This is a genomic window from Agrobacterium albertimagni AOL15 (assembly GCF_000300855.1).
Classification (GTDB): Bacteria; Pseudomonadota; Alphaproteobacteria; order Rhizobiales; family Rhizobiaceae; genus Allorhizobium; species Allorhizobium albertimagni.
The window spans coordinates 111395-226737 of sequence record NZ_ALJF01000011.1 but is presented as its reverse complement, the minus strand read 5'-3'; the positions used below and the strand labels follow the sequence as shown (position 1 = coordinate 226737).

Annotated in this window: 102 protein-coding genes and 1 tRNA gene (1 of these 103 cut by a window edge); 51 read left to right on the top strand and 52 right to left on the bottom strand. The window is 61.8% G+C overall.

Features of this window, described 5'->3' with window-relative positions:
• Positions 1-518: the 5' portion of a TetR/AcrR family transcriptional regulator gene (locus tag QWE_RS15000; protein ID WP_006726999.1), read on the bottom strand. The gene continues 151 nt to the left of window position 1, outside the view; 518 of the gene's 669 nt are visible here — the first part of the coding sequence; the start codon lies at positions 516-518; its stop codon lies beyond the left edge, outside the window.
• A gap of 172 nt (positions 519-690) precedes the next feature.
• On the opposite strand from QWE_RS15000, the gene QWE_RS14995 reads away from it, so the two are divergent.
• The 5 genes from QWE_RS14995 to xylA all read left to right on the top strand — a co-directional run bounded on the left by QWE_RS14995 (position 691) and on the right by xylA (position 7618).
• Complete coding sequence (locus QWE_RS14995; RefSeq protein WP_040300292.1) at positions 691-1878, top strand: HlyD family secretion protein; 1188 nt, start codon at positions 691-693, stop codon at positions 1876-1878.
• 34 nt (positions 1879-1912) lie between these two features.
• On the top strand, positions 1913-3496 hold the full coding sequence (locus QWE_RS14990) for a DHA2 family efflux MFS transporter permease subunit (RefSeq protein ID WP_006726997.1): 1584 nt from the start codon (positions 1913-1915) through the stop codon (positions 3494-3496).
• 168 nt (positions 3497-3664) lie between these two features.
• Positions 3665-4690: a LacI family DNA-binding transcriptional regulator gene (locus QWE_RS14985; protein WP_006726996.1), complete on the top strand. Its 1026-nt coding sequence runs from the start codon at positions 3665-3667 to the stop codon at positions 4688-4690.
• 23 nt (positions 4691-4713) lie between these two features.
• Entirely contained in the window at positions 4714-6162 is a 1449-nt protein-coding gene (xylB, locus tag QWE_RS14980) for a xylulokinase (RefSeq protein ID WP_006726995.1), read from the top strand.
• A gap of 145 nt (positions 6163-6307) precedes the next feature.
• Positions 6308-7618 (top strand): xylose isomerase, encoded by a 1311-nt coding sequence (xylA, locus tag QWE_RS14975; RefSeq protein WP_006726994.1) that lies wholly within the window; start codon positions 6308-6310, stop codon positions 7616-7618.
• Positions 7619-7864: 246 nt separating this feature from the next.
• Here the strand turns inward: xylA and greA are convergent, their stop codons facing one another.
• Complete coding sequence (gene greA / locus QWE_RS14970) at positions 7865-8347, bottom strand: transcription elongation factor GreA (RefSeq protein WP_006726993.1); 483 nt, start codon at positions 8345-8347, stop codon at positions 7865-7867.
• A 120-nt stretch (positions 8348-8467) separates the two neighbouring features.
• Positions 8468-9487: a LacI family DNA-binding transcriptional regulator gene (locus QWE_RS14965; RefSeq protein WP_006726992.1), complete on the bottom strand. Its 1020-nt coding sequence runs from the start codon at positions 9485-9487 to the stop codon at positions 8468-8470.
• Between the two features lie 176 nt (positions 9488-9663).
• Here QWE_RS14965 and QWE_RS14960 point away from each other — a divergent pair, with 176 nt between their 5' ends.
• The 4 genes from QWE_RS14960 (at position 9664) to QWE_RS14945 (ending at position 14517) form a co-directional block, all read left to right on the top strand.
• The gene (locus QWE_RS14960) at positions 9664-11190 is read left to right on the top strand and encodes a sugar ABC transporter ATP-binding protein (RefSeq protein ID WP_006726991.1); all 1527 of its coding nucleotides are present in this window, start codon (positions 9664-9666) and stop codon (positions 11188-11190) included.
• 98 nt (positions 11191-11288) lie between these two features.
• Positions 11289-12299: an ABC transporter permease gene (locus tag QWE_RS14955; protein ID WP_006726990.1), complete on the top strand. Its 1011-nt coding sequence runs from the start codon at positions 11289-11291 to the stop codon at positions 12297-12299.
• Between the two features lie 69 nt (positions 12300-12368).
• Positions 12369-13322 (top strand): substrate-binding domain-containing protein, encoded by a 954-nt coding sequence (locus QWE_RS14950; RefSeq protein WP_040300290.1) that lies wholly within the window; start codon positions 12369-12371, stop codon positions 13320-13322.
• 142 nt (positions 13323-13464) lie between these two features.
• Positions 13465-14517, top strand: coding sequence for a sugar phosphate isomerase/epimerase family protein (locus QWE_RS14945; RefSeq protein ID WP_006726988.1), 1053 nt, complete (start codon positions 13465-13467; stop codon positions 14515-14517).
• A gap of 2 nt (positions 14518-14519) precedes the next feature.
• On the opposite strand, the gene QWE_RS14940 is transcribed toward QWE_RS14945, so the two are convergent.
• Positions 14520-15155 (bottom strand): CatB-related O-acetyltransferase, encoded by a 636-nt coding sequence (locus QWE_RS14940; RefSeq protein WP_006726987.1) that lies wholly within the window; start codon positions 15153-15155, stop codon positions 14520-14522.
• A 184-nt stretch (positions 15156-15339) separates the two neighbouring features.
• Between QWE_RS14940 and QWE_RS14935 the strand changes: the two genes are divergently transcribed.
• Both QWE_RS14935 and QWE_RS14930 read left to right on the top strand, forming a co-directional pair.
• Positions 15340-16512, top strand: a complete 1173-nt coding sequence (locus QWE_RS14935; protein ID WP_006726986.1) for a Gfo/Idh/MocA family protein — start codon at positions 15340-15342, stop codon at positions 16510-16512.
• Positions 16513-16867: 355 nt separating this feature from the next.
• Positions 16868-18241, top strand: a complete 1374-nt coding sequence (locus QWE_RS14930) for a GH1 family beta-glucosidase (RefSeq protein ID WP_006726985.1) — start codon at positions 16868-16870, stop codon at positions 18239-18241.
• A 41-nt stretch (positions 18242-18282) separates the two neighbouring features.
• Here QWE_RS14930 and QWE_RS14925 read toward each other — a convergent pair whose 3' ends face one another.
• A complete protein-coding gene (locus tag QWE_RS14925; RefSeq protein WP_006726984.1) occupies positions 18283-18678 on the bottom strand; it encodes a winged helix-turn-helix transcriptional regulator in 396 nt (131 codons plus the stop codon).
• Positions 18679-18839: 161 nt separating this feature from the next.
• Between QWE_RS14925 and QWE_RS14920 the strand changes: the two genes are divergently transcribed.
• The 3 genes from QWE_RS14920 to QWE_RS14910 all read left to right on the top strand — a co-directional run bounded on the left by QWE_RS14920 (position 18840) and on the right by QWE_RS14910 (position 22211).
• Complete coding sequence (locus QWE_RS14920) at positions 18840-19478, top strand: NAD(P)H-dependent oxidoreductase (RefSeq protein ID WP_006726983.1); 639 nt, start codon at positions 18840-18842, stop codon at positions 19476-19478.
• A 181-nt stretch (positions 19479-19659) separates the two neighbouring features.
• Entirely contained in the window at positions 19660-21894 is a 2235-nt protein-coding gene (locus tag QWE_RS14915) for a putative bifunctional diguanylate cyclase/phosphodiesterase (protein ID WP_052018199.1), read from the top strand.
• Between the two features lie 68 nt (positions 21895-21962).
• Complete coding sequence (locus tag QWE_RS14910) at positions 21963-22211, top strand: hypothetical protein (protein WP_006726981.1); 249 nt, start codon at positions 21963-21965, stop codon at positions 22209-22211.
• 27 nt (positions 22212-22238) lie between these two features.
• Here QWE_RS14910 and trhO read toward each other — a convergent pair whose 3' ends face one another.
• Positions 22239-23183 (bottom strand): oxygen-dependent tRNA uridine(34) hydroxylase TrhO, encoded by a 945-nt coding sequence (gene trhO / locus QWE_RS14905; RefSeq protein ID WP_006726980.1) that lies wholly within the window; start codon positions 23181-23183, stop codon positions 22239-22241.
• A gap of 172 nt (positions 23184-23355) precedes the next feature.
• Between trhO and QWE_RS14900 the strand changes: the two genes are divergently transcribed.
• From QWE_RS14900 to QWE_RS14885, 4 genes are read left to right on the top strand one after another with little or no spacing between them, the layout of a single operon-like run.
• Positions 23356-24873, top strand: a complete 1518-nt coding sequence (locus QWE_RS14900; RefSeq protein ID WP_006726979.1) for an ABC transporter substrate-binding protein — start codon at positions 23356-23358, stop codon at positions 24871-24873.
• On the top strand, positions 24870-25805 hold the full coding sequence (locus QWE_RS14895) for an ABC transporter permease (protein ID WP_006726978.1): 936 nt from the start codon (positions 24870-24872) through the stop codon (positions 25803-25805). The genes QWE_RS14900 and QWE_RS14895 overlap by 4 nt, the downstream gene beginning before the upstream one ends.
• Positions 25802-26620, top strand: coding sequence for an ABC transporter permease (locus tag QWE_RS14890; RefSeq protein WP_006726977.1), 819 nt, complete (start codon positions 25802-25804; stop codon positions 26618-26620). The genes QWE_RS14895 and QWE_RS14890 overlap by 4 nt, the downstream gene beginning before the upstream one ends.
• Entirely contained in the window at positions 26617-28020 is a 1404-nt protein-coding gene (locus tag QWE_RS14885; RefSeq protein ID WP_006726976.1) for an ABC transporter ATP-binding protein, read from the top strand. Before QWE_RS14890 ends, QWE_RS14885 begins: the two co-directional genes overlap by 4 nt.
• Here the strand turns inward: QWE_RS14885 and QWE_RS14880 are convergent.
• Positions 28017-28925 (bottom strand): CHAD domain-containing protein, encoded by a 909-nt coding sequence (locus tag QWE_RS14880; RefSeq protein WP_006726975.1) that lies wholly within the window; start codon positions 28923-28925, stop codon positions 28017-28019. The genes QWE_RS14885 and QWE_RS14880 overlap by 4 nt on opposite strands.
• On the bottom strand, positions 28915-29397 hold the full coding sequence (locus tag QWE_RS14875; protein ID WP_006726974.1) for a CYTH domain-containing protein: 483 nt from the start codon (positions 29395-29397) through the stop codon (positions 28915-28917). Before QWE_RS14875 ends, QWE_RS14880 begins: the two co-directional genes overlap by 11 nt.
• 157 nt (positions 29398-29554) lie before the next feature.
• Here QWE_RS14875 and QWE_RS14870 point away from each other — a divergent pair, with 157 nt between their 5' ends.
• From QWE_RS14870 to QWE_RS25770, 4 genes are all read left to right on the top strand, one after another.
• Positions 29555-30193 carry a 2-dehydro-3-deoxy-phosphogluconate aldolase gene (locus QWE_RS14870; RefSeq protein WP_006726973.1) on the top strand — a complete coding sequence of 213 codons (639 nt, stop codon included), beginning with the start codon at positions 29555-29557 and terminating at the stop codon, positions 30191-30193.
• A gap of 87 nt (positions 30194-30280) precedes the next feature.
• Positions 30281-30979 (top strand): tellurite resistance TerB family protein, encoded by a 699-nt coding sequence (locus QWE_RS14865; protein WP_006726972.1) that lies wholly within the window; start codon positions 30281-30283, stop codon positions 30977-30979.
• A 103-nt stretch (positions 30980-31082) separates the two neighbouring features.
• Positions 31083-31772 carry a GNAT family N-acetyltransferase gene (locus tag QWE_RS14860; protein WP_006726971.1) on the top strand — a complete coding sequence of 230 codons (690 nt, stop codon included), beginning with the start codon at positions 31083-31085 and terminating at the stop codon, positions 31770-31772.
• 14 nt (positions 31773-31786) lie between these two features.
• Entirely contained in the window at positions 31787-32188 is a 402-nt protein-coding gene (locus QWE_RS25770) for a hypothetical protein (protein ID WP_006726970.1), read from the top strand.
• Positions 32189-32192: 4 nt separating this feature from the next.
• Here QWE_RS25770 and QWE_RS14850 read toward each other — a convergent pair whose 3' ends face one another.
• The 3 genes from QWE_RS14850 to QWE_RS14840 all read right to left on the bottom strand — a co-directional run bounded on the left by QWE_RS14850 (position 32193) and on the right by QWE_RS14840 (position 34935).
• On the bottom strand, positions 32193-33314 hold the full coding sequence (locus QWE_RS14850; protein WP_006726969.1) for a nickel/cobalt transporter: 1122 nt from the start codon (positions 33312-33314) through the stop codon (positions 32193-32195).
• Positions 33308-33952, bottom strand: a complete 645-nt coding sequence (locus tag QWE_RS14845) for a DUF1007 family protein (RefSeq protein WP_006726968.1) — start codon at positions 33950-33952, stop codon at positions 33308-33310. The genes QWE_RS14850 and QWE_RS14845 overlap by 7 nt, the downstream gene beginning before the upstream one ends.
• A gap of 89 nt (positions 33953-34041) precedes the next feature.
• The gene (locus QWE_RS14840) at positions 34042-34935 is read right to left on the bottom strand and encodes a LysR family transcriptional regulator (RefSeq protein ID WP_006726967.1); all 894 of its coding nucleotides are present in this window, start codon (positions 34933-34935) and stop codon (positions 34042-34044) included.
• A 576-nt stretch (positions 34936-35511) separates the two neighbouring features.
• On the opposite strand from QWE_RS14840, the gene odc2 reads away from it, so the two are divergent.
• From odc2 to QWE_RS14815, 5 genes are all read left to right on the top strand, one after another.
• The gene (odc2, locus tag QWE_RS14835) at positions 35512-36645 is read left to right on the top strand and encodes an ornithine/lysine decarboxylase (RefSeq protein WP_006726966.1); all 1134 of its coding nucleotides are present in this window, start codon (positions 35512-35514) and stop codon (positions 36643-36645) included.
• Positions 36646-36714: 69 nt separating this feature from the next.
• The gene (locus QWE_RS14830; protein WP_006726965.1) at positions 36715-37311 is read left to right on the top strand and encodes a GNAT family N-acetyltransferase; all 597 of its coding nucleotides are present in this window, start codon (positions 36715-36717) and stop codon (positions 37309-37311) included.
• A gap of 261 nt (positions 37312-37572) precedes the next feature.
• Complete coding sequence (locus QWE_RS14825) at positions 37573-38271, top strand: OmpW/AlkL family protein (RefSeq protein ID WP_040300287.1); 699 nt, start codon at positions 37573-37575, stop codon at positions 38269-38271.
• A 254-nt stretch (positions 38272-38525) separates the two neighbouring features.
• A complete protein-coding gene (locus tag QWE_RS14820; RefSeq protein ID WP_006726963.1) occupies positions 38526-39155 on the top strand; it encodes a hypothetical protein in 630 nt (209 codons plus the stop codon).
• Between the two features lie 336 nt (positions 39156-39491).
• Positions 39492-40124, top strand: a complete 633-nt coding sequence (locus QWE_RS14815) for an outer membrane protein (RefSeq protein WP_006726962.1) — start codon at positions 39492-39494, stop codon at positions 40122-40124.
• 81 nt (positions 40125-40205) lie between these two features.
• Here QWE_RS14815 and QWE_RS14810 read toward each other — a convergent pair whose 3' ends face one another.
• From QWE_RS14810 to QWE_RS14785, 6 genes are all read right to left on the bottom strand, one after another.
• Positions 40206-42041, bottom strand: a complete 1836-nt coding sequence (locus tag QWE_RS14810; RefSeq protein WP_006726961.1) for a methyl-accepting chemotaxis protein — start codon at positions 42039-42041, stop codon at positions 40206-40208.
• Between the two features lie 294 nt (positions 42042-42335).
• Positions 42336-43322: a WD40 repeat domain-containing protein gene (locus QWE_RS14805; RefSeq protein WP_006726960.1), complete on the bottom strand. Its 987-nt coding sequence runs from the start codon at positions 43320-43322 to the stop codon at positions 42336-42338.
• 61 nt (positions 43323-43383) lie between these two features.
• Entirely contained in the window at positions 43384-44490 is a 1107-nt protein-coding gene (locus QWE_RS14800; protein ID WP_006726959.1) for a CobW family GTP-binding protein, read from the bottom strand.
• Positions 44491-44589: 99 nt separating this feature from the next.
• Positions 44590-44985, bottom strand: coding sequence for a type II toxin-antitoxin system VapC family toxin (locus tag QWE_RS14795; protein WP_006726958.1), 396 nt, complete (start codon positions 44983-44985; stop codon positions 44590-44592).
• Positions 44982-45254 carry a type II toxin-antitoxin system Phd/YefM family antitoxin gene (locus QWE_RS14790; RefSeq protein ID WP_006726957.1) on the bottom strand — a complete coding sequence of 91 codons (273 nt, stop codon included), beginning with the start codon at positions 45252-45254 and terminating at the stop codon, positions 44982-44984. Before QWE_RS14790 ends, QWE_RS14795 begins: the two co-directional genes overlap by 4 nt.
• A gap of 58 nt (positions 45255-45312) precedes the next feature.
• Positions 45313-46104: a creatininase family protein gene (locus QWE_RS14785; RefSeq protein ID WP_006726956.1), complete on the bottom strand. Its 792-nt coding sequence runs from the start codon at positions 46102-46104 to the stop codon at positions 45313-45315.
• A gap of 89 nt (positions 46105-46193) precedes the next feature.
• On the opposite strand from QWE_RS14785, the gene QWE_RS14780 reads away from it, so the two are divergent.
• From QWE_RS14780 to QWE_RS14760, 5 genes are all read left to right on the top strand, one after another.
• Positions 46194-46724 (top strand): MarR family winged helix-turn-helix transcriptional regulator, encoded by a 531-nt coding sequence (locus QWE_RS14780; RefSeq protein WP_006726955.1) that lies wholly within the window; start codon positions 46194-46196, stop codon positions 46722-46724.
• Between the two features lie 76 nt (positions 46725-46800).
• On the top strand, positions 46801-47817 hold the full coding sequence (locus tag QWE_RS14775) for a LacI family DNA-binding transcriptional regulator (RefSeq protein ID WP_006726954.1): 1017 nt from the start codon (positions 46801-46803) through the stop codon (positions 47815-47817).
• Between the two features lie 58 nt (positions 47818-47875).
• Positions 47876-48838 (top strand): 2-hydroxyacid dehydrogenase, encoded by a 963-nt coding sequence (locus tag QWE_RS14770; protein ID WP_006726953.1) that lies wholly within the window; start codon positions 47876-47878, stop codon positions 48836-48838.
• A 75-nt stretch (positions 48839-48913) separates the two neighbouring features.
• Positions 48914-49393, top strand: a complete 480-nt coding sequence (locus QWE_RS14765) for a hypothetical protein (RefSeq protein WP_006726952.1) — start codon at positions 48914-48916, stop codon at positions 49391-49393.
• Positions 49394-49648: 255 nt separating this feature from the next.
• A complete protein-coding gene (locus QWE_RS14760; protein WP_006726951.1) occupies positions 49649-50755 on the top strand; it encodes a TRAP transporter substrate-binding protein in 1107 nt (368 codons plus the stop codon).
• A 142-nt stretch (positions 50756-50897) separates the two neighbouring features.
• On the opposite strand, the gene QWE_RS14755 is transcribed toward QWE_RS14760, so the two are convergent.
• Entirely contained in the window at positions 50898-52733 is a 1836-nt protein-coding gene (locus tag QWE_RS14755; RefSeq protein ID WP_006726950.1) for a TRAP transporter large permease, read from the bottom strand.
• Position 52734: 1 nt separating this feature from the next.
• Positions 52735-53286 carry a TRAP transporter small permease subunit gene (locus QWE_RS14750; protein WP_006726949.1) on the bottom strand — a complete coding sequence of 184 codons (552 nt, stop codon included), beginning with the start codon at positions 53284-53286 and terminating at the stop codon, positions 52735-52737.
• Positions 53287-53664: 378 nt separating this feature from the next.
• On the opposite strand from QWE_RS14750, the gene QWE_RS14745 reads away from it, so the two are divergent.
• The 3 genes from QWE_RS14745 (at position 53665) to QWE_RS14735 (ending at position 57262) form a co-directional block, all read left to right on the top strand.
• Positions 53665-55974, top strand: a complete 2310-nt coding sequence (locus QWE_RS14745; RefSeq protein ID WP_006726948.1) for a putative bifunctional diguanylate cyclase/phosphodiesterase — start codon at positions 53665-53667, stop codon at positions 55972-55974.
• 211 nt (positions 55975-56185) lie between these two features.
• Positions 56186-56905, top strand: coding sequence for an N-acyl amino acid synthase FeeM domain-containing protein (locus tag QWE_RS14740; RefSeq protein WP_006726947.1), 720 nt, complete (start codon positions 56186-56188; stop codon positions 56903-56905).
• A 132-nt stretch (positions 56906-57037) separates the two neighbouring features.
• Positions 57038-57262, top strand: a complete 225-nt coding sequence (locus QWE_RS14735) for an aa3-type cytochrome c oxidase subunit IV (protein WP_006726946.1) — start codon at positions 57038-57040, stop codon at positions 57260-57262.
• A gap of 155 nt (positions 57263-57417) precedes the next feature.
• On the opposite strand, the gene QWE_RS14730 is transcribed toward QWE_RS14735, so the two are convergent.
• Entirely contained in the window at positions 57418-58236 is an 819-nt protein-coding gene (locus tag QWE_RS14730) for a tetratricopeptide repeat protein (protein ID WP_240532554.1), read from the bottom strand.
• Positions 58237-58420: 184 nt separating this feature from the next.
• Positions 58421-58645, bottom strand: a complete 225-nt coding sequence (gene rpsU, locus QWE_RS14725; protein WP_006726944.1) for a 30S ribosomal protein S21 — start codon at positions 58643-58645, stop codon at positions 58421-58423.
• A 305-nt stretch (positions 58646-58950) separates the two neighbouring features.
• On the opposite strand from rpsU, the gene QWE_RS14720 reads away from it, so the two are divergent.
• The 6 genes from QWE_RS14720 to QWE_RS14695 all read left to right on the top strand — a co-directional run bounded on the left by QWE_RS14720 (position 58951) and on the right by QWE_RS14695 (position 64785).
• Positions 58951-60204 (top strand): sarcosine oxidase subunit beta family protein, encoded by a 1254-nt coding sequence (locus QWE_RS14720; protein ID WP_006726943.1) that lies wholly within the window; start codon positions 58951-58953, stop codon positions 60202-60204.
• Positions 60205-60221: 17 nt separating this feature from the next.
• The gene (locus tag QWE_RS14715; RefSeq protein WP_006726942.1) at positions 60222-60542 is read left to right on the top strand and encodes a sarcosine oxidase subunit delta; all 321 of its coding nucleotides are present in this window, start codon (positions 60222-60224) and stop codon (positions 60540-60542) included.
• Positions 60539-63532 (top strand): sarcosine oxidase subunit alpha, encoded by a 2994-nt coding sequence (locus tag QWE_RS14710; RefSeq protein ID WP_006726941.1) that lies wholly within the window; start codon positions 60539-60541, stop codon positions 63530-63532. The genes QWE_RS14715 and QWE_RS14710 overlap by 4 nt, the downstream gene beginning before the upstream one ends.
• Positions 63525-64079, top strand: a complete 555-nt coding sequence (locus QWE_RS14705; RefSeq protein ID WP_006726940.1) for a sarcosine oxidase subunit gamma — start codon at positions 63525-63527, stop codon at positions 64077-64079. Before QWE_RS14710 ends, QWE_RS14705 begins: the two co-directional genes overlap by 8 nt.
• A 135-nt stretch (positions 64080-64214) precedes the next feature.
• Positions 64215-64484: a ribbon-helix-helix domain-containing protein gene (locus QWE_RS14700; RefSeq protein ID WP_006726939.1), complete on the top strand. Its 270-nt coding sequence runs from the start codon at positions 64215-64217 to the stop codon at positions 64482-64484.
• On the top strand, positions 64471-64785 hold the full coding sequence (locus QWE_RS14695) for a type II toxin-antitoxin system RelE/ParE family toxin (protein ID WP_006726938.1): 315 nt from the start codon (positions 64471-64473) through the stop codon (positions 64783-64785). Before QWE_RS14700 ends, QWE_RS14695 begins: the two co-directional genes overlap by 14 nt.
• On the opposite strand, the gene QWE_RS14690 is transcribed toward QWE_RS14695, so the two are convergent.
• From QWE_RS14690 to QWE_RS14605, 18 genes are all read right to left on the bottom strand, one after another.
• A complete protein-coding gene (locus QWE_RS14690; protein WP_006726937.1) occupies positions 64774-65841 on the bottom strand; it encodes a DUF2332 domain-containing protein in 1068 nt (355 codons plus the stop codon). The two genes, QWE_RS14695 and QWE_RS14690, sit on opposite strands and share 12 nt — an antisense overlap.
• A gap of 19 nt (positions 65842-65860) precedes the next feature.
• Complete coding sequence (locus QWE_RS14685) at positions 65861-66349, bottom strand: MaoC family dehydratase (RefSeq protein ID WP_006726936.1); 489 nt, start codon at positions 66347-66349, stop codon at positions 65861-65863.
• Between the two features lie 88 nt (positions 66350-66437).
• The gene (gene glgX / locus QWE_RS14680; protein WP_006726935.1) at positions 66438-68396 is read right to left on the bottom strand and encodes a glycogen debranching protein GlgX; all 1959 of its coding nucleotides are present in this window, start codon (positions 68394-68396) and stop codon (positions 66438-66440) included.
• Positions 68397-68476: 80 nt separating this feature from the next.
• The gene (gene arsH / locus QWE_RS14675; RefSeq protein WP_006726934.1) at positions 68477-69205 is read right to left on the bottom strand and encodes an arsenical resistance protein ArsH; all 729 of its coding nucleotides are present in this window, start codon (positions 69203-69205) and stop codon (positions 68477-68479) included.
• Positions 69180-69605 (bottom strand): arsenate reductase (glutaredoxin), encoded by a 426-nt coding sequence (gene arsC, locus QWE_RS14670; protein ID WP_006726933.1) that lies wholly within the window; start codon positions 69603-69605, stop codon positions 69180-69182. Before arsC ends, arsH begins: the two co-directional genes overlap by 26 nt.
• A 6-nt stretch (positions 69606-69611) precedes the next feature.
• Positions 69612-70670 carry an ACR3 family arsenite efflux transporter gene (gene arsB / locus QWE_RS14665; protein WP_006726932.1) on the bottom strand — a complete coding sequence of 353 codons (1059 nt, stop codon included), beginning with the start codon at positions 70668-70670 and terminating at the stop codon, positions 69612-69614.
• Between the two features lie 3 nt (positions 70671-70673).
• The gene (locus QWE_RS14660) at positions 70674-71195 is read right to left on the bottom strand and encodes an arsenate reductase ArsC (RefSeq protein WP_006726931.1); all 522 of its coding nucleotides are present in this window, start codon (positions 71193-71195) and stop codon (positions 70674-70676) included.
• Between the two features lie 10 nt (positions 71196-71205).
• Complete coding sequence (locus tag QWE_RS14655) at positions 71206-71565, bottom strand: ArsR/SmtB family transcription factor (RefSeq protein WP_006726930.1); 360 nt, start codon at positions 71563-71565, stop codon at positions 71206-71208.
• A 112-nt stretch (positions 71566-71677) separates the two neighbouring features.
• Positions 71678-73306: an alpha-D-glucose phosphate-specific phosphoglucomutase gene (locus QWE_RS14650; RefSeq protein WP_006726929.1), complete on the bottom strand. Its 1629-nt coding sequence runs from the start codon at positions 73304-73306 to the stop codon at positions 71678-71680.
• Positions 73307-73309: 3 nt separating this feature from the next.
• A complete protein-coding gene (gene glgA / locus QWE_RS14645) occupies positions 73310-74749 on the bottom strand; it encodes a glycogen synthase GlgA (protein WP_006726928.1) in 1440 nt (479 codons plus the stop codon).
• A gap of 8 nt (positions 74750-74757) precedes the next feature.
• Complete coding sequence (glgC, locus tag QWE_RS14640; RefSeq protein ID WP_006726927.1) at positions 74758-76017, bottom strand: glucose-1-phosphate adenylyltransferase; 1260 nt, start codon at positions 76015-76017, stop codon at positions 74758-74760.
• 13 nt (positions 76018-76030) lie between these two features.
• On the bottom strand, positions 76031-78244 hold the full coding sequence (glgB, locus tag QWE_RS14635) for a 1,4-alpha-glucan branching protein GlgB (RefSeq protein ID WP_006726926.1): 2214 nt from the start codon (positions 78242-78244) through the stop codon (positions 76031-76033).
• Positions 78244-80706, bottom strand: a complete 2463-nt coding sequence (locus QWE_RS14630) for a glycogen/starch/alpha-glucan phosphorylase (protein ID WP_006726925.1) — start codon at positions 80704-80706, stop codon at positions 78244-78246. Before QWE_RS14630 ends, glgB begins: the two co-directional genes overlap by 1 nt.
• A gap of 261 nt (positions 80707-80967) precedes the next feature.
• Positions 80968-82239, bottom strand: a complete 1272-nt coding sequence (locus tag QWE_RS14625) for a pilus assembly protein (protein WP_052018197.1) — start codon at positions 82237-82239, stop codon at positions 80968-80970.
• 90 nt (positions 82240-82329) lie between these two features.
• A complete protein-coding gene (locus QWE_RS14620) occupies positions 82330-83211 on the bottom strand; it encodes a transglutaminase family protein (RefSeq protein ID WP_006726923.1) in 882 nt (293 codons plus the stop codon).
• A gap of 4 nt (positions 83212-83215) precedes the next feature.
• Entirely contained in the window at positions 83216-85630 is a 2415-nt protein-coding gene (locus QWE_RS14615; RefSeq protein WP_006726922.1) for a circularly permuted type 2 ATP-grasp protein, read from the bottom strand.
• Positions 85631-85634: 4 nt separating this feature from the next.
• The gene (locus QWE_RS14610; RefSeq protein WP_006726921.1) at positions 85635-89009 is read right to left on the bottom strand and encodes a transglutaminase family protein; all 3375 of its coding nucleotides are present in this window, start codon (positions 89007-89009) and stop codon (positions 85635-85637) included.
• Positions 89010-89141: 132 nt separating this feature from the next.
• Positions 89142-90569, bottom strand: coding sequence for a mannose-1-phosphate guanylyltransferase/mannose-6-phosphate isomerase (locus QWE_RS14605; RefSeq protein WP_006726920.1), 1428 nt, complete (start codon positions 90567-90569; stop codon positions 89142-89144).
• 257 nt (positions 90570-90826) lie between these two features.
• Between QWE_RS14605 and QWE_RS14600 the strand changes: the two genes are divergently transcribed.
• A complete protein-coding gene (locus QWE_RS14600) occupies positions 90827-91522 on the top strand; it encodes a fumarylacetoacetate hydrolase family protein (protein WP_040300320.1) in 696 nt (231 codons plus the stop codon).
• 1 nt (position 91523) lies between these two features.
• Entirely contained in the window at positions 91524-91949 is a 426-nt protein-coding gene (locus tag QWE_RS14595) for a hypothetical protein (protein WP_006726918.1), read from the top strand.
• Between the two features lie 88 nt (positions 91950-92037).
• Here QWE_RS14595 and QWE_RS14590 read toward each other — a convergent pair.
• Positions 92038-92112, bottom strand: a tRNA-Val gene (locus tag QWE_RS14590).
• Between the two features lie 95 nt (positions 92113-92207).
• Positions 92208-92570 carry a response regulator CpdR1 gene (gene cpdR1 / locus QWE_RS14585; RefSeq protein WP_006726917.1) on the bottom strand — a complete coding sequence of 121 codons (363 nt, stop codon included), beginning with the start codon at positions 92568-92570 and terminating at the stop codon, positions 92208-92210.
• Positions 92571-92768: 198 nt separating this feature from the next.
• Between cpdR1 and QWE_RS14580 the strand changes: the two genes are divergently transcribed.
• Positions 92769-93644 carry an N-formylglutamate amidohydrolase gene (locus tag QWE_RS14580; RefSeq protein ID WP_006726916.1) on the top strand — a complete coding sequence of 292 codons (876 nt, stop codon included), beginning with the start codon at positions 92769-92771 and terminating at the stop codon, positions 93642-93644.
• 325 nt (positions 93645-93969) lie between these two features.
• Entirely contained in the window at positions 93970-94746 is a 777-nt protein-coding gene (gene hisN, locus QWE_RS14575) for a histidinol-phosphatase (protein WP_006726915.1), read from the top strand.
• 10 nt (positions 94747-94756) lie between these two features.
• Here the strand turns inward: hisN and QWE_RS14570 are convergent, their stop codons facing one another.
• Positions 94757-95749: an alpha/beta fold hydrolase gene (locus QWE_RS14570; protein ID WP_006726914.1), complete on the bottom strand. Its 993-nt coding sequence runs from the start codon at positions 95747-95749 to the stop codon at positions 94757-94759.
• A gap of 399 nt (positions 95750-96148) precedes the next feature.
• Here QWE_RS14570 and QWE_RS14565 point away from each other — a divergent pair, with 399 nt between their 5' ends.
• Positions 96149-96619 (top strand): Hsp20 family protein, encoded by a 471-nt coding sequence (locus QWE_RS14565; protein WP_006726913.1) that lies wholly within the window; start codon positions 96149-96151, stop codon positions 96617-96619.
• A 27-nt stretch (positions 96620-96646) separates the two neighbouring features.
• Here the strand turns inward: QWE_RS14565 and QWE_RS14560 are convergent, their stop codons facing one another.
• From QWE_RS14560 to QWE_RS14540, 5 genes are all read right to left on the bottom strand, one after another.
• Positions 96647-97246 carry a DoxX family protein gene (locus tag QWE_RS14560; RefSeq protein ID WP_006726912.1) on the bottom strand — a complete coding sequence of 200 codons (600 nt, stop codon included), beginning with the start codon at positions 97244-97246 and terminating at the stop codon, positions 96647-96649.
• Positions 97243-98022: an HvfC/BufC N-terminal domain-containing protein gene (locus QWE_RS14555; RefSeq protein WP_040300313.1), complete on the bottom strand. Its 780-nt coding sequence runs from the start codon at positions 98020-98022 to the stop codon at positions 97243-97245. Before QWE_RS14555 ends, QWE_RS14560 begins: the two co-directional genes overlap by 4 nt.
• The gene (gene bufB / locus QWE_RS14550) at positions 98012-98896 is read right to left on the bottom strand and encodes an MNIO family bufferin maturase (protein ID WP_083872929.1); all 885 of its coding nucleotides are present in this window, start codon (positions 98894-98896) and stop codon (positions 98012-98014) included. Before bufB ends, QWE_RS14555 begins: the two co-directional genes overlap by 11 nt.
• A gap of 101 nt (positions 98897-98997) precedes the next feature.
• Positions 98998-99300, bottom strand: a complete 303-nt coding sequence (locus tag QWE_RS14545; protein ID WP_006726909.1) for a BufA1 family periplasmic bufferin-type metallophore — start codon at positions 99298-99300, stop codon at positions 98998-99000.
• Between the two features lie 145 nt (positions 99301-99445).
• Positions 99446-100492 (bottom strand): threonine aldolase family protein, encoded by a 1047-nt coding sequence (locus QWE_RS14540; protein WP_006726908.1) that lies wholly within the window; start codon positions 100490-100492, stop codon positions 99446-99448.
• 414 nt (positions 100493-100906) lie between these two features.
• Between QWE_RS14540 and gltB the strand changes: the two genes are divergently transcribed.
• The 3 genes from gltB to QWE_RS14525 are packed head-to-tail and all read left to right on the top strand — an operon-like array spanning position 100907 to position 107413.
• Entirely contained in the window at positions 100907-105625 is a 4719-nt protein-coding gene (gene gltB / locus QWE_RS14535) for a glutamate synthase large subunit (protein WP_006726907.1), read from the top strand.
• A 53-nt stretch (positions 105626-105678) separates the two neighbouring features.
• A complete protein-coding gene (locus QWE_RS24455; RefSeq protein WP_006726906.1) occupies positions 105679-105921 on the top strand; it encodes a hypothetical protein in 243 nt (80 codons plus the stop codon).
• A gap of 37 nt (positions 105922-105958) precedes the next feature.
• Complete coding sequence (locus tag QWE_RS14525) at positions 105959-107413, top strand: glutamate synthase subunit beta (RefSeq protein ID WP_006726905.1); 1455 nt, start codon at positions 105959-105961, stop codon at positions 107411-107413.
• 74 nt (positions 107414-107487) lie between these two features.
• On the opposite strand, the gene QWE_RS14520 is transcribed toward QWE_RS14525, so the two are convergent.
• Both QWE_RS14520 and QWE_RS14515 read right to left on the bottom strand, forming a co-directional pair.
• A complete protein-coding gene (locus QWE_RS14520) occupies positions 107488-108708 on the bottom strand; it encodes an SGNH/GDSL hydrolase family protein (protein WP_006726904.1) in 1221 nt (406 codons plus the stop codon).
• 110 nt (positions 108709-108818) lie between these two features.
• Entirely contained in the window at positions 108819-110030 is a 1212-nt protein-coding gene (locus QWE_RS14515) for a lytic murein transglycosylase (RefSeq protein WP_006726903.1), read from the bottom strand.
• Positions 110031-110225: 195 nt separating this feature from the next.
• Between QWE_RS14515 and galU the strand changes: the two genes are divergently transcribed.
• Complete coding sequence (gene galU / locus QWE_RS14510) at positions 110226-111113, top strand: UTP--glucose-1-phosphate uridylyltransferase GalU (RefSeq protein WP_006726902.1); 888 nt, start codon at positions 110226-110228, stop codon at positions 111111-111113.
• 23 nt (positions 111114-111136) lie between these two features.
• On the opposite strand, the gene QWE_RS14505 is transcribed toward galU, so the two are convergent.
• Complete coding sequence (locus QWE_RS14505) at positions 111137-112672, bottom strand: outer membrane beta-barrel protein (protein ID WP_006726901.1); 1536 nt, start codon at positions 112670-112672, stop codon at positions 111137-111139.
• A gap of 154 nt (positions 112673-112826) precedes the next feature.
• Between QWE_RS14505 and QWE_RS14500 the strand changes: the two genes are divergently transcribed.
• The gene (locus tag QWE_RS14500; protein WP_006726900.1) at positions 112827-113822 is read left to right on the top strand and encodes a KpsF/GutQ family sugar-phosphate isomerase; all 996 of its coding nucleotides are present in this window, start codon (positions 112827-112829) and stop codon (positions 113820-113822) included.
• A 6-nt stretch (positions 113823-113828) separates the two neighbouring features.
• On the opposite strand, the gene QWE_RS14495 is transcribed toward QWE_RS14500, so the two are convergent.
• A complete protein-coding gene (locus QWE_RS14495; RefSeq protein WP_006726899.1) occupies positions 113829-114287 on the bottom strand; it encodes an NfeD family protein in 459 nt (152 codons plus the stop codon).
• A 5-nt stretch (positions 114288-114292) separates the two neighbouring features.
• Positions 114293-115294 (bottom strand): SPFH domain-containing protein, encoded by a 1002-nt coding sequence (locus QWE_RS14490; RefSeq protein ID WP_040300309.1) that lies wholly within the window; start codon positions 115292-115294, stop codon positions 114293-114295.
• Between the last annotated feature and the right edge of the window lie 49 nt (positions 115295-115343).

Here is a 115343-nt window from a genome sequence, read left to right as displayed (position 1 = left end):
ATGAACTGGCGTGCGGCCAGATCGCTATCTTCGACCGAGAGTTCGCCCTTCTCATTGGCAGCAGCAATATAGTCCTGCAACAGCACCTTGATATTGGTGGGCGACGACGCAAAGAAACGCTGACAGAGCGTCGGCATGCGGTCGAGCACACCCATCAGGATGCGCATCGTCGGGATCATCTCCGTGTCGAGAATGAAATGCGCGTGGGCGAGCGCATAGCGCCGCAGACCTTCCTCGACATGGGAGCTTTCTTCGAGGATCTGTCGGATCGCAGCATCGAAGGCGCTTTTCTCACGCTCGACCAGGGCGCCGAACAGATCTTCCTTGCTCTGGAAATAGACGTAGATGGTGCCCTTCGAGACGCCTGCCTCGCGAGTAACGTCATTCATGCTTGCAGCATCGTAGCCAAGCTTCATGAAGACCCGCTTGGCGCCATCCAGGATCTGTCCCCGCTTGACCGGATCCGCGCCCGCAGCAAAGCGTCCCACCCCGGCGACGGGATAGGAGGGCGGCGTCATGGCGATTTCCTGCTCTAGTTTCGACATTTCCTGACCAAAAAAAATTAACTGCGTTGCGCGGCCTCGTTTCCGATGCCCGTTTCTGCCTCTTGATATGGGGCAAAAAAGGCTCTATGTCAATCGAACCGAACGGTTCAGTTCGAGCGAGTTCAACCCATCCCCGGTCCGTATCATGTCAGCGACGCCAAGATCCACCGCCCTTCGTTCCACTTCCACTCCAGTCGACCGGAATGAGGCAGCGCCCCTGACGGAGACGGATGCAGGGGAGCCCCACCCGCCGCAGGAAGCCGCCGCCACCCAGCGCAAGCGCCGCAGCCCGGTGCTTCCCGTCATCCTCGCCGCTCTGCTCGCGGGCGGTGCCTGGTACGGCTATACCTGGTGGACCGATGGTCGCTTCATGGTGTCGACCGAAGACGCCTATATCGAAGGTGACATCGCGATCATCTCGCCGAAGGTTTCCGGTTATGTCGAGAAGGTCAACGTTGCCAGCAACCAGGTCGTCCGCGCCGGCGATCCGCTGGTGACCCTCGATGGTGGCGACTATCAGATCGCCTATGATCAGGCCGTCGCGGGCAAGCAGAGCTCCGAGCTTGCGGTTAGCCGCATCGATGCACAGATCGTCGGCGGCCAGGCGAGCGTTGCGCAGGCTCAGGCGCAGCTCGGCTCGCTCGAGGCTGCAGTTCGGGGTGCCGAAATCACGGAAAAGCGCGCAAGCGAGCTTGCATCCAAGAGCGTCGGCACTGCTGCCGATCTCGACAATGCCAAGGTGGCGCTCGACCAGGCCCGCGCCAATCTGGTGGCGGGACAGGCCGTCGTCGCTTCGGCGGAAGCCAATCTCTCGATCCTCAAGGCGCAGCGCGACGAGGCGTTGAATGCCGTGAAGGTACAGGATCAAGTGGTGGCGAAAGCCAAGCGTGATCTCGATTTTACCGTGCTGAAAGCGCCCTATGACGGCGTGATCGGCAATCTCTCGGTTCAATCAGGGGATCTCGTCTCGGCGGGCAAGCGTCTTGCGGCCCTGGTGCCGACCAGCGAGCTCTATATCGAGGCGAACTTCAAGGAAACGCAGATCGCACATCTGGTTCCCGGCTCCAAGGTTTCGATCCATGTCGACGCCTATGGCGACGATCCGCTCGAGGGCACGGTCACCTCGATCGCTCCGGCCTCTGGCGCTATCTTCTCCATGCTGCCGGCGGAAAACGCCACCGGCAATTTCACCAAGGTCGTTCAGCGCGTGCCTGTCCGTATCGCGCTACCCAAGGACGCGCTTGCCGGAGGCCATCTGCGCGCCGGCCTCAGTGTCATCGTCGACGTCGACACCCGCACGGCCCCCGAGGGCCAGGCGCTTGCCGCGAAGTAATACCACCGGCTGACGTTATCGAAAGGGCCGTGTCATGGCCGCAATCACCTCGACAACCATCGCGCCCTCGGCACCTGCCGAGGAGCGGATGGATCCCAGACGCGTCTTGGCCTTCCTGGCAATGGTCTTCGGCATGTTCATGTCGATCCTCGACATCCAGATCGTCTCGGCGTCGCTTGCCGAAATCCAGGCCGGTCTCGGGGCCGGATCAGACGAAGTTGCCTGGGTGCAGACCTCCTATCTGATCGCCGAAGTGATCATGATCCCGCTCTCTGGTGTGCTCGCCCGGATCGTCTCCACCCGCGTGCTCTTCACGTTCTGTGCGGCAGGCTTCACGCTCGCCAGTGCGCTCTGCGCGACGGCCACCAATATCGAGCAGATGATCGTCTATCGGGCGATCCAGGGCTTCATCGGCGGCGGCATGATCCCCTCCGTCTTCGCGGCTGCCTTCACCATCTTCCCGCCGTCCAAGCGCAACATCGTCTCGCCGATGGTCGGTCTCGTTGCGACGCTGGCTCCCACCATCGGCCCGACAATCGGCGGCTATATCAGCCATGCCATGTCGTGGCACTGGCTGTTCCTGATCAACGTCGTGCCGGGTGTGCTGGTCGCTGCCGCCGCCTGGAGCCTGATCGATTTCGACAAGCCGGACCTCAAACTTTTGAAGAAGTTCGACTGGTGGGGACTGGCCTCGATGGCCGTTTTCCTCGGGACGATGGAATTCGTGTTGGAAGAGGGCAACAACAAGGACTGGTTCAACGACCACCACATCGTCATGGGCACCGTTGCCATGGTCATCGGCGGGGCGATCTTCTTCTGGCGCGTGTTCAAGGTCGAGTTGCCGGTCGTGGACTTGCGCGCCTTCTCCAATGCCAACTTCGCCTTCGGCTCGTTGTTCTCCTTCGTCATGGGGGTCGGCCTCTATGGTCTTACCTATCTCTACCCCCTCTACCTCGGACGTATCAGAGGTTACGACTCGCTGATGATCGGCGAGACCATGTTCGTCTCCGGTGCCGCGATGTTCCTGACGGCGCCCGTTGCCGGTGCGCTGTCGAACAAGCTCGATCCGCGCGTGATGATGATGATCGGTTTTTCCGGCTTCGCGCTTGGGACCTACATGATGACCGGGATCACGGCAGACTGGGACTTCTACGAACTGCTGGTGCCGCAGATCCTGCGCGGTTGCTCGCTGATGATCTGCATGGTGCCGATCAACAATCTGGCGCTCGGCACACTGCCGCCGGACCGGATCAAGAACGCGTCGGGCCTCTTCAATCTGACCCGAAACCTCGGTGGCGCCGTCGGTCTCGCGATCATCAACACCATGCTGACCCAGCGATCCGACGACCATTATGCGCGGCTCTCCGAGCAGCTTTCCTGGAGCAATCAGGCAGCCCTCGACTGGCTTGCCAGTGTCGGCGCGAACTATGACAGCTATGGCCTCGATGGCACGGCGGTGGCGATCAAGAAGCTGTCGGGTGTGGTGACGCAGCAGGCCTGGCTTCTGTCCTTCATGGATGTGTTCATGGGGCTGACGGTGCTCTTCGTTGCGCTGGTCTTCATGGTGCTGCTGCTGAAGAAGCCGAAGGGTGCGGCACCCGCTGGTGCCGGCCATTGAAGCCACCATGCCCGGGTAAGCTTACGGGTTCAGGCTCTCCCTTGATCTCCAAGGCTCAGACCGCCTCACATGTTGAGGCGGTCTTTTTTGAGAGCAAAAGAGGTACGTACGTCAAATTCTGATTTACGTACCTCATTCGCCGGTGTAGGACAGGCGCCGGAGGAGAGAATGAAGCCGACTGTCCACGACATTGCCAGCCGCGCGGGCGTCAGCCTTGCCACCGTCGACCGGGTGTTGAACCGGCGGCCGGGGGTCAGCGCGCGCACGCGCGAGAAGGTGGATCTGGCTGTCAGCGAGCTCGGTTTCGTGCGCGACGTGGCAGCGGCGAACCTTGCCAAGGGGCGGACCTATCCGCTGACCTTCATCATTCCCTCGAACGACAATTCCTTCATGTGCGGCCTGCGGCTGTCGCTCGACGAGGCGCGGGAACGCGCAGGCGTCGAGCGGATCGCGATCCGGCTTATCGACGTCCCGGCCTTCGATGCCGATGCTCTGGCGAAAGCGCTGCGCGACGCCGCAGCCGAGCAGCCGGCCGGGATCGCCTTCGTCGCCGTCGATGCGCCCGAGGTGGCGGCTGCGGCCTCGGAGATCGTGTCTGCCGGTATTCCGCTCGTCACCCTCGTTTCCGATCTCTCTGGCGCAGAGCGGGATCATTATGCCGGCATCGACAATGCCGCTGCCGGGCGAACCGCAGCGAGCCTGCTCGGGCGCTTCGCGGCCGGACGTAATGGCAAGGTTGCCGTGCTCGCCGGCTCCATGCTGGTGCGCGACCATCGCGAGCGCTGCGAGGCCTTCGCTTCCGTCATGGCGCAGGATTTCCCGGGGCTTGCAGTCTTGCCCGTCATCGAAGGGCGAGACGATCCCGTGGTTGTCGAGCGCAAGGTCTCCGCCATCTTTTCTGACCGAAGTGATATCGTCGCACTCTACAGTCTCGGTGCCGGCAATCGCGGGCTCGTCAAGGCGCTTGAACGGCAGCCGGCGGAACGCCGTCCGGTGGTCATCGCCCATGAACTGACGGAGACGACGCGCGGGGCGCTCCAGTCAGGCCTCATCGATGCCGTGCTGAACCAGGATGCCGGCCATGAGGTGCGCAGCGCCATTCGCGTGCTGAAGGCCAAGGCCGATGGTCTGCCCGTCGTGGCCGCCCAGGAGCGCATTCGTATCGACATATTCTTGAAGGACAATCTGCCCTGAAGGCAGAGGAATGGAGGACACCCATGTATCTCGGATTGGATCTCGGCACATCTAGCGTCAAGGCGATGCTGATCGACGGCGACCAGAAGGTTGTCGGCGTTGGTCATGCCGGTCTCACCGTGCAGCGACCGCATCCCGGCTGGTCGGAACAGGCGCCGGGCGACTGGCTGCACGCGACTGAAGAGGCTGTTGCGGCGCTGAAGACCTCGCATCCGAAAGAACTTGCCGCGGTGAAAGGCATCGGCCTGTCCGGCAATATGCATGGCGCGACCCTCATAGACGCCAAGGATCGGGTGCTCAGGCCCTGCATTCTCTGGAACGATACGCGAAGCCACGCGGAAGCGGCAAGCCTCGATGCAAATCCGCGTTTCCGGGCGCTCACCGGCAACATCGTCTTCCCAGGCTTTACAGCCCCGAAACTCGCCTGGGTGAAGAACAACGAACCGGAGACCTTTGCCAAGGTCGCCAAGGTTCTCCTGCCGAAGGATTACCTGCGTCTCTGGTTGACGGGAGAATATCTCTCCGACATGTCGGATTCGGCCGGCACCAGCTGGCTCGATACCGGCAAGCGTGCCTGGTCTCCGGAACTGCTGGAGGCAACGTGGTTGACCGTCGAGCAGATGCCGGGCCTCGTCGAGGGCACGGATCGCGCTGGCACATTGCGCGCCGAACTAGCTGAAAAATGGGGCCTCGGCTCTGACGTGGTGGTTGCCGGCGGGGCAGGGGACAACGCGGCGTCTGCCTGCGGCATGGGTACTGTCGCCGAAGGCCAGGCCTTTGTTTCGCTCGGCACGTCTGGCGTTCTCTTCGCCGCCAACGGCTCCTATCTGCCAAAGCCGGAAAGTGCCGTGCATGCCTTCTGCCATGCGCTGCCCAATACCTGGCACCAGATGGGCGTCATCCTGTCGGCCACCGACGCGCTCAACTGGCATTCCGGCGTGACCAGCAAGTCGGCCGGGGAGCTTACCAGCGAACTCGGCGACGCACTCAAGGCACCGACGGGCGTCACCTTCCTGCCCTATCTCTCGGGTGAACGCACACCGCATAATGACGCGAAGATCCGGGGCGCCTTTATCGGGCTCGGCCATGAAAGCGACCGCGTCGTGCTGACCCAGGCTGTGCTGGAAGGCGTGACCTTCGCCATCCGCGATAGCCTCGAAGCGCTGAAGTCGGCCGGCACGAAGATTGACCGGGTGACGGCTATCGGCGGCGGTTCGCGCTCGCGCTACTGGCTGTCTTCGATTGCGACAGCGCTCGACATGCCGGTCGATATTCCCGCCGACGGTGATTTCGGCGCTGCCTTCGGTGCCGCACGGCTCGGGCTGATTGCGGCGACCGGGGCTGATCCGCTGTCGGTTTGCACGGCGCCTGAAACAGCGGAGACGGTCGAGCCGGTGCGTGATCTGACTTCGGCTTACGAGGCGGCCTACGGTCGCTACCGGGCGCTTTATCCGGCGATCCGGGGACTTTGATTTCCCACCTCCCCCTTCAGGGGGGAGGTCGCGGCGCAAGCAGCGGGTGGGGCGAGCCCCACCATCACCCCACCCCGGACCTAACGGTCCGACCCTCCCCCTCAAGGGGAGGGTGGAAACACAAACACACCAAGGAGGACTACCCATGAGCACAGGTTTCTTCGGCAATATCCAGAAGATCAAATACGAAGGCGAAGGCAGCACCAATCCGCTGGCCTTCCGCCATTACAATCCCGACGAAGTCGTTCTCGGCAAGCGCATGGAAGACCATCTGCGCTTTGCCGTTGCCTACTGGCATACCTTCGTGTGGCCGGGCACCGACCCGTTCGGCGGCAACACGTTTGAGCGTCCGTGGTTTGAGGACACGATGGCTGCAGCGAAGATGAAGGCCGATGTCGCCTTCGAATTCTTCCAGCTGCTCGGCACGCCCTACTACTGCTTCCACGACGCCGATGTTCGCCCCGAGGGCAACAGCTTCGCCGAGAACACCAAGAACCTCAACGAGATCGTCGACTATTTTGCTCAGAAGCAGGCAGAGACCGGCGTCAAGCTGCTCTGGGGCACGGCGAACATGTTCTCGCATCGCCGCTACATGTCGGGTGCGGCGACCAATCCCGATCCTGACGTCTTCGCCTTTGCAGCCGCAACCGTGAAGACCTGCATGGACGCGACGCTGAAGCTCGGCGGCGAGAACTATGTGCTCTGGGGCGGTCGCGAAGGCTATGAGACCCTTCTCAATACCGACCTTGGACGCGAACTCGACCAGATGGGTCGCTTCCTCAATCTCGTTGTTGAATACAAGCACAAGATCGGCTTCAAGGGCGCGATCCTGATCGAGCCGAAGCCGCAGGAGCCGTCGAAGCATCAGTATGACTATGATGTCGCTACCGTTTACGGCTTCCTGAAGCGCTACGGTCTCGAAAACGAAGTGAAGGTGAACATCGAGCAGGGCCATGCGATCCTCGCCGGCCACTCCTTCGAGCATGAGCTGGCACTTGCCAATGCTCTGGGGATCTTCGGTTCGATCGACATGAACCGCAATGACTACCAGTCCGGCTGGGATACCGACCAGTTCCCGAACAATGTTCCGGAAATGGCGCTGGCCTATTACCAGGTCCTGCAGGCTGGAGGCTTCACCACCGGTGGCACCAACTTCGACGCCAAGCTGCGCCGTCAGTCGCTCGACGCCGAAGACCTGCTGATCGGCCATATCGGCGGCATGGACTGCTGCGCCCGCGGCCTCAAGGCTGCCGCCAAGATGGTGGAAGACAAGGCGCTCTCGGCTCCGCTCAACAGCCGTTACGCCGGCTGGGACAAGGCCGAGAACCAGAAGATGCTGCGCGGCGAAGAAAGCCTCGATGCGATCGCCGCCCGCGTCGAAGCCCAGAACGTCAACCCGAAGCCGGTTTCCGGCAAGCAGGAACTGCTGGAGAACGTGGTCAACCGCTACGTTTGATCTGAGGGTATAAATGCACAGAAGGGCCGGGGCGCAAAAGTGTCCCGGCCTTTTGCATTCTTGAACGGCCGTCATCCTCGGGCTTGTCCCGAGGATCTACCAAGGGTGGTCGCGGTTTGGACGGTTCAGAAAGCCGGGCGGGCTCAGCGGTTGCCCGAAGAGTCGAGGTTCCGGCAGGCGGCAATAGATCCTCGGGACAAGCCCGAGGATGACGGCGGTGAAAGGACGTTGCCCTCCAGGCTACCGTCACCCGATCGCCGTGATCTCCAGCTCCTGGTCGCCGACCGTCACGACATCGCCCACGCTCTTGCCCATCAGGCGGGTTGCAACGGGTGAGACGAATGAAATCGACCCTTCCTTCGGATCGGCCTCGTCCTCGCCGACGATGCGGTAGGTCTGGACGCGGCCGTCATCGCGTTCGAAGGTGACCTTGCTACCAAAGGCAACCACCATGTTGTCGACCGGATCCGGAATCACCTGGGCGGTGTGCAGCCGCTCCGTCAGGTATTTGAGGTCACGATAGGGCACGGCCGACTGGCGTCGCCGCTCATTGATGTCCTCGACCGCCTGTGCCGCGAGATAGGCGGCGCGGGCCTCTTCCGCCTGGGCCTGCAGGAGCTTCAGGCCTGTCGCCGTCACCAGGTTCGGATGGGGCGAGATCGGGCGGTCCGGCAGATGGGTTTCTGCGGCGGTTTCCGAACTTTCTTCCTTGGTGAAGGCGACACTCATCTGGGGTTTCAGGTTGCTGAGGCAGGGGCTGGCTTTCGAACTGCCAATATAGGGGTATGTCGGTCAACGGCCCAGACCGAAGATGGGTCCATCGGCACCAGGTGGCGCGAGACGGCGAGGCTAGCGTTTGGCCGGTCCGGTCACCGAGCCGCGCACGATCAGGTCCGGCATCAGCAGGATTTCCTGGCGCTCTGTCGGGCGCTCGGCGAGCGACTTGATCAGCAGCGACATGGCCTGGCGGCCAATTGCCGTGCGGGGCTGGCGGATGGTCGTGAGCGCGGGGTTCACATAGGTCGCCTGGGGCACGTCGTCGAAGCCGATGACGGAGAAATCATGCGGCAGGTCGTAGCCGCGGGCGGTCAGGCCGTTGATCACGCCAACGGCGGTCGCATCATTGACGCACATGAAGGCTGTCGGCAGCTGATCGCGCATGAAGAGCTGCTCGACGGCAAGTCGTCCGCTTTCGATCGTACCTTCGCCTTCCAGTACAAAGCGTTGGTTCGGCGGGATGCGGGCGGCGTCGAGCGCCTTGTCGAACCCCTGGCGGCGGCGCTGGTGGCCAAGCCGCGTCTTGCTGTCGCCGATGAAGGCGATTGCGCGGTGGCCAGCCGAAAGCAGATGTTCAGCCGCCTTCCGGGCGCCTGCGACATCATCGACGCCGACATAGGAGATTTTCGAGCCGAAGACCGGTTCGAAGACGGCGACCGAAGGCGGCAGTCGCTGGCCGACCACCTGATGGCCGAAGGGTTCGTGGCCTGTGAAGAGAACGAGGCCTGTGGCCTGGCCGGAGCTCAGGAACTTGAGATACTCAAGCCCACGTTCGGGATCGTTTTGGGTGTGACCGATCAGGACGCCGAAGCCATGGGCGCGCGCTTCGTTTTCAAGTCCGATCAGGGTCGAAGAGAAATTCGGGTCGCCAATGTCGGGGGCGAGGATCAGGATCATGTTCGACCGGCCCATGCGCAGCGAGCGCGCCATGGCATTGGTCGTGTAGCCGGTGATGGCAATCGCTTGGTTCACCCGCTGGCGGGTCGATTTCGCCACCTTGTCGGGGGTGTGGATCGCACGACTGACCGTCGCGATCGACACTTCCGCGATGCGCGCCACGTCCTCGATCGTCGCTGGTGCTGTGTCCGGCACGCGCCCTTATCCCCTATCCGTCTGGAATCGTTGGAGACCTTACATTCCCAGCCTCAGCTGCGAAAGCGGAAAGGGAACAAAAACTCTCCGTGATGTGATGATGTAAACCTTTACATCAGGCATGTAAAGGTTTACACAAATGGCATGGCGGTTGAGGAGCCGCTGGGGAGGATTGCATGACATTGGCTGGGGACGAAGCGCGGACACCCGTGCTCGTGGCGGAGCGAATTTCCAAATCATTTGGCGAAGTCCAGGTGCTGTTCAGCGTGGATTTCGACGTCTTGCCGGGCGAGGTTCACGCGCTCATGGGCGAGAATGGTGCTGGCAAATCGACGCTGGTGAAAATACTCTCAGGTTTCGAGCAGGCGACGGCCGGTCGCATCCTGCTGGACGGCGAGCCCGTGACGCTGCCAGCCAATGGGGCGGCCGAAGCGCTCGGCATCGTGCTCATCCACCAGGAATTCAATCTTGCCGATCATCTGACGGTGACCGAGAGCCTGTTTCTCGGTCGCGAAGTCACGCGCTTCGGTCTGCTCGACCGCGCAACAATGCGGGCGGAGGCGCGGCGTGTGCTCGACCAGCTTGGCTCCAGAATCGACGAGAATGCGCTGATCAGCTCGTTGGCGGTCGCCGACAAGCAGATGGTCGAGATTGCCAAGGCGATCAGCCGCAAGGCGCGCATTGTCTTCATGGACGAGCCGACGGCGGTTCTGTCGCGTGACGAGACCGAAGTGTTGTTTGACCAGGTGCGCAAACTGCGTGCGCGGGGAACGAGCTTCGTCTTCGTCTCCCACAAGCTCGACGAGGTGATGGAGCTGACCGACCGGGTGACGGTGCTGCGCGACGGCCAATGGGTGAAGACTGCGCCGACCTCGGCGCTCGACAGCGAGGCGATCGCCCAGCTGATGGTTGGTCGTGAATTGTCTAGCCTCTATCCGACCAAGCATGAACCCAATGTCGACGAAGAGATCGTGCTTTCGGTTCGGGATCTGACGACGGGGTTTGTGAAGAATGCCAGCTTCGAGCTGAAGCGTGGCGAAGTGCTCGGCTTTTCCGGCCTGATCGGGTCAGGCCGCACCGAGCTGATGGAGGCGGTGGCGGGTCTGCGTCCGCGTCTGTCCGGCGAGGTCAGGCTCAAGGGTGCCGTGCTTAACGCCGGTGATTTCCGCGAAGCAAACCGGCGTGGGCTCGCCTATATGACCAAGGACCGCAAGGGCAAGGGCCTGTTGCTGGGCGAGGGCATGACGGCGAACCTGACGCTGCAGTCGATGGACAATCATGTGCGTCACGGCTATCTCGATCCCGGCAGCGAGGCGAAGGCAATGGCGCGGGCGAAGCGCCGCTTCGATATCCGCGTGCGCGACGACAAGGTGCGGGTGGGGCGCATGTCGGGCGGCAACCAGCAGAAGCTGCTGCTGGCCAAGATCATGGAAGTCGAGCCCCAGATCATCATCATCGATGAGCCGACACGCGGCATCGATGTCGGCACCAAGCAGCAGATCTATCATTTCATCGCAGCGCTTGCCCGCGAGGGGCGCTCGATCATCGTCATCTCCTCTGAGATGCCCGAGGTGATCGGTCTTTGCACGCGGGTGGCCGTGATGCGCGAGGGCCACATGGTCGGTCTGCTCGAGGGCGAGGACATCAACGAACAAACGATCATGCGCTACGCCGCCGGCCTGAAACGGCAGATGGCGAGCTAGGTGAATGCAACAGCCTGGCGGCAAGACCGGGCTTGAAAACGAAGACTTCAGGGTGCGCGACCTCAAGGCTGGGGTGCGTGGGAGGAGACGGGAAGACCATGACTGCCGAGACTGAAACGAACACACCTGGCCGTCCACGCCGCACCTTTCGCGATGTGGACCTGCGTGCCGTCGCACCCTTTGCTGCGCTGCTGATCCTTCTAATCATCGGTGCGCTGGTGAACCCGAACTTCATTGGCCTCACCAATCTCGCCAATGTCGCAACCCGCTCTGCCTTCATTGCGATCATCGCCGTTGGCGCGACTTTCGTCATCTCCTCGGGCGACCTCGATCTCTCCGTCGGTTCAATGGTGGCCTTTGTCGCCAGCCTGATGATCCTCTTCATGAATTCCGGCGCCATTGCCGATCCTGGCCTCATGATTGCCGCGGCCATGGCACTTGCCATCATCATTGGTTCGCTCTGCGGTCTCGCCAACGGGTTGATCACCACCGTCGGCAAGATCGAGCCCTTCATCGCCACACTCGGGACCATGGGCATCTATCGCGGTCTGACGACCTGGCTCTCCCAGGGCGGCGCGATCACCCTGCGCGATGCCGAGCAACAGGCGCTGTATCGCCCGGTCTATTTCGGCTCGATCCTTGGTATTCCCGTACCGATCGTCATCATCCTTGTCGTGACCGCGATTGCTGCCGTCGTCCTCTATCGCACGCGCTATGGTCGTCATGTGGTGGCCGTCGGTTCAAACCGGGATGTGGCGCGCTATTCCGGCATTGCGGTGGACCGCGTACGCACCATCGCCTTCGTCATCCAGGGGCTCTGCGTCGCAATTGCCGTGCTGCTCTACGTGCCGCGTCTTGGTTCGACCTCGGCGACCACGGGTATTCTCTGGGAGTTGCAGGCGATCACCGCGGTTGTCGTCGGCGGTACGGCGCTGAAAGGCGGGGCGGGGCGTGTCTGGGGCACGATCTGCGGCGCCTTCATTCTCGAGCTTGTCGGCAACATCATGCTGCTCTCGAATTTCATCTCCGAATATCTGATCGGCGCCATCCAGGGCACGATCATCATCATCGCGATGCTCGTCCAGCGATCGCTGGCGCGCAAGGCGTAAGGAAACGGCCGGGCAGGAGGGTCGCCCGGTCCGTTCGAACTCGACCCTCGTCACTTTGGGAGGAAACCAATGCATAAGAAACTTATGGGCATGGCCGTCGCCATGACCGCGCTCGTGTCGATCTTCGGCGTGGCGCAGGCCCAGGACACCAAGACGATCGGCGTCTCGATCCCGGCTGCAACACACGGCTGGACATCGGGTGTGATCTATCATGCCGAACGTATCGCCAAGCAGCTGATGGAGCGTCATCCGGGCCTCAACGTCGTCGTCAAGACCTCTGCCGATCCGTCCAGCCAGGCGAATGCCGTGCAGGATCTTGCGACGCAGGGCATCGATGCGCTCGTCATCCTGCCGACGGATCCGGATCCGCTGGTCAACGCCATCCGCCAGATCAAGGACAGCGGCAAGTTCGTCGCGCTCGTCGACCGCGCACCTTCGGTCAACGACAACACCGTCCGCGATCTCTATGTCGCCGGCAACAACCCGGCTCTCGGTGAAGTCGCCGGCAAGTATATTGCCGAGACGACCCCGGACGCCGAAGTCGTCGTCATCCGCGGCATGCCGATCCCGATCGATCAGCAGCGCCAGGACGGTTTCGACAAGGGTATTGAGGGCTCGAACGTCAAGATTCTCGACCGCCAGTTCGGCAACTGGAACCGCGACGATGCCTTCAAGGTCATGCAAGACTACCTGACCAAATATCCGAAGATCGATGTGGTCTGGTGCCAGGATGACGACATGGCTGTCGGCGTGCTGCAGGCCATCGAGCAGGCCGGCCGTACCGACATCCAGTACATCATCGGTGGTGCCGGTTCGAAGGACATGATCAAGAAGGTCATGGATGGCGACAAGATGGTTCCGGTCAACGTTCTCTACCCGCCGTCGATGGTCGGTACCGCGCTGGAAATGACGGCTGCCGCCCTCTACGACAGCGTTCCGGTGCATGGCACCTACACGCTGGATGCGACGCTGATCACGCCTGAAAACGCGGAAGGCTACTACTTCCCGGATTCGCCGTTCTGATCTCGGAAAATTTAAGCGCAATCGGTCTGCCCGGGTTTTCCCGGGCAGACTTTTCACCATAGGCATCATTGCGGTTGTGTCGAAAATCCATCTCCTGTAATCGTTTACGGAAACGTTGCAGGGATCTCAGGGAGGAGAATTCATGAAGACGATCAAGGGACCGGCGATCTTTCTCGGTCAGTTTGCGGGTGATGCCGCGCCATTCAATACCTGGGATGGAATTACCAAATGGGCCGCCGACAAGGGCTATGAAGGCGTGCAGGTGCCGACCTGGGCCGGCCAGCTGATGGACCTGAAAAAGGCCGCCGAATCCAAGGATTATTGCGACGAGCTTGCCGGCGTGGCGCGGGCGAACGGCGTCGAAATCACCGAACTTTCCACCCACCTTCAGGGCCAGCTGGTTGCGGTTCATCCGGCCTATGACGAAGCCTTTGACGGCTTTGCGGCGCCGGAAGTTCGTGGCAATCCGAAGGCGCGCCAGGAATGGGCCGTGCAGCAGGTCAAATATGCGCTGAAGGCCTCCCGCAATCTCGGCATCAAGGCGCATGCGACCTTCTCGGGCGCGCTCGCCTGGCCCTATATCTACCCGTGGCCGCAGCGCCCGGCCGGTCTCGTCGAGACAGCGTTTGACGAACTGGCGCGCCGCTGGCTGCCGATCCTCGATTATGCCGAGGAGCAGGGTGTCGACGTTTGCTACGAGATCCATCCGGGTGAAGACCTGCATGACGGGGTCACCTTCGAGATGTTCCTCGAGCGGGTGAAGAACCATTCTCGCGCCAACATGCTCTATGACCCCTCGCACTATGTGCTGCAGTGCCTCGACTATCTCGACAACATCGACATCTACAAGGACCGGATCAAGATGTTCCACGTCAAGGACGCGGAATTCAATCCGACCGGCCGGCAGGGCGCCTATGGCGGCTACCAGGGCTGGGTCAACAGGGCAGGGCGCTTCCGCTCGCTCGGCGACGGCCAGGTCGATTTCGGCGCGATCTTTTCGAAGATGGCAGCGAATGATTTCGACGGCTGGGCCGTTGTCGAATGGGAATGCGCGCTGAAGCATCCGGAAGACGGCGCCCGCGAGGGTGCGGATTTCGTCCGGGCGCATATCATCCGCGTCACCGAGAAGGCCTTCGACGACTTCGCCTCCGGCGGCACGGACGATGCCGCAAACCGCCGGATGCTGGGTCTCTGAGATTAGACCTTCTTGAGGGCGGCGATGTCGCCGCTCTCGAGGTGGGGCAGTGCGCGTTCGATCCTGTCGAGCGGCCAGTCCCACCAGGCGAGGGTGAGCAGATCGGTGATCTCTTCATCCGTGAAGCGCATGCGGATCACGGTTGCCGGATTGCCGCCGACGATGGCGTAGGGCGGCACATCGCGGGTGACGACGGCGCGGGCGGCAATGATCGCGCCAGAACCGATTGTGACCCCCGGCATGATCGTTGCGCCATGGCCAATCCAGACGTCGTGGCCGACAACGGTGTCATGGAAGGGCAGGTCCTGATAGCCGTCGATGGTCTCGGGGCTGAAGACGCGGAAGGGATAAGTGGTGACACCCGTCATGGCGTGGTTGGCCGAACTGGTGATAATGATCGCCTCGCGCGCGATCTGCACGAAGCGGCCGATGACCAGTCTTTCCTGGCTGAAGGGATAGAGATAGGGCGCAAGAATTTGCGCCGTTTCTTCCGCTCTGCCGGAATGGGTGAAGTAGCTGAAGTCGCCGACCTCCATGCGCGGATGATCGATGACGGCGGCAAGCTGAACGGTCTCGCGATAAAGCGTGCTATCGGCGAGCGTAATGGGATGGGGTTGTCTCGGGTCGAGAAAAGGCATGGTTGAGATCCTTGCAAAAGCTTGGCTTCGGCGTCGCGTCAATCGCTGACACCGGCTTCAAATGCTTTGCCTCTGAAGAGGCGGATCTCAGTTGTTCACTGTCAGGGCATCCTTCTTTACGGATGTCAGTCTAACGGATCTGGAGCGTGAACTCCAGACGCAGCTTAAAGAAGGAGGACGCATCATGGCGATCGAAGCGAGCAAAACGGGCGAGCGGACACCGAAGATCCGGCTTGGCATGGTCGGCGGCGGGCAAGGGGCGTTTATCGGTGCTGTGCATCGCATGGCGGCCCGGCTGGACGATCATTATGATCTCGTCGCCGGTGCGCTGTCGTCGACGGCGGAGAAGTCCCTCGCTTCGGGGCGCGATCTCGGGCTGGACCCGGAACGTTGCTATGGCTCTTTCCAGGAGATGGCGGAGAAGGAAGCAGCGCGGGAAGACGGCATCCAGGCGGTGTCGATCGTGACACCGAACCACGTGCATTTTGCTGCCGCCAAGGCTTTTCTCGAAAAGGGTATCCATGTCATCTGCGACAAGCCGCTGACATCCAATCTCGAAGACGCCAAGGCGCTCAAGGCCATTGCCGACAAGGCCAAGGCCCTGTTTATCCTGACGCATAACTATACTGGCTATCCGATGGTTCGCCATGCGCGTGAACTCGTCGCGTCCGGCGAACTCGGTGATATCAGGCTGGTGCAGATGGAGTATCCGCAGGATTGGCTGGCTGAACCTGTCGAACAGACCGGTGCCAAGCAGGCCGTCTGGCGCACTGATCCGGCACAATCCGGTGCTGGCGGCTCGACAGGCGACATCGGCACCCATGCCTATAACCTCGGCAGCTTCATCTCGGGCCTGGAGCTCGATGAGCTGGCAGCCGACGTGCATACCTTCGTCGAGGGCCGACGTCTCGATGACAATGCGCATGTGATGCTGCGATTCAAGGGCGGCGCCAAGGGCATGCTGTGGTGCAGCCAGGTGGCGACCGGCAATGAAAACGGGCTGAAGGTCCGCATCTACGGCACCAAGGCCGGCATCGAATGGACGCAGGCCGATCCGAACTATCTGTGGTTCACGCGTCTCGGTGAGCCGAAGCAGCTGATCACGCGCGGCGGGGCAGGGGCGAATGCCGCTGCGGCGCGTGTGACACGGATCCCCTCGGGGCATCCGGAGGGCTATCTCGAAGCTTTCGCGACGATCTACACGGAAGCGGCTCATGCCATCAATGCGGCGAAGGTCGGTACTGCCGTCGATGCGGCTGTGGTCTATCCAACGGTGGATGACGGCGTGAAGGGTGTGGCCTTCGTCGAGGCCTGCATCGCGTCTTCAAAGCAGAATGGCGGTTGGGTGAAGGTGTAAGATTTATCTTCAGGCTCTCCCGCCAAGGATTGCCCCTCACCCTACCCTCTCCCCGCAGGCGGGGAGAGGGGGGAATGTTTGGCCAGCGGCGAGGCATTCTCCCCGCTCGCGGGGAAAAGGTGCCCGAAGGGCGGATGAGGGGCAGGGGTTGATGGGCCATGCAGATGCCTCGCCGAACCGCTCCTCAACCTGCCTCCGCTGCGCTCCGACCCTCCCCTCAGGGAGAGGGTGATCTAACTGCAACGTTGCAGTTTTTTCTGTCCGATGTCTTCACCGCGTCGTCCGATTGCTCTAAACCGCTCATCGACTGACCAGCGGCGGCCCTTCCGCCTCGACCCGACGAAGGACATTTCCCATGATCGATTCCAAGGCTCTCGCCTCGCGTTTTCCCGGTGACTTCCTCTTTGGCGTCGCCACAGCCTCCTTCCAGATCGAAGGGGCATCGAAGGCGGATGGGCGCAAGCCCTCGATCTGGGATGCGTTCTCCAACATGCCGGGCCGTGTATTTGGGCGGCACAATGGCGATATGGCCTGCGATCACTACAATCGCTGGGAAAGCGATCTTGATCTGATCAAGGACATGGGCGTCACCGGCTATCGCTTCTCGATCGCCTGGCCGCGCGTGCTGCCTGACGGGACCGGACCTGTTAATGAGAAGGGCCTCGATTTCTACGACAACCTCGTCGACGGGTTGAAGGCGCGTGGCATCAAGGCCTATGCGACGCTCTACCATTGGGATCTGCCGCTGGCCCTGATGGGCGAGGGCGGCTGGACGGCGCGGTCGACGGCGCAGGCGTTTCAGCGCTACACCAAGGTCGTCATGGAGCGGCTTGGCGATCGGCTGGATGCGGTTGCGACCTTCAACGAACCCTGGTGCTCGGTCTGGCTCAGCCATCTCTACGGCATTCACGCCCCCGGCGAGCGCAGCATGGATGCGGCCCTGCATGCGCTGCATTACACCAATCTGGCCCATGGTCTTTCGGTGCAGGCGATCCGCGACGCGGCGCCGAAAGTGCCTGTCGGGCTGGTGCTGAATGCGCATGAGACGCTTGCGGGTTCCGACAGCGCTGCCGACACGGCCGCTGCCGAGCGGGCGCATCAGTTCCACAACGGCGTCTTCTTCGATCCGGTCTTCAAGGGCGAATATCCGGCAGATTTTCTCTCCGCACTCGGCCATCGTATGCCCAAGATCGAAGAGGGGGATCTTGCGATCATCAACCAGAAGCTCGACTGGTGGGGGCTCAACTACTACACGCCGATGCGCGTGGCCGACGATCCGACGCCGGGTGCGGAATTCCCGGCGACCGTCAATGCGGCACCCGTGTCGGACGTGAGAACCGATATCGGCTGGGAGGTCTATGCGCCGGCGCTGAAGTCGCTCGTCGAGCGGCTCTATGCCCGCTACGACCTGCCGGTCTGCTACATCACCGAGAACGGCGCCTGCTACAACATGGAAGTCGAGGGCGGTGAGGTCGAGGACCAGCCGCGGCTCGATTACTACGCCGAGCATCTCGACAAGGTCGCCGATCTGATCGCCGGTGGCTATCCGATGCAGGGCTATTTCGCCTGGTCGCTGATGGACAATTTCGAATGGGCGGAGGGCTACCGGATGCGCTTCGGTCTGGTGCATGTCGATTACGACACCCAGGTCCGCACGATCAAGAAGAGCGGCAAATGGTATCGGGATCTTGCCTCTGACTTTCCGAAGGGGAACTTCAAGGCGGATTGACCGGGCAGGGGGGGGCTTTCGGCCCCCGCACGTCTAGGTGATCAGCCCAACTTGATCAGCTTGTTGCCGAGGTCGGCTTCGTTACGACGGTCAAATTCGGCGCGCGCCGTCTGGATGCGCTCGTGATGGGTGAAGACCCAGCCGCCGAGTGCGCGGATCGGCTCGCCGAAGGATCGGCCGAGATCGGTCAGCGCATATTCCACCTTGGGCGGCACGGTCGGATGCACCGTGCGTTCGACAATGCCGTCCCGTTCCAAAGCGCGGAGCGTCAAGGTCAACATGCGCTGGGATATGCCAACGACAGATCGCTTGAGATCTGAAAAGCGCTGCGGCCCGTCTGCCAGCATCATGATGACCAGAACCGTCCACTTGTCGCCCAGTCTTGCTAGCATTTCGCTGACGGTCTGGCACTTGGTCGGGTCATAATTGTCGCACATGGCGGTTCCAATCGTTCCATCGGTGTAACCTGGTATCAAACATGTGCCTTCTTGCACAAATTTTCCGGTTCCCTATCTAGGCCTGGTTACGAATTTATACCAGACCCGACCGGCCGTGCCAACTCCCGTGGCGCCTTGAGGGTTGAAACAGGAGCGACACCATGTCCGAATTGATCGAAAAGCTGAACTGGCGTTACGCCACCAAGAAGATGGACCCGTCCAAGACCGTGTCCGAAGACAAAGTCGAGCGCATTCTCGAAGCGGCGCGCCTGGCTCCGACCTCCAGCGGGTTGCAGCCTTTCGAAGTCATCGTGGTGACGAACAAGGACGTGCGCGCCAAGATCCAGGAAATCGCCTGGAACCAGGCACAGGTGACTGAAGGTTCGCATCTGCTCGTCTTCGCCGCTTGGGACAACTACACGGTCGAGCGCATCAACCACATGTTCGACCTCACGAACGATGAGCGCGGCTTCAAGAACGAGGGCTTCGAGAACTATCGCCAGATGCTGCTCGGCATGTATCCGGGCCGCGACGCGGACGTGAATTTCGAGCATGCCGCCCGCCAGGCCTATATCGGCTTTGGCATGGCGGTTGCTGCCGCCGCCTTCGAAGGTGTCGATGCGACCCCGATGGAAGGCTTCGACGCGGCCAAGCTCGACGAAATCCTGGGCTTGCGTGAAAAGGGCCTGCGCTCGGTCACGATCCTGCCGCTCGGCTATCGTGCCGCAGAAGGCGACTGGCTTGCCGGCCTGAAGAAGGTACGCCGTCCGAAGGACGAGTTCGTCTCCGTCGTCGCCTGACCATTCATCGATCCATGTCGGCACCTCCAGGTCGACCTCGAGGGCTCCGGGAAACCGGGGCCCTTTCTTGTCTGAATATCAAGATATTCAGGTGGTTGGTTGTTCTGCATGCCGTTCCGTCTGTTAAGTCAAATTGAACACATTTCGACGCAAGGTGTGGCTTCAGCCTTGGGTAAATCGTATGCGGCTTCACCATTTGGACAGACGGCTACGGCCACTCGCCACCCGACGGGTGGCAGTCGCAGCCTTGCTCGTCGTTTTCGCAGTCATGGCGATGATGGTGGCCTCGATCGTGATGACCGCGCTCGATCGTGTCGCAAGCTATGCCAATCATCTGGACGAGGAACGCTCGCGCGAAACGCTGGTCGGCGCCGTCCAGACCTTCGAACATCAGCTGGGCGCGACACTGCTCGACTACACCGCCTGGGATGATGCCGCGACCAATGCCTATGTCCACAAGGACATGGCCTGGATGATCAGCAATTTCGGCGACATGACCTTCGACAGCGATCTGTTCGACGTCGCGATCGTGCTCGATGCCGAGGGTCGTCCGATGATGGCCTATTCCGACGGCCACCCGGTCGAGGGAGATGCCAGCGGCTATCTGACGCCGGCGCTGATGGGGCTCTTCGACAAGGTGCGTTCCGGTGAGAGTGGCCTGACACCGCAGGCCCTGGGCTTCATCCGTACCCAAAAGGGGATCGGCTCTGCCGGTGTTGCCCTGATCCGGCCAAAATCAGGCGAGATCGGCACTCCCCCCACAGATTGGGTCTATCTCGCTTTCATTCGGCATCTTTCACCGCTTACGGTAAAGCGACTGTCCGACGCATATGTGCTTCCCGGCCTCATTCTTGTGCCGCCCACGTCGAGCAATGCCTCCGTCACGATATCTGCCCCTTCCGGTCAGGCCATCGCCTCCCTGGCCTGGTCCCCTCGTGCCCCAGGCGATCAGAGCCGTGAGCAGGTCGCGCCCCTGATCAAGGCGGCGCTGGTTATCGTCACCATCTATGCCGTCCTGCTCGTGATCATCGGCAATGCCGAGTTGCGCCGCGTACGGGCCGATGAAGCCAATGCCGTCCAGCTCGCCCAAACCGACCGCCTCAGCGGGCTCCTCAATCGAGCCGGCCTGACCCAGTTGCTTGAGGATCAGGTGCGACGCGGGCGCGACGCCAACGAAGACGTCGTCCTGCTCTATCTCGATCTGGATGGCTTCAAGGAGGTGAACGACGCCTATGGTCATGCGACGGGCGATCGGCTCATCCGGGCGGTCGCTGCCGGCCTCTCGGTTCTCGTCGGGGATGCTTCGGCACTTGCCCGGATCGGCGGCGACGAGTTCGGTATCGTTTTGACCGGCAAGGATGCGCAGGAGCGGGCCCTTGCTCTTGCAAGCTCGATCATTGCCTTCTTCGACGAGCCGGTACTTCTCGGGGAACGGACCGTCGTGGTCGGTTGCAGCATCGGCATCTGCGTATCCGAGGGCGGTCTTGTCGACGGCGGCGAGCTGACCCGGCGTGCCGACATGGCGATGTATTCGTCGAAGGATGGTGGTCGTGGCCGCTGGACGGTTTATGACCCGCGCATGGACGAGGAGCGGCAGAGCCGCAATCAGATGGAAATCGATCTGCGCGAGGCGATTGCTCGCGGCGAGATCGAGGTCGTCTACCAACCGGTCGTCGATGCCAAGACCTTTGCCCTTGTCAGCGTCGAGGCGCTGGCGCGCTGGACGCGCCGGGGCCATGGGCCGGTGTCGCCGGATGTTTTCATTCCGATCGCCGAGACCAGCGGCCTGATCGACCAGCTCGGCCTCTGCGTTCTCAGCCAGGCGCTGCGTCAGCTCGGCCACTGGCCGGAGCTGAAGCTTTCGGTCAACGTTTCTCCCGGCCAGTTCCGCGATCCGGCCTTTGTCGATCATGTCGCCGCGACCTTCGAGGAGGCGCGCATCGAGCCTGGTCGTGTCGTCCTGGAAATGACCGAGACCTATTTCATCCAGAGCCCCGAGCGGGCACGGCTCGCCATGGACCGGCTGCGGTCACTCGGCCTCAGGATCGCCCTCGACGATTTTGGCGCGGGTTTCTCGAGCGTCGGCTATCTCAGACAGTTCGGCTTCGACCGGATGAAGATCGACCGGTCGCTCGTTCAATCACTGGATCGCGGCCATCGGGCGGTGGAAATGCTGCAGGCGACCGTGGCGCTGGCGCGCTCGCTTGGCATCCCCGTAACGGCCGAGGGCGTCGAGACAGAGCAGCAGGCCGTTATCCTCCGGATTGCCGGCTGTGACCAGCTGCAGGGCTATCTGTTCGGCCGTCCGCAGTCACCGGACGAGATTGCCGCGCTGATGCTGAGACCGATGGAATTGCGGGCAAAGGCTGCCGAACTCGCCTTTGCCGGCGGCCGCGATAGCGGTGCTTCGGCCTGAGCGCCGTAAACGGCTTTGGGAACCGATTGCCGGGCTTGCGCCTTCTCCTTTCAGAAAGGAGACATTCCATGTTCACCACAGACACCTGGCTTAGAATTGTCTGCAGCATGATGATCAATGCCGTGATCTTCGGAGCCGGCGCCATTCTCGTGCTGTCGGTCCCGGCTTTGGCTGTTCATGCCAAGGTCCTGCTGCCGCTCGTCGTCATTGCAGCCTTTGCCGCAGCGCCCTTCTTCGCGCTGGTGGTCGCACCCCGTATGCGGTTCAGAAACTGGGGCCGTAGAGACTGGAAGCGCGGAGACGCGATTTCCGGCTGATCCGGCCAAACACTCAATCGGCGGCGGTCAGCCGCCGATATGGCGCTCGCCGCGCTTCTTGGCGAGCGCGATCTGCAATTGACGCTGACGATAGCGGTCCCGGTCGGCCTCGGTGCGCTCGGGATAGCAGTGGCTGCAGGAAACGCCTTCCTCGTAGTGGGGATGCGTTAGTTCCTCTGCCGTGATCGGGTTGCGGCAGGCGTGGCAGAGCCTGTGATTGCCCTCTTTCAGGCCGTGGGTCACAGACACGCGCTCGTCGAAGACGAAGCAGGCGCCGTCCCAGAGGCTCTGTTCTTCCGGCACTTCCTCCAGATATTTCAGGATGCCGCCCTTGAGGTGGTAGACCTCGTCAAAACCCTGCTGCTTCATGAAGGCGGTTGCCTTTTCACAGCGGATGCCGCCGGTGCAATACATGGCGATCTTCGGCTTGTTGTGCAGGCCGGGATTGTTCTTCACCCAATCCGGAAACTCACGAAACGTCTTGGTGTTCGGGTCGACGGCGCCGCGGAAAATGCCGATGGCGGTTTCGTAGTCGTTGCGCGTGTCGATAACGATGGTCTCGGGAGCTGAGATTAGATCGTTCCAGTCTTTCGGATCGACATAGGTGCCGACGATCTCGTTGGGGTCGATATCCTCGACGCCCATGGTGACGATTTCCTTCTTCAGCCGAACCTTCATGCGCAGGAAGGGCATCTTGGATGCCCGGCTTTCCTTGTGCTCCAGGTTCGAGAATTCCGGCTGGCTACGAATGTAGGCAAGCACCTTGGCGATCGCGGGGTCGGTACCGGCAATCGTGCCGTTGATGCCTTCATGGGCGATGAGCAGCGTGCCCTTGACGCCTTCCGCCTTGCAGAGCGTTTCGAGTGGCTCCTGGAAGCTCTCGAAGCGCGAGAACTTGGCAAAGTGATAGAGGGCAGCGACGCAAAAGGCGCCGGTTGTCTCAGGGCGGGGGGCTGAAGTGTGTTCGGTCATGGTCTGCGAAATACCCCCTCGGCCCCTGCTGTGCAACGGTTTTCCGTGCGCCCAGGCAAGTTTGAAAATCGTCAAGTCGATGCGCGCTTGTGAGTTGGTGCGTCGCAGCACTGGACAGCGCGAAAAGCTTTGAGTAGAAAAATGTAACTTTATAACATTATAGGTGATCCTAATGTTCAGGAATATCTTCGCAGCCTCACTCGCGCTTCTGCTTGCCGGTGCCGCACCCACCATGGCGGACGATGGCGTCGTCGACATCGTCGCGCCCTTTGAAATCGGCGGTCTCGATCCGTCAAAGTCGGGCGACATCTTCCTGCGCATGGGGATCGTCGAGACCCTGGTCGAGGCGGACAAGGATGGCAATCCGGTTCCCGCACTCGCCAAGAGCTGGACGGTCAGCGAGGACGGCCTGACCTGGCGCTTCGAGTTGCAGTCGGGCGTCACATTTCAGGATGGCACGGCGCTGACGGCCGAAGCGGTTGTCACAGCACTGAAGATTGCCAAGGACAAGGCCGGACTTCTGAGCAAGGCACCGATCGGCGACATCAAGGCCGAAGGGGAGGGCACGGTCGTTGTCTCGCTCTCCAAGCCTTTCGTGCCGCTGCTCGCCTTCCTTGCCGAAAACCGTGCCCAGATCCTGGCTCCGGCCTCCTATGAAGGCGCTGACGTCAAGGCGATCATCGGGACAGGCCCCTTCAAGCTGACGAAGATTGAGCCGCCGCAGAGCCTCGCCGTCGAGCGCTTCGCCGACTACTGGGGCGACAAGCCCGAAATCGAGAAGGCGACTTATCTTTCGGTGAGCCGCGCCGAGACCCGCGCGCTGATGGCCGAGAGCGGTGACGCCGACTATGTCTTCAACCTCGATCCCGCCAGCCGCACGCGTCTTTCCAAGAGCGACAAGGTCGTCCTGCAGTCGGTGTCGATCCCGCGCAGCGTGCTGCTCAAGGTCAATGCCGGTCATCCTTTTCTCGCGGATGTCAAGGCGCGCGAGGCGCTGAGCCTCGCCATCGACCGGGAAGGCCTTGCTGTTGCCATCCTGCGTTACCCGGCGGCTGCGACCCAGCTTTTCCCACCGAGCCTGAAGATCTGGCACAATGCCGATCTGGCACCGCTCGGCTATGATGTCGACAAGGCCAAGGCGCTTCTGGCCGAGCTTGGCTGGACGGCGGGTGCGGATGGGATACTTCAAAAGGATGGCAAACCTTTTGCACTGACGCTGACCACCTATCCCGATCGCCCCGAACTGCCGCTGATTGCCGCCGTCCTGCAGGATCAGTTGAAGGAGATCGGCGTTGCGCTCACCATCAACTCGACCAATTCATCCGAAATCCCGGCCAAGCATCAGGATGGTTCGCTCGAACTGGCGCTGATGGCGCGCAACTTTGCCCTGGTGCCGGACCCGATCGGCACCATGCTTTCCGACTACGGCCCGGGTGGTGGTGACTGGGGTGCCATGAACTGGACGAATGCCGGCTTCGAACAGGCGCTTGATGATCTGACCCGCGTCACGGACCCCGCTGAAGGCGAGGCGCTGCGCCATCAGGCCGTGGCCGCAATCCAGGCCGAGCTGCCTGTCATTCCGCTCGCCTGGTATCAGCAGACGGTCGCCTTTTCGCCGAAGCTCGAGGGGGCGGCGATCGATCCGTTCGAGCGCAGCTTCGGTCTTCAAACCATGCGGTGGGCGAAATGACGAAGGCCATTGTGAACCGCCTGATCCAGGCGGCTCTGGTGGCGTTCATGGTGGGGCTCATCTCCTTCGTGATGACACGGTCGCTTCCGGGCGACCTTGCCTACCGGATCGCTGCCGGCCGTTATGGCTATGACGTTGTCGACAGTGCGGCCGCGGCCAAAGTCGCGGCCGAACTCGACCTCGGCAAGCCGGCGATCATCGCCCTCTTCGACTGGATGGCCGACCTCTTGCGCTTCGATCTCGGGACCTCCCTGGTGACGGGCAAACCCGTCATCGAAGAGATCGGCATGCAGCTCGGTCACACGGTCCAGCTGGCTCTCGCCGCCATCGTGCTGTCGCTGTTCATCGGACCGCCGCTCGGCATTCTTGCGGGCCTCAGGCCTGGCGGGGTGCTCGACCGTGCGCTGATGCTGGTTTCGACGGGTCTTCGTGCCCTGCCGCAGTTCGTTGTCGGCCTGGTCCTGATCATCATCTTCGGGATCACCTTCAATCTTCTGCCCGTGGCAGGCCACACTCATGGTGCCCATCTCGTGCTCCCGGCTCTGACGCTGGCGCTCGGTCTTGCTGCCGTCTCCAACCGGGTGGCGCGGGATGCCATGGTCGCCGTTTCGCGCTCGCCCTACTACGCCTTCGGCCGCACCAAGGGCTTGAGCGAGTGGCAGGTGTTCTCGCGGCATGGCTTGCGCAATGTCGCCGTCCCGATCGTCACCTATCTCGGCGTGCAGTTCGTCTATCTCGTCGAGGGGGTCGTCGTTGTCGAGACGCTGTTTGCCTGGCCGGGCATCGGCCATGCTTTGGTGCATGCGATCTTCGGCCGCGATGTGCCGATGATCCAGGGCACAGCACTCGTCATGGGGCTGATGTTCGTCGCGCTCAACGCGTTGGTCGATCTCTTCTGCCATGGCATCGACCCGCGGAGACGCAGCACATGACGACACTCGATTACGTGGCGCCGCGCCCGACGCGCTGGCCGATGCGTCGGCTGGCTGGCGTGGCCATTCTGGGCGGGCTCCTGGCTTTTGCCTTCCTCCCGCTTTTGATCGGCGGAGCCGATCCGCTCAAGCAGACCCTGCGCTATAGCCTGCAGGGGCCGAGTGCTGCCGACTGGTTCGGCTTTGACCATCTCGGCCGCTCGATGCAGGCGCGGCTTGCGGCAGCCCTTCGCCTGTCGCTGGGGCTCGCGCTGTTGTCCGTCTTTACCGCGATGATCCCCGGCGTGCTGCTCGGTGTGCTTGCGGCCTGGCGCGGTGGTTTTGCCGATCGCGCCGTGGGTGCGGTGTCCGAGGCCTTTCTGGCGCTGCCCGGCTTGTTGCTGGTGCTGATGTTGACGGCGATCGTGCCCGACAATCCGGCCATGCTCTATATCGGCATTTCGCTGGTACTCTGGGTCGAATACTTCCGCCTGACCCGCGCCTTGGCACGACCACTGCTGATGTCGCCAGCGGTCGAGGCGTCACGTCTGCTCGGCTTCGGTCCCGCCTATATCCTGCGCCGGCATCTCTGGCCGGAGCTTAAGCCCATGATTCTGACGGTGGCCGCCTATGGCGCTGCCTCTGCGATCATGGCAATTGCGGCGCTCGGCTTCGTCAGCGTCGGGGTCCGCCCGCCGACCCCGGAACTCGGATCGATGATGATCGAGCTTCTGCCTTATTACCAGGAGGCGCCGCATGCGCTTCTGCAGCCGATCGCCGTCATCTTCCTGATGGTGCTCGCCCTGCAACTGATCGCCGGAAAGGACAAGCCATGACCATTCTTCTTTCCGTCGACGGGGCTTCGGTCTCTGCCAGCACTGGCGAAATCGTTGCACCGGTTTCGTTTTCCCTCAAGACCGGACAGCCTTTCACCATTCTCGGCGAAACCGGCTCGGGCAAGAGCTTGCTTGCCCAAGCAATCATCGGCCTCTTGCCGCAGGGGCTCACCGCCACCGGCTCGCTGACTATCGGTGGTCAGACGCTGTCTCTGGCCGAGCCGAAGCTCTTTCGGAAACTCTGGGGGCGGACGGTCGGCGTCCTGCCGCAGGAGCCATGGCTGGCGCTCGATCCGACCATGGTCGCGCTCGACCAGGTGGCCGAGGGGCATCGTTATCTGGGGCGTCTCGACGAAGATGGGGCCGTCTCGGCAGCGCGCACCGACCTCGAAGCGCTTGGTGTGCTCGATGCCGAGGCAAAGCTCCCGGGTCAGCTTTCCGGCGGTATGGCGCAACGTGTCGCCTTTGCAGCCGCGCGTGCCGGTGGGGCGCGCATCATTATCGCCGACGAGCCGACCAAGGGGCTCGATGTTGCCCGCCGAGACGAGGTGATCGCGCTTCTGATGCAGGAAGTGCAGGCGGGGGGCACCGTGCTCACCATCACGCATGATCTGGCGCTCGCCCGGCAGATGGGCGGTGATCTCGCCGTCATGCTGGAGGGCAAGATCGTCGAAGCGGGCAATGCGGCGGACGTGCTGGCATCGCCCTCGCATGACTATACGCGTCGGCTGATCGCCGCCGAACCGGAGAACTGGGCTCAACGGGCTTCGGTCGTTCCTGACGGTACCGACCCGATCCTGATCGCTTCCGGCCTGAAGAAGGCGCGGGGTGGCAAGCTGTTGTTTGCCGGGCAAGATCTCTCGCTTCGTCCCGGCGAGATCGTCGGGATCACCGGACCGAGCGGCTCGGGCAAGAGCTCGCTTGGGGACGTGCTGCTCGGGCTTTTGAAACCCGATGCGGGCGAGGTCATCCGCCTGCCGCAGGCGTCCGCCATCCGCTACCAGAAGCTCTATCAGGATCCGCCCTCGGCCTTTCCGCAGAAGATCACGCTCGGGGAGGCGATTGCCGATCTCATCCGCCTGCACAGGCTGGACAGGACCCGTGTCGGGCCACTGATGGAGCGGTTGCGGCTATCACCCGTGTTGTTGATGAGGCTGCCGACGGAGGTGTCTGGCGGAGAACTGCAGCGTTTCGCTCTTTTGCGCGTGCTGCTGCTCGATCCGGTCTTTCTGTTTGCCGATGAGCCGACCTCGCGTCTCGATCTGATCACCCAGCAGGAGACCATCGATCTCTTGACGGAATTGGCGCGGGAGCGGAACTGCGCGGTTCTGCTCGTCAGCCACGACGCGGCCCTGATCGAGAAGACCTGCGATCGCCAGGTGCGGATCGGCTCCGACTAAGCCGTGGCCCGCAGCCACAGTGTCTCGATGACGCCGGCCTCGTCTTTCGCGGGGTCGGCGAACACCTGTCCGGCCAGGGCGATCGCCTCGCGGCGCAGGTCCTGCTGGCGGCGGATGATGATTGCCAGCAGGAAGGACTGTCCTTCGCCGTTTCCGAAGAGCTCGGGCTCATGGTCGAGCAGGGCGGTCAATACCGTGAGATCATGTTCATGCCCAAGCAGGTCAACCAGCCTCTTGGCGTCCCGACGTTTGGCGGCAAAGGCACTCGGCCAGAGCTCGCGTAGCAGCGAGAGGTTCATCCAGTAGGCCTGGGCCGCTTTGCGCAGGTCATGATAGGCCTCGCCATGGCCTTGTCCCTCGCAGAATTCCAGCGCTTCGGCCGCCCGCTGCAGGCCTTTGCGCCAGCCTCTGGCCAACAGGCGTGCCGCATGTCCAGGTTTCGAGGGAAGTTCAAGTGCATCGAGCGCTGCATGGGCAGCATGGCACTGGTCGATCGCGTGCTGAACCTTGTCCTCGAGATCCATTTCGGAGGAGGCGATGTCGTCGCGCCTGAGGACGAGGACGGTTCGGGCCGCATCCAGCGTCTCCGCTTCATCATCGGTCAGCGTGTGCTCTGAGAGATGGTCGACGGTTTCGATCAGGGCTGTCGCGTCGCGCACGACGGAGAGGCTGCGGGCCGTGTCGCGAATGCGGGCGTTCTCCTGGCGCCGGAACGTCTTGTCGGCGGAGGCGACGAGCCGGTAGAGATTGCGGACACGCTTGAACTTCTTGCGGGCCTCATGGATCGCCTCGTGCAGACCGTCGGGTCTGGTCTCGAGCGCCGCGATGGCGCGCTCCAGCTGTTCGCGGGCGATCCGCCTGACTTCTGTCTCCAGTCCCGCGTCCGGGCTGATCCTATAGGGCATGCACCAGCCCCGGCCGGCTCCGCTGGGTCGCAAGGGCCTGGTTGGAATAGCGCTTGTCTCCCGTCACCTCACGGCCGAGCCAGGCGGGCAGTTTGGGATCATCGGTTTCCGACTGCATCTCGACTTCGGCGATGACAAGGCCGCGGTGATGGCCGGCGAAGACGTCGATTTCCCAGGTGAAGCCGGCAAAATCGACAGTGTAGCGGGTCTTGTCGATCACATGACCGTCGGCAATGCCGATCATCTCGCGGGCGTCGTCTATGGGGATGGAGTATTCGAATTCGTCGCGCACCAGCAGGTCGGTGCCGAACTTCAGCGTGACCAAGGCGGTCTCGTCATTCTTCGTCCGGATGCGCACCGAGCGGTCGCTTTCAGCGCAGATATAGGCCTGCCTGATCCGGGTCTCGGAGGTAACATTGCTCTTCCAGGCATCGTCCCGCACAAGAAACTTGCGTTCGATTTCCTTCGCCATACGCTCACGCTCCGAAAAATATTACGCCGCTGAAGCATAGCGGAGGCGGTCGTGTTAGGAAACTGGAAAGATTCCGTGCTAGCTCTCGGGCTCGACATCCAGGCCGCAGCGGGTTAGTGAAAGGCCGATCTAATCGTTTTAAAAAGAGGGTTCTGCCATGGGCGACAAAACCGAAAAGCTCCTCTCCACCCTGAAGCTTCAGCCGGTCGTGCCGGTTTTGATCGTTGAGGATGCCAAGACGGCGGTGCCGCTCGCGCGCGCTCTTGTCGCAGGCGGATTGAAGGCGATCGAGATCACGCTCCGGACCGATGCCGCCCTTGAAGCCGTTCGGCTCGTGGCACAGGAAGTCGAAGGCGCCGTGGTCGGTGCAGGCACCATCCTCAACGCTGCTCATTATGCCGCAGCCGTCGATGCGGGTTCGCAGTTCATCGTCAGCCCCGGCACGACGCAGGAATTGCTCGACGTGGCGAGAAGCTCCGACATTCCGCTTCTGCCGGGTGCGGCCACCGCGTCCGAAGTGATGGCGCTGCGCGAAGAGGGCTACAAGGTCCTGAAGTTCTTCCCCGCCGAACAGGCCGGCGGTGCGGCCTATCTCAAGGCCCTGTCCTCGCCGCTCGCCGGAACGCTGTTTTGCCCGACCGGCGGCATCTCGCTGAAGAACGCCATGGACTATCTCTCGCTGCCGAACGTCGTTTGCGTCGGCGGCTCCTGGGTTGCGCCGAAGGAACTGGTTACGGCCGGAGACTGGGCCGGCATTACCAAGCTTGCCAGCGAAGCCTCCGCGCTCAAGGGTTGACATCTGCGTCAGCACTTTCACGTAGCTCTTTGTAATGTCGCGGTCGCTTCCTATCTAGGGGGCGACCGTTTCAACAAGGAGACCGCGATGTTTGACGCCAAGAAGCTGCTGGATCAATTCCTCGGATCGCAGATGCCGGGAGCATCCGGCTCGATCGGCCAGAAGGGGAACGATATCCTCGGTATGGCGAAGGCCAACCCGTGGAAGAGCGGCGCGCTGGCAGCCGTGCTGCTGGGCACGAAGACCGGTCGATCGCTCGGCGGCAATGCCCTGAAGCTCGGCGGCCTCGCCGTGATTGCCGGTCTCGGCTATCAGGCCTACAAAAATTATCAGACGGGTCAGAAACCCGAGCCGACACAGGCCTTGCCAGAACTTCTGCCGCCGCCGCAGGATTCGCCCTTCAGCACCGAGCCCCAGGCCGTCTCGAATGACTTTGCCCTGTCGCTGGTGCGGGCGATGATCGCAGCCGCCAAAGCCGACGGGCACATCGATGCTGCCGAGCGGGCGCGCATCATGGACAAGGTTCACCTCTCTGGTCTCGGCACGGAAGCCGAAGCCTTCATCGAGGCCGAGCTTGCGAAGCCCATCGATCTCGATGCACTCGTCGCCTCGGCCAAGACCGAGGAGCAGAAGGTGGAAATCTACACCGCCTCGCGCCTGACGATCGAGCCTGACACCCGCACCGAGCGTGGCTACCTGGACATGCTGGCCGGTCGTCTCGGCCTGCCGGATGCGCTGGTCGATCATATCGAGGCCACCGTCGCCTCTGCGAAGATCAGCCTCTGACCTTTGCTGCGGCATCCGGTCCGGGCTCGGTCCTGCCCGGACGGTTGCCTTTGCCGGCTCCGTGCCCTAAGCCTCGGGCCATTGTTTTGCCCGAGGCGTTTTCATGCGTGACCTGTCCACTTTCAAGGGATGTCCGGCGCCCCAGCCCGTGAGGCTGGAGGGGCGCTTCGTCGTCGTCGAACCCTATGATCGTGCGGCGCATTTGGAAGCGCTCTGGAACGGCCTTGGCGGGATGGCGATCAATTCGCTTCTCACCTATTTCACCCAGCCCGATTTCAACGGTATCGAGGATTTCGACACCTGGCTTGCGGCTGTCCAGAAAGGTGGCTGGGTCACCGAGGTCTTCAGGGATAAGGAGACGGGCAAGATCGTCGGTATGGCAAACTACATGCGGCCCGATCCGGCCAATGGCGTCGTGGAAATCGGCGGTGTGGCGCACGGTCCTGCCATGAGCCGTTCGCCGCTTTCGACCGAGGCGCATTACCTGCTCGCCCGGCATGTCTTCGACGATCTCGGCTATCGCCGCTATGAATGGAAGTGCCACAACGAGAACGAACCGAGCAAGGTCACGGCGAAGCGTTATGGCTTCAGTTTCGAGGGCGTGTTCCGCCAGCACATGCTGTCGAAGGGAAAGAACCGCGACACAGCCTGGTTTTCGATGATCGACAGCGAGTGGCCATTGATCCGCGCTGCCTTCGAGGCTTGGCTTTCGCCTGAGAATTTTGACGAGGCCGGTCGCCAACGGCGGCGGCTGGAGGATCTGCGGGCCGAGCTCGCGTCCTCAGACCCCTGATAGGAAAGCAAACCGTGAAGCCGAATATCTTCAGCATCATCCTTTATGTCGGCACGGCCGTAGCTGTTGCCGCACTCGCTTATGCGAGCTTCCAGAGCGCGACAGTCGCCTGGTCGGTCGGCATCTGCGTGGCAATCGGGGTTGTCGTCTACGCCTTCAGCAAGCTGCCGGAACCGAAGAAGGTCGCACGGTCCGAGGAAGCACCGAGCACGGCCCGTTCGCCGGCTGCCCAGGCCGCTGCCGTGGTTGCGGTCATCTTCGGTCTGATGCTGATCGTTCCGACCGTCGTGCTCTGGCTCGGTCGTTATTCGCCCGAACTCGGTGCCTTCGTCGGCGGCGTCGCCCTGATGGCAATGTTCCTGATCCTCTGGCTCCGCTCGCGCTATCAGCGCAGCCGGGGCGGGGACGAGGGTTGATCTCTCAGCCGTTGAGGCTCGCTGCCAGAAGAAGGGCGCCGAGCAGGACAACGAGCAGTGCCGCGCCGACCTCGATCGCGCTTGCGACGACGCCTGCGCGTCTCGAACCCGGACCTGAGAGCCTCAGGGCGATCCCCTTGGCGCCGACGGCGAGGCTTGCAAGAAGCGACACGGTGATCGCGGTGCCGAGAGCCATGGCGAAGACCGACAGCACGCCACCGAGCAGCAATCCGTTCAGCAGCGAGAAGGTCATGACCAGCAGCGCGCCGGAGCAGGGCCGCATGCCGACCGCAATGACGGCCGACCAGGCGTCTCGCAGGCTGAAGGCACTGCCGCCGACGAGGCTCGGATCGGGTAGATGGGTGACGCCGCATTCATGGCAGACCGAACCCGGGGCCAGCGCATCGTGATCATGGGCAACCGCCAGCGCGCGGAAGCGCGAGCCGGTTGTCTCCCCGGTCGAGGTGGTCTCAGTCGGACCGGCAAACAGCGAGGCTGTAACGCTGCCGCCGGAGGAGGTGTCGGCGCTGTCGAACAGGCTACCCGTTGTTGCGGCGGCCCGGCTCGTCTGTGCAAAGGATGCCTTCAGCTTACGCACCAGGAGCCAGAGGCCGAAAGCGACGATCATCGCGTAGCTGGCAATCTCCAGCGTTCGCGTCGCATCCGTCATGCTGATCGCGCTGCCTCTTAGCAGGACATAGGCGGTACCGACGACCGCGATCGCGACGAGGCCCTGCAGGAAGGCCGAGACGAAGGAGATCAGAATGCCGCGGCGCAGCTCGATTTCATTGGCGAGCAGGTAGGAGGAGATGACCGCCTTGCCATGCCCGGGGCCGGCGGCGTGAAAGACCCCGTACAGGAAGGAGAGGCCGACAAGGCTTGTCAGTGCCCAGGGATCCTCGCGCATGGCCTTGAGCGCTCCGGTGAGCGACCTGTAGAAGGCCTGCTGGTGGTCATTGATCAAGACCAGCAGTTGCGCAAAAGGTCCACCCGTTGGCTGGTAGCTCGGTTCTGCCGTGCCGATGCCGAGAGGGGAGGCGGCATGGGCGAGACCGGCGAGGAAAACAGGCGCCAGTGTCGCGGCAATGAGCCCTCCAGTGCGTGCGCGGCCAACCGTCCTCAGCATGAGACCTCCATGCGGGTGGCAAACAGCTTGCCCATGTCGTTGCCGGTCGGATCGCTGAAGAAAGCCTCGGTGAGGTTGAGCTGGTTCTGGGCGATGACCTCGTCCGGATCGGGGCGGACGACCTTGTGGGTGCAGGCGGAGAAGGCCTTGCCCTCGACCAGCATGTCTTCATCCTTGGCGAAGTCGATCGCCGTGTAGAGCGTCGGGTCGTAGACCCCGAAATGCATCCGCCCGCCGATCGTGACGGGTGTCTTCGGTTTCGCGACGAAGAATACGAGAAGCTGATTGTCCTTGAAGTCGACGTTGAAGACCTCGGGTTTCGCGATTTCGGAGGTGGCGCCGTCCTTGGTGATGAAGGTGAAATAGCTGTAATCGCCGAGCGAATCGCGGATGGTGTTGGCGATTTCGGTCAGCTCGCTGTGGTCGAGCTTCAGGTCGCTGTTCTTGTCGAAGTCCATGAGAACGCTTGAGGAGAAGATGTCGTCGAAGCGCCAGACATTGCGCAATTCCTTCAGCGTGCCGTCATCCGCCGCCACGATCTCAAGCCTGGCCTCGGCGAAGATATGCGGATGGGAAAGTGCCGGTGTGGCAAAGGCCGTGACCATTGCGGCCACCCAGTAACCGAGCCTCTTCAGCATGCTCTCAACAACCCTTCCCGATTTCCCGCTTGAGGTCCCTCCCTGTCCGATGAATGGGACGAAAGTGGGACCCGATGCAGCGCTCAAACTCAGGAGTAGCGCTTGAACCATGCGTGAAGGTAGTCGACGAAGGCGCGGACCTTGGCCGGCAGGTAGCGGCGATGCGGATAGACGGCGTAGATGCCACGGTCCTTGGCGATGAAGTCGTCGAAGAGCGAGACCAGTTCACCCGATGCCAGATAGGGGCGGGCAATGAAATCGGGGATCATGGCAACGCCCATGCCGGCCCGCGCGGCGCGCAGGGTCGCGAGCGGGCTGTTGACCTCGATCGGGCCTGAGACGTTCACCGAGATCATGTCGCCATTCGCTTCCATGAAGCGCAGGCTGTTGTGGGAGCGAGAATTGGTATCGATCAGGAAGGGGATGCGGGACAGCTCGGTCGGATGCACCAGCGGGCCGTTTTCCGCGATGAAGGCAGGGGTCGCGCAGGCATAGACGCGGAAGTCGGAGAGCTTGCGGGCGATCATGCCGGAATCGTCAAGCTTGGTGATTCGGATGCCGAGATCGAAACCCTCCTCGATCAGGTCAACGAATCTGTCTTCCGCGACGATCTCCAGAGAGATCTGCGGGTTCTCCCTGGCGAAGTCGATCAGCGACTGCCCGACATCGGCATCGATGAAGGTGCGGGGAACAGTGACCTTGAGCTTGCCCTTGAGGTCTGCATTGTTCTCGCGCACGAGGTCTGCAAGGTTGTCGATCTCCTTCAGGATGTCGGCGGCGGTGCGGAAATAGGTGTGGCCGGCCTCGGTCAGCGAGAACTGTCGTGTCGTACGATTGAGCAGGAGTGCGCCGAGTTCATCCTCCAACTCCCTGACGTACTTCGACAAAAGCGCCTTGGAGCGGCCCGTCTTGCGGGCGGCAGCAGAAAAACCTTCGGCTTCCACCACGTCGATGAAGGCTCTGATGCGCGTCAGCGTGTCCATTTCAGTCCCAATCCCCTCGCGAAGTTGCCGGATTGTGAACAAAGCGCCCGCTTCGTTCAATAGCTACCGCAGAAACGGCGAAAAAACTTCCGCACGGCCTCAAAAAATCTCTTGATTATGACGAGCGCATTTCTTATCTCCGGTTTGCCCAAAGTCGCACGTGCCTGTGGGTGTCCGCCGACCCTCGAACTGGGATTTATCCCTAAGGTGAGGTCATCGGTAAGGTACCTGGAACTAACCCCTCCAGTCGCTATTCCGGCCAACCGGGAAATGCGAGGACATCTTGAAGCAACGACGGTGCGGGCCTTTCTGGTTCTCTGCCGGCTTTCCATCAGCCGGGGTACTGAAGAGGCACACCATCATTGCCGGAAGTGCGGTAGGGTCTCCCTCCAATCCATGGCAGACAAAGCGGATTTATGCGCTCAGGCAAGAGTGCGTTTATCCATCGTTTCGCGCGTCGAGCGTTCGTACGGTACCGGTGTTTCCACCGACTGGTTTCGAGCGATGTCTCGCCGTCCTTTGTCCATCCGAAGCTTGGCCGCTTCGGGTTTCGCTGGAATTTGGAAGGTTACATCGATGACCACTGCACGCATCCTCGACTTCATCAACACCCGACGTCCCGAAGGTCCCTGCCTCGTGGTCGACCTCGACGTCGTGCGCGACAATTTCGGTGCCTTCCGTCATGCCCTGCCGGACAGCGCCATCTACTACGCAGTCAAGGCGAACCCTGCGCCGGAGATCCTCCAGCTCCTGGCCTCGCTGGGCTCGAACTTCGACTGCGCTTCGGTTGCCGAGATCCAGATGGCACTCGATGCCGGTGCAGATGCCTCGCGCATCTCCTTCGGCAACACCATCAAGAAGGAACGCGACATCGCTCGTGCGTTTGCGCTCGGCGTGAACCTCTATGCCGTCGACAGCCACGAGGAAGTCGAGAAGATCGCGCGTGCCGCTCCTGGTGCCCGCGTGTTCTGCCGCGTCCTGACCGATGGCGAAGGCGCCGAATGGCCGCTGTCGCGCAAGTTCGGCTGCGTTCCGCAGATGGCCGTCGACGTTCTCGTCTATGCGCACCAGCTTGGCCTCGAGAGCTTCGGCGTCTCGTTCCATGTCGGTTCGCAGATGACCAAGGTCGATGCCTGGGACGGCGCCCTTGCCGACGCGAAGCGCGTGTTCAACTCGCTTGCCAAGCAGGGCATCGTGCTCAAGATGGTCAACATGGGTGGTGGTTTCCCGACCAAGTACCTGCGCGACATCCCGTCGGCAGAAGCTTATGGTCAGGCGATCAATGCGTCGCTGAAGAAGCATTTCGGCAACAACATCCCGCAGACCATCATCGAGCCGGGCCGCGGCATGGTCGGCAATGCCGGCGTGATCAAGGCGGAAGTCGTCTTGATCTCGAAGAAGTCTGACAATGACGAGCACCGCTGGGTGTTTCTCGACATCGGCAAGTTCGGCGGTCTCGCCGAAACCATGGACGAAGCGATCCGTTACCCGATCCGCACCGTCCGTGACGCCGACGACATGGCGCCTTGCGTTCTCGCTGGTCCGACCTGCGATTCGGCCGATGTGATGTACGAGAAGAATATGTATCCGCTGCCGATCTCGCTTTCGATCGGCGACGAGGTTCTGATCGAGGGTACCGGCGCCTATACCACCACCTATTCGGCGGTGGCGTTCAACGGCTTCGACCCGCTGAAGTCCTACGTCATCTGACGTCTCCCGTGCCGGCCAACCGGCACGGACCCTCACAATTATCGTCATCGCTTGGGATGGGAGGCCAGAATGGCCGCTGTTCTGACCAGCATGCGCGCGCTTTTCGCGCCGTCGCCTGCATTTGTCATCGATCATGAAACGCCGGCCGACGTGGTCGCGCGCGAGGCGCTGCTTGACCGCACCATGGGCCGCGACCGCCGCAAGAAGTCGTCGGAGAAGATCCGCCGCGGTCGGGTCCCGGCCGAAGGGCTGGCACTCGTTGCCCGTGATGGCGCGGGCCACGTGATCGGAACCGTGCGGCTGTGGAATATCGAGGCCGGCGTCAGCCGTGAAGGCCAGACGGTCGACGCCCTGCTGCTCGGTCCGCTCGCCGTCGACTGCGCCCATGAGGGCAAGGGAATCGGCGCGGCGCTGATGCGGGCAGCCCTTCTCGAAGCGCGCAAGCGCGGCCACGGCGCCGTGCTGCTCGTCGGCGATGCCCCTTATTATGAGCGTTTCGGCTTTTTTGCCGACAAGACGCAGCATCTGGTGATGCCGGGTCCGTTTGCCCGTGACCGCTTCCTGGCGCTGGAACTCGTGCATGGCTGGCTCGAAGGAGCTGCCGGCATGGTGGTCGCGTCCGGTCGCAAGCTGTCGCAGCCGACGGACCTGCGCCGCGCAGCCTGATCGAAGGCTCCCAGATGCTCGCTGAAGGGCCCGGCCGCGATTCGCTCGCGCCGGGCCCTTTCCTTTGTCCGGCATGAGGCCGGGCGCATGCTGCTTTTTCAATCGTCAACTCTGGATGTGTCGCGCCGGCCACAGCTCCAAAGACGATCGTTGTTTTTCATAATCAAGTGCTAACCTATTGATCTGCCTCAAGCGGCTTCTCTCTCCGGGGCTGCTAGCTGGCGCCGGCTCTAGGCCAGTATCTGTTTCAAGGAGAGAATGATGAGCACCGTCCGGACTGCCTCAACCCGCGCTCTTGCCGCGACCGCCACTCTGCTGCTGCTGACCGCCGCAGCCTCGGCGGCCGACATGGCGCCGCTCATGGACCCGGCACCGGAAGCGGCGACCGAAACGTTTGCCGCGCCGAGCCCCTGGCAGGTCCGCGTGCGTGGTCTGGGCGTGATCACGAATGATTCGGGGTCCGTGAACGGCGTCGCCGGTTCGGATCTGTCCTATAGTGACAGCGTGATCCCCGAACTCGACATCACCTATTACCTCACCGACAATTTCGCCGCCGAACTGATCCTCGGCACGACCTATTCGAACATCTACGGGGAGGGGAGCCTGGCTGCCGTGGGCAAGGTCGGCAAGACCTGGCTTCTGCCGCCGACACTGACGCTGCAGTACCACTTCACCGATTTCGGCGCGTTCAAGCCCTATGTCGGTGCCGGCGTCAACTACACCATGTTCTACAGCCAGAAGGGTGATGCGGCGAGCAGCCTTGACGTCAAGAACACCTTCGGCACAGCGCTGCAGGTCGGTGCCGACTACATGATCAACGAGCATTGGGGCGTGAACTTCGACGTCAAGAAGCTGTTCCTGAAGGCCGATTTCGACGCGACCATCGGCGGTACCGATTACTCCGGCAAGGCGAAGCTCGATCCTTGGCTGATCGGCGCAGGTATCACCTATCGGTTCTGAGACCACTTTGCCTCGGGTTAGCATATGCATTCAGAGGGACGGGCGGCAGCGTCCGTCCCTCCAGCGTGGCGTGAAATTGCCTCTCATCTTGCCATGTCGGCCTGGAACCGGGGCTTCGGACCTTTGGCATAGAGACGGCTGTTAAGCTTTGAGAAAGATGGCGTTGTTACCTTTGGTTGTGTTCCGCCTGGCCTTCGCTTTTCCGGGTCGGGAAAGGTGGAGTTCGCAGTCGAGGAGCACCGTTGGGGGATCCTATGATTGCAGGCATCGGTTCTTTATCTGCCAGCTCCATCTCGTTGCTTTTTTCCAGCTCGGGCACTGGCGCGTCGGAGGCGACAAGTTCACCGATTCGCTTCGACGAAGTGACGGGCAATATCGATGACGTCTTCAGGGCAGGGGGCGCGATCGGGAAAATCATCGAGATCGTTGCCGGGATGAATTCATCCGACGGCCTGTTCACTATGGAAGGCGCGGAGCGCATCGAGGGCACCAACGGTGATTATCGGCTGACTAAGACCGGGACCGGCAAGTTCATCACCGATAGCGAGCAGATGTCAAAGCAGCTCGAAGCATTCACTGAGCAGGCAAAAGGGATCGGGAGCAAGGCGGAACGCGCCCGAGCGTTCCTGAAGGCAGCGGAGGATGGGACGCTCCAACGCTACGACATGTCAAAAATGGGCGTCACATCCATCTACACGCAGACTGATTTCTATCGCGCGGATGGGCAGCAGAGCGGGTCTGTCGGGCGCTGGAATACATCGGGCATGGACGAATTCCTTGAAAAATACGTCGTCATCGAAAATGAAATGATGACCGACAGTGCCACTGGCAAGTTTGCCAGCCTCACGCAAAATGGCACGGCCTTTCATTATTGGGTGTGGTGAGGCGCGACGACGTTCCTTCATTCGCAGAAGCCTGCGCGTGCTCCGGGCCGCTTGCGATTTTCAGAAGCACTTGCTCAGCTTGTGCGGTCTGCGCCAGCCGGTGTGGCAAAACTCACGCACTCCTCACGCAGTCCTGACAAGAGCTGTCCTTTTTTCCGCCACGAGCGGGAACTATCTTCGCTCTCATCGCTTCTTGGTGCGGGGTCCGGCGCGAAAAATTTCGCACGGGCGGGAACAAATACGCCGGATAGGTTTAGGTGGTTATGTTGTATAATCATCACATACATTAACCAGAGATGGCGTTATAAGCGACCTTGTAACACAGGAGTTAAAAACATGATGAAGAGCATCCTTCTCGGATCTGCCGCCGCTCTGGCGATTTCGACCTCGGCTTTCGCGGCTGACGCCATCTACGAAGCTCCGGCTGAACCGCCGATGGCTGCCATCGAAACCGCGCCGCAGTTTTCCTGGGCAGGTGGCTATGCAGGTATCCTGACCGGCTACGGCTGGGGTGACGGCGAAACTGCAGGTATCGACGCAAGCTTCGACGGCGCACGCTTCGGCGGCTTCGTTGGCTATAACTGGGATCTCGGCAACCAGCTCGTCGTTGGTCTCGAAGGCGACCTGAACTACGACTGGAACGACGAAACTGTCGCTGGCGTCGGCGATTTCGAATCCGGTCTGAACTGGTCGGCTCGCGCCCGCATGGGTTATGCCATGGACCGCGCGCTGCTTTACGTAGCCGGTGGTTACACGGGCACGAACATCGAAGGCAACACCGCAGCTGGCAGCTTTGACGACACGCTGCATGGCTGGACTATCGGTGGTGGCGTTGACTACGCTCTGACCGACCGCATGTTCACCCGCGTCGAGTATCGCTACAACGACTTCGGTTCCGGCAACCTCGGCGGCACCGACGTCGATTTCAGCCAGCACACGGTCAACGTCGGTCTCGCGGTCAAGTTCTGATCCGATCGATTGATTGATGATGCGCCCGGCCGTCCCTTGGGATGGCCGGGCGTTTTTTTGTTGAGGCCAGACCTCGGCGGCTTACGCGGCCCGGTGCTCGATCGTCCTTGATTTGCCTTCCCGGATCTCCGCGCGGCGATTGAGTTCGAACCTGTTGACCAGGGTTGTCAACAACATCGCGCCTTCTGCCAGGGTATGACCGATGGCTGTTGTTTCCTCGACCATGGCGGCATTTTGCTGGGTCATCTGGTCGATGCTGTTGATCGCCGCACTGATTTCCTGAAGACCGGTTGCCTGTTCCCGGGCTGCCGTTGCGATCGCATCGACATTGGTGTCGATTCGGCTGACGAAATCGCCGATCTGATCGAGGGCGTGGCCGGTTTCGCCGACGAGCTGGACACCGGAAGACACTTCGACACTGGACTTTTGGATCAGGCCCTTAATGTCACGTGCAGCGTTTGCCGAGCGCTGCGCCAATTCCCGGACCTCCTGAGCGACCACCGCGAAGCCTTTGCCGGCTTCACCAGCGCGCGCCGCCTCGACGCCGGCGTTCAGTGCCAAAAGATTTGTCTGGAAGGCGATCTCGTCGATCACGCCGATGATCTGGCCGATCTCGGAAGATGCGGTTTCGATACGCTCCATGGCCGATACGGCGGAGCGAACCACATCTCCGGATGCCACGGCACAGTTTTTCGCTTCTCTCACGAGTTCCCGCGTATCGCTGGTGCGCTGGGCCGAAAGCCGTACCGTGGCAGTCACCTGTTCGAGGGCTGCTGACGTCTGCTCAAGGGCTGCTGCCTGCTGCTCCGTGCGATTTGCGAGATTGCTGGACGCCTCCCGCATTTCCTGGCTATTTTCCAGCAGGCGACGGGTCTCTTCCATGACCTTTTCCAGGGTCGTCTGGAAGGTTGCGATCGAATGATTAAAGTCGTGGCGCAGCGGTTCGAAGCGCTTATCGAAGGCTTCGTCCAGGGTCATGCGGATATTGCATTCAGCTAGACGATGCAGGCCGGCACCCAAGGCTTCGATGACGAAGCGCAAAGCTTCCGCCTCGATCATGCGGTCCTTGTCGCGCAGGGCCCGCTCGCGGTCCACCTCGGCGCGGGCCGTTTCGGTTTCAGACTGCAGGCGCTGATTTTCGAGGCCGGCCTGGCGGAAGACCTCGACGGCTGCCGCGATATGGCCAATTTCATCCTTGCGGTTTGCATGGGGTACGGTGGCGGTGAAATCGCCACCTGCCATGTTGGTCATGAAGTCGGTGATTTCGCCAAGCGGTTTCAGCGCGCGGCGGTGGATGAAGTAGACGCTGCCAAGCGCGGTTGCGATAAGCAGAAGACCCAGGGTCAGCACGAGAAGCTCGCGGCTGGACGATTCTGCGGCCGCATAGGATTCACGGCTGACAAGATAGTCGCTTGCCATTGTCACCAACTGGTTCACCGAGGTCTCGTGATCGTGGAACTCGACCTTCAGTCTCGACAGAATCGGCGTGACAGCGCTGGCATCGCCGGCCGAAAGAGCGGGCTTCACCTCGTTCTGAAGCGTGCTCCAATAGCGGTCCCCCTTGGCGATGACTTCGTCATAAAGCTTCGCGCGCAGAGCGTCTGGCAGGGTGGAGTTCTTCCAGTATTCTCGGCGCTCTTCGTAGAGCGTCTTCAGCACGTCGAAGCGGGGGATGTTGACGGCTGCTGTGTCTGGATGAACGAAGACCTCGTTGGCCAACGCGTAGGATTCGATCAGATAGAGTGGCGGAGGAAGGATGTCGGCGATCAGGTCCTTGCCGTCGACGATCTCTTTATAGATCGGACCATTGACCTTGAGCGTCTGCAGCGTCTGTGCGCCCACTCCGGCGACTGCGACGATGCCGGCGGCAAGAGCGAGACCCGCTGCCGTCACCACGATTTTGAGGTTGAGTGTCATGTTGCGTCCGTTTGCAAATCCGCCTGCCGGACAGGCGCATGCGTCTGCGCCTCGGCAGGATGCCGTGGTTGAAGAAAATCTGAGATAGGCTGCGGAGAATCTTGCAGTCAGACGAGACGCGGCTTTGTTGTCTCTCGCTCGTCCTCCCCGAAAATAGGGAGGGATTTACTACCGCATGGTTAAGGTGAGCATACAGTGAATAGTATAGTGTGATTTTTTGTAGTATTTGCCGTTAAGCGCGATTTTTCTTGCGAGTACACGCAACTAAAACGCTCTTGGCGCCGTGCGCGGCAATCAGCCGGTGATGTCAATGACGCCGCAGTCACCCGCCTCGGAGGCGAAGGCGAGGAGTTTGCCGGTGCTGCTCCAGGCAAGCGAGGTCACGGCACCCTTGCCGGGACGGCGCAACAGCGCCTCCTTGCCATCGGCGATGCGCACGGCGAGGATCATGCCGTCGATGAACCCGATCGCCAGAACTTCCTCCATCGGGTGGAAGGCGACCTGAGTGACGAGAATGTTGGCGCGGGTGCCGAGTTCGAGCGGGGCCTTGCCCATCGGGCCGTCCTTGCCGGAAAACGGCCAGACGATTGCGGCCGGTGCACCTGACGAGGCGAGCCACTTGCCCTTGGGCGACCAGGAAAGAGATTTGACCTTGGCGGGATAGCCGGTCATCCGCATGTGGCGCGTGTCGGCGGCCTTGCCGTCGAGCTTCCAGCCATGCAGCGCCGATTCCTGCATCATGGTGACAACGAAGCGGCCATCGGGCGAGAAGGTCACGCCGGTATGGGCGCCCTTCCAGTCGAGATCGACAGGCGCGCCTGCCGTCCCAACCCAATGGAGCGTGACGCCGTTATAGCGGGCGACGGCGATGCGCAGACCCTTGGGAGCAAAATCGACGGCCTCGACAGTACGCTCCTCGACAAATTCCTTTGTCGTGCCATCGGCAAGCCGCACGAAGGTCGACTTGCCATAAGCATAGGCGACCGCGCCTTGCGGACCGGGCGCGACGACCGAGATCCACTTGCGCGGCACATGGGCGACTTCTGTTACCGTGCCGTCATGGGCGATGCGCAGCACGCGGCCGTCCTCGCCACCGGTGAGCAGGGTCTGGCTTGCCGGATCCTTGACGCAAGTCAGCAGACCGGCATTCGCCTCCGTCACCTTCTCGCCGCCATCCAGCCGATGAATGGCACCGCTTGCCGCGGCGAAGACCGGGATGTCACCGAGAAAATGGGTCGAGACAACGTGACCTTCGATATCGAGCGGTGCGACTGTGGGCATACGGACAGGCTTTCTTTCAGGCAGAACGGTTCGGTCAGGCGGCGGGGCGCAAAAGCCCCGTTCAGGCGGTGGTGGCTTCGCAGGCCTTGAAACTCGCTTCGAGCTTTTCGCGGTCGAGTTCGCGACCGATAAAGACAAGGCGGCTCTCGCGCTTCTCGCCATCCTTCCACGGACGCTGGTGATCGCCTTCGACGATCATGTGCACGCCCTGAACGACATAACGCTCCTCGTCGCCCTTGAAGGCGATGATGCCCTTCAGGCGCAGAATGTTTGGCCCTTGAGTCTGCGTCACCTTCTGGATCCAGGGGAAGAATCGGTCCGGGTTCATCTCGCCGCCGCGCAGCGACACCGAGGTCACGGTGACGTCGTGGATGGCAGACGGGGCGTGGTCATGATGGTGGTGGCCATGGCCATGGTCGTGATGATGGTGATCATGCCCGTGATCATGGTCATGACCATGATGGTGATGATCGTGATCGCAATCCGGGCCGCAGACATGGTCCGGGTCGTCATGATCGAGGAAATGGGGATCATTTTCCAGCGCGCGCTCAAGATTGAAGGCTCCCTGGTCGAGAACCTTGGCCAGATCAACGCCGGAGCGGGTGGTCGAGTAGATGCGGGCCGACGGATTGATCGCGCGGACGATATGCTCGATCTGGTGCAACTCGTCATGGCTGACGAGATCGGCCTTGTTGATGACGACGACGTCGGCAAAGGCGATCTGGTCTTCGGCTTCGCGGCTGTCCTTGAGGCGCAGCGGCAAATGCTTTGCATCGACCAGTGCAACCACGGCGTCGAGTTCCGTCTTGGAGCGGACGTCGTCATCCATGAAGAAGGTCTGGGCGACCGGGACCGGATCGGCGAGGCCTGTTGTCTCGACGATGATGCCGTCGAAGCGGCCGGGACGGCGCATCAGGCCTTCCACGACGCGTATCAGGTCGCCGCGCACGGTGCAGCATACGCAGCCGTTGTTCATTTCGTAGATTTCTTCATCAGACTCGACGATCAGGTCGTTGTCGATGCCGATCTCGCCGAATTCGTTGACGATGACGGCGTATTTCTTGCCATGGTTTTCGGAGAGGATGCGATTGAGCAGCGTCGTTTTGCCGGCGCCGAGATAGCCGGTGAGCACGGTGACGGGTGTCGGTTTTACGGATGCTTCGGTCATGAAAGCCTCTGATGTCAGGGGGCGCCGGGCGGTGCGGCTGTAATGGTGTTACCCCCATATAGGCGTTCCGTCTTGCCAGTTCAAAGGCTTTCGTACGGCTCAGGCGGCGGCCAGCGCCGAGCGGACATCTGTGCGGGCGAAGTCGTCTCCGACATAGAGAAGAGGGCAGTCGAACTCCTTGGCGGTGGCATAGGAGAAGCAATCGCCGAAGTTGAGCGAGGCCGGGTGGATCCCTTTGCCGAAGCGTTGATAGGCTGCGGCAGCGACTTCCGCTCGGGAGGCCGTGAGGTCGATGATCTCGAAGTTGAGCGATGTAACCAGTCGCGACAATTCCTCCGTACACTTCTTCTGAAGCGCCACGATTTTCAGTTCGAGTAGCGTGCCAGCTGATAATAATAGACGCCTGTTGGGGATTTCCAGAACTGCTGCACAGGCCTTGGCAGTCGCTTCATTCTTGACGATTGCAATCAGCGCAGACGTGTCGAGTGCGATCACGCTGGAAGACCGTTTTCATCGTACAGAAAGTCGTGACTTCTGTCAGCGAGCGGTTCGCCTGGAACGGGGCGTGGGGCCTTGGCCATGATCTCTTCGAGAATGGCCCGTCGTTCCTCGATAGCTAGCGCAGGACGTCGGCCGGTCGGTTCGATCGGTTGCAACACGACAGCATCCTGCCCATCGCGGGTGATGATGACGGGCTCTCCGCGTTCAGCTCGCTCCACAAGTTCTTCGACCCGCGCGGCTGCCTGCTCCATGGAAACACGCATGCTTCTTCCTCACGTTCTCTCTCGACCAATATGCGCCTTGCCAGTTGGCCCTGCAAGCTCACGTCAATGTTGCAATATCGAACGCATGCACGTCCTCCAGCAACTCCAAAACGCCCGCGACCGCATGGTCCAGCAGTCGTTCACCCCTCTCTGCCGTCGCCGCCGCCGCATTGCCGGCCACGCCCTGTGAGTTGAGATCCGACATCTTCCAACCGAAGGCGTGGGGACCATAGGCGCGCAGATGGCGGAAGCGGGCGGCGAAGTCGGATTGGCGGGATGGGAAGCTCTCTGCTTTCGTCATGTCCACCCGATCCGGTGCGAGCGCCAGCATGACGGATGTCTCGATGTCGCCGCCGTGGATGTCGATTGCCTTCGCTTCAGGCGTGATCCAGCCCTCTGGCTGGCCGAAGCGTGTCCAGCTGGTGGCGACCACCAGCATGTTGAAGCGCACTCGCGCTTCGGTTGCGACAATCGTGAGCAGCGGGGAATTGCCGCCATGGGCGTTCATCAGCACCAGTTTGCGAATGCCCTGGCGGTTCAGGTCTTCGGCGATGTCGAGCCAGCGGTTGATCGCCGCGTCATAGGTGAGCGTCCGGCTGCCTTTTACATCCATATGTTCGATCGAGTAGCCTACGGGCTCTGCCGGCAGAATGGTGACGGGCAGATAGGACGGCAGGGCCTCGGCGACGCGGCGCATGATGCCATCAGCAATGATCGTGTCGGTCTCGAAGGGCAGGTGCGGGCCGTGCTGCTCATGCGCGCCCAGCGGCAGGACGGCAATCCAGTCGCGCCGGTCATCGGCTTTGAGCCGGGGATCGTTGTCCGCAAACGACAGGGCTGGCTTCGCCATCTGGTCTAACCTCATCATCTTCGTTATGCATGGCAGCCGTCGCGGCGCATTGCAGTGAGGGCCGCAGCGTTTGTCGACCGGGGAGAGTCATGGCGAAAAAGGACAAGGCCGACAAGGACCGCGGTGAAAAGAAGAAAGGCAAGAAGAAGGAGCCGCCGGCTTCGGGCGTGCTGAGCGGCACCCTGACCCAGGTCGCACGTGCCTTGCGAACCCGGCTTTCCCATGGGCTTGCCGAAAGCGGGCTCTATCCGGGGCAGGATGGCGTGGTGCAACTTCTCGCGCAGGAAGATGGCCAGACGCCGGGTGCGCTGGCCCACCAGCTCGGCGTGAAGGCGCCGACCATGACCCGCACGATCGGTCGGATGGAGGCGCAGGGTTTTGTCATGCGCCGTACCGATGATCGGGACGGGCGCCTGACCAAAGTCTATCTGACCGACGAGGGGCGCGGCAGCGTCGTCAGGATCGCAGCGGTTACGGAAGCCTGCGAGGCCTATGCCATCCAGGGTCTGACGGGCAAGGAACTGAAGATCCTGGTCAAGCTGCTGGCGGTCATCGAAGGCAATCTGTCGGGGCAGGGCGGCATCCGGTCTGCCGATCCTGCAGACGATGACAGTGATTGAAATCGCCACTTAAATTGTTTAATTAAATCTTTTAAGGGCGGTCGAACGCCCACCGGCCTGCTGCGAGGGAGGAAACGTGGCACAAAAGGTAAAGCTTTCGACCATTGCGGAAACGCTTGGTCTTTCCACGGCAACCATTTCTCTTGCCCTGCGTGACAGCCCGCTCGTTGCGGTCGATACCCGCGAGAAGATCAAGGAACAGGCGCGCGCCCTCGGTTATATCTACAACCGACGGGCCGCGAGCCTTCGCACCTCTCGCTCCGGGATCATCGGTGTCGTCGTGCATGACATCATGAACCCGTTCTACGGGGAAATCCTGAAAGCCATCGAGACCGAACTCGACCGCAGTCGACACACCTTCATTCTCTCGAATCATTACGACAGCGTCGACAAGCAGCGCATGTTCATCGAAACGCTGCTGCAATTGGGCGGTGACGGAGTGATCATGTCGCCGGCCATCGGTACGCCGCCGGAAGACGTGCTGCTGGCCGAAAACAACGGCATGCCGGCGATCTTCATCGCCCGCTCGATGGATGGGCTCGATGTGCCGATCTATCGTGGCGACGACAGCTACGGCATTTCGCTCGCGACCAATCATCTGATCGGGCTTGGCCATCGCTCGATCGCCATGATCGGCGGCACGGACCAGACATCCACGGGGCGCGACCGTTACCAGGGCTACGTGAACGCGCTGCGCAAGGCAGGTATCGAAGTCGATCCGGGCCTGCGCATTCCGGGGCCCCGCACTAAGCAAGGCGGTTTCGAAGCGGCGGTGAACTTCCTGTCGCTGCCGCAGAAGCCGACGGCTGCCGTCTGCTGGAACGATCTCGTCGCCATCGGGTTGATGAACGGCATTGCCCGTGCCGGTCTCATCCCCGGTCAGGACATCTCGGTCACCGGCTATGACGACCTCGAGGAAGCCTCGATCGCTACGCCATCCCTGACCACCGTCTGGAACGGTCAGGCCGAGGTCGGGCGGCTTGCCGCGCGTGCACTGCTCGACAAGCTTGCCGGCAGTCATGAGCCTGATGGGATCCACCTGATCAAGCCCGAGATGCGCATTCGCCAATCAACCGGCCCGATCCGTCGGTAACGCCCGGGCCGGCTTTCAGGCCGCTCGCCCATGATCCTCGCCCTGCAAGGAGACAGCCATGTCCGATCGCCCCCTCGTGCTTATTCCAGGCCGCATTCATCCGCGCGTCCGTGACCGTCTTTCGGATCGGTTCGACCTTCTGGAAATCGCGGATGCCACTGCCGCTGATGTGGACGCGGACAGGTTGGAGCGGGTGCGCGGCGCTGCGGTCTCCGGCCGATTTCCGGCTTCACTGATCGAGCGTTTGCCGAAACTCGAGGTGATCGGCAGCTTCGGGGCCGGCTACGACGGCGTCGATGTAAAGGCTGCCGCTGCTGCCGGGGTCATCGTTACGAATACGCCCGATGTGCTGAATGATGAGGTGGCCGATACGGCGATTGCGCTTCTTCTCAACACCATGCGCCAGTTCTATTTCGCCGAGCGCTATCTGCGTGACGGTCGGTGGGAAGATGAGGGAGCCTTTCCGCTCTCGCCGCTCTCGCTCAAGGGTCGCAAGATCGGCCTTCATGGTCTCGGCCGGATCGGCATGGAGATTGCCAACCGTCTCCTGCCGTTCAAGGTCGAACTTGCCTACCACACGCGGCGCCCCCGCACGGATGTCGATTTTGCCTATCACGACACCCTTGTGGGCCTTGCGGAAGCGGTCGATGTGCTGATCTCCATCGTCCCGTCGACGCCGGAGACCAATGGTGCAATCAATGCCGAAGTTCTCGCCGCGCTCGGACCAAACGGCGTGCTCATCAATGTCGGTCGCGGTTCGACAGTCGACGAGCCTGCGCTGATCGCCGCCCTTCAGGCCGGCACGATCGCTGCTGCCGGCCTCGATGTCTTTGCCGACGAACCTCGCGTGCCCCAGGCCCTGATCGATCTGCCGAATGTCTCGTTGCTGCCGCATGTCGCGTCGGCATCTGTCCCGACGCGTGACGCCATGGCCGACCTCGTCGTCGACAATATCGTCAGCTGGTTCGACACGGGACGGCCGCTCACGCCAGTTCCGGAAACGCCGCATCCCAAGAGCTGATTCGGCGGTCAGCCTTCCGCAAGCTTGCCGGTGCATCCTGTTCCGATATGGCGTCTCGAGCGGAAGGATGCTCCGATGAAGTCCTCTCTCGCCATCGTGGCGACAGTCCTCCTGTGTGCAGGTATCTCAGCGGTCGGGCTCAGTATCTGGGCTCTGCCGCAGCGCGCTGAACGGATGGCCGCCGATCCGATCGTGCTCGGCACAATTCCACCGGCCAGCCATGCGCCGTCAGCCCTTGCTGCCAGGCTGCATGCGGCTTCGGTCTCGCCGCCGGCCCTGTTTTCCGTGTCCAACTTCACGCGGAAAACCGTCTGTCTCGTGGAGCGCGGTGCCGCGCTCACCAGTCGCAGTCGCGACTTCTTCGCTCCACCCGATTGCGAAGAGGTCTGGCCCGGTCTGGCGCGGGCGACAACCTGGACGCAACACGCGGATGGCAGCGTAACGATCAGCGACCCCGGTGGAGCTACCTTGCTGACACTGGTTCGAGGACGGCACTTTTCCTATGAGGTGACGGATAATCCGGGTGCGGATCTGGCGCTCTTGATGCTGCCCTGAGCGTCCGTGGAATGCCTCATGGGCGTTGTGGTTTTGCGCAGTAAAACCGCTCCGGTTGTGTTGTCTCTTTCTCGCTATTACATGTTCGCGCTAACATAGCGGCTGCCCTCTACAGGCACGCTCAAGTGAAAGCTCTCATCCAAAAGAATAGAGTCCAAGCGCTTGAATCGCTTTAGACAAAATGGTTAGCTCGCGCATCGCTGCCGGGAGGGGCCGACGATGCCCGCCGGTGGGGCAACAACTGGGAGGTAGTTCATGGATCGTCGTTCATTTATCAAGAAGGCTGGCGTCGCCGGTGCGGGTGCTGCGGCGTCCACCGTGCTGGCAGCACCCGCCATCGCGCAGGAAAATCCGAAAATCACCTGGCGCCTGACGTCTTCGTTCCCGAAGGCACTCGACACCATTTTCGGCGCAGCCAACGACGTGGCCGAGCGAGTGAAGGCTTCTACCAACGGCAATTTCGAAATCCAGGTCTTCACGGCCGGCGAAATCGTGCCCGGTCTGCAGGCGAATGACGCTGTTGCCGCCGGCACCGTCGAAATGTCGCATACCGCCAACTACTATTACTGGGGCAAGGACCCGACCTATGCACTGGCGACGGCCGTTCCGTTCGGTCTCAACGCGCGCCTGCAGAATGCCTGGTTCTACCAGGGCGGCGGCAACGACCTCCTCAACGAATTCTTCGCGACGCAGGGTCTCTACGGTCTGCCGACCGGCAATACCGGGGCCCAGATGGGCGGCTGGTTCCGCAAGGAGATCAACACGCTCGACGACCTAAAGGGCCTGAAGATGCGTATCGGCGGTTTCGCCGGCAAGGTCATCGAGAAGCTCGGTGTAGTGCCGCAGCAGATCGCCGGCGGCGACATCTATCCGGCGCTGGAAAAGGGCACCATCGACGCCACAGAGTGGGTCGGCCCCTATGACGACCAGAAGCTCGGCTTCTTCAAGGTCGCGCAGTACTACTACTATCCGGGCTGGTGGGAAGGCGGCGCTGCGCTGCACACCATGGTCAACCTGGACAAGTGGAACAGCTTGCCGGCACACTACCAGGCCATCCTTCACGACGCTTGCGCTTTCGCCAACTCCAACATGCTGGCAAAGTACGACGTGAAGAACCCGATCTCGGTCAAGGAGCTCGTCGGTTCGGGTGCCGTGCTGCGTCCGTTCAGCCAGGAGATCCTTACAGCCTGCTACGAGGCGTCTCTCGCCACCTATGAAGAGATCAACGCTTCCAACGCCGCCTTCAAGAAGATCTATGACAGCCAGTTGGCCTTCAAGAAGGACGCCTATCTCTGGATGCAGCTGCCCGACTACACCTTCGATACCTTCATGATGATGCAGCAGCGCGCCAACAAGCTCTGATCATCCGACGCTATCGCTTGTTAGAATGCAGCCCCGGTCTCGCGACCGGGGCTTTTTCGTGTCTGCTGCAAAACGAGAAAGACCCCGGCGGTGGCCGGGGTCCTGTTCGGTGATCGAATGTGGATCGAGTGGCGGGCGGCTCCTATTGGATGACCGGCGGCTGGCTCAGATCCATCGCCGGAGCCGGAGCCGGAGCGGCCGGCGCTGCGCCTGCCGGGGGCTGCATGGCGGGCGGCTGGCCGAGGTCGAGCGGCGGGAGGCCGAAGGAGGGCGGCTGTACGCTTCCACCCACAGGAGGCTGACCGTCGCTGCCGAGGGGTGGAAGGCCGAAGGACGGCATGGTCGTTCCGCCATCGCCCGAAGGCTGCGGGATGGTGATCTGGATCGTGCTTGGATCCTGCATCACCGCGTTGCCCTTGTAATGCATCACCAGACCCGGGAAGGCGATGACGGTGACGATTGCCAGGAACTGGATGACGATGAAGGGCAACACCCCCTTGTAGATCTCCAGCGTCTTGATGCCGTCGCGCATCTGTCCCGTCACCTTATCCTTCCATTGCCCCTCGGGTGCGACGGATCTGAGATAGAAGAGCGAGAAGCCGAAGGGTGGCGTCAGGAAGGAGGTCTGCAGGTTGAGGCCGAGAATGATGCCGAACCAGACCAGATCGATCCCGAGGCTCTGGGCAACGGGTACGAGGAGCGGCACCATGATGAAGGCGATCTCGAAGAAGTCGAGGAAGCAGCCGAGAATGAAGACGATGATTGTCACCACGATCAGGAAGCCGTATTCGCCACCCGGAAGTGCCAGCAGAAGGTCTTCGACCCAGACCTGACCGTTGATGCCGTAGAAGGTCAGGCCGAAGACGCGGGCGCCGATCAGGATCATCATGACGAAGGCGGACAGGCGCGTCGTGGCGTCCAATGCATTCTTCAGAATGGTCAGGTTCAGACGCCCCTTGGCGGCGGCGATGATGAGCGCGCCCGTGGCGCCCATGGCGCCGCCTTCGGTCGGGGTCGCGATGCCGAGGAAGATCGTGCCGAGAACGAGGAAGATCAGCGCCAGCGGCGGCACGATGACGACGATGACTTCCTGTGCCAGGCGCGAGATGACATTGAGGTTCATGCCGCGATTGATCAGGGCAAAGCCATAGACGGAGACGACGGCGAAAGCGAGGGCCGCGACCAGCTGCCATTCGGAACTGGCGATGCCGGTGAACAGCAGGTGGTATCCTAGGAAGTAGAGACCGGTGCCGATCGCAGTCATGACCAGGAGGGAGGTCACGCCATCGCCCAGCGTACGCGCCTCCTTGGGCAGGGCAGGGGCCCATTCCGGTTTGACGAGCGTGACCGCAAAGATGTAGGCGCAATAGGCGGCAATGACCATCAGTGCCGGATAGAGCGCGCCGACATACATGTCGCCGACGGAGCGGCCAAGCTGGTCGGCCATGACGATCAGAACCAGCGAAGGCGGGACGATCTGGGCGAGTGTGCCGGAGGCTGCAATCGTGCCGGAGGCAAGCGGGCCATTATACTTGTAGCGCAGCATGATGGGCAACGAGATCAGGCCCATGGCCATGACCGACGCTGCCACCACGCCCGTGGTGGCGCCGAGCAGGGCGCCCACCAGGATGACCGCGTAGGCGAGACCACCGCGGATCGGCCCGAAGAGCTGGCCGATCGTGTCGAGAAGGTCTTCGGCCATCCGCGATCGTTCAAGGATGATCCCCATCAGGGTGAAGAACGGAATCGACAGCAGCGTGTCGTTATACATGATCCCGTAGATGCGTTCAGGGTGGGACTGCAGCAGCGGCCAGAACAGGCGGATCTCGGACGAGATGTGTGAGAGTTCGACCCCGACGACGAAATAGATCAAGCCGCCCGCAGCGAGCGTGAAGGCGACCGGATAGCCGAGCAGCAGCATGGCCATGACGGTCGTGAACATGATCGGCGCGAGATTGTGGGCGATAAGGTCGATCATCTCAGGCCTCCTTGCCTTCGGGCTGCGGCGCGACCGTATGCGGGTCCTCGATCCGTCCCATCAAGACGGCGGCCCGCTTGATGATTTCGGAGAAGGCCTGCGCAGTCAGCAGGATGAAGCCGATCAGGACGACGGCCTTTGCCGGCCAGATGATCAGGCCACCGGCGCTCGACGAGACTTCGCCGGAGCGGAAGGACAGCCAGAACCAGGGCCAGGCCAGATAGGCCATCAGGAAGGAGAAGGGTACCAGGAAGATGATGTGCAGTATCAGGTCGAGCCAGTCGCGCGTGCGCTTCTTCCAGCTCCCTGACAGGATATCGATGCGGATATGCTCGTTGCGGAGCAGGGCATAGGCGGCGGCGAGCATGAAGACGGTTCCGTAAAGGTACCATTGCAGCTCAAGCCAGGCGTTTGACGAGATATCGAAGATCTTGCGAATGACGGCATTGCCGGCGCTGATCAGGACGGCGGCCAGGAGCAGCCAGGAAACCCAGCGCCCGATGGCCCCGTTGATCGCATCGATCAGCCGAGAAACAGCCAACAGGATTGTCATTGTGTTTGTTCTCCCCTTGTCTTTTCGTGCTTAGAGCAATGGCAAACCACGCGCAACTGGACTGCGTGGATCCGCCCGCGGGGGCAACGAAAGTTGAATTGTCAGAGGGGTGCAGCCGGGGCTGGCGCTGGCTTTTCGCCTGCGCGCCCCGCTTGTGCTCGCTTGCATTTTAACGATTTCGATATGTCGCCTTTAAGAGGTTCTCGCTTAGTGGTTTGCGTCACGCCTCGAAGCAGTGCATTTTAGCTTTTGCTTCGTTTTTGCGTGTGACTGTGACGTTTTAGGACATGCTTTTCGCCGCAAAGCAGGCACAAGGACTGGAAGAGACATCACTTGAAAACTGAGGTTTCGCGTCCAACCTTGCCGGGAGGGCAGATCATGAATACCGAGAGGGGGCATGAGAAGAATGTGCCCACGGATGTGTATCTGTCGTTCGTGAGCTCTCTGTTCGACAACCGCTTCACGCTGTTTACCGGCATGGTTGTCCACATCCTGACATTCGTCACGGTCTATGTGCAGACGGGAGCATCCTTCTACCTCTTCCTCTGCGCCTGCTTCGTTGCCGTTTTCTCTTTCCGGCTGAACTCCTTCTTTGTCTTCGATCGCGAAGACAAGTCGAAGCTCACTCGCCAGCAGATCGCGGCCTGGGAGCGCCGCTATGTCATCGGTGGTGCGTCAACTGCTGCAATCCTGGGCGTCGGCAGCGGTTACGCGATGCTCGCCTTTGAAGACACATTCGCGGAACTTGCCTGCATAGCCGTGACCATGGCCTCGATGGTGTCCGTCGTCGGCCGCAATTATGGTTCAAGGCTTGCTGTCGATCTGCAGACTTTGGCGTGCTGTGTGCCCATGATCATTGGCAGCCTTCTTGCACAGGATCTCTTCAAGGCGCTGTTGTCGCTGATGCTCGTGCCCTTTGGCCTCACCGTGCGCTCGATGGCCAATGGTGTGCGCGACTTCCTCTATGAAAATGTTCTGGCCTCTCGTGAAATGGCAAAAATTGCCGACCGCTTCGACACGGCTCTCAGCAACATGACACATGGTCTGTTGATGCTCGATCCGAACAATCGGATCGAGGTGGTCAATCGGAAGGCCTGTGAATTGCTCAGCCTGGGGGACCGTCGCCGCCTCGTCGGCTGCGATCTCGATGTCGTGTTGCGCTACGGCGTCCGCCATACGTTTGTGGACGGGGCCATGTCGAGCCTTCTGCAGAAGCAACTCGCCCATCTCGTGCAAGGTCTCTCAAGCCGCGCGCTCATGCATTTCTCAGAGGATCTGGTGCTGGAATTCTCCGCCAAGCGGCGCGACGAGGGCGGGGTCGTGTTGATCTTCGAGGATGTGACAGCGCGGGTGCATGCCGATCGCAAGATCCTTCACATGGCCCGTTACGACAGTTTGACGGGGCTGCCGCAGCGGGGGTACTTCATCGATCTGGTCCGCGAGCGTCTGGAACGCTCTGGTGAATTCGGCACGATTGTCGGACTGATGATCCTCGATGTCGCTGATTTCAAGCATGTGAACGATCTGAAGGGACATCTGACCGGCGACAAGCTGCTGGTCTCCATCGCGTCCCGCCTGACGGCGTTTGCCGCAGGCAAGGCGATTGTCGGCCGGCAAGTGGGCGATCACTTCATCTGCTTCTTCCCAAACGTCGAGGATCAGGATGACCTCGAAGATATGATGCGCAGCCTGCATGCAGCCGCCAGCGCCGATTATGATGTCGAGGGGATGCGTGTCCCCGTGGTTTTTTCTGCCGGAGCCGTGCTCGTCGAGAGTGCTTCCTTCGACATGGACGACTGGCTGGTCAAACTGGATATCGCATTGTTCGAATCGAAAGCGCGTAGCCGGGGCAGCTTCACGCTGTTCGTCCAGGAAATGGATGCGCGTTATCTGGAGCGGCAGCGCCTGAAGGCAGATCTCCGGGCGGCCGTTGACCAGCATGCCATCACTGTCGTGTACCAGCCGATGTTCACGCCGGATGGGCGGGGTCTCGTCTGTTGCGAGGCGCTTGCCAGATGGCATTATCCGGAGAAGGGGCCGATCGCGCCGAACATCTTCATCCAGATCGCAGAAGAGATGGGCATTGTCACAGAGATCACACAGCAGGTGTTGCGTCGCGCCTGTTTCGATTGCTGCACCTGGCCTGATACGATTGGCGTCTCGGTCAATCTCTCCGTCCATGATCTCAGGCAGGGCGACCTTGTCGCCAGCGTGGAATCGATTCTCGCCGAAACCGGACTTTCGGCCAAGCGGTTGCATCTCGAGGTCACTGAAAGCAGCCTAATTGAAGAGCTATCTGCCGCCCGCGCGGTTCTCGACAGGTTGCGTGCGCTTGGAATTACGATTTCCATCGACGACTTCGGCACCGGCTTCTCGAGCCTCAGCTACCTCGATACCCTGCCTGTCGATGTGGTGAAGATCGATCGCTCCTTCGTTCGCAATATCGGGCAGGATGGCCGCCGATTGAAGCTTCTGCGAGGCATTGTCAGCCTGACGCGCGGCCTCGATATCGGCATAGTGGTCGAAGGTGTGGAGACAAGGGAGCAGCTGTCGCTGATCAAGAAGCACAACTGTGCCGATCTCATTCAGGGCTACGTCTTCTCGATGCCGATTGCCGCCCACACCATCACCGCCCTTGCGGAAGAGGCCGAAGTCAACGGTATTGCCGCCCACGCCGGCGTGGCTTGACCCATCCCTCCTGCTGCTTGTTTCGGTTCCAGTCAGATCTAGCCCGTGCGGCGGAGATGATTGCGAATGCGACTGTTAACCTTAACCTATGGCATTTTAATATCTTATTAATTTTCGGGGGGGCGAGGTAGAACGATAGATGATACCCCATGCCATCGGTTGTAGCCGGCGGGGTATCAGTATGGAATTAGAAGGCTTTTCGGAGCGATTGATGCGTTACCTCGATTTCATCGAGTATCGCCGGATAGAGACTCAAGAAGATTTCGAGGATATCGAGCAGCTGCGTTACAAGGCATACAAGGCAGCGAACGTGCTGCCGGTCGCGGCGCCAAGCATGATTGATGACGCTGATTTCGACAGCCACGCCTATGTGTTCGGGATCTACTATTTCGAAGAGCTTGTCAGTACGATAAGGCTTCACCACGTCACCCCGAAACACACCCTGTCACAGTCGGCAGGCGTCTTTCCCGATGTCATGGAAACCTATCTGAGTGCGGGATTGACCTTGATCGACCCCGCGCGTTTCGCTGTTGATCCAGATGTGGCGAGCGAATTGCCGATTCTGCCTTACATCACCCTTCGGACGAGCATCGTCGCGGCCGCCTATTTCAAGGCGGACCGCGTGCTGCAACATGTTCGGCCGCATCATGCTGCCTTTTACAAGCGCGTCTTCTATGCAGAAACTGTCGTCGAGCGGCGGATGACCGAGATCTACGGTCTTGAGCTCACACTCATGGCGACCAACACCCACACGACGGGTACGAAACTGCTCAAGCGCTATCCCTTCTTCGATTCCGGCGTGCACGAACGCCGCATGATGTTCGGGCGCGGGGAGGGCGCGTTGTCGGCCACGCCGCTGACGGTCCTGCCTTCGGCGCGACTGGTGGCGGCCGGCAAGGTCGCAGGCGCTGTCGCGGGTCGGGATTATTGACCACAAGTACCGGATCCGATTGCGCTCCGCCTGCCGTTTGTGTATGCGGGAAAAAGACAAATTTCTGCCCATGGCTCGGTCCGATGTGATTCCGCCATGGTGCCGCTAGGCTTAAGATTTGGGAGATCGAACATGAGCGAACATCATTCTGGTCCGGTCGAAACCGGTGCTTCCATGGACTACAAGGAGCACGAGAAGACCTATGATCTCTTCATCGCCGGCACCAAGTATGGCACGGCCATCCTGGTTGCCCTGATGATCGCCATGGCTGCCGGCTTTTTCGGCGGTGCGGGCCTGATCGGCGGGTTCTTCATCTGGATCGTCCTGTCGGTCGCCGGCGTCTTCATGATGCGCTGATCGCAGTCCTATCCCTGTTGCAAAAGGCGGTCCGGCAGCGGGCCGCCTTTTTTCATGCCGCCGTCCACCTGGTGAACAGCGCTGGCAATGGTAAAGGACAAACAAAAAACGGCGGGTCACCCCGCCGTTTTGAATTTTGCAGCTTCTACGCTGGCTCAGGTCGCGCCGCGCGTACGCGCCAGGCCCTGCGTGGCTGGTTCGTATTTGGGATCCAGGCGGAGCGCATGGCTGTAGGACTTGGCTGCACGGGCCTTGTCGCCGCGGCGCTCATAGATCAGCGCCTGGTTTGCCCAGCTCTCGGCGATGTTGTTGTTGAGTTCGATCGCGAGGTTGAAGTCGGCGAATGCATTGTCGTCGTCGTTGAGCGCCACATAGGAGACGCCACGGCCATTATAGGGCTCGGGTGCGCGCGGCGAGAGCGAGATCGCCTTGGAGAAGTCATCGATCGCCTTCGCATGGTCGCCGCGCAGCTGATAGATCAGGCCACGATTGTGGAACGCGCGGCCATCGGTCGTGTCGAGCTGGATGGCGCGGTTGAAGTCGCCGAAGGCCTCGTCGATGCGGCCGGCCTGGCGATAGATATTGCCGCGACCAATATAGGCGACGTCGTAGTTCGGATTGATCTTCAGCGCCGCATTGTAGTCGGCGGCCGCTTCGACCGGCTTGCCCATGTTGCGGTAGACCAGTGCGCGGTTGGCATAGGCCTGGAAAAACTGCGGGTTCAGCTGCAGGGCGGTGTTGAAATCGTCTAGCGCCTGGCGGAACTGGCCGGCGCGACCATAGGCGGAACCGCGCACGTTGTAGCCTTCCGGATCACGCGGATTGGACTGGATGACGGCGGTGAGGGAGGCGATGTTCTCCTCGGAGCCCTGGGCCCGGTCGAGACGAATGACATCCGTGGTTTCCGTCGTCGTAGCGCAGCCTGCCAGGGTCAGGGTGGCGAGCAGAGCCGCAGCAGACACCAGTCGCGGCATGCGCGCGACCTGGGAGGCGGAGAAGGACACGGAGGTTTTCGTCATGAGGCGCATCATCCGGCAGCCGCCAGAACCCCTCGATGGGCGTCGGACAGCGCAAGTTCGTGTTGCATATCAAAAGAGCGGCGGCGATTCGTCTCGCCCCCGCCCTCATTTCATAGGAAAACGCCCAAATCGGGGCAGATCAACGGCCGCGTGCAGCCGGAAGCAGGCCTTCGCGCTGCATCTTCTTGCGCGCCAGCTTGCGAACGCGGCGAACGGCTTCAGCCTTTTCGCGCGCACGCTTTTCAGACGGCTTTTCGAAGAAATCGCGCATCTTCATTTCGCGGAAAATGCCTTCGCGCTGCATTTTCTTCTTGAGAGCGCGGAGCGCCTGGTCAACGTTGTTGTCGCGGACTAGTACCTGCACGTTTATCCCGTTCCTTTGGTTTTTAAGTGTTGGTCCTTCCGTCGATGGAGGTCACATCTTCGGAAACAGCGTAATGGTTCGCGCGGCCACTGAGTCCGGCGATTAGGCTGCGAAATAGCAGAAGACCCTGGTGAAGTCCATATGGCGCAAGGCTTCCCGCCAATAATTTTGCGCCCTGCGCTGCACTTCTTCGGGGGTGTCGAAAGACGGATGACAATGCGTCGCAAAACGGACGTCATGTCGTGGGTTGATCTGCGACCTGTATCATCATACCCAAATGCCTGAACCACAGGAGTTTAAGGCGAATGCGCAAATATTCGGTCTTTGCCGTTGTCCGTGAGGCGATGCGTGCCCACAAGGGATGGGAGGCTCAGTGGGTCTCTCCCGAGCCGCGGCAATCCTATGACGTCATCATCATCGGCGCCGGCGGCCATGGTCTTGGTGCCGCCTATTATCTGGCCAAGGAACACGGCATTACCAATGTCGCCGTGATCGAAAAGGGCTGGCTCGGCGGTGGCAATACCGGCCGTAACACGACGATCATCCGGTCCAACTATCTCTATGAAGAGAGCATGGACATCTACGAGCATTCGCTGAAGCTCTGGGAGGGCTTGAGCCAGGACCTCAACTACAATGTCATGTATTCGCCACGCGGCGTGATGATGCTATCGCACAATGTGCATGACCAGCAGTCTTTCAAGCGGCATGTGAACGCCAACAATCTCTACGGCATCGACAACGAGTGGCTAACGCCGGAGCAGGCGAAGGCCTTCTGCCCGCCGCTGGATATCTCGAAGAATGCCCGTTACCCGATCAATGGTGCCGCCCTCCAGCGGCGTGGCGGCACCGCCCGCCATGATGCGGTTGCCTGGGGTTATGCGCGCGCTGCCTCCGATCGCGGCGTGCACATCATCCAGAACTGCGAAGTGACCGGTATCCGCCGTGGTCCGAATGGTGAAGTCACTGGCGTCGACACGACCAAGGGCTTCATCGGCGCCAAGAAGGTCGGCGTGTCCGCGGCCGGCCATTCCTCCGTCGTCATGGGCATGGCGGGCGTGCGTCTTCCGGTGCATTCGACGCCGCTGCAGGCGCTTGTTTCCGAGCCGCTGAAGCCGATCTTCCCCTGCGTGGTCATGTCCAACACCGTGCATGCCTATATCTCGCAGTCGGACAAGGGCGAGCTGGTCATCGGTGCCGGCACCGACCAGTACAACTCCTACAGCCAGACCGGCGGCATGCAGATCATCACGCATACGCTCGATGCCATCTGCGAGCTCTTCCCGATGTTCCGTCGTGTGAAAATGATGCGCCAGTGGGGCGGGATCACCGACAACACGGCCGACCGTTCGCCGATCCAGAGCGTCACGCCGGTTCCAAACCTCTTCGTCAATGCGGGCTGGGGGACGGGTGGCTTCAAGGCGACGCCGGGGTCGGCCAATCTCTTTGCCCATCTCATTGCCAAGGGCGAGCCGCACCGGCTGGCCCAGGGTCTGACGCTCGACCGGTTCCGCACCGGCCGCCTCATCGACGAGGCAGCCGCCGCTGCCGTGGCGCACTGAATTAGGGATCGTCCATTATGCTGGTCATCAAATGCCCCTATTGCGAAGAAGAGCGCGCAGAGCTCGAGTTTCGCGCCGCCGGTGAAGCGCATATCGCCCGCCCGGAAAACATTGCCTCGATCACGGACGAAGAGTTTGCGGATTACTTCTTCCTGCGTGACAACCCGAAGGGCCTGATCTTCGAACGCTGGCGCCATATTCATGGCTGCGGCCGCTTCTTCAATGCTGCCCGCGACACGATCTCCGACAAGATCCTGCTGACCTACAAGGTCGGTGAACCCATGCCCGATCCCGCAACACTGGTTGCCCCGTCTGCATCGAAGGGAGAAAAGGCATGAGCGCTGCCAACCGTATTCCCGGCAAGGGCCGCCTGACGCCGGCGCTGACTGCCCGCTTCACCATCGATGGCCGTACGCTGACCGCTTACGAGGGTGATACCGTGGCGTCTGCTATGATCGCCAATGGCATGCATCTCGCTGGCCGCTCGTTCAAGTATCACCGTCCGCGCGGCATCCTGACCGCAGGTCCGGAAGAGCCGAATGCGCTGCTCGACGTTTCGCGTGACTCCGCCCGCCGCCAGCCGAATGTGCGGGCGACCGTGCAGGAAGTCTTCGACGGCATGAAGATCGAGACGCAGAACCGCTGGCCGTCGCTGTCGCTCGACATCGGCGAGGTCAACAATCTGCTGTCGCCCTTCTTCGCCGCCGGCTTCTACTACAAGACCTTCATGTGGCCGAAGGCTGCCTGGCACCAGATCTATGAGCCCTTCATCCGTCGCGCCGCCGGTCTCGGCCATGCGCCGAAGGAAGCCGATCCGGATCATTACGCCAACCGCTACTCCCATTGCGACGTGCTGGTGATCGGTGGCGGTGCAGCTGGTCTGGCTTCTGCACTGGCTGCCGCCCAGACGGGCGTGCGCGTCATGATCGTCGACGAGCAGCCGGAAATGGGCGGTTCCTTCCACTTCGATACGGGCGCCACCGTCGATGGCCAGAGCGGCTGGGACTGGGCTCAAGCGACCGTTGCCACGCTGAAGGGCATGTCCAACGTCACCGTGCTCTCGCGCACGACCGCCTTCGGCTATCACAACCACAATTACGTGGCGCTGGTCGAACGCGTAACCGACCACATCGCCAAGCCGTCGAAGAACCAGCCGCGCGAGCGGCTGTGGCAGGTCCGTGCCAAGCGCGTGGTGATCGCCAGCGGTTCGATCGAACGCCATATGGTCTTCGCCAACAACGACCGTCCGGGCATCATGCTCGCCTCTGCCGGCCGCACCTATCTCAACCATTTCGGCGTCGCTGTCGGTGCCAAGGTCGGCGTCTACACGGCGCATGACTCGGCCTATGAAGCGGCGATCGACCTGAAGAAGGCGGGTGTTTCCGTGCCTGTGATCGTCGATCCCCGCGAAAAGCCGGGCGAGGGCGTTCTCGCACAGGCGCGTGCGCTCGGAATCGAAGTGCTGACCGGCCATGGTGTGATCGATACCGCAGGCCGTCTCCGCGTCCGCTCGATCACCGTTCGCCGCAATGGCGGCGGCTCCACGCGCAAGATCGAGGTCGATGCGCTCTTGATGTCGGCCGGTTGGACGCCATCGGTGCATATGTTCTCGCAGTCGCGCGGCAAGCTGAAATACGACGCCGCAAACGACCGCTTCCTGCCTGACGTCTATGTGCAGGATTGTGTGTCTGTCGGTGGGTGCAACGGCACCGACGATCTGCAGGCGCTGCTCGATGAAGCAACTTCTGCCGGTCTCTCCTCGGCCAGGGCTGCGGGCGCGACCGAAACGCCAGCCATCTCGCTATCAGGCGCCAACGCACATGCCTGGACCGGCGGCATGATCGGTGCTGCCGAGGGCGCTGGCCGCGAGGACAACGTTAAGGCTTTCGTCGATTTCCAGCATGACGTTTGCGCCAAAGACATTCGTCTGGCCGTGCGCGAGGGCATGCATTCGATCGAGCATATCAAGCGCTTCACGACGAACGGCATGGCCTCAGACCAGGGCAAGCTTTCTAACATGCATGGTCTTGCCATCGCAGCCGAGGTGCTCGGCAAGGAGATCCCGCAGGTCGGTCTCACCACTTTCCGCGCGCCCTATACGCCCGTCACCTTCGGCACGCTGATCAATCATTCGCGCGATGCGCTGTTTGATCCAGTACGCAAGACGCCGATGCATGCCTATGAAGTTTCCCAAGGTGCCGTCTATGAGGATGTCGGCAACTGGAAACGTGCCTGGTACTACCCCAGGGCTGGCGAAGACATGCATGCCGCCGTCAACCGTGAATGCAAGACGGTGCGTGACGCAGCCGGCGTGTTCAATGCCTCGACGCTTGGCAAGATCGAGGTCGTCGGGCCTGACGCGGCCGAGTTCCTCAACCTGATGTACACGAATGCCTGGGACACGCTGAAGCCCGGCAAGGCGCGCTATGGCATCATGACCCGCGAAGACGGCTTCATCTATGACGATGGTGTCGTCGGGCGCCTTGCCGAGGATCGCTTCCATGTGACCACCACGACCGGCGGGGCGCCCCGTGTCATGCACCACATGGAAGATTATCTGCAGACGGAATTCCCGCATCTGAAGGTCTGGCTCACTTCGACCACCGAACAATGGGCTGTTATCGCGGTCCAGGGTCCGAAAGCGCGCGACATCATCGCGCCTTTCGTCGAGGGCATCGACATCTCGAACGAGGCCTTCCCGCATATGAGTGTGGCCGAAGGCAAGTTCTGCGGTGTGCCGACGCGCCTCTTCCGCGTGTCCTTCACCGGCGAACTCGGCTTCGAAGTCAATGTGCCTGCCGATTTCGGTGCTGACGTCTTCCAAAAGATTTGGGAACGGGCCCAGTCGATGGGCGCCTGCCTCTACGGCACCGAGACCATGCACGTGCTGCGCGCCGAAAAGGGCTATATCATCGTTGGCCAGGACACCGACGGTACCTTGACGGCGGACGATGCCGGCCTCTCCTGGGCGGTATCGAAGAAGAAGACCGATTTCGTCGGTATTCGCGGCATGAAGCGGCCTGACCTCGTCAAGGAAGGCCGCAAGCAGCTCGTTGGGATGTTCACCAAGGATCCGAACGAAGTGCTGGAAGAGGGCGCGCAGATCGTCGCCAACCCGAACCAGCCGAAGCCGATGACCATGCTCGGGCATGTCACCTCGTCCTACTGGTCGGAAAACCTTGGCCGCTCGATCGCGATTGCCATGGTGGCCGGTGGCCGGGCCCGGATGGGTGAGACGCTTTACGTGCCGATGAAGGACAAGACCATCGCGGTGGAAGTCACCGACATGGTGTTCGTTGACAAGGAAGGAGGCCGCATCCATGGCTGATATGTCTGTTGCAGACCGCAAGACCGTTCTTGCCGGCTTCCACGGCGGCAGCGCCAAGGTGCGCCTCACCCCGGCACTTCCCGCGACCCGCGTGTCGCTGCGCGCCGGCGCCGATGCCGTCGCGGGCCTTTCCAAGACGCTCGGTCTGAAGCTGCCGACAAAGCCGAAGACGTCCGCCTCTGCCAAGGGCCGCACGGCCTTCTGGATCGGTCCGGACGAATGGTTCCTGATCGACGAGAAGGGCGATGCCTTGATGGCCGACTGCGCCACCTCCGGCGTGGTTCATTCGGCGGCGGACATCTCCCACCGCAACACGGCGATCATCGTTTCGGGGCCTGCCGCTGCCGACACGCTGAATGCGGCCTGCCCGCTCGACCTGTCGCTCGCCGCCTTCCCGGTGGGGGCGGTGACGCGCACCGTCTTCGGCAAGATCGAAATCATCCTCTACCGGGCCGAGGAAGAGACCTTCCGCGTCGAATGCTGGCGGTCCTTTGCGGAATATGCGTTCGGCATGCTCGCCGAGGGCGCGGAGGATGCCTCGCTCTGAGGGGCGAGGGTGTTTGATGCGATTTGAAGAGGCCGGGGCGACCCGGCCTTTTTGCGTTTGGGGGCGGATCTCGCTTCGGTCGGCGCCGCATGTTATTGTGCGAGCCGACACACCAGAGCAGGGAGGTCAAATCCAATGAGATCCTTGGGACAAGAGACCCTGAAGGCCGTGGAGGATCTGGTTGAGATCGGAGGTTTTGCCTCTCCGGATGAGGCCGTGCTTGCTGCCATCGAAGCCTGGCACCAAACGGCTGATGATCCCGCTCAACAGCTTGAGGCCATCCGGTTGAGGGTTCGTCGCTCGATCGACGACCCTCGTCCGAGCCTCAGCATAGACGAGGTCGATGCCGCGCTTGACGAGATGATGGCCGAGGCGCGACCGGTGTCGGGACGTGCGGCGCGCTAAGGTCCGCTTTCGCCCCGAGGCGTTGAACGATCTTCGAGACATATTCGCGTTCGTGCTGTCGCTCAGCCAATCGCCTGAGACTGCAAGACGCTATGTCGGCCGTATTCGTGCGCGCTGCGAGAAGGTCGGTGATGCGCCCTACGGCGGAGTGTCGAGAGATGATCTGGCTCCTGGGCTGCGCATGGTTCCGTTCGAGCACAGTGCAGTCGTGCTCTACCTGGTGGACGGCGGTGGCGTGGTGATCACTAACATTTTCTACGGACGGCGGAACTACGCCGCTTTGTTCGGCTCAGACGGCTGAGTCTTCCCATCCCACCCACTTCACCCAGCGCCCATGAAAATCCGCGCGGCCGATCTCGCGAGTTTCGCCCGCCGGCCAAAGCGTCAGCAGGAGTGCCGCACCCTCCGGCTTGCCGTCGGCCTCAAGCTGCAGGCGGGCGAGCGGTGCTGCATCCGTCGCGCGGGTACCTGCTTCTGCGATCAGCGCTTCACCTTCGGCCTTCAGCGCCGGCGGCAGATATTGCCAGGCGATGGTGTGGTAGATCACGTGCGTCATCCCGGGACGCGCCGACTTCAGACGCGTCTGTAGCAAGTCGATGGCATCTGCCTTTTCCACCTTCAATCCGCTCTCGGTGGCCATTGCGAGTGCGGCTGCCGTGCGGTCGATGCGATCCTGCTGGTCGGCCCAGATATAGGAGAAGAGCCGCAAGCGGTCGTCCTCTGAAGATGGATCGAGCGGGTTCAGGTCACAGCCGGCGCGTTCGGTGATCTCGATTGCGGTTTGCGGTGGCGGCGGGCCTTCCCAGCGTGGGGCGAGTTCGACGGCGGAGGCCTTGCCCCAGCGGAAATCTCCCAGTTGGTAGCTGTAGCGGTCCCATTGCAGGTTCAGCCCTGCGCTGGCGCCGACTTCCGAGAGCACAAGCGGCTTGCCGGTCTGCGCCGCAATCGTCAGGAAACCGGGTAGCAGGGCGGAGGAGCGGCGCACCTCGTTGGTCTGCGGGGCTGATTTCAGGCGCTCCAGCATGAAGGCCTCGTCGCGGCGGATGGCAGCCTCGATCGCAACCCAGAGCGTATCGTCGTCGACGGCATGGGGTGGGTAGACAGCTGCCAGGGCCGGGTCCTGGCCTGAGCGAACAAGGGCATGCAGCGTCCCGGCGAGCCGCAGCGCCAGGGCATCGCCGGTGCCGTCAGGATTGCCCGGCCAGCCGAGCACTTTTGCACCGACTTCGGTTTCCCCCGTCAGCCGCTCTGCCGCCAACGTGCAGAGGCGGGCGGTGAAGGGGGAGCCGAGATCGGCACAGGCCTTGGCTTGTCGCAGGAAACTCTGGCGGATCTGGTCTGCGCGGTCGTCACTCATGGTCTGAACGCCTTCCGTGTCAGACGCCTTCCGGACGATCCTTCGGGTCGAATTGCGAAATGGTGATCCAGTCGGCGGTGAGCGCTGCCTTGCGCTCGTCCTCGATCTGGACGGTTACCTCATAGGTGTTCATCAGCATGCCCGCGCCGCGAAAGCGGGCTTCGGCCAGCTTGAAGGAGCCGCGAATGCGCTTGCCTGTGCGTACCGGTGACATGAAGCGGACTTTTTCGAAGCCGTAATTGATGCCCATGGTCTGCTCGCGAATCTTCGGCAGGCAATTGTAGTTCATGGCCGACAGCAGCGAGAGCGTCAGGAAGCCATGGGCAATGGTGCCCCCAAACGGCGTTTCGGCGGCCGCGCGCACCGGGTCGGTATGGATGAACTGATGATCCATGGTGGCGCCGGCAAAGGCGTCGATCATCGGCTGGTCGACGGTGATCCAGTCGGACACGCCCACCACGGTTCCAACAAGGCCCGGCACGTCCTTGAGCGAAATCTCTTGCGGCATGAAAAGAACCTGATCCTTCAACAATTCCCGCAGGCTACAGCCGCTTGATGTCGGGCGGAAGAGGCTAACATCACTGCAGTGCAAAAACTCAGGTTTCAACGCAGAAATCGACGCTGCGGGGTTTCGCGGCAAACGTCGCGGCGCTGCGGCCGGTCTGCAGACGCCGCCATTTGCGTTTGCCCTGCGGCGGGAGCGCGAAATCAGTTGGCTCGGTCGATCGGTTGATAAGCACAGCGACGCGACAGTCGTTGCCGGTCTCCCGATCAATCGAGGTCAACATCATGGTGAAGGCGCCGAGATCGGGCGTCTCCCAGTCACCGACCGTCATCGGCTGGCCGTCTGTGTTAAGCCAGCTGACATCGCCGTCGCCGGTCAAAATACTCGTATCCATGAAGCAGGAGAAGCGCTGGCGCATGGCGGCAAGACGGGCGGTGGTTTCGATCAGCTCCTCGTCCGCCCCAGACCAGTCGAGCCAGGTGAGGGCATTGTCCTGGCAATAGGCATTGTTGTTGCCGCGTTGGCTGCGGCCGAACTCGTCGCCTGCCGTCAGCATGACAGCGCCCCGGCTGGCAAACAGCGTGGACAGCAGGGCTTCAACATCCTGCCTGCGCTTCTTCAGGATCGCCTTGTCGGAAGTTTCACCCTCGACGCCGTTGTTCCAGGAATGGTTCTCGTTGTGGCCGTCGCGGTTGTCCTCGCCGTTCGCCTCGTTGTGTTTGTGCGCGTAGGACACGAGGTCGTAGAGCGAGAAGCCGTCATGGGCGGCGATGAAGTTGACGCTGCGGGTCTGGCCGTGGCCGTCATGGGCGAAGAGATCGGCGGAGCCGGCTAGTGCCGTCGCGAGGTCGCCTGTCGTGCCAGCGTCACTACGCCAGTGGCGGCGGAAGGAATCGCGGGCGCGGTCGTTCCATTCGAGGAAGGCGTGCGGAAAGCGGCCGAGTTGATAGCCGCCCGGTCCGATATCCCAGGGTTCGGCAATCAGGATGCGATCTTCCAGCACTTCGTCTTCGAGGATGGCCCGGAGCGTGGGGGCATACGGATGGAAGCCGTCCCAGTGTCGGCCCATGATCGGGGCGAGGTCGAAGCGGAAACCGTCGATACCGGCTGACAGGACGAAGTGGCGGAGGGTGTCGACGATCAGCTGACGGACGAAGGGATGGTCGCAGGCGAGTGTGTTGCCGCAGCCGGTGTCGTTGACCAGCGTACCCGGATCATCGGCGACATGGCGGAAGAGCGATCGGTTGTCGATGCCGCGCAGCGAGAGCGTTGTGCCATGCACGTCGCTTTCGCCGGTATGGTTGAAGACGAGGTCGAGGATGACGCCGATGCCTTCGGCATGCAGCGCTGCGACCGTCTCCCTCAGTTCTTTCACCCCGCCTGGTACGAGGCGCGGATCGAGCGCCATCATGGCGACGGGGTTGTAGCCCCAGCTGTTGGTGAGGCCGAGCGGGGGCAGGTGCCGTTCGTCGATCCAGGCGGTGATCGGCATCAGTTCGACCATGTCGACGCCGATACGCCTGAGATGCGCGAGGATTGCGGGGTGGGCTAGGGCTGCGAGCGTGCCGCGTTGGGTGTCCGGCACATCCGGATGCAGCATGGTCAGCGCCTTGACGTTGACCTCGTAAATGAAGCCTGTGCGCTCGCCGAGGGGCATCATGGGCTTCAGCGGCTTGTGCGCCTTCAGGATCGCCTTCGGCATCAGGGCGGCGGTGTCGGTGCCGAACTGGCCAAGCCTGACATCATAGACGAAAGGGCGGTCCAGTTCGGTCGCATAGGGGTCGACCAGCAGTTTGGATGGATCGTACCAGTGCCCTTGCGCCGGGTCATACGGACCGTAGATGCGGAAGCCGTAGCGGGTGCCTTCCTTCACGCCCTCAACGAAGACATGATGCACATCGCCGTCGCCGCGGGTCAAAGAGAGACGGGCGAGTTCCGTCTCTCCCCCCTCATCGAAGAGGCAGAGTTCGACCCGCTCCGCATGATGCGACCAGAGACGGAAATCGGCACCGGTTTTGCCCAGGGTGGCTCCGAGCATCGGCTTGGTCATGGATCGCCTCGTGGTCCGGTTGATTCGCGCGCATTAGGGAACAATAGCAGGCGGGCGGCCCCGGACCAGAGCGGTTGCGCCTACATAGCCTTCAGGTTCACGGCTTTCACGGCCGCTTCCTTCCGTTCGCTATAGCGATCGGTCAGGTAGTCGGAGATGTCACGGGTGAGGTAGGTGAACTTCACCAGTTCCTCGCAGACATCGACGACGCGCTCGTAATAGGACGAGGGCTTCATTCGACCATCCGCGTCGAATTCCTGATAGGCCTTGGCGACCGAGGACTGGTTGGGAATGGTGATCATCCGCATCCATCGGCCGAGCAGGCGCATGGCGTTGACCGCGTTGAACGACTGCGAGCCGCCGGAGACCTGCATGACTGCGAGCGTCTTGCCCTGGGTCGGGCGGACGGCGCCAACGGACAGCGGGATCCAGTCGATCTGCGCCTTCATGATGCCGGTCAACGTACCGTGACGCTCGGGGCTCACCCAGACCTGACCTTCGGACCAGGCCGAGAGGTCGCGCAGTTCCTGCACCTTGGGATGGCTCACCGGTGCATCGTCGGGAAGCGGCAGGCCGGAGGGGTCGAATACCTTCACTTCTGCGCCGAAATGTTCGAGCAGACGCTTGGCCTCCATCGCCAGCAGGCGGCTATAGGAGACCTGTCGCAGTGAGCCATAGAGGATCAGGATGCGCGGCTTGTGGGTGGAAAAGGGGCGCCGCAGCGCCTCCAGATCCGGCATCCGCAGGTGATCGAGATCGGCGGCGGGCAGGTCAGCGTTGTGGTCAGACAATGCGCTTGCCCTCCGCATCGAGCACGGCCTCGCCGTCTTCCTTGACGAAGGCAGAGGTGAAGGCGTCTGGGGCCAAGATGTCGAGCACCAGCTCGGACGGCCGGCAGAGGCGCGTGCCCAAGTCGGTGACGACGAGCGGACGGTTGATCAGGATGGGGGTCGCGATCATGGCGTCGAGCAGCTGGTCGTCCGAGAGTGCCGGGTCGGCAAGGCCGAGTTCCTCATAGGGCGTGCCCTTTTCGCGGATCGCCTCACGCACCGAGAGACCTGAAGCGGCGATCATCTTCGCCAGCTCTTCCTTGCTCGGCGGGGTCTTCAGATATTCGATCACATCGGGCTCGATCCCGGCGTGGCGAATGATTTCAAGCGTGTTGCGCGAGGTCCCGCAGGCCGGGTTGTGATAAATGGTGACGTTCATGAAATTTCAGGCCTTTGCTTGATTGGCGGATCTGGCGGAAACGGCGTTGCCGGCCTCGTACCAGCCCTTGCTGCGATTGACGACGGCGACCAGTGCCAGCATCACGGGCACTTCGATCAGCACGCCGACGACGGTGGCCAAGGCGGCGCCCGAATTGAAGCCGAAGAGGCTGATCGCCGTTGCGACGGCCAGTTCGAAGAAGTTGGAGGCGCCGATCAGGGCGGAGGGGCCGGCGATGCAATGGGCTTCGCCGGTCATGCGGTTTGCCAGATAGGCGAAGCCGAAGATGAAGACCGTCTGCAGGAAGATCGGCACGGCGAGGATCGCGATCACGATCGGCTGGGCGAGGATCTGGTTGCCCTGGAAGGCGAAGAGCAGGACGACGGTCAGCAGCAGCGCGCCGATCGAGAGCGGCTGGATATTGTCCTGGAAGCGTTGCAGGGCGCGACCGTCACCTTTGCCGAGTGCCTGGCGCAGGATCTGCGCCACGATTACGGGCACGACGATGAAGAGCGCGACGGAGATCAGAAGCGTATCCCAGGGCACGATGATCGAGGAGACACCGAGCAGGATGGCAACGATCGGGGCGAAGGCAACCACCATCACGGCATCGTTGAGCGCAACCTGCGTGAGCGTGAAGGGCGCATCGCCGCGCGTCAGGTTGGACCACACGAAGACCATGGCGGTGCAGGGTGCGGCCCCGAGCAGGATGAGGCCGGCGATATAGCTGTCGATCTGATCGCTGGGCAGGAACGGCGCAAACAGCCAGCCGATGAAGATCCAGCCAAGCACGGCCATGGAGAAGGGCTTGACTGCCCAGTTGGCAAAGAGCGTGACGCTCATGCCACGCCAATGGGTGCCCACTTCGCGGATGGCGGCGAAGTCGATCTTCATCAGCATCGGAATGATCATCAGCCAGATGAGCACGGCGACCGGCAGGTTGACCTTGGCGATCTCGGCCGAGCCAATGAGCTGAAAGAGGCCGGGGAAAACCGAACCGAGCGCGATGCCGGCGGCAATCGCCAGCGCGACCCAGAGGGTCAGGTAGCGTTCAAATGTGGACATGGTTCAGGCGACCTCAGGATTTGAAGCGTTGGACGTCTTGCCGATGTCTTCCAGACGCTTCTGCAGCGAGAGCTTGTCGAGGCTCGCTATCGGGAGGCTGACGAAGATCGAAATGCGGTTGGTCAGCATCCGTCCGGCATCGGCGAAGGCGAAATGGCGCTCGGCTTCCGTGCCCTCGGCAGCAGCCGGATCCGGCACGCCCCAATGGGCGGTCATTGGCTGACCGGGCCAGACGGGGCAGGCTTCGGCGGCGGCGTTGTCGCAGACGGTGAAGACGAAATCGAGTTGAGGAGCGCCGGGCGCTGCAAACTCGTCCCAGTTCTTCGAACGCGCGAAGCTGGTGTCGTAGTTCAGACCTTTCAGCAGTTGCAGCGTGTAGGGATGCACCTCGCCCTTCGGCTGGGAGCCGGCGGAATAGGCCTTGAACCTGCCCTGGCCGAGCCGGTTCAGGATCGCTTCGGCTATGATCGAACGGGCGGAGTTGCCGGTGCAGAGGAAGAGAACATTGTAGATCTTGTCGGACATGACAGGTCTCTCAGTTGGGGCGGGTGACTTCGAGGGTGGGGGAACAGCAGGCGAGATCGTCGATCAGCGGCTGGCAGAGGGCGGCATTGCCGCCGCAGCAATCCTTGAGAAGGTAGAGGGCAACCGCGCGGAAGCGATCGAGATCGGCGCGGTAGATGATCGAGCGGCTTTGGCGCTCGCCCGTGACGAGGCCCGCCTGGGACAGTGTCGACAGATGCGCCGACATGGTGTTTTGCGGCACGCCGATCAGGCGCGCGAGTTCGCCGGCGGGAATACCGTCTGGTTCATGCGCCACCAACAGACGGAAGGTCTGCAGGCGGGTCGGCTGGGCCAAGGCGGCAAGCGCCGCGATCGTCGTTTTTTCATCCATACTTCCAGAATAGTGGATATATTGGGTGAGTCAATCCGTTGATCGGCCAAATACGAAAACCCCCGACCTTTGCAGGCCGGGGGCTCAAAATCCGCTCGAAGGACTGCTGCGATCAGGTGATGACCGTCGGCTCGTTCATGCCCGTGTAACGCTTGATCTCGGCGACTTCCTCGGCAGCCGCAATCAGGTCGGCCAGAGCCGCCTGCGTTTCGATGCCGTGGCGGCTGGCGTCGGGCTCGTAGCGTTCGACATAGAGACGCAGCGTCGCGCCCGAGGTGCCGGTGCCGGAGAGGCGGAAGACGATGCGGCTGCCGCCTTCGAAGAGAATGCGGATGCCCTGGTTCTTCGAGACGGAGTGGTCGATCGGGTCGTGATAAGCGAAGTCGTCGGCAGCGCTGACAACAAGGCCATTGATCGTGGTGCCCGGCAGGCTGCCGAGCTTGGCCCGCAGAGCGGTGACAAGCGCGTTGGCATTGTCCGTATCGACGCCTTCATAGTCGTGGCGGGAGTAGTAGTTGCGGCCGTATTCGGCCCAATGGGCCTCGACGATCTCTTTGACGCTCTGTTTGCGGGCGGCCACGATGTTGAGCCAGAAGAGTACGGCCCAGAGACCGTCCTTCTCGCGCACGTGGTCGGAGCCGGTGCCGAAGCTTTCTTCGCCGCAGACGGTGACCTTGCCGGCATCCATCAGATTGCCGAAGAATTTCCAGCCGGTCGGGGTCTCATACATGCCGATACCGAGCTTTTCCGCGACGCGGTCGGCGGCAGCACTGGTCGGCATGGAGCGGGCGATGCCGGCAATGCCTTGTCTGTAGCCAGGAGCGCAGGTGGCGTTGGCGGCGATCATCGCCAAGCTGTCGGAGGGGGTGACGAACATGCCCTTGCCGACCACCATGTTGCGGTCACCGTCGCCATCGGAAGCAGCACCGAAGTCCGGACCATCGGCGCTCATGACGTCGTCATAGAGCTCCTTGGCATGGACTAGGTTCGGGTCCGGGTGGTGGTGGCCGAAGTCGGGGAGGGGGACTTCGTTGCGGACGGATCCGGCGGGAGCGCCCAAGCGCTTTTCGAGGATCTCAACGGCATAGGGGCCGGTGACGGCGCTCATCGAATCGATCACCACGCGGAAGCCGCCAGAGATCAGCGAGCGGATGGCCGGGAAGTCGAAGAGCGTTTCCATCAGGTCGGCATAGTCGGTGACCGGGTCGATCACCTCGACCGTCATGCCGGCGAGATCGAAGCTTCCGACCGTATCGAGGTCGATATCGGCGACGTCGGCGATTTTGTAACTATCGATGTTACGGGTGCGGTCGAAGATCGCGTCGGTGATCTTCTCCGGTGCCGGGCCGCCATTGCCGATATTGTATTTAATGCCGAAGTCTTCGGTCGGGCCGCCGGGATTGTGGCTGGCCGAAAGCACGATGCCGCCAAAGGCATGGTATTTGCGGATGACATGCGAGGCGGCCGGCGTCGACAGAATGCCGCCCTTGCCAACCATGACCTTGCCGAAGCCATTGGCGGCGGCCATTTTCAGAGCGACCTGGATGACTTCGCGGTTGTAATAGCGGCCGTCGCCGCCGATGACCAGCGTCTGGCCCTCGAAGCCCTCCAGGCTGTCGAAGATTGCCTGGATGAAGTTCTCCGCATAGTTCTCCTGCTGGAAGACCGGAACCTTCTTGCGCAGTCCCGACGTGCCGGGCTTCTGGTCCGCATAGGGTTTCGTGGAGACGGTCAAAATCATCGATTACAGGCCTTTCGAAACGAGGCGTTGATAAAGGTCGGCATAGGTCGCGCCGCTCCTGTTCCAGGAGACTTCGGATTTCATGCCCTGCTTCTGCATTTGCGACCAGAGACGATGGTCACTGTAGAGGCGAAGCGTGCGGCGGATGGCGCGGCGGAGGGCATCGACGGTTACCGGCGCAAACTGAACGCCGGTTGCAACGCCTGCAGCCAAGGCCGCTTCATTGGCGTCGATAATGGTATCAGCGAGGCCGCCGGTGCGGGCAACAAGCGGAACACAGCCATAGCGAAGGGCGTAGAGCTGGGTCAGGCCGCAAGGTTCGAAGCGCGAGGGCACGAGGATGATGTCGGAACCGGCCTGCATGACATGGGACAGTCCTTCGTCATAGCCCAGCACCATGCTGACTCGGCCGCGATGATGGGCGGCGGCGTTCTGCAGGGCGGCCTCGATCCCGCTTTCCCCGGAACCGAGGATTGCCAACCTGCCGCCGGCATTGACGATCTCGTCGATGACGTCAGGCAGCAGGTCCAACCCCTTCTGCCAGGTCAGGCGGGAGATGACGCAAAAGATCGGGCCGTCGTCGCCATCGAAGGCGAAGCGCTCGACCATGGCCGCCCGGTTGCCGGCGCGTTTCTTCAGCGCGGTGCCCGAGTATTTGCTGGCCAACAAAGGGTCTGCGGAAGGGTCCCAGATCTCGGCATCGATGCCGTTGACGATGCCGTAGAGGTCGGCGGCACGGCTGGCAATGACGCCGTCGAGACCCATGCCGAATTCCGGCGTCAGGATCTCCTCCGCATATGAGGGGCTGACCGTGGAGAGCGCATGCGCGGTGACGAGACCGCTTTTCAGGTAGCTGATCGTGCCGTAATATTCGAGCGCCTCGTGCCAGGCATGACCCGGCAGGCCGAGATAGGGGAAGAGTGTGGCGCCGAACTGGCCCTGGAAGGCGATGTTGTGGATGGTGAGAAGGCTCGGCACTTCCGGCGCTTCGGCATAGCGCATGTAAACGGGAACCAGTGCACCCTGCCAGTCATGCACATGCACCAGTTCCGGCTTGAAGCTCGGCAGCACGCCCGCCGCGATCTCGGCGCCCACCTTGGAGAGAACGGCGAAGCGCTTCCAATTGTCGGGATAGTCGCGCCCCTGGGTGTCGAGATAGGGACCGCCCGAACGCTCGTAGAGTGGCGGGCAGTCGAGGATCAGGAGATCGAGGCCTTCGTGTTTCACCTCGAGAAGTATGACCCGCTCGTCGAGGATATCCTCGAATTCGTGGACCTTCTTCGGCTTCTTCACCGCCTTCATCACGGCCGGATAGCCGGGGATCAACGTTTTCGTCTCGACGCCATGGGCGGCGAGCGCGATCGGCAAAGCGCCCGCGACGTCGGCGAGGCCTCCGGTCTTGATCAGCGGATAGAGTTCGGAGGCGACCGAAAGGACCTTCATGGATGCGGCTAACCCAGTTTGTCGATCATCGACTGCGTGATGAGGCAAATCCCGTTTTCGCTGCGGCGGAAGCGCTTGGCATCCATTTCCGGATCCTCGCCGACGATCAGCCCCTCAGGGATCACCACGCCATGGTCTATCACGACATTTGTGAGACGCGCATGACGGCCGATCTGCACCTTGGGCAGGACAACGGCGCCCTCGAGTCGGGAATAGGAATTGGCGCGCACGCCGGTAAACAACAGGCTCTTGTAGAGCGCCGAACCGGAGATGATGCAGTCGCCCGAGACCAGCGACGAGATCGCCGAGCCGCGGCGGCCCTCGTCGTCATGGACGAATTTCGCCGGCGGCGTGATCTCGGAATAGGTCCAGATCGGCCAGGACTTGTCGTAGAGGTCGAGTTCGGGAACGATGTCGGTCAGGTCGATATTCGCCTGCCAATAGGCGTCGATGGTGCCGACGTCGCGCCAGTAGGGCTCCCGTTCGAAGTCGGAACGGACGCAGGACTGGGCGAATCGGTGGGCGACCGCTTTCCCGCTCTTCACCACATAGGGGATGATGTCCTTGCCGAAATCGCGGCTGGACTCCGGGTCTGCGGCGTCACGGCGCAGCAATTCCATCAGGAACTTGGTGTGGAAGACATAGATGCCCATGGAGGCAAGCGCGTGGTCTTCGTTGCCGGGAATGCCCGGCGGATCGGCGGGCTTCTCGACGAAGTCGATGATCCGGTCGGTCGCATCGACATGCATGACGCCGAAGCCGGTTGCTTCCATGCGCGGCACTTCCAGGCAGCCGATGGTCACATCTGCGCCAGAGGTGACGTGCTGGCGCAGCATCAGCTCGTAATCCATCTTGTAGATGTGGTCGCCGGCAAGGATGACCATGTATTCCGGCGCGTAGGATTCGATGATGTCGGCGTTCTGGTAGACGGCGTCGGCGGTGCCTTCATACCACTGCGTCTCGGACACACGCTGCGAGGCGGGGAGGATGTCGAAGCTCTCGTTGCGCTCGGGGCGGAAGAAGTTCCAGCCGAGCTGCAGGTGGCGGATGAGCGAATGGGCCTTGTACTGCGTGGCCACCCCGATACGGCGGATGCCGGAGTTCAAGGCGTTGGAAAGGGCAAAGTCGATGATGCGCGCCTTGCCGCCGAAATAGACGGCGGGCTTGGCGCGCCGGTCCGTCAACTCCTTCAGGCGGCTGCCGCGGCCGCCGGCCAGAACATAGGCCATGGCATCACGCGACAGGCTTCGTGCCGTTTTTTCGCTCATTTCTTTCCTCCCCTTACTGTTCCAGTTCCAGCATGATCACGGCCAGCGGCGGCAGGGTCAGCCCTGCTTTTGCCCATCCGCTTCCCGTGGCATGCGCCTCCACGCGGCCACCATTGCCCTTGCCGCTGCCACCATAGATTTCGGCATCGGTATTCAGTATCTCACGCCAACGGCCCGCCGCAGGCAAGTTCAATTCGTATCGCTCGTGATAGGTCGGCGTCAGGTTGCAAATGACGGCCACCGGCTTTTCGCCAGGCGCCTTGCGCAGCCAGGCGAGCACCGAATTCTCCTGGTCATCGGCATTGATCCATTCGAAGCCTTCGCCCTCACAATCACGGGCATGCAGTGCAGGCTTCGAGCGATAGGTGAAGTTCAGATCGCGGATCAGTCGGCGCATGCCCTCGTGTGGGGCATAGTCGAGCAGGTTCCAGTCGAGCGAACGAGCCTCGGACCATTCGCCCCACTGGGCGAATTCCTGACCCATGAACAGCAGCTTCTTGCCCGGATGGCCCCACATGTAACCGTAATAGGCGCGGAGATTGGCGAATTTCTGCCAGTCGTCGCCGGGCATCTTGGCAATCATCGAGCCCTTGCCGTGCACCACTTCGTCGTGGCTGATCGGCAGAACGAAGTTTTCCGAGAAGGCATAGAGCAGGCCGAAGGTCAGTTCCTGGTGATGGTACTTCCTGTAGATCGGATCGCGGGCAAAATAGCTCAGCGTGTCATGCATGAAGCCCATGTTCCACTTGAAGCCGAAGCCGAGGCCACCTTCATGGACGGGCTGCGAGACCTTGGGCCAGGAGGTGCTCTCTTCGGCAATGGTCATGATGCCGGGATGGCTGCCATAGACATGGTGGTTCATCTGCTGGAGGAAACGGACCGCCTCCAGGTTTTCGCGACCGCCATATTCATTGGGGATCCACTCGCCTTCCTTGCGGGAATAATCGAGGTAGAGCATCGAGGCGACGGCATCGACGCGCAAACCGTCGAGGTGGAATTTCTCCGCCCAGTAGAGCGCGTTGTTGATCAGGTAGGACAAAACCTCCTGGCGACCGAAATTGTAGATCGCGGTGTTCCAGTCCGGGTGGAAGCCCTGGCGCGGGTCGGCATGTTCATAGAGCGCGGTGCCGTCGAAATGGCGAAGCCCGTGCGCATCGGTCGGGAAATGCGCCGGTACCCAGTCGAGGATGACGCCGAGGCCGACCTTGTGGCAGCCGTTGACGAAACGGGCAAAACCCTCCGGCTCGCCGAAGCGGGCGCTCGGCGCATAAAGACCAGTTGTCTGGTAACCCCAGGACGGGTCGTAAGGGTGCTCGGTGACCGGCATGAATTCGATATGGGTAAAGCCCATGTCGACGCAGTAAGGGATGAGCCGGGCTGCCATTTCGTCCCAGGACAGCATGGAGCCGTCATCGCGGCGCTGCCATGAACCGGCATGGACCTCGTAGATCGAGATCGGCTGGCGGCGCTGATCGATGCTTGCCCAGTGCTTGCGATGAGCCTCGTCGTCCCAGTCCTGTTCGAGCTCGGGTGTCGTCATGGAGGCGTTTTTCGGCCGCATCTCTGCGCGGCGGGCAAAGGGGTCGGCCTTTAGGGGCTGAAGCTCGCCATGCGGTCCGACGATTTCGAACTTGTAGGTGGCGCCGGCCCGGACATCGGGGGCGAAGATTTCCCAGATGCCCGTGTCACGGCGCAGACGCATGACATGCAGGCGGCCGTCCCAGTCGTTGAAGTCGCCGACGACGGAGACGCGGCGGGCATTGGGGGCCCAGACGGCGAAGTGGAAGCCGTCGACACCCTGATGCTTGATCGGGTGGGCGCCCATCTTGTCGAAAAGGCGCAGGTGCGATCCTTCCTTGATGAAGTAATCGTCCATCGGCCCGAGGATCGGCCAGAAGCTGTAGGGATCGGTGACGGTCCATTCGGCATCGCCGCGGGTAGCGCGATAGCGCACCGGCAGCACGCCATCGAGCTTGACCGGGCCGGAAAAGAAGCCGGCATCGTGATGCTGGACCAGTTCGCCGATCGGCTCTCCGGCGAGATTATAGGCGATGACGGTTTCAGCGCCGGGGATGAAGCAGCGGGCAACATGGCCAGCGCCTGCCTCGTGCACGCCGAGAAAGGCGAAGGGGTCGCCATGCGTCCCATGGATGATCGCTTCGATTTCTGCTGCCGACGGTGTGTCCGGCTTCGCTACGTCACCGCTCCTCTTCGGTGATTTTGCCATCAAGCTCTCCAGATATCCGCGTTGTATTGCCGGATGGTACGGTCCGATGAGAACCAGCCCATGCGCGCCGTGTTGCGGATGGTCTTGGAATACCAGGCGGATTTGTCATTCCAGATGTCGTCCACGTCGCGCTGCGCCTTGGCATAGGCGTCGAAGTCGGCGGCGACCATGAACCAGTCATGCTGGTAGATGCCCTGCATCAGGTCGGCATAGCGGTCGCGATCGTCAGGCGAGAAGACACCCGAGGCGATCGACGAAAGCGCCTGTTGCAGTTCGCGCGAGGCATCGATCGCAGCGCGGGGATCGTGTCCCTCGGCCCGCACGCGACCCACCTCGTCGGCGGTCATTCCAAAAATCACGATGTTCTCCTCGCCCACATGATCGCGCATTTCGACATTGGCGCCGTCGAGCGTTCCAATTGTCAGCGCACCGTTCAACGCGAACTTCATGTTTCCGGTTCCGGATGCTTCCATGCCGGCGGTAGAAATCTGTTCGGAGAGGTCGGCGGCGGGCACCATGACCTCGGCGAGCGAGACATTGTAGTTGGGGATGAAGACGACCTTCAGCAGACCGCGCACCGAAGGATCGGTGTTGATGACGCGGGCGACGTCGTTTGCCAGTTTGATGATCAGTTTGGCATTGTGGTAGCTGGGCGCTGCCTTGCCGGCGAAGAGTTTGACGCGCGGGACCCAGTCGCGTTCCGGATGAGACCGGATCTGGTCGAAAAGGGCGACCGTCTCGATGATGTTCAGAAGCTGGCGCTTGTATTCGTGGATACGCTTGATCTGGATGTCGAACATCGCCTGTGGGTCGATCTTGATGCCCATGCGGCTTGCGACAAGGCTTGCCAGCTTCTGCTTGTTGGCGAACTTCACGGCCGCGAACTTCTGCTGGAAAGAGGCGTCGTCGGCGAAGGCATCGAGACCCTTCAGCTTCGTTGCATCATCGAGGAAGTCGGGGCCGATAGCTTCCGTGATCAGATCCGTCAGGTCCGGATTGCACTGCATCAGCCAGCGGCGCGGCGTGATGCCGTTGGTCTTGTTGTTGATGCGCGTTGGGTAGAGCTTGTGGAGATCGGCAAAGACCGTCTCCTTCATCAGCTCCGTGTGGAGCGCCGAAACACCGTTGATCGAATGGGAGCCGATGAAGGCGAGATTGCCCATGCGCAGGCGCCGGTCGCCGCTCTCGTCGATCAGCGAGATCTGGCGGATCTCATGGTCGTTGAAGCCACGGTTCTTGCGGGCGTCGAGCAGGATCTTGGCGTTGATCGCGTAGACGAGCTGCATGTGGCGCGGCAGCAGACGCTCAAACAGCGGCACCGGCCAGCTTTCCAGCGCTTCCGGTAGGAGCGTGTGGTTGGTGTAGGAGAAGGTGTGGCGGGTGATTTCCCAGGCCTCGTCGAAGGCAACGCCATGCACGTCGACCAGAAGGCGCATCAGCTCGGCGACGGAGACGGCCGGGTGGGTGTCGTTCAGCTGGATCGCGACCTTGTCCGGCAGCTGGGCGAGCGTATTGCCCTGCTGCAGGTGACGTCGCACGATGTCCTGCAGCGAGGCCGAACAGAAGAAGAATTCCTGGCGCAGGCGCAATTCCTGGCCGGCAGGGGTCGCATCGGCCGGATAGAGGACACGGGTGAGGGATTCCGCCTTGTTGCTCTCGCGCAGCGCGCCGATATGGTCGCCGGCGTTGAAGGCGTCGAGAAGGATCGGGTCGATTGGCTGGGCCGACCAGAGGCGCAGCGTGTTGACGCGCTCACCGCGCCAGCCGACGGCCGGGGTGTCGTAGGCAGTGGCGATCACGCGCTCGCCCTGCTTCCAGACGTAGCGTGGCTCGCCATCGGGACCATCCACGGTCTCCACGGTGCCACCGAAGCCGACTTCGTAGGAACTTTCGCGGCGCTCGAATTCCCAGGGGTTGCCGTGGGCCAGCCAGCTTTCCGGCAGCTCGACCTGCCAGCCATCTGCCATCTGCTGGCGGAAGAGGCCATGCACGTAGCGAATGCCATAGCCATAGGCCGGGATGTTGACGGTTGCCATACTCTCCATGAAGCAGGCGGCGAGACGACCGAGGCCGCCATTGCCGAGTGCTGCATCGGGCTCGAGGCCCGCGATGACATCGAATTCGACCGAGAGGGATTGAAGCGCCTGGCGCATGTCGTCGATCAGGCCGAGGTTCGACATGGCATCGCGCAGCAGACGGCCGATCAGGAACTCCAGCGACAGGTAATAAACCCGCTTGCCGTTGTTCATGTAGGTGTTGCGGGTGGATTCCATCCATGTGTCGATGATGCGGTCGCGCACCACGAGGATGGTCGCGGTCAGCCAGTCATGCGGGGTCGCGACCTTGGCATCCTTGCCGATGCTGTAGGTCAGCTTGTCCATGATCTCGGCGGCCAGGGCGTCCGGATCGGAAACGCCGCGCTTGGGAAGGGGAAGGTCGACTTTGTGGGGAGTCTTGATCATCGGTCCGCCTGGCGTTGTTCGTGTCTCCGGGCGGCTTCGAAGCGATTGCCGGTGCCGGCCCCTTGGACGGCAGTTTACGCATCGAAATGAAACAGTTGCAACAGGCGGGAGGCTGTGAGGATGATTTTGTTCCGAGCGCGGCCTTGGTGCTCAACATCCTGTTCTAATTATATTATCTTGAAAGCGTGAAGAAACGATAAGACCGCAGCCATGGCAGCTGCGGTCAAATTGTGGGCAAAATCCAAAACGTTTTGGATTGTCTCAGTTGGTCAGGCGGGTAGACGCTGCGGCCGCGGCCTTGCCGATCTCACCGAAGGCCTTGACCAGACCGGCCATATCGGTCGGCTCGTAATAGTCGCTTAGTGAAGACGCGCAGGCAGACAGGAGCGTTTTGCCTCGATCGGGCGCCATGAACGCGACCGAGAAGATCTTGATCCCTTCTTTCTTCGCAGCGGTACACTCATCCAAGACCGCCTTGTCGATGGTCGGGTTCCACGCAGCGCTGTTACCGGTCATTTCGCCATCCGTCATAAACACGATGTAGCGGGTAAAGTCGGAGTTGCCTTTGGTGGCGTGCGCGCTTTTCTCGGCAGTGTTGGTCTTCTTCAACGCGTTGTAGGCAATCGTCATGGCGCCGGAAGCGTCGGTGCCTCCGGTCGGCACAGATGGCAATGCCGTGATGTAGTTTGTTGCGGTCGTGACACCCCAGGCCATGCCAGATGCGGACTGGGTTACTTCGTTGTAGGACACCGCGCCAACACGGATGAGGTCGGCCTTTGGATCGGCCTTAACGAGCTCGCTCATCATCACCGCCGACGCTGTCTTCAGAGCCTGGATCTTCTTCACATAGCAGGGCTTCGACGGCTTGATGTAGTTCTTGTCCCTCGTTGACGTGATGTCCTTGTAAGCCCAGTTGGAGGCGCTGTAGTTCACGCAGCTTGCAACTGAGGTGTCGACCGTGTTCGTGGTGAAGGACATGGAGCCGGAACGATCCAGCACGACATACATCGAGACTGCCGCGCCGCTTTCCGGCGTGGATTGCGCCGTCGCGGTGACGCTGACGGTCACTTCCTTCCAGCCGAGCAGGGCGGTCATGCCATTGGTCGCCAAGGTGTAGCTCGGTGACAGGCTGACTTCGACGGTCTTGCCCGACGTTCCCAGCTTTCGCTCGACGTTCCCGACCGCACCAGCCAGCGGATCTTCTGCCGCTTCCTCGTCGGTCTGGTCGCTTGCGTCGCCTGGGAGAACGTTGTTCAGCTGCGCCTTCATGAACTTGCGCGCGAACTCGAGCACTTCTTCGTCGGACATTTTATCGTTCTTCGCCAGGGCGTTCGCCGCAGACAGAACGGCCGAGTCGGCTGAGTCCTGCAATGCGCTGCGCACCTGGACCATCCGGTTCAAGTCGATTGCCACACCAGCCGTGGCGGCTGCGACGGGGAGCAGGATGGCCGTTGCCAGGCCGAAATTGCCGGCGCGGTCGTGCCAGAGACGTGCGAAGAGGGATTTGCGCGGGCTGTCAGGGGTAGTCATCATGTCCATCCAAAATCAGCGTTTGGAAGGTTATAGACTGCGGCCCATTGCGATCCGTTTAATGGGATCGCTAAAATTCGATGGAAGAATGCACTATTGGCGCACCGGGATGACATCCACGGCCTGATCCGTCTGATGCGAACCATAGCTCTTCAGGACGCCGATCACGGGGGCGACATCGGCATAGTCCCGACCGTAGCCGACCACGATATGATCTGTGCCGGCCGCGATGTCGTTGGTGGGGTCGAGTTCCAGCCAACCTGTCAGCTTGCCGCACCAGATCCGCACCCAGGCATGCATGGCATCGGCTCCCTCTAGGCGCTCCTTGCCCGGAGGCGGGATGGTGCGCAGGAAGCCGCTGACATAGCCAGCGGGAATGCCGAGGCTGCGCAGTGCCACGATCATCACATGGGCGAAGTCCTGGCAGACGCCGCGCTTCTTGTCGAAGGCTTCCGCCGGTGTCGTGTCAACGGTCGTGGCTTCGGCGTCGTATTTGAAGTCCTTGTGGATGCGGCTGCAAAGCGTTTCGGCGATCTGGCGCACGGTCATGCTCGGTTTCAGCATGCCGCGCGCATAGGCCGCGATCGCCTTGTCCCGGGGCAACCGTGGGCTTGTGCCGAGGAAATGATGCGGCGATTCCGCATCGAGCGACCAGGTTTCGGCGATCTCCTGCGGCAGGCGGTCGAGCAGCGGCGAGAAGTCGGCAGCCATCGGCAGGGCCTGAACCATCACACGGGCCTGCATGCGGATGTCGAGCTTCTCGTGCGGACCACGCAGGATGGCGTGGCTCGTCGGATGGCGGAAGAAGTCGTTGAAAGTCGAGATCTCGTCCGGCTCCGGGGTGACCGTGATCGCACCGGCGACCAGCCGCTGACGGTCCGGAAGCGACAGCGGCAGAAGCCGCAGCATGTGGTGGGCTCCCGTTGCCGGAACCTCGTAGCGGTAGCCGATATGGAGCGAGAGATCGTAGAGCATCGCGTCAGCTCAAATAGGTCTGGGCGAGGATATCGGAGAACTTCTCCAATTCGCGCTCCAGATTGGTGTAGACATCGGCCGACATGGCTTCCGGCGTCATTACGGCAAGCCCCGAATGCAGGCGCATCGCCTCACGGAAAAGGGTCGACATCTGGCCGTTGACCATGGCGTTCGGCAGTTGCTCGGCCTCGATGCGGATCTCGTTCAACTGGAAGAGGATCGAGCGCGGATTGAGCGGATCGAGCGCCAGTAGGTCGGTCACCGTCAGCCGTGCCGTCGAGACATTGTAGCGGCGGCGATGGGTCATGACGTTGTCGCCAATCTCGAGCAGCATGTCGAGCGAGCCGTCGGGCGCATCGGGGCCTGTCATATGGCCAAGCAGGCGTGTCATGTGCAGGCCGCGTTCCAGCAGGCGGCCGATGGTCAGGAAACGCCAGCCGGTGAAGCGGTACATGTTTTCGTGCACCAGACCCGCAAAGCCCGCGAGCTTGCGCAAGAGGATGGTCATAGCATGCGCCGCGTCGTCGCCCGGTTTCACCTTCTCGTGGAAACGCTTGGCCGTCTTCGACAGGTCGTTCAGCGCAAGCCACCCATCCGGCGAGAAGCGGTCGCGGATGTTGCTCGCCGAGTAGACGGCGCTGTCGATGTTGCGTAGAAGGCTTTCCGGCACGCCGGACTTGGTGTCGACGTCGATGTTCGAGAGGTACTCGCTGACAAAGGCAAGCAGCGGCTGGTCCGGGTTGGCGCTTTCGGCATAGCGCGCATGCCAGGCGCGGAGGATGCGCAGCACACCTTCGGCCCTCTCGATGTAGCGGCCGAGCCAGAAGAGGTTGTCGGCGGCTCTGCTCGGCAGGCTGCCGGGCATGTTGCGGGTGAAGGTCTCCTCTGCTGGCAAAAGCGAGGTACGGTCGACAGGCTTGTCGGAGACGATCCAGACATCGGCCGCGCTCCCGCCGGATTGCATGGCGATGGCGGATACGTCCGAGCCACTGCCGATCCGGGCAAAGCCGCCCGGCATGATCTGCCAGCCGTTCTGGGTGCGGGCGGCAAAGACACGCAGCGACATCGGGCGCGGCGTCAATTGGCCGTCGACCATGGCCGGCGTGGTGGACAAGATCACCACTTCCTGGCCAACGAGGTTGCCGGCTTCTGCCTCGAGCCATTCGGCTGTCGTCCGCCCCTGCGGGTCCTTGTAACGCGACCCCATGACGGAGCGTCCGCCATCATCGAAGAAAGGCAGCCGTGAGAAAGCCGAGCCGATCACCATGCGATCGAGATGGGCTGCCACATGCTCGCGCTCGGCCTTCTGGCCGCACCACCAGGTGGCGATCGAGGGCAGCTTCAGTTCCTCGCCGAGCAGATGACGCGAGAGGGTGGGCATGAAGGCGAGCAGGGCGCGGGTTTCGAGAATGCCGGAGCCGAGCGCATTGACGAAGGTGACCGAGCCGTTGCGCAGGGCATCCACCATGCCGGGCGTGCCGATATAGGAGTTCTGATCGAGCTCCAGAGGATCGGCAAAGGCGGCATCGAGGCGGCGCCAGAGGACGCTGACGGGCTTCAGGCCGGCGACCGTTCGGACCATGACCTTGCCGTTGACGATGGTGAGATCCTCACCTTCGAGCAGCATGATGCCGAGATAGCGGGCAATATAGGCGTGTTCGAAATAGGTCTCGTTAGCGGGGCCCGGAGACAGAACCGCAATGCGCTCGTCCGAGCCGCGGGTGCGCGCTTGCAGCGCCTTGCGGAATGCGCCGAAGAAGGAGGCGAGGCGGTGGACGTGGGTCTCGGCATAAACATCGGAAAAGGCACGGGCGGTCGCAACCCGGTTTTCCAGCGCAAAGCCCGCACCCGAGGGCGCCTGGGTACGATCGGCGAGCACCCACCAGTTGCCGTCTGGCCCGCGGCCGATTTCGAAGGAACAGAAATGCAGGTAGTGGCCGCCAGCCGGCTTGATGCCGACGAGCGGGCGCAGGAATTCCGGGTTCGAGGCGATCAGCTGAGGCGGCAGGAAGCCTTCCTGGACCAGCCGGTTTTCCGAATAGATGTCGGCGACGACCGCTTCCAGCAGGTTCGCGCGCTGGACCAGCCCCTCGGCCAGCACCTTCCATTCGGCTTCGGAGATCATCACCGGGATGTGCGAGAAGGGCCAGGCCCGCTCGCTCGATCCTCCAGAACCATAAGCACGGTAGAAGACACCGGCGTCGCGCAGGTAGCGATCGGCACGGGCAAAGCGCTCGTGCAGATCGTGCTCCGGCATGGTGTCGATGGCGGACACCAGGGCCTGCCAGACGGGGCGGACATTGCCTTGTGTGTCGAGCATCTCATCGGCAGCGCCGGCCAGTGCGCGATAGCCGGCCGTGCGGGCCTCGCTTTTCGGCGCCTCTGGCGGGGATAGCTCCGCTGCCGTCTTCTGTGCCATCAGATCAGATACCTTGCGGTCGTCTCAGGTCCAAAGTGTGCGGGAATTCCGGCGACACGGTTTCGGGCCATAGGGGATAGGAGCCGGCTGTATGGCCCCAAGGCTCGAAACGTGCAAGCCGACGGGCTTCCGCTTCATTCCCATTCACAGGGAAAGTGTCATAGGTCCGGCCGCCGGGATGGGCGACGTGGTAAACGCAGCCCCCGATCGACCGGGCAGACCATGTATCATAGATGTCGAATGTTAGCGGTGTGTTGACGGGCAGGACCGGATGCAGGCCGGAGGCCGGCTGCCAGGCCTTGTAACGCACGCCGCCGACGGCCACGCCATTGACGTCGGATTTGCGCAGCGGCACCTGGCGCCCGTTACAGGCCACGACGAAGCGTTCCGGATTGGCTGTCTCCAGCTGCACCTGGAGGCGCTCAACGGATGAGTCGACATACCGGACCGTGCCGCCGGGTGCGCCTTCCTCACCCATGACATGCCAGGGCTCGAGCGCCTGGCGCAGTTCGAGTTTCGAGCCCTCATAGGTGACTTCACCGACGAAGGGGAAGCGGAATTCGAGCTGCGCTGCGAACCATTCCGGCTTGAAGTCGAAGCCGTTTTCGCGCAGGTCCGCCAGGACTTCGAGGAAGTCGAGCCAGAGGTAGTGCGGCAGCATGAAACGGTCGTGCAGGCTCGTGCCCCAGCGGACGAAGCGGCCACCGATCGGGTTTTTCCAGAAGCGGGCGATCAGCGCGCGGACCAGCAATTGCTGGGCAAGCGACATGCGGGCGTTCGGCGGCATTTCGAAGCCGCGGAACTCGACAAGGCCGAGGCGGCCTGTCGGGCCATCGGGAGAGAACAGCTTGTCGATGCAGATTTCCGAGCGGTGGGTGTTGCCGGTGACATCGATCAAGAGATTGCGGAACAGGCGGTCGACCAGCCAGGGCAGCGGTGCTGCAGCACCACTGGCCGGCAGCGGCACCTGGGCCATGGCGATTTCCAGCTCGTAGAGGCTGTCATGGCGGGCTTCGTCGAAGCGCGGCGCCTGGCTGGTCGGGCCGATGAACATGCCGGAGAACATGTAAGACAACGCCGGATGACGCTGCCAATGCAGGATCAGGCTCTTCAGCAGGTCGGGACGGCGCAGAAAAGGGCTGTCGGCGGGATTGGCGCCGCCGACCACGACGTGGTTGCCACCGCCGGTGCCGGTGTGGCGGCCGTCGATCATGAACTTGTCGGCACCGAGTCGGGTCTGGCGGGCTTCCTCATAGATCGTGTTGGTGGTCGCCACACAGTCCTGCCAACTTTCAGCCGGGTGGATGTTGACCTCGATCACGCCCGGATCGGGGGCGACGCGAATAACGTTGATCCGCTCGTCCTGCGGCGGCGCGTAACCTTCGATATGAACCGGCAGGCCAAGGCCGCGGGCGGCCGTTTCGGCGGCTGCCACCAGTTCGAGGTAATCCTCGACGTCCTCGACCGGCGGCATGAACACACAAAGGCGTCCATCCCGCGCTTCGACGCTCATCGCCGTGCGGACTGCGCCCCTGATGTCCTCGACCGAGCCGGCAATGGTCTGCTCATTGCGGTCTTGCTGGGCTTCACCAGTCCGGCGAGAGACCTCTGGCATGGCGCGGCCTTCGGGCGCTCTTGGGCCAAAATCGCGGGGACCGAAATCGCGGGGGCCGAAATTGGGAAGGGGCGAACGGGGGACCGACGGATCGGTGGTGTGGATGTAGGGATATTGCGACGGCGGCACATAAGGCAGTGTGCCGAGCGGCATGCGAAAGCCGATCGGGCTGTCGCCGGGGATGAGGAAGATCTTGCCGCGGCGGGTGCGCCACTTTTCGCTGACCCAGCGGCGGCCACCGGCCTTGGCGTTCCAGGCTTGGACCGGCAGGATATAGCCGGTCGGCGTGGTCAGGCCGCGCTCGAAGACCTTGGCGATGCGGGCGCGCTCTTCCGGGCTTTCCAGCATGGAATTCGAGGGGTCGACATTTTCCGGCAGGCTGCCTTCTTTGATGATCCATTCGGCCGGATCCTCATAGGCCGGGATGATCATCTCGGTTTCGATCTCAAGTTCAGCCGCGATCCCGGCCATCAATGCTTCGGCCTGTTCGTGGGTGACGCCGGTGTCCTTCTGTTCGGCGGCGATCAGCGCCGGATCATGCCAGATCGGCTTGCCATCCTTTCGCCAGTAGAGCGAGAAGGTCCAGCGCGGCAGGCTTTCGCCCGGATACCACTTGCCCTGGCCGTAATGCAGGAAGCCGCCGGGGGCGAATTTTTCACGCAGCCGCCGGATCAACTGGTCGGCGAGGTCGCGCTTGGTCGGGCCGACGGCATCGGTGTTCCATTCGGCTGACTGGAAGTCGTCGATTGACACGAAAGTCGGCTCGCCGCCCATGGTGAGCCGCACGTCATGGGCCTTCAGGTCGCCATCGACCTTGAGGCCGAGCGCGTTCAGAGCCTCCCAGCTGTCGTCCGAGAAAGGCTTGGTGATGCGCGGGTGTTCGGCGACGCGTTTCACCTGCATGTCGAAGGCAAATTCGGTATTGGCCTGGCCGACATAGCCGCCGGAAATGGGCGCGGCGTTCTTGTAGTGGGGGGTGGCCGCCAGCGGAATGTGACTTTCGCCGGTCAAGAGGCCCGAAGTCGGATCAAGGCCGATCCAGCCGGCGCCGGGGATATAGACCTCCGCCCATGCGTGCAGATCGGTGAAGTCGACCTCGGTGCCGGAGGGACCATCAAGCGCCTTTAGATCGGGAGCGAGCTGGATGAGGTAGCCGGAGACGAAACGGGCGGCTAAACCGAGGCGGCGCAGAATCTGGACGAGCAGCCAGCTCGAATCACGGCAGGAGCCTCGGGCGGAGGTCAGCGTTTCCTCGGGCGTCTGCACGCCCGGCTCCATGCGGATCACATAACCTATGTCGTGCTGCAGGCGGGCGTTCAAGCCCACCACCATGTCGACGGTGCCCTGGCCGGGTGTCGTGTCGATGGTCGCCATGAAGGCATCGAGCGCCGGGGACGAGGGTTCCGGCGTCATGTAGATCTTCAGGTCGTCGCGCAGGTCCTCTGGATAGTCGAAGGGCCATTTGACCGCGATTTCCTCGGTGAAGAAGTCGAACGGATTGTAGACCGTCATGTCGGCGACGAGGTCGACCTCGATCTTGAACTCGGTCACCGGGTCCGGGAAAACGAAACGGGCGAGATAGTTGCCGTAGGGGTCCTGCTGAAGATTGACGAAGTGGTTCTCGGGCGTGACCTTCAGCGAATGGGAGAGAACCTTTGTGCGGGAATGGGCGGCAGGCTTCAGCCGGATGATCTGCGGTCCAAGCTGGACCGGGTTGTCATACTTGTAATGGGTGAGATGATAGATGCTTGCCTTGATCGCCATTCGTTACCGCTTCGCTGTTCGCCCTGCCGGTTTTTCCGGCTTGCACCGATCTTGTGCAATGCAGCGCCATAAAGCAAGCGGCCCGGACGGTGGAAGCCGCCGGGCCGCGCAGATGCGGTGTATGACCTGAACTCAACTCCGGCCGAATTCGTCGACCAGGCGGATGATGTCGTCCTCGCCGAGATAGGAGCCGGTCTGGACCTCGATCACCTCAAGGCGGATCTTGCCCGGGTTGGCGAGGCGGTGGACGGAGCCTTGCGGGATGTAGATCGACTGATTCTCGTGCAGCACGGTCACCTTGTCGTCGATCGTCACTTCCGCCGTTCCCTTGACGCAGACCCAGTGCTCGGCGCGGTGGTGATGCTTCTGCAGCGACAGCTTCTTTTCCGGGTGCACGAAGAGCCGCTTCACCTGGAAGCGGTCGCCATTGAGGATCGAGGTATAGCCGCCCCAGGGACGCAGCGCTGTCGGGTGGTTTTCGGTCAGATGTGCCGTGTGCTTGTTGGCGGCGAGCATCTTGACGAGATTGCCGACATCCTGCGCCCGGTCCAGGCGGCCGACATAGACGGCGTCTTCGGAGGCGACGACGGCGACGCCTTCCATACCCTGGACGGCCAGATGGGCGTTGCGGGACATGATCAGCGAATTGGTGGTGTCGGAGACGGTGGCATTGCCGTTGACGACATTGCCGTTCTCATCGCCTTCGGCGAGCTTCCAGATCGCGTCCCAGCTGCCGAGGTCGGACCAGATGATCGGAGCCGGCACGACGGCGGCGTTCGGCGTCTTTTCCATGACTGCATAGTCGATCGAGATGCTCGGGCTCGCCGCAAAGCTTTCCGCATCGAGGCGCGTGAAGTCGAGATCGCCCTTGGCCTTCTCGATCGAGGTCCGGACGGCTGCGAGCACGTCGGGCGCCAGCGCCTCGAGCTCGGCAATCATCTGGCCGGCTGAGAAGACGAACATGCCGGAGTTCCAGGCATAGTTGCCGCTCGCCAGCATCTTTTCGGCGACCTCGGCCTTGGGCTTCTCGACGAAGCGCGAGACCTTGTGGACGCCACCTGCGAGATCGTCGCCGATCTCGATATAGCCATAGCCGGTCGCGGGCTCGGTCGGTGTGATACCAAAGGTGACGATCTTGCCGTTTCGGGCGGCACGGGCGGCTTTTGCCACACAGTCGCGATAGGTGTCGTCGACGGTGATCTCATGGTCGGAGGGCAGGATCTGGATCAGCGTTTCGCTGCCATGGCGCTCACCGACGATCAGGGCTGCGGCGGCGACAGCAGCTGCGGTGTTGCGCGCCTCTGGCTCGAGGATGATGCCATCAAGCGAAACGCCGATTTCGCGGGCCTGTTCGGCGACGAGGAAGCGGAAATCCTCGTTGGTGACGATGATCGGGGCGTCGTAGATCGTCTCGTCCGAGACGCGGGCGAGCGTCTTTTGCAGCAAGGTCTCATCGCCAAGGAACCGGATGAACTGCTTCGCAGCGGCTGCGCGCGACAGAGGCCAAAGCCTTGTTCCCTTGCCGCCGGCCATGATGACCGGCACGATCTTGATGCTCATGTTTATTGCCTTTCGATGTCTTGCTGGGGCGGATCCGTCCCGGCTGATGTCGGAGCGACCACTTGATACCTCACGGGCAGGTGAACGCAGCTGCGGCGGTTTTGTTACATGTTTGGCGGTTTGTTCCAAGCCCGGTCGACCATCCAGCTTTGACGATCAAGCCGGATGCATTGCCGCGCCTGGCCGGTTATGGTGGTGATCCCGCCGCCATGATTGGCGGGCTCGAGCCAATCAATCCAGAGAGAATGTCCTTGTCCGTGACCCGTCCGCTGTTTTCCGTTCCGACCGCCCCGCTTATCCCTATCCATGGTATGGCGGAGGGCTTTCCCATTCACCGGATCTTCTGTGTTGGGCGAAACTATGCCGCCCATGCCGCCGAGCTCGGCAACACCGTCGATCGTGTCGCGCCCTTCTACTTTACCAAGCCTGCAACTGGTCTCGTCCTTGAGGGAGGCGCGATCGCCTATCCGCCCGGCACGGAAGATTATCACCACGAGATCGAACTCGTGATCGCGATCGGGTCGCCGGCCTTCCGGGTCTCGACCGATGACGCGATGAAGGCTGTGTTCGGCTATGCCGTCGGGCTCGACATGACAAGGCGCGATCTGCAGAACGCCATGAAGGAAAAGCAGCGTCCCTGGGACATTGCGAAAGCCTTCGAGGAGTCGGCCGTCATCGGCGCGATTACCCGGGCCTCTGAATTCGCGCCCGATGCACAGCGCATCTCGCTTGTGGTCAATGACAGCCTGCGCCAGGAAGGCCATCTCAACGAGATGGTCTGGTCAGTCCCCGAGATGATCAGCCATCTGTCGCGCTACTATCACCTGACGCCCGGCGACCTGATCTTCACCGGCACGCCGTCCGGCGTCGGCGCGCTTCAGCCGGGGGACCGGCTGACGGGTGCGGTTGATGGCCTCTCGCCGATCTCCGTCACCATCGGTCCGGCGGCCTGACATGACTTTCTCGGGGGAAGGGCAGGGCCCGGCGCTCGTGCCGGGCCGCGACTGCGGAACCTGTTCGCTCTGCTGCATCCTTCCCGACATCGCGGAATTCGACAAACCGGCGAACCAGCCCTGTCGTCACTGTGTCGTCGGCGGTGGCTGCGACTCCTATGATGTCAGGCCTTCGACCTGCCGTGACTTCTTCTGTCTCTGGCGGATGGATGCGACGCTCGGACCCGAATGGGAGCCAAGTGTCAGCCGGATGATGCTCTATGGACAGGGGCCGCAGCTGACGGTGCTGGTGGAGCCGGAGGCCGGCGCGATATGGCGCGAGGAACGGTATCTCGGCTGGCTCGAAGCGCGGGCCCGAGCGCTGAAGCCGCAGGGCGGTTATGTGGTGGTCTATGCCGGCGAAGAGGTTTCGGTGGTGAAGGGGTGAGGCCGCCTGATTCGCTGTGTCGTGCAGATCGCAAACCAGAAACCAAAAAGGGCTCGCCGTTTCCGGCAAGCCCTTGAAAGAATTCGAATGGTGGGCGTGACAGGGATTGAACCTGTGACCCCTACGATGTCAACGTAGTGCTCTCCCGCTGAGCTACACGCCCATCCGATGAGCGGCTTAAGACCACAAAACCTGTTCGCCCGTCAATAGGCATTTTGCAGTTTTGTGAAGAGATTTTTTCAACCTCTCGAGAAGGCCTTATGCCGCAAGGAGTTTGTTCACTTCGTCGACGAGATCGCGAAGGTGGAAAGGCTTGGACAGGACCTTCGCATCCTTCGGAGCTTTCGAGTCGGCGTTCAACGCAACGGCGGCAAAGCCGGTGATGAACATAACCTTCAGGTCCGGATCGAGTTCGGTGGCGCGGCGCGCCAGCTCGATGCCGTCCATTTCCGGCATCACGATGTCGGTGAGGAGAAGGGAGAAGGGTTCTTCCCGCAGGCGGTCATAGGCTGAGGCGCCGTTGTCGAAGGAGGAGACCTTGTAGCCTGCCTTTTCGAGCGCCTTTACCAGGAACCGGCGCATGTCGTTGTCATCTTCGGCGAGAAGGATTTTCTGAGTCATTTAGGGACCGCTGTACTCGATTGCATAGGGAAGCTTGCAGCCGCTCACTTTAGGTTCGGCTCAGTAAAGAACCGGTGAACAACGAAAAAGTGAGCCTGCTCCGCCATTTCCGGGAGTATGGACTTTGCACCGGGCGACTGGCAACATGAGAGACGCAACAAGTTTGTGACTTGGTAAAGAAGAGGCCCTGGGAAGCGGATGACCAACGAAATCGAGCTGTTTGAGGTTCGAGAGCCCGCGATCCAGACCATTCCATTCGTCTATAATTCCCCGCATAGCGGCCGTCACTATCCGACGACCTTCCTTGGCGAGTCGCGACTCGACGAAATTTCGATTCGCCGGTCGGAGGATCATTATGTCGACGAGCTGTTCTCGGCGGCGCCCGGATTCGGCGCGCCGATGCTCGTTGCGCATTTCCCGCGTGCCTATGTCGACGTCAACCGCGAGCCCTACGAGCTCGATCCCCGGATGTTTTCCGATCCGCTGCCGCCCTTTGCCAATAGCAATTCGGCGCGTGTCGCGGGTGGGCTCGGCACCATTCCGCGGATTGTTGCCGAGAACATGGAGATCTACGAGCGGCGCATGCCGCTGTCGGTCGCCATGGATCGGATCGAGAGTTGCTACAAGCCCTATCATGCCTGTCTGCGCCGGCTGATTGCCCGGACCCATGCGATGTTCGGTTTCGGCGTGTTGATCGATTGCCATTCGATGCCCGGCAATATCCGGGTCGCCGGGAGCGGTCTGAAGCCCGATTTCATCGTCGGCGACCGGTACGGCACCAGTGCTTCCGCCGAGCTCAGCCAGGCGGCACTGCAGTTTTTCGAGGATCTTGGCTACACGGCCGTGCGCAACAAGCCGTATGCCGGCGGCTTCATCACTGAGCATTACGGCCGTCCGGCCCGCGGGCTGCATGCTCTGCAGATCGAGGTCAACCGCTCGATCTATATCGACGAGACGACGCTCGAGAAGCGCTCGGACTTCGATGCGCTGGCCGGCTCGCTCGCCGTGTTCATGGAACAGATGGCAGACTTCGTCGCCGACTATGCCGGCGACCGGGCGCTCGCTGCCGAGTAAGTTTTCCCATTTTCAGGTGCTGCGGCCCTCGGCGCTCTGTGCCGGGCAAAAAAAACCGCGCTCGTGGCGCGGTTAAGTCTAGGGAGGAAACACCCAAGGAGGGTATTTACAGTCAGAAGACTGTGATTGAGACGTTAGATGTTGCGGTGCACCATTGTCAAGATGAATCTTGGTGCTTTTTTGAGCAAGGCCAAAATTTACGCAATTCGGCGCTCTGGGGCCTTTCGGCGGGCGTCCGGTGAGGTCGAAGAAGGCGGTCGACGGTGGTTTTCTTTCCCCGCGACTGGCATTAAGACGGAACTCCCTCCAGACGACGGATTTTCCCATGCGCCCTGATCGTGATTTCTTCTTCCGCTTGGCCGATGCCGCCAGGGCCGAGACCCTTCCGCGCTTTCGCTCGGGCCTGTCCGTGGTCAACAAGGAGAAAGCCGGTTTCGACCCGGTCACAGAAGGCGATCAGGCGGCTGAAATCGCGATCCGCAAGCTGATCGAAGCGGAATTTCCGACCCATGGCATTCTCGGCGAAGAGCACGAGAATATCCGCATGGATAGCGATCATCTCTGGGTCATCGATCCGATCGACGGCACACGGGCCTTCATCTCCGGCGTTCCCGTCTGGGGCACGCTGATCGGCTTTCAGGAGAAGGGTCGCTCGGTCATGGGGCTGATGGAGCAGCCCTTCACGGGTGAGCGCTACTATGCCGATGGCGAGCGCTCCTGGTACTCAGGCCCCGAGGGCGAGCGGCAGAATGCCGTCCGCGATTGCGGATCGCTCGAAAACGCGATCCTCTTCACCACTTCGCCGCATCTCTTCAAGGATTGGGAAGTCGAGCGTTTCGAGGCGGTGCAGGACAAGGTCAAGCTCTTCCGCTACGGCGTCGATTGTTATGCCTATTGCCTGCTCGCTGCCGGTCATATCGATCTCGTCATCGAGACCGTCTTGAAGCCTTATGACGTTGGGGCGCTGATCCCGATCATCGAGCAGGCGGGCGGCGTGATCACCACATGGGACGGCGGACGACCGGAAGCGGGCGGTTCGATCATTGCGGCCGGATCCAGGGCCGTGCATGCTGAGGCCATGGAGATGCTGAAGCGCGGCTAAGGCCTTTCGCTCACGCCTCTAGGGTGGAAATGGTCAGTTCGCCTGCGGGATCACTCTCCTCGGGCTCGCCGCCCGGCATGAAGGCGAATAGGGCGGCCAGGGCCTGGTTCCGATAGCGGTCCTGCTCCTGAAGGATCTCGTGGCGCGCGCCGGCGACCGGTACGAGTTGTCCGGCGCGGAAATATTGCGCCATCGATTCCTGATAATGATACGGCACGATCGGATCATTGCCGGGCGCGATGATCACCGTCGGCACTGTGATCGATGCAAGATGGCCCGGCTTGCGGATCGCTTCGATCGCCTTCTGGCTTTCGTAAAGCCAGCGTGCCGTGGGTGGGCCGAGAGCCAGCTCCGGATGGTCGGCCATGATCCGCTGGTTGCGGGCAAAGCGCAGGGCATCCGACGTCAGCGGATTTCCGTCAAAGGGCTTCAACGGTTCGTCCTTCGTCAGCGAAATGCCGCCGAAGCCGGTGAAGCTTGCGAGGGTCGCAATGCGGCGGATATTCTCCGGCGATGTCTTCTGACCGCCGAGGCCGACAAAGGGGGCCGTCAGCACCATGCGCTCGATGCGGTTGGAAAGCCGGGGAGCCGCTTTCAAGGCGATCAGCCCGCCGGTCGAGTGGGCGAGCAGAAAGAAGGGCAGGCGGGTGTCGGGCAGCACGATCTGCTCGAGGAAGATCTCGAGGTCGCGGACATAGTGGTCGAAGCGGCCGACATGTCCCTTGCGCGGATCCTTCTTCAGAAGCCGTTCGGAGCCGCCCTGGCCGCGAAAATCATAGGTCGCGACCCAGAAGCCGCTTTCATTGAGATCGCGGATCGTCTCGAAATATTTCTCGATGCTTTCATTGCGCCCATGCACGAGGACGATCGTGCCTTTGATCTTCGCAGCACTCGATCGGAAGACCGCATAACGCAGGCGCACGCCGCGATGGCCCTCGAAGAAGCCGACCTGCGGCGTGCCGGGAATGGGGTTGCCGGGGGTGGCGTGAAGAATGGCGTCCATGCCTGCAACTGCCTGTCGGTTGAAGCCGCGTCTCGTGTCTCGGGGATAGGCTGCAGCCCGGTCGCAAGTCAAAGAAAAAAAGCCGGAACCGTAGACGGAGGGCTACGGTTCCGGCGAAGTCCGGCCGAAGTGGAAGGGACGATATCTCCGGCCCGGTCGGTCGAGACAACCGATGATCCAAACCTAGATGAGTTTGCTTGAACCCGCCTTGAACCGCCTGTTCACGCGCAGTTCATGCAGTGCCGGGCTGCCGATGTCCGGAGATCTTGAATTCGATCACGCCATTTCCCACATCGGACCTGCGGACGCCAGAAGGGTCCGCGGACCGCCGCCAGCATCGCCCCAAGCGGGATGCGAGCGGCCCCAAGAGAACGCCAACGTCGCTTCAAGGAGGACACAATGCGTCACGTCGATTTTTCCCCGCTCTACCGTTCCACCGTCGGTTTCGATCGCCTGTTCACCATGCTGGACAGCCTCGGTCAGCCGGAGCAGGCGCAGAGCTATCCGCCCTACAACATCGAACGCACCGGCGAGAATCTTTACCGGATCACCATGGCCGTCGCCGGCTTCGACGAAAGCGAGCTTTCGATCGAGGCGCATGCGCATGTGCTGACCGTTAAGGGTGAAAAGGTCGAAGACGAGAAGGTCGAGCAGAGCGAATTCCTCTATCGCGGCATCGCCAAGCGCGCCTTCGAGCGCCGCTTCCAGCTTGCCGACCATGTGGAAGTCACCGCCGCATCGCTGAAGAATGGCCTTTTGCACATCGATCTCTTGCGCAACATTCCTGAAGCGATGAAGCCCCGCCGGATCGCGATTGCCGCAGAACCCCTCGGCAGCGCGCCGAAGGCGATCGAGGCGCATGTAAACTGATCGTTTCCCTGACGAACTGCCTCCCAGTCAGGCGGTCGGCGAAAGCCGGCCGCCTTTTTCATGCCCAGCCATCCGCCGGGTCCAGATTGTGCAAAGCAGCTTGTCGAGGGAGAGCAGCCCCGCTCCCTTTACGACAAGGTAGGCCAGCGGGAAGCTCCAGAGCAGTCGCTGATCGAGGATGACGCTGTCGGGAAAACGGTCGAACAAGGCACCGATCGTGCCGGCATCGACACTGTGGACGAGGATGTCCGTCAAGCTCTGCACCACGATGAAGGCGATCATGCCAAGGGCGGCGATGCGGGTTAAGAGACCCGCGACCACGAGCAGCGGCAGAATGATTTCGCCATAGGAGCCGACGAAGACCATTAAGCCCCAGGGGAAGAAGGATACGGCCGAGACATCGCCGCCGGCTGCGTCCACGGCCGGCAGGGCGATTTGGTAATAGGCGCCGTCGGCAATCGAAAAGGGACCGTCGAACTTGGTCAGGGCCGAGTTGATGTAATAGGGCACCAGCACCGCCAGGAAGACGAAGCGCGCGAAGAGCCCGAGCAACCAACGGTCGAGCATGGGCTCCATCCGACGGATCGTGCTGCGGTAGAATTCGATGAGCAAGACGATCATTGTCATGGACTGGTGCTTTCCTCGGGGCTTTCGATGGCGGTGAAGGCGCCCGATGTCAGGGCGAGGCTTATGAGGGCAGAGATGTCCGCTGCTTCTTCCGCGGCTCCTAGACACGCGTCTCCGAGCGCATGGCCATCGAGAAGTTTTTCGAAGAAGGCAGCCCCGCCCGAGGACAGGATTTCGATCGAAACATCGAAGGCGGGACGTGTGATGAGAACGGCCTCAGGCAGAAGTGGGTTCACGCCGTCAAGCGGCATGCCGGCTCGGTCAAGGCTGCAGATGGTGCCGGCTGCGTGTCGCAGTCGGATCATGCGGGTGGCCGGATGAGGTTGGAGCCGGATGCTGGCGAGCTGTTCGGCGGAAATCTCTCCAAGCGCTGCCGGATCGAGCGGGGCTGCGTCCGCTGCGTGATAGGCATCGAGCCAGAGGCGCTCGACGCGGGCGACATCTGCGAGGAAGGGCAGGTCCGCCGCCGGCGGGAAGCCCTCCAGGAAAGCCGGAAAGCTTTCTCCATAGCTAAAGAGCAGCGGAGATGTTGGCGGATGCGCGGCCACGTAGAGGCGCGCCATGGCGCGGAAGAAGTCTTCGCCGACGAGGTTCTGAACGGTTGGGAATATCGAAGCGAGGGCATCGACCAGCGAGACGGTGACATTGTTGCGGTAGACCGAGAAGCGGCGTTGCGGTCGCGTCTCTCCGCGACCTGTCAGTCCTTCCGGCGAAGGCAGGTCCGGTGCGAAGAGCGCTTCGGCGAAGGCGCCGCTGGAGACTGGGTCAGGACGCATGGAGAAGTCCCAGATCGGCCGCGACATGGCGGTCGAGGATCGCCTCGGCCAATTGCGCCTCTCGTTTGAGAACGTGCCAGTCGGGCACTTCGTTGTCCCACTCGATCAAGGTGGGCAGGGGGCCGAGCCTGCCGATGACATGGGCGTAGAGATCCCAGACGAGATCGTCCACCGGGCGGTCATGGCTATCGATGAGGAGCGGCAGACCGGCATCATCAATATCTTCGGCATGGCCGGCCAGATGGATCTCTTCGACGCAGAGGAGGGGGAAATCGGCGAGATAGTCGCGGGCGCCATAGCCGTGATTGGTGGCGGAGACATGGACGTTGTTGATGTCGAGCAGCAGGCCGCAGCCGGTGCGACGGGCGATCGCCCGGATGAAATCCGTCTCCGACATGGTCGAGGCTTCGAAGCCGAGATAGGTCGAAGGATTTTCCAGGAGCATCCGGCGGCCAAGCGCCTCCTGGACCTGATCGATGTGGTCGCAGACCCTGTCGAGGGTTGCCTGGTCATAAGGGACCGGCAGCAGGTCGTTGAGAAATTGGCTGTCATGGGTCGACCATGCCAAATGTTCGGAGACCTGTTCCGGTTGGTAGCGGTCGACGACGGTCTTCAGGCGGAGGAGATGCTTGGGGTCGAGGCCGGTCGGGCTGCCGATGGAAAGACCGACGCCGTGGATCGAAAGCGGGAAGTCCTCGCGCATGCGGGTTAGGATGCGGTGTGGATGCCCGCCGGCGCCCATGTAGTTTTCGGCATGGACTTCGAGAAAGCCTATGCGGAAATCATCCGCGAGGATTGCGTCGGCATGCTGAGGCTTGAAGCCTGCGCCTGCACGGCAGGGGAGGCGGGCGGCAGTGCCGTGACGGTTGGTGATCTCTAAGGCGGGGTGGGCAGACACGGCCGGCTCCTCAAGCGTTCGTCCTGGAAAGGAAAGCGGGACGGCACCTGCGGACGAGCCGCAGGTGCCGTGCTGTCTCAAGCCTTCGGAAGGTCGCGGTCGAGGGCTTCGAGCGATCCCATACGGCCATCCGGAAGCGCCATCGCGGTGCAGGTGCCCTTGGCGACATAGGTCCAGGCATTGCCCTGATAATCGACCTTGGATGTGCCGGCGCAGGTGGTGCCGGGGCCGGCGGCGCAATCGTTCTTGCCGGCCATGGAAACGCCGAAGCACTTTTCCTTTTCCTGGGCGACGGCCGGGCCGGACAGAAGGGCGGCGCTGCCGATGGCCATGGTGACGGCGGCGGCGAGCGCGGCCGTATTGATGGTGGTCTTGGTCATGAAATGTCTCCTCGGATCGTGATGCGTGGTGTCGTTGAAGCCCTCAACGGGGCTGGCAAACGCATCATGTCGAGGAGTCGTGTCTTTGAAAAATCAAGGTTTTTTGTGTAAAACGTGCGCGATTTATTTGTAAGAAACCTTGGGCTCAGACGACTTCTAAGAATTGATCTACGTCTTCTACTGTCGTTGCAAAGCTCGTCACCAGTCTAACTAGGACCTCGTTCTCGGCCGGCAAGGGAAGCCATCCGTGCGGGGGCTGCCATTCATGGAATTTCGCCCCCTTGGCACGGGCACGTTCGGCAGAGGATTTTTCGATGACGGCAAAGACCTCGTTCGCTGTGGTGTCCCAGGCAAGGCGAGCGGTGTTCTTCGCTGCGAGACCCGATCGCAGGCGGTCGGCCATGGCATTCGAATGGCCCGCGAGATCCAGCCAGAGGTTGCCGTCGAGATAGGCCTCGAGCTGGGCCGAGATGAAGCGGCTCTTGGAAAAGAGCTGGGCGGAACGCTTGCGGATGAAGGGCATGTCGGCCGCCATTTCGGGATCGAAGAAGACGATGGCTTCGGCACACCAGCAGCCGTTCTTGGTGCCGCCGAAGGAGAGAATGTCGACCCCGCGCTTCCAGGTCATCTCTGCCGGCGTTGCATCAAGTGCGACGAGGGCATTGGCGAATCGCGCGCCATCCATGTGCAGCGGCAGGTCACGCGCCTTCGCGATCGCCGCGATCCTGTCGAGCTCTTCGAGCGTGTAGACCGTTCCGACTTCCGTCGCCTGGGTGACGGTGACGGCCATGGCGCGACCATGATGGGGAGAGGCTGGCTCGAAGCGGGCTATCGCGGCCTCCAGTGCCTGTGGGTCGATCCTGCCTTCGGCGCCCTCGACGCCGAAGAGCCGGGTACCGCTGGTCAGGAACTCCGGCGCGCCGCCTTCGTCTGCATTGACGTGGGCATCGGCGTGACAGAAGCTGACGCCTCCGGCCTTGGCGACGCTTGCGAGCGCCAGCGAATTGGCAGCGGTGCCGGTTGCCACGAAGAAGACGGCAACCTCGCGTTCAAAAATGGTGCTGAACTGGTCTTCCACTGCCTTGTCCAGGTCGCTCGTGCCATAGGCGGAGGCGAAGCCCTGGGCATGGCGGGTGAGGCTTTCGGCGATCCTGGGATGGGCGCCGGACCAGTTGTCTGAAGCGAAGTGCATGGCATTATCCTGAGGCGGGAGATGATCAGAAGGACTTTAACGCTTTCCGCATCGCTATCAATCCGGCCCGGACGCAGGGCCGACAAAGAATGTCAACTCCGCAAGAAGGTGATGTGGCTTAGATGGTTGACGTAATAAAATTTCGCGCTCTGCCTCTGTGTCGTAATTTCGCATCCTTTGCCCGGTTAATTTTCCTGGGCATCTCTTGCATGAGCGTTTACTTTCTGTCATAGGAACAACAGAAATTAGGTCAGATTAGTTGACCTAATTCCGGTTTCGAAGGCGATGCGTTTTCGGGCGTCATGGGGTGGTCAAGCGATCCGCGTAGGATTGGGTGGCCGTCGCTGGCGCCCATCGGTGCCTGAAATGGGTCCAATCAGCCCGGCCAGTCCGGCTTCAACGGAGGTAAAGGTCATGACGAAGGTTCCGTCATCCGAAGAGATCATGCGGTCCGCCAATGCGGAAGCAGTCGCCGAGATGGCGATCGCGCGCGCCGGTCTGCCTCCGAAGCAGGGTCTTTACGATCCGAAAAACGAACACGATGCCTGTGGCGTCGGCTTCATCGCCCATATGAAGGGGCAGAAGTCGCATCAGATCGTCAAGGACGGCCTGTTCATCCTGGAGAACCTCACCCATCGCGGCGCCGTCGGCGCAGACCCGTTGATGGGCGATGGCGCGGGCATTCTCGTGCAGATCCCCGATCGCTTCTTCCGCGAAGAGATGGCCGCCCAGGGTGTCACGCTGCCGAAGGCGGGCGAATATGCCGTCGGTCACTTCTTCTTCCCGCAGGACGAACAGCAGATCGCGCATTTTAAGCAGGTGATCGCCGAGGTCTGTCAGTCCGAAGGTCAGCGCTTGCTCGGCTATCGCGACGTGCCGGTCGACAACTCGTCGCTGTCCAAAGCGCCCGAGATTGCTGCAACCGAGCCGCGGCAGATCCAGGTCTTCATCGGTGCTGGTCGTGATGCCGCAACCCAGGACGCCTTCGAGCGTCGCCTGTTCCTGCTGCGCAAGGTGATCTCCAACCGCATCTACGATCAGTATGGCGGCCAGGAAACCGGCTTCTATCCCGTGTCGCTGTCGTCCTCGACGATCGTCTACAAGGGCATGTTCCTCGCCTATCAGGTTGGCGCCTATTACAAGGATCTGGCCGATCCGCGCTTCGAGTCGGCCGTTGCCCTCGTGCACCAGCGCTTCTCGACCAACACCTTCCCGTCGTGGAAGCTTGCGCACCCCTACCGCATGGTCGCCCATAACGGCGAAATCAACACGCTGCGCGGCAACGTCAACTGGATGGCGGCGCGTCAGGCGTCCGTGTCCTCGCCGCTGTTCGGTGATGACATCTCCAAGCTCTGGCCGATCTCCTACGAAGGCCAGTCGGACACTGCCTGTTTCGACAACGCACTCGAATTCCTGCAGCGCGGCGGTTATTCTCTCGCGCATGCCGTGATGATGCTGATCCCGGAAGCCTGGGCAGGCAACCAGCTGATGAGCCCTGAACGGAAGGCCTTCTATGAGTATCACGCCGCTCTCATGGAGCCGTGGGATGGCCCCGCTGCCGTCTGCTTCACCGATGGTCGCCAGATCGGCGCGACGCTCGACCGCAACGGCCTGCGTCCGGCCCGTTATCTGGTGACTGACGACGATCGCGTCATCCTGGCTTCCGAAGCCGGTACTCTGCCGGTGCCGGAAGAGCGCATCGTCAAGAAGTGGCGTTTGCAGCCGGGCAAGATGTTGCTTATCGACATGGCGGAAGGTCGCATCATCTCGGACGAAGAGGTGAAGTCGAGCCTTGCCAAGAGCCATCCGTATCGCGAGTGGCTGGATCGCACCCAGCTGATCCTCGAAGACCTGAAGCCGGTAGAGCCGCGCGCGCTTCGCCGCGATGTGTCGCTCCTCGATCGCCAGCAGGCCTTCGGCTACACCACCGAAGACACCAAGCTTCTGATGTCGCCGATGGCCACCACCGGTCAGGAAGCGATCGGCTCGATGGGGACCGATACGCCGATCTCGGCGATGTCGACGAAGTCGAAGCTGCTCTACACCTATTTCAAGCAGAACTTCGCCCAGGTCACCAACCCGCCGATCGATCCGATCCGCGAAGAGCTCGTCATGAGCCTCGTCTCGTTCATCGGTCCGCGCCCGAACATCCTCGACCATGAAGGCATGGCGAATGCCAAGCGTATGGAAGTGCGCCAGCCGATCCTGACCAATGGCGATCTGGAAAAGATCCGCTCGATCGGTCATGTCGAGGATCGCTTCGATACGAAGACGCTCGACTTCACCTATGATGTCAGCCGTGGTGCCGAAGGCATGCCGGAAATGCTCGATCGGTTGTGTGAGCGGGCGGAAGCGGCCGTGCGCGGTGGCTACAACATCATCGTGCTCTCTGACCGTCAGATCGGCCCCGATCGGATCGCCATTCCGGCTCTTCTGGCGACCGCTGCCGTCCATCACCACCTGATCCGCAAGGGTCTGCGCACCTCGGTCGGCCTCGTGGTGGAATCCGGCGAGCCGCGTGAAGTGCATCATTTCTGCTGTCTCGCGGGCTTCGGCGCCGAGGCGATCAACCCTTATCTCGCCTTCGACACGCTGCTCGACATGCACAAGCATGGCGAATTCCCCAAGGAAGTGTCGGAAGACGAAGTCGTCTACCGCTACATCAAGGCTGTCGGTAAGGGCATTCTGAAGGTCATGTCCAAGATGGGCATCTCGACCTACCAGTCCTATTGCGGCGCGCAGATCTTCGACGCGATCGGTCTCTCGTCCGAACTGGTCGACAAGTATTTCTTCGGTACCGCGACGACCATCGAGGGCATTGGCCTCGAGGAGATCGCTGAGGAAACTGTCACCCGTCACCTCTCGGCCTTCGGCAAGGATCCGGTTCTCGCTAGCACGCTCGATGTCGGCGGTGAGTATGCCTACCGCATGCGTGGCGAAAACCATGCCTGGAGCCCTGATTCGATCGCATCCCTGCAGCATGCCGTGCGCGGCAACAGCCAGGACCGATACCGCGAATTCGCCGAAATGGTGAATGACAGCAATCTCCGGATGAACACCATCCGCGGCCTGTTCAAGATCAAGAAGGCCGAAGACCTCGGACGCAAGCCTGTATCGATCGACGAGGTCGAGCCTGCTGTCGATATCGTCAAGCGCTTCTCGACCGGTGCCATGTCCTTCGGCTCGATCAGCCGCGAGGCGCATACGACGCTCGCGGTTGCCATGAACAAGATCGGCGGCAAGTCGAACACGGGTGAGGGCGGGGAAGAGAGCGATCGTTACCTGCCGCTCGCTGACGGTTCATCGAACCCCGAGCGTTCGGCGATCAAGCAGATCGCGTCAGGCCGCTTCGGTGTGACCACCGAATACCTGGTCAATGCCGACGTGCTGCAGATCAAGGTCGCGCAGGGTGCAAAGCCCGGCGAAGGCGGCCAGCTGCCGGGCCACAAGGTCGATGCGACGGTTGCCAAGACCCGTCACTCGACCCCGGGCGTCGGCCTCATCTCGCCGCCGCCGCACCACGACATCTATTCGATCGAAGATCTGGCGCAGCTGATCTACGACCTGAAGAACGTCAACCCGGTTGCCGACATCTCGGTCAAGCTCGTCTCGGAGGTCGGCGTCGGCACGGTTGCTGCCGGTGTCGCCAAGGCACGCGCCGACCATATCACGGTCTCGGGTTTCGACGGTGGCACGGGCGCGTCGCCGCTCACCTCGCTGAAGCATGCGGGTAGCCCATGGGAAATCGGTCTTGCCGAGACACAGCAGACGCTGGTGCTGAACGGTCTGCGTTCGCGCATCGCGCTGCAGGTCGACGGCGGTCTGAAGACTGGCCGTGACGTCATTATCGGTGCGCTGCTGGGTGCCGACGAATTCGGCTTTGCGACGGCTCCGCTGATTGCGGCCGGCTGCATCATGATGCGCAAGTGCCATCTCAACACCTGCCCGGTTGGCGTCGCCACCCAGGATCCGGTCCTGCGCAAGCGTTTCAAGGGCACGCCCGAGCATGTGATCAACTACTTCTTCTTTGTCGCCGAAGAAGTGCGGGAGATTCTGGCGTCGCTTGGCGTCACCAAGCTCGACGAGATCATCGGCGCTTCGGAGCTGCTCGAAAAGGACGAGATGCTCGCCCATTGGAAGGCCAAGGGGCTCGACTTCTCGAAGATCTTCCACAAGGTCGAGGCGCCGAAGTCCGCCACCTACTGGACCGAGCGCCAGAACCACCCGATCATCGACATTCTCGATCGCAAGCTGATCGAGAAGGCCATGCCGGCGCTGGAAAGCAAGCAGCCTGTCGTCTTCGACGTCGATATCAAGAATGTCGACCGCTCGGCCGGTGCCATGCTGTCGGGCGAAGTCGCCAAGCGCTACGGCCACAAGGGCCTGAAGGATGACACCATCCACGTCACGCTGAACGGTACGGCCGGTCAGTCCTTCGGTGCCTTCCTGTCGCGTGGCATCACCTTCGACCTGGTGGGCGATGGCAATGACTATGTCGGCAAGGGCCTCTCGGGTGGTCGCATCGTGGTGCGTCCGCCGGAGAATGCCCGGATCGTCGCGGAGAACTCGATCATCGTCGGCAACACCGTTCTCTACGGTGCGATCTCGGGCGAATGCTATTTCCGCGGCGTGGCCGGCGAACGTTTCGCTGTCCGCAACTCGGGTGCGATCGCCGTCGTCGAGGGCGTGGGTGACCACGGCTGCGAATACATGACTGGCGGCGTCGTCGTCGTGCTTGGCGAAACGGGCCGCAACTTTGCGGCCGGCATGTCGGGCGGTGTGGCTTACGTGCTCGACGAGAGCGGTGACTTCGCCAAGCGCTGCAACATGGCCATGGTCGAACTCGAGCCGGTTCCGGAAGAGGACGACATGCTGGAGAAGCTGCACCACCACGGTGGCGACCTCATGCACAAGGGCCTCGTTGACGTCTCCGGCGACATGACCCGCCACGACGAGGAACGCCTCTACCAGCTGATCTCGAACCATCTGCACTACACGGGCTCGAACCGCGCCAAGCAGATCCTCGACAGCTGGGCCGAATATCGTCCGAAGTTCCGCAAGGTCATGCCGGTCGAATACCGCCGTGCGCTTGAGGAAATGGAACGCATGCGCATGGGCGTGGCTGCGGAGTGATTTAACTATCGGCGCCTTCTGTTATGAGTATTCAACTCAGGATGGAGGCGCCGATGGGTCCAGTATCGAAAGAACACGAAGGCCAAATCATCAGAAAGGACAACCGTCGTCTCGTTGCTATTCCCGATGACTTCTTCCTTGAAGGGGACAAGATCATCATTCGCCAGGAAAGGGATGGCACGATCACAATCCATCCTGCCGAACGCGAAGCGCGGGATGCGATGGCAGCCAGGTTCAATCCATTTGTTGAATGGGCAAATGGAACCTGGCCGGAGACGGTGCAGCCTTTCGAGTAACGAGCTGCGATAGCGGCGGAGATTGAGGAAAGTAGACATGGGCAAGGTTACAGGTTTCATGGAAATCGACCGGCAGGTGGCGAAGTATCAGCCGGCCTCCGACCGCATCCGCCATTTCCGCGAATTCACGATCCCCATGTCGGATGCCGAGGTGACGAAGCAGGCGGCGCGCTGCATGGATTGCGGCATTCCCTATTGCCACGGTCCGACCGGCTGTCCGGTGCACAATCAGATCCCTGATTGGAACGACCTCGTCTACAACAACAAGTGGGAGGAGGCGATCCGCAACCTCCACTCGACGAACAATTTCCCGGAATTCACCGGTCGCGTCTGCCCGGCTCCTTGCGAGGAAGCCTGCACGCTGAACCTCGAGGACACGCCGGTTGCGATCAAGACTGTCGAGCAGGCGATTGCCGACAAAGCCTATGAACTCGGCTTCATCGTGCCGCAGCCGGCAACGATCCATACCGGCAAGAAGGTCGCGATCATCGGCTCCGGTCCCTCTGGTCTCGCCGCGGCCCAGCAGCTCGGCCGCGCCGGCCACGAGGTGCATGTCTACGAGCGCGAAACCAAGCCTGGTGGTCTGCTGCGCTACGGCATTCCAGACTTCAAGATGGAGAAGAACTTCATCGATCGTCGCGTCGAGCAGATGCAGGGCGAAAACGTCACCTTTCATTGCGGTGTCAATGTCGGCGTCGACGTGACCGTCGAGAAGTTGCGCGCGGATTACGACGCAGTCCTCTATTGCGGTGGTTCGGAAACGCCGCGCGAGGCCGGCATTCCCGGTGTCGAGTTCCACGGCGTCCACGATGCCATGCCGTATCTCGTACAGCAGAACCGCCGCGTTGGCCGCGAAAACATCGACAGCGTCGGCTGGCCTGCCGATCCGATCCTTGCCGGCGGCAAGCATGTCGTCGTCGTCGGCGGCGGTGATACGGCGTCTGACTGCGTCGGCACGGCCTTCCGCCAGGGCGCTGTCAAGGTGACCCAGCTCGACATCCGTCCGCGTCCGCCGCAGACGGAAGACAAGCTCGCCGTCTGGCCCTTCTGGGCGACCAAGATGCGCACCTCGTCCAGCCAGGCCGAAGGTGCCAACCGCGAATTCCAGGTGGCGACGCTCGAATTCGTCGGCGAAGACGGCGTGCTGACCGGCGTGAAGTGCTGCCAGGTCGATGAGCGTCGCAAGCCGATCCCGGGCACCGAGTTCATCATCAAGGCCGATCTCGCCTTCATCGCCATTGGCTTCTCCGGCCCGTTCACCGACAGCGTGCTGAAGGAACTCGACGGCAAGCTCGAGCTCAACACCGACCGCCGCGGTTCGACCAATATCGTTGCCAACGACAAGGACTACCGTTCTTCGATCGACAAGCTCTGGGTCGCCGGTGACGCCCGTCGCGGCCAGTCGCTGGTCGTCTGGGCGATCCGCGAGGGCCGTCAGGCTGCCCGCGCTATCGATGAGGCGCTGATGGGCGAGAGCGTCCTGCCGCGTTGATCCTGGGCCGGTTGCCGAAATGAATGAGGGGCCGCTTTCGAGCGGCCCCTTTTGCGTTTGACGTAGAGGAAGGATCAGGGTGTCGCGCTTGCCGGCGCGGAAGACGTTGTCGGCGCCACCTCGCCTGCGCGCTTCACGTAGTCCACCCTTCCGACTGGCGGATCCGGCAGGCGGCCGTTCTGGACGAGCTGGTCGCGCGGCGTCGGGAAGGTCGAGGATGCCGGGACAGTGCCACCGAGCAGTTCGTCGGCGCCGTCGAGTTCCGGGTCAAAGAGATCGATCGGCGGGGTGGTGACGATCGCCTTGTTCTCCGATGGTGACAGGGTCACCAGCTCGGGCAGATTGCTGGCATCGAGGCGGACGAGATCCGGGCTCGTCATGTCGCCGAGATAGCGGCGCACTGATTTTTCGACATAGAAGGCGAGCTTGCGTTTGCCGGGGCCGGTAAAGCCGATGCCGTCATTGCCGCGCAGGCGCACCGGTTGGCCGTTGATATCGGAGCCGGTGACGATGAAGCGTCCTTCCTGATCGACAAAGCCTTCCCAGATATCGACGAATTCGCCATTCACCTTCTCGATGCTCGATCGATAGATGGTGTTGAGCCGCAGGGCGTCCGCCGTCATGTTTTGCGGGCGGAAGGCTGGCAGCCCAACCCATATGACGGGCACGCGGGTTTCTGCGGCAACGCTGGCCAGGCGTGCGACCCGGTCGCCATAGGCCGCGAACCAGGGATCGGTCCGAAAGTCGAGCCGGCCCGTTGGCGTCACGAGCTGCTGGCGATCGTTGGCGCCGATCTGGATGACCACGACGCTCGGTTTGACATCGCTGACGAGTGCCGGCAACTGGCCCGGCCAATCGTAGAAATCGTCACGCACCAGACCGGAGGACCCGTTGGCGCGGTTTTCCACGACGACGCCGGGTGAGTCCTCGAAGGCAGTCTTCAATCCGTCGCCGAGGGAACTGGCCACGAAGTCACCGAGGACGAGGACAGTCTTTGCATTGTCGAGCTTGGGCGGCGGCGGGGGGGCTGCGACCGCGCGGGTCGATTGCGGTCGGGTGTTGATCGTGGTCACGCTGCCGCTGGTATTCTTGCGTGTCTTGGTTTCCCGCGGCCGCTGCACGTTTTGCGGTGGCACATAGGTCGGCTGGCGTTCGCCGAAGAGCATATCGAGGAGATTGCGACGGCGTTCCGGCTGCTGGGCTTGCGCAGACGTGCTGATGAAGGCGGTCGCGACGACTGCCAGCGCCAGACCGAGCGTCATGAGGCGGGCAAAGGTTCCGCGCGGGCTCGTCAAGTCACACTCCATGGGTGATTGCGGCGGGCTCAAAACGCATCCGCCGCGCTCTCCTGTTTGTGGAGCGCGGCGGATGCCAAGTCAACAGGTGCGCTGGCCGCGGACCGTGATCAGTTGCGCAGCTTGTCGAGCAGGACGCGTGACGGCTCGCCGTCGACGGACATGCCGAGACGCTGCTGGATGGCAGTGATTGCCGCCTTCGAGCCCGAGCCGAAATTGCCGTCGATCTTGCCATCATAGTAGCCGAGCGCCTGCAGACGGGTCTGCAGTTCGAACTTTTCCTTGACGTCCAGCGAGCCATTCGGACGCGGCCAGCGCTGCTTCATGCCGCCGTAGCCGGCGATCTCGTCCGCCAGCAGTCCGACGCCGAGGGCGTAACTGTCGGCGGCGTTGTAGCGCTTGATGACGAAGAAGTTCTTGGTCATCAGGAAGCCCGGTCCATTCTGTCCGCCCAGCATCTTGAGTTCGGCGCGTTCGCTGCCGTTGCGGAACCCCTTGCCTGTCGGGCGGGCAAAGCCGAGCGCCTGCCACTGGGCGACCGTCTTGGTCTGGCCAGAATACTTATGGCCGCCGTTCGGCACCACGATTTCATAACCCCAGGTCCGGCCGGTCTGCCAGCCATTCTTGGCCAGCAGGTTCGCGGCGGTGGCGAGGGCGTCCGGGATCGAATGCCAGATGTCCTTGGTGCCGTTGCCGTCGGCGTCAATGCCGTAGAGCAGGTAGCTCGTCGGAATGAACTGGGTGTGCCCCATCGCGCCGGCCCAGGAGCCCATCAGGTTCTTGTTGGTCACGTCGCCGTTCTGCAGCATCTTGAGCGCTGCAATCAGCTGTGTGCGGGCAAATTTTGCGCGCTTGCGGTCGGCGTAAGCGAGGGTGGCGAGCGAACGCGGAACGTTGTGCAGACGGTCCGGCCGCTCGAGGGCAGCACCGTAATTCGATTCCATCGACCAGATCGCCAAGAGCACATGCTTGTCGACGCCGAAGTGATTTTCCAAGGCTGTAAGCAGGCCGCCGTGCTTGGCCAGCATCTCCTGGCCGACCTTGACGGTAAAGGGGTTCACGCGGCTGTCGAGATAATCCCAGATCTGGGACTTGAACTCCGGCTGGTAGGCAGCCTTTTCCAGGACGAACTGGTCTGGCTCGGTCACGCCGTTGAACGCCTGACGATAGGTCCGCTCGGTAATGCCTTCCTTGGCGGCGACCGGATAAAAGTCGCGGATCCACTTCTGGAAACCGGCGTCTGCGAAGGCTTCCATGGGGATGAGCGCTGTTGTCAGCGTCAGCGCAATGGCGCCGAGCAGGCTGGGGCGGTGTCTTTTCATGGGCATCTCCCGTGCATTCTCGAGTTGGCAGCCGGAACAAGGCTGTTCACCACAGGTTAATGCTGTTCAGTCAACAAACCCTTTACCACGTTGTCTGCCCAAGCTTTGTCTTTGCCATTTTGAAGCAATTGTATGTTACTGGGCGTGACCGCGTTATGAAGACGTTAATCGATTTAGATCCTCGAGGAGGAATGAGTGGTTAAGACCAAAAAGCTCCGTAAAGCCGTTTTTCCCGTCGCCGGTCTCGGTACGCGTTTTCTCCCCGCCACCAAGGCGGTTCCTAAAGAAATGCTCACCGTCGTCGACAAGCCGGTCATCCAGTATGTGGTCGACGAGGCCATCGAAGCCGGGATCGAGCATTTTGTCTTCGTAACCGGCCGCGGCAAGGCGGTCATCGAGGACTATTTCGACATTCAGTTCGAACTCGAACAGACCCTGAAGGCCCGTAACAAGAACGCCGAACTCTCGCTTCTCGATTCACTGCAGCCGACAGCTGGCCAGACCAGCTTCACCCGCCAGCAGGAACCGCTCGGCCTCGGCCACGCCGTCTGGTGCGCCCGCGACATCGTCGGGCATGAACCTTTCGCTCTCCTCTTGCCTGACATGATTATGCGCGGCGAAAAGGCCTGCCTCAAGGGCATGGTCGAACTTTATGAGAAAACCGGTGGCAATATCGTGGCGGTCGAGGAATGCGCGCCCGAACAGGCTCACAAATACGGCATCGTTGGCGTTGGTGAGGCGCTCGAAGGCGGCTTCACGATCACCCAGATGATTGAAAAGCCGGCAAAGGGCACTGCACCGTCCAACTTCTTCATCAACGGCCGCTATATCCTGCAGCCCGAGATCTTCGATATCCTGTCGACCCAGGAGCGTGGCGCCGGCAACGAGATCCAGCTGACCGATGGCATGCTGAAGCTCGCCAATGACCAGCCGTTTGCCGGTTATCACTTCAAGGGCCAGACCTTCGACTGCGGTTCCAAGGATGGCTTCATCCTGGCCAATGTCGCCTTTGCCATCGAACGCGCCGACATTCGTCCGGCCATCGAGGACGAGCTGAAGGCGCTGCTCGCCGCGCTGAAGTGAAATGAAATCCCTGACCGCCGGGTTCAGCGCTTGGCGGTCAGGCCCACCAACGCCGTCACCGTGCTATTGTCGCTGCCGGTCTTGTAGTTGGTGCGCTCGTAAGTGAGATCCGCCGTCGCATCGAGGTAGCGGTTGACCTTCCAGGTCAGACCGGCGCCCGCGAGATAAGCTGTGGTATCGCTGGCACTCGCAGTCCCGTCATAGTTGGTGAAGGTCGTCCCGCCGGTCAGGCGCGCCACGAGATTGGTGCGCAGGTCATGGGAGAGAGCGGCGGTGACACGATGGATCGTGGCGCCGTTGATGCCGGCCGTGGTCGATGGATCGATGCTCGTGTCGAGCAAGAGATCGATGCTGGTACCGTCGCGCGGCGACCAGAAGATGTTGCCATCCACCGTCATCGCTGACAGTTCCGCCAGGCGCGCGTCCTCGAAGGTCTGGTGCTCGTAGCCGAGGGCGATTTCGCCGCGCAGCTTCTCTCCGAGATCGACGGCCACCCCGGCCTTGGCGCCATAGAGGTCCGCCGAGCGCCGGTATCCGGATGAATCAACGGCTTCGTCATAGTCTATCTGCCCGATCGTGCCCTCTATGAAGGGTGTGAGAGCAGGCGAGATCTCGTATCCAAGCCTGCTGCTGACCGTGTAGCGATTGCGGTCACGGTCACTGCGTTCGAGGACGCGGCCATTGGAAAGCTTGGCATCGGAATACTGAAATCGGGTGATATCGCCCGCGATCGAGCCACGGATCACGCCGAAGTCGCGTTCGATCGATAGGCCCGTTCCGAACTGGTTGACGCCGGACTGGACCCTGGCGCCGGATACGGCGTTCGGGTCGTCGCTATCCTCGCGGCTGAAATTGTAAGATCCGGAAAGTGTGGCAATGGTGTCGTCGGCGAGATCGAGACGCAGGCGCGCGTCGATGTTGGCACGGGGCTTGTCGTTCTCCGTGCCTGACAGCGTTTCCTGCCAGGCCCCTTCTGCACCGACATTCAGCTCATGTCTCGACCAGTCCGAGGTCAAAGTACCCTTCAGCCCGGTTTCCGAGAATGTGCGGTTGGTTTTGACGTCTCCGGATTTCTCCCGCTCGGTCCCCAGTTTCTGGCTGATCGACGGTCGAAGGATCATGCTGCCGAGGCGAATGCCGATGCCGTCTTCGGCGTCCAGCGCATCGCGGCGAATGCGGGCGGCCGTCGGGTCGTCGAGCCGGGTCTCGCGCAGGTTCTGGCGACCGATGTCGTCGTCCAGCGGCAGGGTATCGGAATCCGCAAGCGGTTCCATGGCGAAGCTGTTCGGCGCGATCGTGGCCGTCGTGGTCGGATCGGTCGCTACTGCGGGGGCTGATGTCGACATCTCGCTCGCGCGCGTCGCGATGCCTTCGGGGCCGATTCCAGGTGTCTGCGTGCTGCTTGCCGACGTGCCTCCAGGGAATTGCGCCGTGGGGCGTGTCTCTTGGGCGGCGAGCGCCGAGGGGTGCACGAGCGCCGACAGCGCAAGGACGCTGGCGAAAGCGCGCAGTCCCAGGCGGCCTGCGCCGCGCGTGTCCCGATTTTCGACTGAAGTCATGCTTGCGCCCGGCGATCTGTAATGCTTACCCAATCGTAAAGCCTGGTGGTTAATGATTGGTTTCGGCGGTCTTTGGCGAACGGCCACGCTTTGCCGCAGGGGCGGCATACGCCACAAGAATTTACAGCAGCCGACAAACGCAGTATGGGACGCCATGATCAAGCGCGCAGTCAATCTCGTTGAAGCCAGTGCCACCGCATCCGCTCTGAGGGTCGTGTCGACCGAGCGGGAGGGGCTTCGTGTCCTCGAAGAGGCCTTGGCCGGGCCGCTCGCAGCTCCCTTCTGCAACGCGGTCAAAACGATCGGCGGGATCGGCGGTCGCGTGATTGTCACCGGTGTCGGCAAGAGTGGCCATATCGGTTCGAAGATCGCCGCCACCTTCGCCTCGACCGGCACGCCCGCCTTCTTCGTTCATCCGTCCGAAGCCAATCACGGCGATCTCGGCATGATCGCGCAGGATGATGCGATCCTCGCGATCTCCTGGGGTGGCGAAACGACCGAACTGCAGGGTATTCTCAGCTTCTCCCGCCGTTTTTCGATCCCGCTGATTGCCATCACGGCCGGCGAAAACTCTACGCTCGCCCGCAATGCGGATGTCGTGCTTCTGATGCCGAAGGTTCAGGAGGCCTGCCCGCACGGGCTCGCGCCGACGACTTCGGCAGTGCTGCAGCTTGCCATCGGCGATGCGATTGCGATTGCGCTTCTCGAAGCCCGCGGGTTTTCGCCGTCGGACTTCCGTACCTTCCATCCGGGCGGCAAGCTCGGTGCGGCACTCACTCATGTGCGCGACATCATGCATACCGGCGATCGCCTGCCGCTGGTGGCGCTCGGCACGCCCATGCCCGAGGCGGTCAAGACCTTGTCGCACAAGCATTTTGGTTGCGTGGGGATCGTGGACGGTGCCGGCAAGCTCTGCGGCATCGTGACGGAAGGCGACATGGCCCGCAATCTCGCGCGGGATCTGTCGATTCTGAACGTCGATGACGTGATGACCCGCAATCCCAAGGTCATCAAGGGCGATGCGCTCGCGACAACGGCCGCAGCGATGATCAACAAACATGGCATTGGTGCACTGATCGTCGTCGACGACGACAACACGCCCGTCGGCCTCATCCACTTCCACGATCTGCTGCGGATCGGCGTCGCCTGAGGGGACTCAAGCCTCTTCCACTGTCAGATCGCGACCATCGCTGGAAACAATCCGCACGCGAGCGCCACCGGGCAGGTCCGGGCCGGAGACCAGCCAGAAGGTGTCATCCAATCGGATGCGGCCGCGGCCCTCGCGAATCGGCTCGGCCAACACCGCGGTGCGGCCGACGAGGCTTGCACCGCGCTGATTGAGAAGTGGTTCGTCGCTTGATGTTTCGAGGCGGGTGAAAAGACGGCGACCGGCAAGCGTGAAGGCGACGGCGCTGGCGGCGAAAACTAGCGACTGGATTTGCCACGACCAGAAGCCTGCATCCCAGAGCAGCAAAGACAAAACACCTGTCAGGATTGCGCCAAGGCCGATCCAGACCAGGAAGACGCCGGGCATGACCAGTTCGGCCGCAAGCAGCAGCATGCCGAGGACCCACCAGCTCCAGGGACCGAGTTCGGCGATGATGCGCGCCAGCATGGTGGTCACTCGCCGTTCGGGTTGAAGGAACTGATCGGCGGCGTGGTGCGGGGTGCTGCGACTGGGCGCGGCGGGGCAGGGCGCTTGTCGTCGCCGAAGACTTCGCGCGCAATCGCGCCGATGCCGCCCAGCGAGCCGATCAGGGATGTCGCCTCCATCGGCATCAGCACCACCTTTGTATTGCTGGCGGTGCCAATCGCGGCCATGGCCTCGGTGTATTTCTGGGCGACGAAGTAGTTGATGGCGTTGACGTCGCCTGCGGCGATCGCTTCTGAGACGAGGCGGGTGGCCTTGGCTTCGGCTTCGGCCAGACGCTCACGGGCTTCGGCCTCGCGATAGGCGGCCTCACGCTCGCCTTCTGCCTGCAGGATGGCCGCCTGTTTTGCGCCTTCGGCCCTGAGGATCTGGGCATTGCGGAAGCCCTCGGCTTCCAGGACCTGGGCGCGCTTTTCACGCTCCGCCTTCATCTGGCGACCCATGGCATCCACCAGATCGGCCGGTGGCTGAATATCCTTGATCTCGACGCGGGTGACCTTGATCCCCCAGGGGCGGACGGCCTCGTCGACGACGCGCAGCAGGCGATCGTTGATGACCTCGCGGTTGGAGAGCAGTTCATCGAGGTCCATCGAGCCCATAACCGAGCGGATGTTGGTCATCGTCAGGTTCAGGATGGCATTTTCCAGGTTCGAGACCTGATAGGCAGCTTCCGCAGCGTTCAGCACCTGATAGAAAGCGACAGCATCGGCAGAGACCGAGGCATTGTCCTTGGTGATGACTTCCTGGGTCGGTACATCGAGCACCTGCTCCATGACGTTCATCTTAGAACCGATCCGCTCGAAGAACGGGATGATCAGGTTGAGGCCCGGCTCCAGTGTACGTGTGTAGCGGCCGAACCGCTCGATTGTGTAGCGGAAGCCCTGTGGCACGGTCTTGATGCCGGCAAAGAGGACCAGGATCACAAGCAATACGAGTGCGATGACGACGATGTCCGGACCGGTGACGGGCATGAATTCCTCCAGCATTGGCGCAAACGAAGATTGCGCCCCCTTGGTCTAA

What these genes read in the sequence shown, in the direction of transcription:
- QWE_RS14625 (WP_052018197.1), bottom strand. Translation starts at nt 82,239, where the DNA reads ATGATGACTACCCCTGACAGCCCGCGCAAATCCCTCTTCGCACGTCTC.
- QWE_RS14955 (WP_006726990.1), top strand. Translation starts at nt 11,289, where the DNA reads ATGACTGCCGAGACTGAAACGAACACACCTGGCCGTCCACGCCGCACC.
- QWE_RS14945 (WP_006726988.1), top strand. Translation starts at nt 13,465, where the DNA reads ATGAAGACGATCAAGGGACCGGCGATCTTTCTCGGTCAGTTTGCGGGT.
- QWE_RS14705 (WP_006726940.1), top strand. Translation starts at nt 63,525, where the DNA reads ATGGCTGATATGTCTGTTGCAGACCGCAAGACCGTTCTTGCCGGCTTC.
- QWE_RS14830 (WP_006726965.1), top strand. Translation starts at nt 36,715, where the DNA reads ATGGCCGCTGTTCTGACCAGCATGCGCGCGCTTTTCGCGCCGTCGCCT.
- QWE_RS14790 (WP_006726957.1), bottom strand. Translation starts at nt 45,254, where the DNA reads ATGCGTGTTTCCATGGAGCAGGCAGCCGCGCGGGTCGAAGAACTTGTG.
- QWE_RS14515 (WP_006726903.1), bottom strand. Translation starts at nt 110,030, where the DNA reads ATGAAAAGACACCGCCCCAGCCTGCTCGGCGCCATTGCGCTGACGCTG.
- QWE_RS14710 (WP_006726941.1), top strand. Translation starts at nt 60,539, where the DNA reads ATGAGCGCTGCCAACCGTATTCCCGGCAAGGGCCGCCTGACGCCGGCG.
- QWE_RS14865 (WP_006726972.1), top strand. Translation starts at nt 30,281, where the DNA reads ATGTTTGACGCCAAGAAGCTGCTGGATCAATTCCTCGGATCGCAGATG.
- QWE_RS14605 (WP_006726920.1), bottom strand. Translation starts at nt 90,569, where the DNA reads ATGAGCATCAAGATCGTGCCGGTCATCATGGCCGGCGGCAAGGGAACA.
- QWE_RS14810 (WP_006726961.1), bottom strand. Translation starts at nt 42,041, where the DNA reads ATGACACTCAACCTCAAAATCGTGGTGACGGCAGCGGGTCTCGCTCTT.
- QWE_RS14730 (WP_240532554.1), bottom strand. Translation starts at nt 58,236, where the DNA reads ATGCCGCGACTGGTGTCTGCTGCGGCTCTGCTCGCCACCCTGACCCTG.
- QWE_RS14490 (WP_040300309.1), bottom strand. Translation starts at nt 115,294, where the DNA reads ATGCCCGTCACCGGTCCGGACATCGTCGTCATCGCACTCGTATTGCTT.
- QWE_RS14940 (WP_006726987.1), bottom strand. Translation starts at nt 15,155, where the DNA reads ATGCCTTTTCTCGACCCGAGACAACCCCATCCCATTACGCTCGCCGAT.
- QWE_RS14700 (WP_006726939.1), top strand. Translation starts at nt 64,215, where the DNA reads ATGAGATCCTTGGGACAAGAGACCCTGAAGGCCGTGGAGGATCTGGTT.
- QWE_RS14805 (WP_006726960.1), bottom strand. Translation starts at nt 43,322, where the DNA reads ATGCCCACAGTCGCACCGCTCGATATCGAAGGTCACGTTGTCTCGACC.
- QWE_RS14815 (WP_006726962.1), top strand. Translation starts at nt 39,492, where the DNA reads ATGATGAAGAGCATCCTTCTCGGATCTGCCGCCGCTCTGGCGATTTCG.
- odc2 (WP_006726966.1), top strand. Translation starts at nt 35,512, where the DNA reads ATGACCACTGCACGCATCCTCGACTTCATCAACACCCGACGTCCCGAA.
- glgX (WP_006726935.1), bottom strand. Translation starts at nt 68,396, where the DNA reads ATGACCAAGCCGATGCTCGGAGCCACCCTGGGCAAAACCGGTGCCGAT.
- QWE_RS24455 (WP_006726906.1), top strand. Translation starts at nt 105,679, where the DNA reads ATGGGTCCAGTATCGAAAGAACACGAAGGCCAAATCATCAGAAAGGAC.
- QWE_RS14620 (WP_006726923.1), bottom strand. Translation starts at nt 83,211, where the DNA reads ATGCTCTACGATCTCTCGCTCCATATCGGCTACCGCTACGAGGTTCCG.
- QWE_RS14630 (WP_006726925.1), bottom strand. Translation starts at nt 80,706, where the DNA reads ATGATCAAGACTCCCCACAAAGTCGACCTTCCCCTTCCCAAGCGCGGC.
- QWE_RS14580 (WP_006726916.1), top strand. Translation starts at nt 92,769, where the DNA reads ATGACCAACGAAATCGAGCTGTTTGAGGTTCGAGAGCCCGCGATCCAG.
- QWE_RS14825 (WP_040300287.1), top strand. Translation starts at nt 37,573, where the DNA reads ATGAGCACCGTCCGGACTGCCTCAACCCGCGCTCTTGCCGCGACCGCC.
- QWE_RS14895 (WP_006726978.1), top strand. Translation starts at nt 24,870, where the DNA reads ATGACGAAGGCCATTGTGAACCGCCTGATCCAGGCGGCTCTGGTGGCG.
- QWE_RS14930 (WP_006726985.1), top strand. Translation starts at nt 16,868, where the DNA reads ATGATCGATTCCAAGGCTCTCGCCTCGCGTTTTCCCGGTGACTTCCTC.
- trhO (WP_006726980.1), bottom strand. Translation starts at nt 23,183, where the DNA reads ATGACCGAACACACTTCAGCCCCCCGCCCTGAGACAACCGGCGCCTTT.
- QWE_RS14890 (WP_006726977.1), top strand. Translation starts at nt 25,802, where the DNA reads ATGACGACACTCGATTACGTGGCGCCGCGCCCGACGCGCTGGCCGATG.
- QWE_RS14495 (WP_006726899.1), bottom strand. Translation starts at nt 114,287, where the DNA reads ATGCTGGCGCGCATCATCGCCGAACTCGGTCCCTGGAGCTGGTGGGTC.
- QWE_RS14950 (WP_040300290.1), top strand. Translation starts at nt 12,369, where the DNA reads ATGCATAAGAAACTTATGGGCATGGCCGTCGCCATGACCGCGCTCGTG.
- glgC (WP_006726927.1), bottom strand. Translation starts at nt 76,017, where the DNA reads ATGAGCGAAAAAACGGCACGAAGCCTGTCGCGTGATGCCATGGCCTAT.
- arsC (WP_006726933.1), bottom strand. Translation starts at nt 69,605, where the DNA reads ATGAACGTCACCATTTATCACAACCCGGCCTGCGGGACCTCGCGCAAC.
- greA (WP_006726993.1), bottom strand. Translation starts at nt 8,347, where the DNA reads ATGAGTGTCGCCTTCACCAAGGAAGAAAGTTCGGAAACCGCCGCAGAA.
- QWE_RS14925 (WP_006726984.1), bottom strand. Translation starts at nt 18,678, where the DNA reads ATGTGCGACAATTATGACCCGACCAAGTGCCAGACCGTCAGCGAAATG.
- QWE_RS14910 (WP_006726981.1), top strand. Translation starts at nt 21,963, where the DNA reads ATGTTCACCACAGACACCTGGCTTAGAATTGTCTGCAGCATGATGATC.
- glgA (WP_006726928.1), bottom strand. Translation starts at nt 74,749, where the DNA reads ATGAAGGTCCTTTCGGTCGCCTCCGAACTCTATCCGCTGATCAAGACC.
- QWE_RS14525 (WP_006726905.1), top strand. Translation starts at nt 105,959, where the DNA reads ATGGGCAAGGTTACAGGTTTCATGGAAATCGACCGGCAGGTGGCGAAG.
- QWE_RS14780 (WP_006726955.1), top strand. Translation starts at nt 46,194, where the DNA reads ATGGCGAAAAAGGACAAGGCCGACAAGGACCGCGGTGAAAAGAAGAAA.
- hisN (WP_006726915.1), top strand. Translation starts at nt 93,970, where the DNA reads ATGCGCCCTGATCGTGATTTCTTCTTCCGCTTGGCCGATGCCGCCAGG.
- QWE_RS14870 (WP_006726973.1), top strand. Translation starts at nt 29,555, where the DNA reads ATGGGCGACAAAACCGAAAAGCTCCTCTCCACCCTGAAGCTTCAGCCG.
- QWE_RS14990 (WP_006726997.1), top strand. Translation starts at nt 1,913, where the DNA reads ATGGCCGCAATCACCTCGACAACCATCGCGCCCTCGGCACCTGCCGAG.
- QWE_RS14735 (WP_006726946.1), top strand. Translation starts at nt 57,038, where the DNA reads ATGAGCGAACATCATTCTGGTCCGGTCGAAACCGGTGCTTCCATGGAC.
- QWE_RS14560 (WP_006726912.1), bottom strand. Translation starts at nt 97,246, where the DNA reads ATGACAATGATCGTCTTGCTCATCGAATTCTACCGCAGCACGATCCGT.
- QWE_RS14540 (WP_006726908.1), bottom strand. Translation starts at nt 100,492, where the DNA reads ATGCACTTCGCTTCAGACAACTGGTCCGGCGCCCATCCCAGGATCGCC.
- QWE_RS14570 (WP_006726914.1), bottom strand. Translation starts at nt 95,749, where the DNA reads ATGGACGCCATTCTTCACGCCACCCCCGGCAACCCCATTCCCGGCACG.
- arsB (WP_006726932.1), bottom strand. Translation starts at nt 70,670, where the DNA reads ATGTCCACATTTGAACGCTACCTGACCCTCTGGGTCGCGCTGGCGATT.
- QWE_RS14800 (WP_006726959.1), bottom strand. Translation starts at nt 44,490, where the DNA reads ATGACCGAAGCATCCGTAAAACCGACACCCGTCACCGTGCTCACCGGC.
- QWE_RS14840 (WP_006726967.1), bottom strand. Translation starts at nt 34,935, where the DNA reads ATGGACACGCTGACGCGCATCAGAGCCTTCATCGACGTGGTGGAAGCC.
- QWE_RS14760 (WP_006726951.1), top strand. Translation starts at nt 49,649, where the DNA reads ATGGATCGTCGTTCATTTATCAAGAAGGCTGGCGTCGCCGGTGCGGGT.
- QWE_RS14820 (WP_006726963.1), top strand. Translation starts at nt 38,526, where the DNA reads ATGATTGCAGGCATCGGTTCTTTATCTGCCAGCTCCATCTCGTTGCTT.
- xylA (WP_006726994.1), top strand. Translation starts at nt 6,308, where the DNA reads ATGAGCACAGGTTTCTTCGGCAATATCCAGAAGATCAAATACGAAGGC.
- glgB (WP_006726926.1), bottom strand. Translation starts at nt 78,244, where the DNA reads ATGGCAAAATCACCGAAGAGGAGCGGTGACGTAGCGAAGCCGGACACA.
- cpdR1 (WP_006726917.1), bottom strand. Translation starts at nt 92,570, where the DNA reads ATGACTCAGAAAATCCTTCTCGCCGAAGATGACAACGACATGCGCCGG.
- QWE_RS14985 (WP_006726996.1), top strand. Translation starts at nt 3,665, where the DNA reads ATGAAGCCGACTGTCCACGACATTGCCAGCCGCGCGGGCGTCAGCCTT.
- QWE_RS14960 (WP_006726991.1), top strand. Translation starts at nt 9,664, where the DNA reads ATGACATTGGCTGGGGACGAAGCGCGGACACCCGTGCTCGTGGCGGAG.
- QWE_RS14915 (WP_052018199.1), top strand. Translation starts at nt 19,660, where the DNA reads ATGCGGCTTCACCATTTGGACAGACGGCTACGGCCACTCGCCACCCGA.
- QWE_RS14740 (WP_006726947.1), top strand. Translation starts at nt 56,186, where the DNA reads ATGCGTTACCTCGATTTCATCGAGTATCGCCGGATAGAGACTCAAGAA.
- QWE_RS14755 (WP_006726950.1), bottom strand. Translation starts at nt 52,733, where the DNA reads ATGATCGACCTTATCGCCCACAATCTCGCGCCGATCATGTTCACGACC.
- QWE_RS14655 (WP_006726930.1), bottom strand. Translation starts at nt 71,565, where the DNA reads ATGGATGAAAAAACGACGATCGCGGCGCTTGCCGCCTTGGCCCAGCCG.
- QWE_RS14995 (WP_040300292.1), top strand. Translation starts at nt 691, where the DNA reads ATGTCAGCGACGCCAAGATCCACCGCCCTTCGTTCCACTTCCACTCCA.
- QWE_RS14880 (WP_006726975.1), bottom strand. Translation starts at nt 28,925, where the DNA reads ATGCCCTATAGGATCAGCCCGGACGCGGGACTGGAGACAGAAGTCAGG.
- QWE_RS14690 (WP_006726937.1), bottom strand. Translation starts at nt 65,841, where the DNA reads ATGAGTGACGACCGCGCAGACCAGATCCGCCAGAGTTTCCTGCGACAA.
- QWE_RS14545 (WP_006726909.1), bottom strand. Translation starts at nt 99,300, where the DNA reads ATGACCAAGACCACCATCAATACGGCCGCGCTCGCCGCCGCCGTCACC.
- QWE_RS14875 (WP_006726974.1), bottom strand. Translation starts at nt 29,397, where the DNA reads ATGGCGAAGGAAATCGAACGCAAGTTTCTTGTGCGGGACGATGCCTGG.
- QWE_RS14920 (WP_006726983.1), top strand. Translation starts at nt 18,840, where the DNA reads ATGTCCGAATTGATCGAAAAGCTGAACTGGCGTTACGCCACCAAGAAG.
- QWE_RS14935 (WP_006726986.1), top strand. Translation starts at nt 15,340, where the DNA reads ATGGCGATCGAAGCGAGCAAAACGGGCGAGCGGACACCGAAGATCCGG.
- QWE_RS14900 (WP_006726979.1), top strand. Translation starts at nt 23,356, where the DNA reads ATGTTCAGGAATATCTTCGCAGCCTCACTCGCGCTTCTGCTTGCCGGT.
- QWE_RS14770 (WP_006726953.1), top strand. Translation starts at nt 47,876, where the DNA reads ATGTCCGATCGCCCCCTCGTGCTTATTCCAGGCCGCATTCATCCGCGC.
- QWE_RS14715 (WP_006726942.1), top strand. Translation starts at nt 60,222, where the DNA reads ATGCTGGTCATCAAATGCCCCTATTGCGAAGAAGAGCGCGCAGAGCTC.
- QWE_RS14750 (WP_006726949.1), bottom strand. Translation starts at nt 53,286, where the DNA reads ATGACAATCCTGTTGGCTGTTTCTCGGCTGATCGATGCGATCAACGGG.
- QWE_RS14660 (WP_006726931.1), bottom strand. Translation starts at nt 71,195, where the DNA reads ATGTCCGACAAGATCTACAATGTTCTCTTCCTCTGCACCGGCAACTCC.
- QWE_RS14845 (WP_006726968.1), bottom strand. Translation starts at nt 33,952, where the DNA reads ATGCTGAAGAGGCTCGGTTACTGGGTGGCCGCAATGGTCACGGCCTTT.
- QWE_RS14500 (WP_006726900.1), top strand. Translation starts at nt 112,827, where the DNA reads ATGATCAAGCGCGCAGTCAATCTCGTTGAAGCCAGTGCCACCGCATCC.
- QWE_RS14615 (WP_006726922.1), bottom strand. Translation starts at nt 85,630, where the DNA reads ATGGCACAGAAGACGGCAGCGGAGCTATCCCCGCCAGAGGCGCCGAAA.
- QWE_RS14565 (WP_006726913.1), top strand. Translation starts at nt 96,149, where the DNA reads ATGCGTCACGTCGATTTTTCCCCGCTCTACCGTTCCACCGTCGGTTTC.
- QWE_RS14860 (WP_006726971.1), top strand. Translation starts at nt 31,083, where the DNA reads ATGCGTGACCTGTCCACTTTCAAGGGATGTCCGGCGCCCCAGCCCGTG.
- xylB (WP_006726995.1), top strand. Translation starts at nt 4,714, where the DNA reads ATGTATCTCGGATTGGATCTCGGCACATCTAGCGTCAAGGCGATGCTG.
- QWE_RS14765 (WP_006726952.1), top strand. Translation starts at nt 48,914, where the DNA reads ATGAAGTCCTCTCTCGCCATCGTGGCGACAGTCCTCCTGTGTGCAGGT.
- arsH (WP_006726934.1), bottom strand. Translation starts at nt 69,205, where the DNA reads ATGCGGAGGGCAAGCGCATTGTCTGACCACAACGCTGACCTGCCCGCC.
- QWE_RS14850 (WP_006726969.1), bottom strand. Translation starts at nt 33,314, where the DNA reads ATGCTGAGGACGGTTGGCCGCGCACGCACTGGAGGGCTCATTGCCGCG.
- QWE_RS14885 (WP_006726976.1), top strand. Translation starts at nt 26,617, where the DNA reads ATGACCATTCTTCTTTCCGTCGACGGGGCTTCGGTCTCTGCCAGCACT.
- QWE_RS14505 (WP_006726901.1), bottom strand. Translation starts at nt 112,672, where the DNA reads ATGACTTCAGTCGAAAATCGGGACACGCGCGGCGCAGGCCGCCTGGGA.
- QWE_RS14555 (WP_040300313.1), bottom strand. Translation starts at nt 98,022, where the DNA reads ATGCGTCCTGACCCAGTCTCCAGCGGCGCCTTCGCCGAAGCGCTCTTC.
- QWE_RS14785 (WP_006726956.1), bottom strand. Translation starts at nt 46,104, where the DNA reads ATGGCGAAGCCAGCCCTGTCGTTTGCGGACAACGATCCCCGGCTCAAA.
- QWE_RS14745 (WP_006726948.1), top strand. Translation starts at nt 53,665, where the DNA reads ATGAATACCGAGAGGGGGCATGAGAAGAATGTGCCCACGGATGTGTAT.
- QWE_RS14685 (WP_006726936.1), bottom strand. Translation starts at nt 66,349, where the DNA reads ATGCCGCAAGAGATTTCGCTCAAGGACGTGCCGGGCCTTGTTGGAACC.
- gltB (WP_006726907.1), top strand. Translation starts at nt 100,907, where the DNA reads ATGACGAAGGTTCCGTCATCCGAAGAGATCATGCGGTCCGCCAATGCG.
- QWE_RS14610 (WP_006726921.1), bottom strand. Translation starts at nt 89,009, where the DNA reads ATGGCGATCAAGGCAAGCATCTATCATCTCACCCATTACAAGTATGAC.
- QWE_RS14595 (WP_006726918.1), top strand. Translation starts at nt 91,524, where the DNA reads ATGACTTTCTCGGGGGAAGGGCAGGGCCCGGCGCTCGTGCCGGGCCGC.
- QWE_RS14650 (WP_006726929.1), bottom strand. Translation starts at nt 73,306, where the DNA reads ATGATTTTGACCGTCTCCACGAAACCCTATGCGGACCAGAAGCCCGGC.
- QWE_RS14720 (WP_006726943.1), top strand. Translation starts at nt 58,951, where the DNA reads ATGCGCAAATATTCGGTCTTTGCCGTTGTCCGTGAGGCGATGCGTGCC.